The organism is Pseudomonas putida W15Oct28, from assembly GCF_000708715.2.
Lineage (GTDB): Bacteria > Pseudomonadota > Gammaproteobacteria > Pseudomonadales > Pseudomonadaceae > Aquipseudomonas > Aquipseudomonas putida_R.
This window is the reverse complement of record NZ_JENB01000003.1, coordinates 115,343-221,515: the sequence shown is the minus strand read 5'-3', so window position 1 is coordinate 221,515 and position 106,173 is coordinate 115,343. Positions and strand designations below refer to the sequence as shown.

At 63.9% G+C, this 106,173-nt stretch carries 79 protein-coding genes and 1 pseudogene (1 of these 80 running past the window's edge); 38 read left to right on the top strand and 42 right to left on the bottom strand.

Features of this window, described 5'->3' with window-relative positions; translation table 11 throughout:
- Nucleotides 1–370: 370 nt before the first annotated feature.
- Genes AK81_RS03355 through AK81_RS03340 form a run of 4 tightly spaced genes read right to left on the bottom strand, consistent with a single transcriptional unit; the run spans nucleotide 371 to nucleotide 5,449 of the window.
- Nucleotides 371–1,924, bottom strand: a complete 1,554-nt coding sequence (locus AK81_RS03355; RefSeq protein ID WP_043196748.1) for an ABC transporter substrate-binding protein — start codon at nucleotides 1,922–1,924, stop codon at nucleotides 371–373.
- A 4-nt stretch (nucleotides 1,925–1,928) separates the two neighbouring features.
- Nucleotides 1,929–3,128, bottom strand: a complete 1,200-nt coding sequence (locus tag AK81_RS03350) for an LLM class flavin-dependent oxidoreductase (protein WP_043196747.1) — start codon at nucleotides 3,126–3,128, stop codon at nucleotides 1,929–1,931.
- Between the two features lie 12 nt (nucleotides 3,129–3,140).
- Nucleotides 3,141–4,364, bottom strand: a complete 1,224-nt coding sequence (locus AK81_RS03345) for a lipase family protein (protein WP_043196746.1) — start codon at nucleotides 4,362–4,364, stop codon at nucleotides 3,141–3,143.
- Between the two features lie 11 nt (nucleotides 4,365–4,375).
- Complete coding sequence (locus AK81_RS03340) at nucleotides 4,376–5,449, bottom strand: ABC transporter substrate-binding protein (protein WP_043196745.1); 1,074 nt, start codon at nucleotides 5,447–5,449, stop codon at nucleotides 4,376–4,378.
- Nucleotides 5,450–5,742: 293 nt separating this feature from the next.
- Between AK81_RS03340 and AK81_RS03335 the strand changes: the two genes are divergently transcribed.
- On the top strand, nucleotides 5,743–6,801 hold the full coding sequence (locus tag AK81_RS03335) for a sigma-54 interaction domain-containing protein (protein ID WP_043196744.1): 1,059 nt from the start codon (nucleotides 5,743–5,745) through the stop codon (nucleotides 6,799–6,801).
- A gap of 168 nt (nucleotides 6,802–6,969) precedes the next feature.
- Here AK81_RS03335 and ttdB read toward each other — a convergent pair whose 3' ends face one another.
- From ttdB to AK81_RS03320, 3 genes are read right to left on the bottom strand one after another with little or no spacing between them, the layout of a single operon-like run.
- Nucleotides 6,970–7,578 (bottom strand): L(+)-tartrate dehydratase subunit beta, encoded by a 609-nt coding sequence (ttdB, locus tag AK81_RS03330; RefSeq protein ID WP_003259286.1) that lies wholly within the window; start codon nucleotides 7,576–7,578, stop codon nucleotides 6,970–6,972.
- Entirely contained in the window at nucleotides 7,575–8,474 is a 900-nt protein-coding gene (ttdA, locus tag AK81_RS03325; RefSeq protein WP_081042007.1) for a L(+)-tartrate dehydratase subunit alpha, read from the bottom strand. The genes ttdB and ttdA overlap by 4 nt, the downstream gene beginning before the upstream one ends.
- A 53-nt stretch (nucleotides 8,475–8,527) precedes the next feature.
- The gene (locus AK81_RS03320) at nucleotides 8,528–9,859 is read right to left on the bottom strand and encodes a dicarboxylate/amino acid:cation symporter (protein WP_043196743.1); all 1,332 of its coding nucleotides are present in this window, start codon (nucleotides 9,857–9,859) and stop codon (nucleotides 8,528–8,530) included.
- A 194-nt stretch (nucleotides 9,860–10,053) separates the two neighbouring features.
- Here AK81_RS03320 and AK81_RS03315 point away from each other — a divergent pair, with 194 nt between their 5' ends.
- The 3 genes from AK81_RS03315 to AK81_RS03305 all read left to right on the top strand — a co-directional run bounded on the left by AK81_RS03315 (nucleotide 10,054) and on the right by AK81_RS03305 (nucleotide 13,575).
- Nucleotides 10,054–10,998: a LysR substrate-binding domain-containing protein gene (locus tag AK81_RS03315; protein WP_050491836.1), complete on the top strand. Its 945-nt coding sequence runs from the start codon at nucleotides 10,054–10,056 to the stop codon at nucleotides 10,996–10,998.
- Nucleotides 10,999–11,208: 210 nt separating this feature from the next.
- Nucleotides 11,209–12,132 carry a carbon-nitrogen hydrolase family protein gene (locus tag AK81_RS03310; protein ID WP_043196742.1) on the top strand — a complete coding sequence of 308 codons (924 nt, stop codon included), beginning with the start codon at nucleotides 11,209–11,211 and terminating at the stop codon, nucleotides 12,130–12,132.
- A 129-nt stretch (nucleotides 12,133–12,261) separates the two neighbouring features.
- The gene (locus tag AK81_RS03305) at nucleotides 12,262–13,575 is read left to right on the top strand and encodes an MFS transporter (RefSeq protein ID WP_050491835.1); all 1,314 of its coding nucleotides are present in this window, start codon (nucleotides 12,262–12,264) and stop codon (nucleotides 13,573–13,575) included.
- Here AK81_RS03305 and AK81_RS03300 read toward each other — a convergent pair.
- Nucleotides 13,538–14,449, bottom strand: a complete 912-nt coding sequence (locus tag AK81_RS03300; RefSeq protein WP_043196741.1) for a LysR family transcriptional regulator — start codon at nucleotides 14,447–14,449, stop codon at nucleotides 13,538–13,540. The two genes, AK81_RS03305 and AK81_RS03300, sit on opposite strands and share 38 nt — an antisense overlap.
- A 131-nt stretch (nucleotides 14,450–14,580) precedes the next feature.
- Here AK81_RS03300 and AK81_RS03295 point away from each other — a divergent pair, with 131 nt between their 5' ends.
- From AK81_RS03295 to AK81_RS03245, 11 genes and pseudogenes are all read left to right on the top strand, one after another.
- On the top strand, nucleotides 14,581–15,804 hold the full coding sequence (locus AK81_RS03295) for a serine hydrolase (protein WP_050491834.1): 1,224 nt from the start codon (nucleotides 14,581–14,583) through the stop codon (nucleotides 15,802–15,804).
- Complete coding sequence (locus tag AK81_RS03290) at nucleotides 15,801–16,331, top strand: OmpA family protein (RefSeq protein ID WP_050491833.1); 531 nt, start codon at nucleotides 15,801–15,803, stop codon at nucleotides 16,329–16,331. Before AK81_RS03295 ends, AK81_RS03290 begins: the two co-directional genes overlap by 4 nt.
- A complete protein-coding gene (locus AK81_RS03285; protein WP_043196740.1) occupies nucleotides 16,315–16,653 on the top strand; it encodes a peptidoglycan-binding domain-containing protein in 339 nt (112 codons plus the stop codon). Before AK81_RS03290 ends, AK81_RS03285 begins: the two co-directional genes overlap by 17 nt.
- 19 nt (nucleotides 16,654–16,672) lie before the next feature.
- Nucleotides 16,673–18,385 carry a peptidoglycan D,D-transpeptidase FtsI family protein gene (locus tag AK81_RS03280; protein WP_043196738.1) on the top strand — a complete coding sequence of 571 codons (1,713 nt, stop codon included), beginning with the start codon at nucleotides 16,673–16,675 and terminating at the stop codon, nucleotides 18,383–18,385.
- Between the two features lie 88 nt (nucleotides 18,386–18,473).
- Complete coding sequence (locus tag AK81_RS03275; RefSeq protein ID WP_043196736.1) at nucleotides 18,474–18,728, top strand: helix-turn-helix domain-containing protein; 255 nt, start codon at nucleotides 18,474–18,476, stop codon at nucleotides 18,726–18,728.
- An 85-nt stretch (nucleotides 18,729–18,813) separates the two neighbouring features.
- A pseudogene (locus AK81_RS03270) lies at nucleotides 18,814–19,183 on the top strand (type II toxin-antitoxin system HipA family toxin); the annotation flags it as partial.
- A gap of 91 nt (nucleotides 19,184–19,274) precedes the next feature.
- Nucleotides 19,275–19,784 carry a sigma-70 family RNA polymerase sigma factor gene (locus AK81_RS03265; protein WP_043196733.1) on the top strand — a complete coding sequence of 170 codons (510 nt, stop codon included), beginning with the start codon at nucleotides 19,275–19,277 and terminating at the stop codon, nucleotides 19,782–19,784.
- A gap of 3 nt (nucleotides 19,785–19,787) precedes the next feature.
- Nucleotides 19,788–20,735 carry a FecR domain-containing protein gene (locus AK81_RS03260; RefSeq protein ID WP_043196732.1) on the top strand — a complete coding sequence of 316 codons (948 nt, stop codon included), beginning with the start codon at nucleotides 19,788–19,790 and terminating at the stop codon, nucleotides 20,733–20,735.
- A 531-nt stretch (nucleotides 20,736–21,266) separates the two neighbouring features.
- The gene (locus AK81_RS03255; protein WP_081042005.1) at nucleotides 21,267–23,753 is read left to right on the top strand and encodes a TonB-dependent siderophore receptor; all 2,487 of its coding nucleotides are present in this window, start codon (nucleotides 21,267–21,269) and stop codon (nucleotides 23,751–23,753) included.
- 59 nt (nucleotides 23,754–23,812) lie between these two features.
- On the top strand, nucleotides 23,813–24,298 hold the full coding sequence (locus AK81_RS03250) for an isochorismatase family cysteine hydrolase (RefSeq protein WP_043196731.1): 486 nt from the start codon (nucleotides 23,813–23,815) through the stop codon (nucleotides 24,296–24,298).
- A 79-nt stretch (nucleotides 24,299–24,377) separates the two neighbouring features.
- Nucleotides 24,378–26,228 carry a DUF3857 domain-containing transglutaminase family protein gene (locus tag AK81_RS03245; RefSeq protein WP_043196730.1) on the top strand — a complete coding sequence of 617 codons (1,851 nt, stop codon included), beginning with the start codon at nucleotides 24,378–24,380 and terminating at the stop codon, nucleotides 26,226–26,228.
- 176 nt (nucleotides 26,229–26,404) lie between these two features.
- Here AK81_RS03245 and AK81_RS03240 read toward each other — a convergent pair whose 3' ends face one another.
- The 5 genes from AK81_RS03240 to AK81_RS03220 form a co-directional block, all read right to left on the bottom strand.
- Nucleotides 26,405–28,855, bottom strand: coding sequence for a TonB-dependent siderophore receptor (locus AK81_RS03240; RefSeq protein ID WP_043196729.1), 2,451 nt, complete (start codon nucleotides 28,853–28,855; stop codon nucleotides 26,405–26,407).
- Between the two features lie 86 nt (nucleotides 28,856–28,941).
- On the bottom strand, nucleotides 28,942–29,889 hold the full coding sequence (locus AK81_RS03235; protein WP_043196728.1) for a FecR domain-containing protein: 948 nt from the start codon (nucleotides 29,887–29,889) through the stop codon (nucleotides 28,942–28,944).
- 2 nt (nucleotides 29,890–29,891) lie between these two features.
- Complete coding sequence (locus tag AK81_RS03230) at nucleotides 29,892–30,422, bottom strand: sigma-70 family RNA polymerase sigma factor (RefSeq protein ID WP_043196727.1); 531 nt, start codon at nucleotides 30,420–30,422, stop codon at nucleotides 29,892–29,894.
- A 97-nt stretch (nucleotides 30,423–30,519) separates the two neighbouring features.
- On the bottom strand, nucleotides 30,520–33,291 hold the full coding sequence (locus tag AK81_RS03225; protein ID WP_043196725.1) for an amino acid adenylation domain-containing protein: 2,772 nt from the start codon (nucleotides 33,289–33,291) through the stop codon (nucleotides 30,520–30,522).
- 338 nt (nucleotides 33,292–33,629) lie between these two features.
- Nucleotides 33,630–34,328 carry a pirin family protein gene (locus AK81_RS03220; protein WP_043196723.1) on the bottom strand — a complete coding sequence of 233 codons (699 nt, stop codon included), beginning with the start codon at nucleotides 34,326–34,328 and terminating at the stop codon, nucleotides 33,630–33,632.
- A 175-nt stretch (nucleotides 34,329–34,503) separates the two neighbouring features.
- On the opposite strand from AK81_RS03220, the gene AK81_RS03215 reads away from it, so the two are divergent.
- Nucleotides 34,504–37,020: a UvrD-helicase domain-containing protein gene (locus tag AK81_RS03215; protein ID WP_043196721.1), complete on the top strand. Its 2,517-nt coding sequence runs from the start codon at nucleotides 34,504–34,506 to the stop codon at nucleotides 37,018–37,020.
- A gap of 175 nt (nucleotides 37,021–37,195) precedes the next feature.
- On the opposite strand, the gene AK81_RS03210 is transcribed toward AK81_RS03215, so the two are convergent.
- A complete protein-coding gene (locus AK81_RS03210) occupies nucleotides 37,196–41,674 on the bottom strand; it encodes an NEL-type E3 ubiquitin ligase domain-containing protein (RefSeq protein WP_043196719.1) in 4,479 nt (1,492 codons plus the stop codon).
- A 159-nt stretch (nucleotides 41,675–41,833) separates the two neighbouring features.
- The gene (locus AK81_RS03205) at nucleotides 41,834–46,723 is read right to left on the bottom strand and encodes an NEL-type E3 ubiquitin ligase domain-containing protein (RefSeq protein WP_343226774.1); all 4,890 of its coding nucleotides are present in this window, start codon (nucleotides 46,721–46,723) and stop codon (nucleotides 41,834–41,836) included.
- A gap of 179 nt (nucleotides 46,724–46,902) precedes the next feature.
- On the opposite strand from AK81_RS03205, the gene AK81_RS03200 reads away from it, so the two are divergent.
- The 3 genes from AK81_RS03200 to AK81_RS03190 all read left to right on the top strand — a co-directional run bounded on the left by AK81_RS03200 (nucleotide 46,903) and on the right by AK81_RS03190 (nucleotide 50,205).
- On the top strand, nucleotides 46,903–47,829 hold the full coding sequence (locus tag AK81_RS03200) for an alpha/beta fold hydrolase (RefSeq protein WP_016500352.1): 927 nt from the start codon (nucleotides 46,903–46,905) through the stop codon (nucleotides 47,827–47,829).
- Nucleotides 47,830–47,904: 75 nt separating this feature from the next.
- On the top strand, nucleotides 47,905–48,324 hold the full coding sequence (locus tag AK81_RS03195) for a VOC family protein (RefSeq protein ID WP_043196718.1): 420 nt from the start codon (nucleotides 47,905–47,907) through the stop codon (nucleotides 48,322–48,324).
- Nucleotides 48,325–48,531: 207 nt separating this feature from the next.
- Nucleotides 48,532–50,205 carry an MFS transporter gene (locus AK81_RS03190; RefSeq protein WP_043196716.1) on the top strand — a complete coding sequence of 558 codons (1,674 nt, stop codon included), beginning with the start codon at nucleotides 48,532–48,534 and terminating at the stop codon, nucleotides 50,203–50,205.
- A 130-nt stretch (nucleotides 50,206–50,335) separates the two neighbouring features.
- Here the strand turns inward: AK81_RS03190 and AK81_RS03185 are convergent, their stop codons facing one another.
- Nucleotides 50,336–50,905 (bottom strand): hypothetical protein, encoded by a 570-nt coding sequence (locus AK81_RS03185; protein ID WP_043196715.1) that lies wholly within the window; start codon nucleotides 50,903–50,905, stop codon nucleotides 50,336–50,338.
- A 36-nt stretch (nucleotides 50,906–50,941) separates the two neighbouring features.
- Nucleotides 50,942–51,328, bottom strand: coding sequence for a VOC family protein (locus tag AK81_RS03180; protein WP_043196714.1), 387 nt, complete (start codon nucleotides 51,326–51,328; stop codon nucleotides 50,942–50,944).
- 215 nt (nucleotides 51,329–51,543) lie between these two features.
- Here AK81_RS03180 and AK81_RS03175 point away from each other — a divergent pair, with 215 nt between their 5' ends.
- A complete protein-coding gene (locus AK81_RS03175; RefSeq protein ID WP_016500346.1) occupies nucleotides 51,544–52,449 on the top strand; it encodes a LysR family transcriptional regulator in 906 nt (301 codons plus the stop codon).
- A gap of 48 nt (nucleotides 52,450–52,497) precedes the next feature.
- Here the strand turns inward: AK81_RS03175 and AK81_RS03170 are convergent, their stop codons facing one another.
- Nucleotides 52,498–52,971 (bottom strand): YMGG-like glycine zipper-containing protein, encoded by a 474-nt coding sequence (locus tag AK81_RS03170; RefSeq protein ID WP_043196713.1) that lies wholly within the window; start codon nucleotides 52,969–52,971, stop codon nucleotides 52,498–52,500.
- A 145-nt stretch (nucleotides 52,972–53,116) separates the two neighbouring features.
- On the opposite strand from AK81_RS03170, the gene AK81_RS03165 reads away from it, so the two are divergent.
- From AK81_RS03165 to AK81_RS03150, 4 genes are read left to right on the top strand one after another with little or no spacing between them, the layout of a single operon-like run.
- A complete protein-coding gene (locus AK81_RS03165) occupies nucleotides 53,117–53,713 on the top strand; it encodes a paraquat-inducible protein A (RefSeq protein ID WP_043196712.1) in 597 nt (198 codons plus the stop codon).
- On the top strand, nucleotides 53,710–54,339 hold the full coding sequence (locus tag AK81_RS03160) for a paraquat-inducible protein A (protein ID WP_043196710.1): 630 nt from the start codon (nucleotides 53,710–53,712) through the stop codon (nucleotides 54,337–54,339). The genes AK81_RS03165 and AK81_RS03160 overlap by 4 nt, the downstream gene beginning before the upstream one ends.
- Nucleotides 54,339–55,979, top strand: coding sequence for an intermembrane transport protein PqiB (locus tag AK81_RS03155; protein ID WP_043196709.1), 1,641 nt, complete (start codon nucleotides 54,339–54,341; stop codon nucleotides 55,977–55,979). The genes AK81_RS03160 and AK81_RS03155 overlap by 1 nt, the downstream gene beginning before the upstream one ends.
- A gap of 11 nt (nucleotides 55,980–55,990) precedes the next feature.
- Nucleotides 55,991–56,527, top strand: a complete 537-nt coding sequence (locus tag AK81_RS03150) for a PqiC family protein (RefSeq protein ID WP_043196708.1) — start codon at nucleotides 55,991–55,993, stop codon at nucleotides 56,525–56,527.
- 18 nt (nucleotides 56,528–56,545) lie between these two features.
- On the opposite strand, the gene AK81_RS03145 is transcribed toward AK81_RS03150, so the two are convergent.
- The 4 genes from AK81_RS03145 to AK81_RS03130 form a co-directional block, all read right to left on the bottom strand.
- A complete protein-coding gene (locus tag AK81_RS03145) occupies nucleotides 56,546–58,060 on the bottom strand; it encodes an MDR family MFS transporter (RefSeq protein ID WP_043196706.1) in 1,515 nt (504 codons plus the stop codon).
- Nucleotides 58,061–58,070: 10 nt separating this feature from the next.
- Nucleotides 58,071–58,739, bottom strand: coding sequence for a TetR/AcrR family transcriptional regulator (locus AK81_RS03140; RefSeq protein WP_043196705.1), 669 nt, complete (start codon nucleotides 58,737–58,739; stop codon nucleotides 58,071–58,073).
- 244 nt (nucleotides 58,740–58,983) lie between these two features.
- Nucleotides 58,984–60,762 carry a phosphoethanolamine transferase CptA gene (locus AK81_RS03135; RefSeq protein WP_081042004.1) on the bottom strand — a complete coding sequence of 593 codons (1,779 nt, stop codon included), beginning with the start codon at nucleotides 60,760–60,762 and terminating at the stop codon, nucleotides 58,984–58,986.
- Between the two features lie 117 nt (nucleotides 60,763–60,879).
- Nucleotides 60,880–61,317, bottom strand: coding sequence for a MarR family winged helix-turn-helix transcriptional regulator (locus AK81_RS03130; protein ID WP_043196703.1), 438 nt, complete (start codon nucleotides 61,315–61,317; stop codon nucleotides 60,880–60,882).
- A gap of 82 nt (nucleotides 61,318–61,399) precedes the next feature.
- Between AK81_RS03130 and AK81_RS03125 the strand changes: the two genes are divergently transcribed.
- Nucleotides 61,400–62,563: a PLP-dependent aminotransferase family protein gene (locus tag AK81_RS03125; RefSeq protein WP_043196701.1), complete on the top strand. Its 1,164-nt coding sequence runs from the start codon at nucleotides 61,400–61,402 to the stop codon at nucleotides 62,561–62,563.
- 38 nt (nucleotides 62,564–62,601) lie between these two features.
- The gene (locus AK81_RS27655; protein WP_069375847.1) at nucleotides 62,602–62,757 is read left to right on the top strand and encodes a DUF2986 domain-containing protein; all 156 of its coding nucleotides are present in this window, start codon (nucleotides 62,602–62,604) and stop codon (nucleotides 62,755–62,757) included.
- 152 nt (nucleotides 62,758–62,909) lie between these two features.
- Here AK81_RS27655 and AK81_RS03120 read toward each other — a convergent pair whose 3' ends face one another.
- Both AK81_RS03120 and AK81_RS03115 read right to left on the bottom strand, forming a co-directional pair.
- A complete protein-coding gene (locus tag AK81_RS03120) occupies nucleotides 62,910–63,284 on the bottom strand; it encodes a hypothetical protein (protein WP_043196700.1) in 375 nt (124 codons plus the stop codon).
- A gap of 165 nt (nucleotides 63,285–63,449) precedes the next feature.
- Nucleotides 63,450–64,820, bottom strand: coding sequence for a PLP-dependent aminotransferase family protein (locus AK81_RS03115; RefSeq protein WP_043196699.1), 1,371 nt, complete (start codon nucleotides 64,818–64,820; stop codon nucleotides 63,450–63,452).
- A gap of 204 nt (nucleotides 64,821–65,024) precedes the next feature.
- Here AK81_RS03115 and AK81_RS03110 point away from each other — a divergent pair, with 204 nt between their 5' ends.
- From AK81_RS03110 to cydB, 4 genes are read left to right on the top strand one after another with little or no spacing between them, the layout of a single operon-like run.
- Nucleotides 65,025–67,034, top strand: coding sequence for a DUF2849 domain-containing protein (locus tag AK81_RS03110; protein WP_043196697.1), 2,010 nt, complete (start codon nucleotides 65,025–65,027; stop codon nucleotides 67,032–67,034).
- Nucleotides 67,024–67,500, top strand: a complete 477-nt coding sequence (locus AK81_RS03105; protein WP_043196696.1) for a DUF934 domain-containing protein — start codon at nucleotides 67,024–67,026, stop codon at nucleotides 67,498–67,500. The genes AK81_RS03110 and AK81_RS03105 overlap by 11 nt, the downstream gene beginning before the upstream one ends.
- Nucleotides 67,501–67,502: 2 nt before the next feature.
- A complete protein-coding gene (locus tag AK81_RS03100) occupies nucleotides 67,503–68,924 on the top strand; it encodes a cytochrome ubiquinol oxidase subunit I (protein WP_043196695.1) in 1,422 nt (473 codons plus the stop codon).
- A gap of 14 nt (nucleotides 68,925–68,938) precedes the next feature.
- Complete coding sequence (gene cydB, locus AK81_RS03095) at nucleotides 68,939–69,946, top strand: cytochrome d ubiquinol oxidase subunit II (protein ID WP_043196694.1); 1,008 nt, start codon at nucleotides 68,939–68,941, stop codon at nucleotides 69,944–69,946.
- A gap of 154 nt (nucleotides 69,947–70,100) precedes the next feature.
- On the opposite strand, the gene AK81_RS03090 is transcribed toward cydB, so the two are convergent.
- A complete protein-coding gene (locus AK81_RS03090) occupies nucleotides 70,101–70,694 on the bottom strand; it encodes a biliverdin-producing heme oxygenase (RefSeq protein ID WP_043196693.1) in 594 nt (197 codons plus the stop codon).
- A 119-nt stretch (nucleotides 70,695–70,813) separates the two neighbouring features.
- Here AK81_RS03090 and AK81_RS03085 point away from each other — a divergent pair, with 119 nt between their 5' ends.
- Nucleotides 70,814–71,305: a GNAT family N-acetyltransferase gene (locus AK81_RS03085; protein WP_043196692.1), complete on the top strand. Its 492-nt coding sequence runs from the start codon at nucleotides 70,814–70,816 to the stop codon at nucleotides 71,303–71,305.
- 49 nt (nucleotides 71,306–71,354) lie between these two features.
- Entirely contained in the window at nucleotides 71,355–72,767 is a 1,413-nt protein-coding gene (locus AK81_RS03080; protein WP_043196691.1) for an MFS transporter, read from the top strand.
- A gap of 123 nt (nucleotides 72,768–72,890) precedes the next feature.
- On the opposite strand, the gene AK81_RS03075 is transcribed toward AK81_RS03080, so the two are convergent.
- A complete protein-coding gene (locus AK81_RS03075) occupies nucleotides 72,891–73,664 on the bottom strand; it encodes a LysR family transcriptional regulator (RefSeq protein WP_043196690.1) in 774 nt (257 codons plus the stop codon).
- A 122-nt stretch (nucleotides 73,665–73,786) separates the two neighbouring features.
- On the opposite strand from AK81_RS03075, the gene AK81_RS03070 reads away from it, so the two are divergent.
- Nucleotides 73,787–74,518, top strand: a complete 732-nt coding sequence (locus tag AK81_RS03070) for an SDR family oxidoreductase (protein ID WP_043196688.1) — start codon at nucleotides 73,787–73,789, stop codon at nucleotides 74,516–74,518.
- Nucleotides 74,519–74,688: 170 nt separating this feature from the next.
- Here AK81_RS03070 and AK81_RS03065 read toward each other — a convergent pair whose 3' ends face one another.
- From AK81_RS03065 to AK81_RS03050, 4 genes are all read right to left on the bottom strand, one after another.
- Nucleotides 74,689–76,194, bottom strand: coding sequence for a nucleobase:cation symporter-2 family protein (locus AK81_RS03065; RefSeq protein WP_043196686.1), 1,506 nt, complete (start codon nucleotides 76,192–76,194; stop codon nucleotides 74,689–74,691).
- A gap of 204 nt (nucleotides 76,195–76,398) precedes the next feature.
- The gene (locus AK81_RS03060) at nucleotides 76,399–77,772 is read right to left on the bottom strand and encodes an 8-oxoguanine deaminase (protein WP_043196685.1); all 1,374 of its coding nucleotides are present in this window, start codon (nucleotides 77,770–77,772) and stop codon (nucleotides 76,399–76,401) included.
- Between the two features lie 224 nt (nucleotides 77,773–77,996).
- Nucleotides 77,997–79,577: an aldehyde dehydrogenase (NADP(+)) gene (locus AK81_RS03055; protein WP_043196683.1), complete on the bottom strand. Its 1,581-nt coding sequence runs from the start codon at nucleotides 79,575–79,577 to the stop codon at nucleotides 77,997–77,999.
- Nucleotides 79,578–79,713: 136 nt separating this feature from the next.
- A complete protein-coding gene (locus AK81_RS03050; protein WP_043196682.1) occupies nucleotides 79,714–81,096 on the bottom strand; it encodes an APC family permease in 1,383 nt (460 codons plus the stop codon).
- 282 nt (nucleotides 81,097–81,378) lie between these two features.
- On the opposite strand from AK81_RS03050, the gene AK81_RS03045 reads away from it, so the two are divergent.
- The 3 genes from AK81_RS03045 to AK81_RS03035 all read left to right on the top strand — a co-directional run bounded on the left by AK81_RS03045 (nucleotide 81,379) and on the right by AK81_RS03035 (nucleotide 85,323).
- Nucleotides 81,379–82,221 carry a LuxR C-terminal-related transcriptional regulator gene (locus tag AK81_RS03045; protein WP_043196681.1) on the top strand — a complete coding sequence of 281 codons (843 nt, stop codon included), beginning with the start codon at nucleotides 81,379–81,381 and terminating at the stop codon, nucleotides 82,219–82,221.
- Nucleotides 82,222–82,262: 41 nt separating this feature from the next.
- Nucleotides 82,263–83,645 (top strand): aspartate aminotransferase family protein, encoded by a 1,383-nt coding sequence (locus AK81_RS03040; protein WP_043196680.1) that lies wholly within the window; start codon nucleotides 82,263–82,265, stop codon nucleotides 83,643–83,645.
- Between the two features lie 184 nt (nucleotides 83,646–83,829).
- The gene (locus tag AK81_RS03035) at nucleotides 83,830–85,323 is read left to right on the top strand and encodes an aldehyde dehydrogenase (RefSeq protein ID WP_043196679.1); all 1,494 of its coding nucleotides are present in this window, start codon (nucleotides 83,830–83,832) and stop codon (nucleotides 85,321–85,323) included.
- 141 nt (nucleotides 85,324–85,464) lie between these two features.
- On the opposite strand, the gene AK81_RS03030 is transcribed toward AK81_RS03035, so the two are convergent.
- The 7 genes from AK81_RS03030 to AK81_RS03000 form a co-directional block, all read right to left on the bottom strand.
- On the bottom strand, nucleotides 85,465–87,708 hold the full coding sequence (locus AK81_RS03030; RefSeq protein WP_043196678.1) for a TonB-dependent receptor: 2,244 nt from the start codon (nucleotides 87,706–87,708) through the stop codon (nucleotides 85,465–85,467).
- Between the two features lie 117 nt (nucleotides 87,709–87,825).
- Entirely contained in the window at nucleotides 87,826–88,815 is a 990-nt protein-coding gene (locus AK81_RS03025) for a siderophore ABC transporter substrate-binding protein (protein WP_043196677.1), read from the bottom strand.
- Nucleotides 88,812–89,588, bottom strand: coding sequence for an ABC transporter ATP-binding protein (locus AK81_RS03020; protein WP_043196676.1), 777 nt, complete (start codon nucleotides 89,586–89,588; stop codon nucleotides 88,812–88,814). Before AK81_RS03020 ends, AK81_RS03025 begins: the two co-directional genes overlap by 4 nt.
- A complete protein-coding gene (locus AK81_RS03015; protein WP_043196675.1) occupies nucleotides 89,585–90,526 on the bottom strand; it encodes an iron chelate uptake ABC transporter family permease subunit in 942 nt (313 codons plus the stop codon). Before AK81_RS03015 ends, AK81_RS03020 begins: the two co-directional genes overlap by 4 nt.
- Nucleotides 90,523–91,464, bottom strand: coding sequence for an ABC transporter permease (locus AK81_RS03010; protein ID WP_043196673.1), 942 nt, complete (start codon nucleotides 91,462–91,464; stop codon nucleotides 90,523–90,525). Before AK81_RS03010 ends, AK81_RS03015 begins: the two co-directional genes overlap by 4 nt.
- Entirely contained in the window at nucleotides 91,464–93,221 is a 1,758-nt protein-coding gene (locus AK81_RS03005; protein WP_043196672.1) for an ABC transporter ATP-binding protein, read from the bottom strand. The genes AK81_RS03010 and AK81_RS03005 overlap by 1 nt, the downstream gene beginning before the upstream one ends.
- Nucleotides 93,215–95,008 (bottom strand): ABC transporter ATP-binding protein, encoded by a 1,794-nt coding sequence (locus AK81_RS03000; protein WP_043196671.1) that lies wholly within the window; start codon nucleotides 95,006–95,008, stop codon nucleotides 93,215–93,217. Before AK81_RS03000 ends, AK81_RS03005 begins: the two co-directional genes overlap by 7 nt.
- A 109-nt stretch (nucleotides 95,009–95,117) precedes the next feature.
- Between AK81_RS03000 and AK81_RS02995 the strand changes: the two genes are divergently transcribed.
- Complete coding sequence (locus AK81_RS02995) at nucleotides 95,118–95,735, top strand: TetR/AcrR family transcriptional regulator (RefSeq protein WP_043196669.1); 618 nt, start codon at nucleotides 95,118–95,120, stop codon at nucleotides 95,733–95,735.
- Between the two features lie 268 nt (nucleotides 95,736–96,003).
- Nucleotides 96,004–98,892, top strand: coding sequence for an HD domain-containing phosphohydrolase (locus AK81_RS02990; RefSeq protein WP_043196668.1), 2,889 nt, complete (start codon nucleotides 96,004–96,006; stop codon nucleotides 98,890–98,892).
- A gap of 3 nt (nucleotides 98,893–98,895) precedes the next feature.
- On the opposite strand, the gene AK81_RS27845 is transcribed toward AK81_RS02990, so the two are convergent.
- From AK81_RS27845 to AK81_RS02965, 5 genes are all read right to left on the bottom strand, one after another.
- Entirely contained in the window at nucleotides 98,896–100,686 is a 1,791-nt protein-coding gene (locus AK81_RS27845) for a sigma-54-dependent Fis family transcriptional regulator (RefSeq protein WP_081042002.1), read from the bottom strand.
- A gap of 83 nt (nucleotides 100,687–100,769) precedes the next feature.
- Nucleotides 100,770–101,660 carry a transporter gene (locus AK81_RS02980; RefSeq protein WP_050491831.1) on the bottom strand — a complete coding sequence of 297 codons (891 nt, stop codon included), beginning with the start codon at nucleotides 101,658–101,660 and terminating at the stop codon, nucleotides 100,770–100,772.
- A 60-nt stretch (nucleotides 101,661–101,720) separates the two neighbouring features.
- Nucleotides 101,721–102,845: an NAD(P)-dependent alcohol dehydrogenase gene (locus tag AK81_RS02975; RefSeq protein ID WP_043196667.1), complete on the bottom strand. Its 1,125-nt coding sequence runs from the start codon at nucleotides 102,843–102,845 to the stop codon at nucleotides 101,721–101,723.
- A gap of 18 nt (nucleotides 102,846–102,863) precedes the next feature.
- Nucleotides 102,864–104,333 (bottom strand): aldehyde dehydrogenase family protein, encoded by a 1,470-nt coding sequence (locus tag AK81_RS02970; RefSeq protein ID WP_193393744.1) that lies wholly within the window; start codon nucleotides 104,331–104,333, stop codon nucleotides 102,864–102,866.
- Between the two features lie 235 nt (nucleotides 104,334–104,568).
- Nucleotides 104,569–106,173, bottom strand: partial view of an FAD-dependent oxidoreductase gene (locus AK81_RS02965; RefSeq protein ID WP_043196664.1) — the 3' portion only. 108 nt of this gene lie beyond the right edge of the window; 1,605 of the gene's 1,713 nt are visible here — the last part of the coding sequence; the start codon falls outside the window, past its right edge; the stop codon is at nucleotides 104,569–104,571.

The following is a 106,173-nucleotide window of genomic DNA, read 5'->3' as shown; positions in this document are numbered from 1 at the left end:
AGGCTGGCGGGCGGGTGGGCAGGGCGTCGTCATCGGCCTGTTCGGCCTGCACGGTGACGGTTTGCAGCTGGGTATCTTCGGCGTGGGCCGGCGGCAGGCTGCCGGCCAGAATGGCCAGGGCCAGGGCGCTGGGCTGGAATTTGGGGTGCAGCAAGGTAACGCGGGGCATTGGCTGGGCCTCGTTCAAGAGTAGGAATGTGGGAGAAACGAGGGCGCAGCCGCGCCTGCGGTTATAGTTTGATGCGGGGCGCTGACACGGTTCCTGTGGGAGCGGGCATGCCCGCGAAGAATCCACCGCGGTGCATGGCCAGGGCTTTGCCCTGGTTCGCGGGCGCGCCCGCTCCCACAGAGAACGGTGCAGGCCCAGAGGTCAGGTTTTCAGCCATAGGCTCTCGAACCGCCAGGTACTGAACAGCGACTGCTCCGCCTGCGCGCCACCCACGCGGGTGCTGACGCTGTCGAGCAGGTCGGCAAAGCCCCAGATCAGCATGCCGCCGCGCGCGTACTGAATGCGTTGCGCGCGGTGCACCAGCGCCTTGCGTTGCTCCAGGTCCGGCTGGGCCATGGCGGCGAGGAAGGCCTCGCTGAATTCGGGGTCGTGGAAGTGGGTCTTGTTGGCCACGGCGAACGGCGCGTCGGTGTGGATGGCGCTGGCCAGGTACGGCGCACCGATGCTGCCGCCGGTGCTCAAGGTCCAGTCGTCGCGCTGCGGGCCCTGGAAGGTGGCCAGGTCGACCTGGCGCACGTTGACGGTCACACCGATGCGCCGGGCCTGTTCGGCCAATACCAGGGCCGAAGCCAGCCCCGGCCCTGGTGTGGTCACCAGCTCCACCTGCAACTGTTCATGGCCGGCTTCGCGCAGCAACTGCGCTGCCCGCTGTGGGTCGTGGGGGCGCGGGCCGATGCTGTGGTCGAAGGTGGGGTCGAACGGTGCATACAGGTCGTTGGCCACCCGGCCCTGGCCATTCAGCGCACGGCGCACCAGCTCCTCGCGATCGGCCAGCAGGCGGAATGCCTCCCGTACCCCCGGATCATTGAACGGAGCCTTGGCGGTGTTCATGTCGAACGACAGCCAGTTGCCGCTCACCGATTTCAGCAGCCGCAGCCGTGGGTCGGCCTGCAGCACCTGCAGGTGTTCGGTGGACATGACGTTGGCCATGTCGATCTGCCCGGCACGCAACGCCGCCAGGCGGCCGGTCTGGTCCTTGAAGTCGATGATTTCCAGTTCATCGGCGTACGGCTTGCCGGGTTTGTAGTAGTTGTCGAAGCGGGTGAACAGCGAGCGCTGGCCCGGGGTGAAGCTTTTCAGTTTGTACGGCCCGGCACCGACCGGGTTGGTGACCGGGTGGTAGTCCACCGGCACGATGCCGCCGAAGTTGACCCAGGTTTCCGGCAGCGGCAGGTAGCTGCGCCCTTCGCGAAAGCCCAGGCGCACGGTGCGGTCGTCCAGCTTGACCAGGTTGTCGCGGTCTACCCAGTGCAGCAGCGCCGCGTAAGGCGAGGCCAGCTGCGGGTCGGTGAGGCGGCGGATGGAGAAGATCAGGTCATCGGCGTCGATGGTCTTGCCGTGGTGGAACTCCAGCCCCGGTTTCAGCCGCAAGGTCCAGCCGCTGGCATCGGCGTTGGGCTCGGCGAACTCGGCCAGCGCCAGGCGCGGCTGCATCTGCTCGTCCCATTCCCACAGCTTGCTGTACAACGCAAAGCCACGCACGATGCCGCTGCCGATAGGCTTGTGGGCGTCGAGGTTGCCGCTCTGGTTGCCGTCGATGATGCCCAGCCGCAGGCGCCCGCCATGGCGCGGCTGGTCGGTGGCGGCATGGGTCGGGCTGTCGGCGGGGCCGCAGCCGGCCAGCAGCCCGCCAGCCAGCACGCCCGCGTGGCCAAGAAAGCCGCGCCGACTCAGTGGGTAACCGTCCCTGGCCATGGCGTCAGGCTCCGTTGCTGGCGTGCAGTTGCACGGGTTCGGCTGCCGGGCGGGCAAGGGCTGCGCGCTGTGCACGGAAGTGCGGCAGGATGTGCTCGCCGATGCGGTAGGCCTCTTCCAGGTGCGGGTAGCCGGCGAGGAAGAACAGGTCGACACCGATGCCGTGGTACTCGCGGATACGCGCCACCACGTTGGCGTAGCTGCCCACCAGCGCGCAGCCCGGCGGGACGCCGATGTAGCCGAAACCGGTCCACACATTGGGGTGGATGAAGAAGTCGTCGAACGCCTGCTGCTCGTCCTGGTCGCTGTAGCCGTGCTCGTAGCTCAGCTTGCGCGCCGTGCGCAGGCCGGCGTGGGCGGCGCGGGCCTTGACCGTGCCCTTGGCCACGCCTTCGTCGAAGAAACGTTTGGCCTCGGCCAGCGCGGCTTCTTCGGTCTCGCGGGCGATCACGTCGATGGACAGGCCAAAGCGGATGTCGGTACGGCCCCACTTCAGCGCCCGGGCGCGGATGTCGGCGATCAGCGCGGCAATCTCGTCCGGGTGCTCGGCGCGCATCAGGTAGAAGTCGGCGTGCTTGGCGGCGAACTCGCGCGCTGCCACCGACGAGCCAGCCGTGCAGATCAGCGGCAGCTCGGCTTTTTTCAGCGGGCCGCGCAGGCCACCGCCTTCGGCGCGGTAGTAGGTGCCTTCGTAGTGGAACTGCTCGTTGTGCCAATAGCCGCGCACCACGTCCATGAATTCGGTGGCGCGGGCGTAGCGCTGGTCATGGTTTTCGAAGTCGCCGACTTGGCGCTGGATGGCATCCGAGCCGCCGTTGATGATGTTCCACACCAGGCGGTTGCCGGTGGCGCGCTGGTAGGTTGCGGCCTGCTGCACGGCCACCCACGGGGTGTAGTGATAGGGCTGGAACGCGGTGACGAATTTCAGCGTGCGGGTTTCCCGGGCCAGCAGCGAGCACACCGTCCACGGCTCTTCGCCGGTAGGGGCGTTGACCATCAATGCGCCGCCGAAGCCGTTGATTTCCGCGGCGCGGGCGATTTGCCCGAGGTAGTCGATATAGGTGAAGTGATCACCTACGGCAAACCCCGACACCGCACCGGTGCTGGGCCCGCCCGCATGCCAGTCGCCGCGGTTGCGCGGGTCGCCGGGGAGGAACTGGGTTTCGCCATGCAGGGGCAGGCGGGTGAAGAATTCGATGCTCATGGGCTGGCCTCCTTACTGAACGCTGGGGCTGCAATTGGGGGTGACCGGCTGGCCGCTGATGACCTGGCGGGCGAACGGGATCGAGTCCTTCAGCGAGGCATTCACCGTTTCGCTGTGGCCCAGGCCCTTGTACAAGTGGCCCTGCACCACCGAGCCGGCCTTGCAGGCGTCCTGCATCAGCGCCACCTGGGTGGCGGCGGCGGGGGTCTTGTCCTCGGCGCCGGTGCCGATGAAGATCGGCTGGGCCAGTTTCAGGGTCGGGTACGACACCTGCGCCAGCCATGGCTTGAGCTGGTCGCCCTGGTAGTCTTTCTTGGCGTTGGCCGGGGTCAGGCCTGTGCCGACCACGTCGCTGACCAGTGCCGACAGGCAGCTGGTGCGCGCCTGTTCGAACAGCGGCAGGGCCTTGTCGGTGTAGAAGTCGCGCGGGTCGATGCTTGGGCCGTACTGCTGCGCAGCCAGCAGGGTGTAGAAGCCATAGGCCAGGGCTGGGTCGACCTTGTCCGGGTCCTGCTCGCCGACATTCTTCGCGCCCACGGTGTAGATCACCCCCGTGCCGATGCTGCCCTTGACGCCCAGCTTGGGCGCATAGGTCGCCGCATAGGCCCCGGCGGCGAAGGCCCCGGCGCCGCCTTGCGACTGGCCAATGATCAGCACCTTGTCGGCCAGCCCCGGCACGCCGGCGACCACGGCCTTGGCCGCATCGAGAATGCCGTAGGCGGCCATGCGGTTGTTCAGCAGCGGGTGGCCGCCCGGTACACCAAGGCCCTGGTAGTCGGTGGCGACGATGGCGTAGCCTTCTTCAAGCCAGCGGTTGAGGTATTGCACGTCGCGGTAGCTGCGGCCAGCCCAGGACGGCGCGCAGATATCCGCCACGCCGACCGTGCCATGGCCCCAGCTGGCGACCGGCCAGCCGCCTGCCGGGGCCTTGCCTTTGGGGATGAACAGTGCGCCGGACACCACGACTGGCGTCTTGCCGTCGATGCCATCCAGGGAGGTGTACAGAATGCGTTGCGCGCTGGCCGCATTGGGCAGGCTGAGCGCCTGGTCCAGGGGTTCGCTGCGCAGCAGCTTCCCGGGCGTGGCGGGGATGGCCTTGCTCCAGGTGTAGAAGGCCGACACACGGCCATCGCCCTGTTGCGGGTCGGGTTTGGGCGCGTAGGTTTCGGCGGCCATGGCACCGATGGACAGGGCCAGGGCGCTGAGGCCGAAGACGAGCGAAGCAGGCAGTTTCATGGGTAAGGCTCTCAAGGTTGTTGGCTGATCTGGGCGTCAAGGGACGGCCAGTAGTGAGTCAGTTGCAGGTCGATGAGTGCCTGGCGGGTAAAGCCCGTGGCCAGGTCGTGGGTAATGTCGTAGGGCGTGCGGATCAGCCGGTTGGCCAGGGCGTACTGGCCCAGGGCGTCGTAGTGGGCCTTGAGTTGGGCATCGTTTTTCGGCGCCCAGCGCGCCTTCCACGCGACCGGGTCGTCCTGGTCGTCCCGGCGCAGCACGCTTTCGCTCACACCGGCGCGCGAAGACAACCCGTAGTAGGCGTCGCGGTTTTGCTCCTGGGAGATCCACCAGGCCGCGCGCACCCAGGCGGTGGCCACCAGTTGCGTCAGGTCGGCGTGCTGCTGCACGAAACGGTCAGTGCCCCACAGGTCCGAGACCAGCCGCCAGTCGTTGGCGCCTTGCTTGGTCGACCAGAGGATGCGCGCCACGCCTTTGTCTTCCAGGGCATAGGCTTCGTTGAGCAGCACGGCGGCGTCGACCTTGCCGGCGGATACCGCAGCGGCGCCCACTTGCGGGTTGAGGTTGGCGATCTTGAAGTCGCTGAGTGCCAGGCCCTGGCTTTGCAGGAAGTTGCTGAAGGCGAACTCCCATGGGCGGCCGCGGTGCAAGGCCAGGCGCTTGCCCTTGAGGTCCTGGATGCTGCGCACCGTTGAATCGCTCGGTACTACCAGGTAGATGTTGTTGCCGCTGCCACCCGGTACCACCAGCTTGCCCGGCACCTGGCCGGCACCGGCGATGACCGAAGGCAGGTCGCCGCGTACGGCAAAGTCCAGGCTGTTGTTGCTGAAGCCTTCGTTGATCTGCGGGCCGGCGCCGGCGTGGGGCAGGGCGGTCCATTGCAGTTTCACGCCGCGGGCGGCCAGTTGCTGTTCCAGCCAGCCTTCTTCGATCACCCGCCCTGGGATGCCGCCGAACACCGGCGCACCGCCCTGGGTGAAGGCGACGATGGCAATGCGCACCGCCGCCGGTGGCTCGGCGGCCAGCGCAGCCAGGCTGAGGAACAGGCCGCCCAGCAGGGCGAGGGCATGACGCCAGGGATTGTTCATGTGCTGCTCCAGGCAAAGGTTCTACAGGCCAGGAGCGAAATGCATGCCAGCATGCCATGAAGTGGCTACACCCCTTGATTCACGTGGCCTACAGCCAAAGATAAATTGGTGTGTAGGGCAAGGCCTGCTGATCGGCGGGCAGGGGAGTGCTGACGGGTTGCTGCTGCAGCAGCAATCGGTTGCTGGAATTTCTAATATTCCTTATTCGAATATCTAAAGACTAATTAATAATTTTTTGATCTAATTTGTTTCATGCATTATTGGCCTGCGCGTCAACTGCCAGGAATGCCCCTATGTCGCTGATCACCCACCCCAATGCCCGCGAGCTGACCAAGTCGGTACGTGCCACCGTGCTCGTGTTCAAGGACCCGCGCTCCCAGGAGCTGCTCAGCCGCATCGAGCGCCTGGCACCCAGCGAGGCCAATACCCTGATCATCGGCGAAACCGGCACCGGCAAGGAGCTGGTCGCCCGTCATATCCACCACCTCAGCCGCCGTGGGCGCGAGCCATTCGTGGCCGTGAACTGCGGTGCCTTTGCTGAAACCCTGGTTGAGAGCGAGCTGTTCGGCCACGAGAAAGGCGCGTTCACCGGCGCCACCAGCAACAAGGCCGGCTGGTTCGAAGCGGCCAATGGCGGCACGCTGTTCCTTGATGAAATTGGCGACCTGCCGCTGAACATGCAGGTGAAGTTGCTGCGGGTGCTGCAGGAGCGTGAAGTGGTGCGCCTCGGCTCACGTACGCCGATCCCGATCAACGTGCGGCTGGTGGCGGCGACCAACGTCAACCTGGCCGATGCGGTGGTGGCGGGGCACTTCCGAGAGGACCTGTTCTATCGCCTGCATGTCGCGACAATACGTCTGCCGCCATTGCGCGAGCGGCCGGGGGACATCCTGCCGCTGGCAGAATTCTTCATCGAGGAGCATTGCCGTCGCCTGGGTTACGAGCGTGCTTCGTTGAGCCCGGATGCCGAACGCAAATTGCTGGCGCATAGCTGGCCGGGCAACATCCGCGAGCTGGAGAATGCCATTCACCATGCGTTGCTGGTGTGCCGGTATCAGGTGGTGGCACCGGCGGACCTGCACCTGGTCGATATGCGCCCACAGGTGTCGGCGCAGGTTGCGCATGCTTACTTGCCGGCGGCGAGTGCGGCACCGCCAGATCTGGAAAGCGCATTGCTGGCGCTGTTCGAGCAGAATGTGCCGAATTTGTATGAGCACATCGAAGAGACGGTGTTCAGGGCGGCGTATCGGTATTGCCACGGTAACCAGTTACAGACGGGGCGCTTGCTGAACATCAGCCGCAATATCGTGCGGGCGCGGCTGGAGAAGATTGGCGAACTGTCAAAAGCGTAGTGGGCGCAGCCACTCGGTCCCTTTGTGGGAGCGGCCTTGTGTCGCGAAAGGGCCGCAAAGCGGCCCCAGAAATTCATGCATCAACGCTTGAATCCCTGGGGCTGCTTTGCAGCCCTTTCGCGACACAAGGCCGCTCCCACAAGGACCGCGTGGCGGCGCTGCTGAGGTTTACTTGATGAACCGCACCTGGCTGTTGATCTTCTCGATCACCGCCCCTTTGCGTTCGTTGAAGCGGGCCTTGTTCTGCTCAAACAGGTTGTTGCCCTTGGTATCGATCGAGATGATCAGCGGCCCGAACTCGCGTACGCGGTTCACCCACAGCGTCTCCGGCATGCCCAGGTCCTGCCATTCGGCGCGCTCGATCTCCTCGACCTGGGTGGCTGCCAGCACCGCGCAGCCTCCAGGGAACACCGCATGCACCGCCTTGTTCTCCAGGCAGCCGGTGGTGGTTTCCGGGCCCATGCCACCCTTGCCGACAATCAGCTTCACACCGGTCTGCTCGATGAACTGCTTCTCGAACTTTTCCATGCGCATGCTGGTGGTCGGGCCAATCGAAACCATCTCGAAGCTGCCATCGTCTTTCTTCCTGACGATGGGGCCGGCGTGGAAAATCGCGCCGCCACGCAGGTCGACCGGCAGCTCGCGGCCCAGCTCGATGAGGCGCCGGTGTGCCACGTCACGGCAGGTCACCAGTTGGCCAGTTAGGTAGACCACATCGCCGACGTTGAGGTTGGCCAGGTCTTCGTCGCTGATCGGCGTGCTCAGGATCTTTTTCACAGTACTACCCCTTCGTGCGAGAGGATGTCGTAGGTCAGGTCGGCGTTGATGCGGATCTTGCCGCGACGGTGTGCCCAGCAACCGGTGGACACGGCCACACCGATGGTGGAGGGGTGGCGGGCCGAGGATTCGATGTTCACACCCATCACACTGCTGTTGCCGGTCAGGCCCTGTGGGCCGATGCCGATTTCGTTCAGGCCGTCCTCCAGCAGCTTTTCCATCATCGCCGCGCTTTCGTTGGGGTGGCTGGAGTCCACTTCGCGCAGGATGGCCTTTTTCGACAGGCGTGCTGCTGTCTCTACCGAGGTCGAAACCCCGACCCCCACCAGCAACGGCGGGCAGGCGTTGACGCCGCGAGAGGTGATGACATCAAAGACGAATTCGGTCACCCCTTCATAGCCTTGCCCCGGCATCAGCACCTTGGCCGAGCCTGGCAAGGTGCAGCCGCCACCGGCCATGTACACATCGACGATGGCGTAGTCGGCATCGGGGATGATTTCCCAGTCCAGCCACGGGATTTTCGAGCCGGTGTTGGTGCCAGTGTTCTTCTCGATGAAGGTTTCCACCGCGTTGTGGCGCAACGGCCCCTGGATGGTGGCTTCCTTGGTGGCGTTCTCGAGGATGCCTTCCATCTCACCCAGCAGCGGGAAGCGTGCGCCGGCCGAGATGAAGTACTGGATCACGCCGGTGTCCTGGCAGCTTGGGCGGTTGAGCTTGTCGGCGTATTCCTGGTTGTCGGCCATCGAGTCGTATACGGCGATTGCCAGCGGATTGGTTTCGGCGGCACGCAACTTGGCGGTCTTTTCCTTCACGTCTTTGGGCAGGCGTTTGCCGATGTAGGCGGTGAACTTGGCCATCACGTCGGTAAGCGATGACACGGCGTTTTCTTTATCCATGATTATTTCCTCACTGCATCACAAGGCGGGTTCTTCTTGCTGTTATCGATAGGTCAGGGTGTGGGGGTGCCGGCCTCCATGCGTGCAAGGGCAGGGCGGGCCTCAGGGGGTTGCGGTTCTGCCGGTAGCTGGCCGTCCAGGGCCTGGGCCATGCGCTGTTTGTCCAGCGCACCTACCCAATTGGCGATGGCCACGGTGCCGACGGCATTGCCGATGGTGTTGGTGATGGCGCGGGCTTCGGACATGAAGCGGTCCACGCCCAGCAGCAGCACCATGCCGGCCACCGGGATGTTGTCCATGGTCGCCAGGGTCGCGGCCAGTGTGATGAAGCCCGAACCGGTCACCCCTGCGGAGCCTTTGGAGGTAAGCAGCAGCACGCCCAGCACGATCAGTTGGTCCATCAGGGTCAACGGCGTGTTGGTGGCCTGGGCGATGAAAATGGCCGCCATGGTGTAGTAGATGCACTGGCCATCCGGGTTGAAGGTAAGGCCCGAGGGGATCACCAGGCCCACTACCGGTTTGGACACGCCGACCTTTTCCAGCTTGTTCATCAATTGCGGCACCACCGACTCGGACGAGCTGGTGCCCAGTACCGTGAACAGCTCTTCTTTCAGGTACTTGAGGAACTTCCACAGGTTGAAGCCGGACAACCGGGCGATGGTGCCCAGCACGATCACCACGAACAGGAAACAGGTCAGGTACATGGTTGCCATCAGCTTGCCCAGCGACACGATCGAGCCCAGGCCGTACTTGCCCACGGTGAAGGCCATGGCGCCGCAGGCGGCCAGCGGGGCCACACGCATGATCATGCCGACGATGAAGAACATGCCGTGGGAGAACGCTTCCAGCACATCCACCATGGGCTTGCCACGAGGGCCAAGGTGCGAGAGGGCGATGCCGAACAAGGTGCTGAACAGCAGGATCGGCAGGATCTCGTTCTTGGCGAAGGCGTCGGTCACGCTGCCGGGTATCACATGCAGCATGAAGTCGACGAAGCCGCCACCACTGCCCGCTGCGGCGGCGGTGTAGGTGGAGATGCTCTTGGCGTCGAGGGTGGCAGGGTCGACGTTCATGCCCTGGCCGGGCTGCACGATGTTGACCACCACCAAACCCAGTACCAAGGCAAAGGTGGACAGCACCTCGAAGTAGATCAGCGCACGCACACCCACGCGGCCGAGTTCCTTCATGTTTTCCATCTTGGCGATGCCCAGCACCACCGTGGCAAAGATGATGGGGGCGAAGACCATCTTGATCAGTTTGATGAAAGCATCACCGATGGGTTTCAAGTCTGCGCCAACCTGTGGCCAGAACACCCCGATCAGCACCCCGAGGGTTACGCCGATCAATACCTGTACGTAAAGCTTGCCGAACAATCGCTTGGCCATTGCCGTCTCCGAATTATTGTTGTGAGTCGGATTTATCTGGCGGCCGGGCTGATCGTGGGGTGCAGGTCACACCTGGCCTTGGCGGCCGAAAAGCCCAGCTTCTTTGTGGTTAATCACGCAGGGCAAAAGGTAATGGTTTTTCAAAAATGCTGTAATACAATGAAATTCAACTCATTGTTTCCCTCAGGTTAATTATGAATCCGGTATCGGAGCTGGCGTTCTTCACCCAGCTGATCAGGGTGGGCAGCCTGGCGGGCACCGCGCGCGAACTGAACCTGACGCCGCCCGCGGTCTCCAAGCGCCTGGCGCAACTGGAGCAGCGCCTGGGTGTGCGCCTGCTCAACCGCACCACACGCAGCATCAGCCTTACCGCCGAAGGCGAGACCTACCTGGTGAATGCCCGGCGGATACTGGGTGAGATCGAGGAAATGGAGCGCCAGGTTTCCAGCAGCCGTGCCGAGCCCAAGGGGCTGCTGCGGGTCAATGCGCCGCTGGGTTTTGGTCGTACGCATGTGGGGCCGGCCGTGTCGTCGTTTGCCAAGCGCTACCCCGAGGTGGAGGTGCAGTTGCACCTGACCGACCGCCCAATCGCCCTGCCGAACGACGCTATCGATGTGGCTATCCGCTTTGGTGAGCTGCCGGACTCGCGCCTGATCGCCCGCAAAATCGCGGCCAACCGCCGCCGGTTGTGCGCGGCGCCCGGTTACCTGGAGGCGCACGGCACCCCTGGCGCGCCAAAAGACCTCGTCAGCCATAACTGCATCGTGTTGCGCCAGAACGATGCCGCGTTCGGCATCTGGCGGCTCAGCCGCGGCAAGCAGAGCGAGTCGGTGAAGGTGCGTGGCAGCCTGAGCACCAATGATGGCGAGGTTGCCCTGAACTGGGCCCTCGATGGCCAAGGCATCCTGATGCGGGCCGAGTGGAATCTGGCTGACCACCTGCGCAGCGGGCGCCTGGTGGAGGTGCTGGGCGATTACCAGACACCGCCTGCGGATATCTATGCGGTGTATCTGGAGCGCCTGAACCTGTCGGCCAAGGTGTCGTGCTTTGTCGAGCATCTGCGGACGTTCTTCCGCCAGGACGACAGCCAGGCGGCGTGGCAGCTGCTCCATTCTCCAAGGCAAGCACAGGACTTGTAGGAGCAGCCTTGCGCTGCGAAGAGGCCGGTAAGGCTGAAGATCAGCTTCGGCTGCAATGGCCTCTTCGCAGCACAAGGCTGCTCATACCGCGCGCGCCTTGGCTCAGGATATAAATAGAGCTGATAACAGATCTAAAGCAATGCGAATTGCTCGATATCGCGGGTAAGTGGAACCTATGCAGACCATCCACCACCTGAACAATAAAAACCCATGACTATCTCGACTGTAGCCGCACTGCAAATTGGCTCTCACCCTGACGGCAAACAACAAACGCTGGAAACAATCCTGGCTTATGAAGCCGAAATAAAGCGCGCTGGCGCGCAATTGGTCGTCATGCCGGAAGCGGTGCTCGGCGGTTATCCGAAAGGTGAAATATTCGGCACTTACATGGGCTATCGCCTGCCTGAAGGCCGCGAAGCGTTCCAGCGCTATTTCGACAATGCCATTGATGTCCCGGGTGCTGAAACTGCCGAGCTGGCAGCGTTGGCACAACGCACCGGTGCACATCTGGTGGTCGGCGTGATTGAGCGTGCGGGCAGTTCGCTGTTCTGCTCGGCACTGTTCTTCTCGCCCGAAGAGGGCCTGGTCGGCAACCACCGCAAACTGATGCCAACCGGCAGCGAGCGGCTGATCTGGGGGCAGGGCGATGGCTCTACGCTGCCGGTGATCGACACCCCGGTCGGCAAGATCGGTGCAGCCATCTGCTGGGAGAACCACATGCCGCTGCTACGCACGGCCATGTACGCCAAAGGCATCGAGGTGTGGTGCGCACCGACCGTGGACGAACGCGACAACTGGCAGGTTTCCATGCGCCATATCGCTCACGAGGGGCGCTGCTTCCTGGTCAGTGCCTGCCAGTTCCAGCCGTCGCCGCGCGACCTTGGGGTGAGCCTGCCGCATTGGGACGATGACCGCCTGCTGATGCAGGGCAACAGCGTGATCATCGGCCCCATGGGCGAGGTGATTGCCGGCCCGCTGAAAAACGGCCCGGGCTTGCTGGTGGCGCAGATCGATTCGGCCGAGCTGGTCAAGGCGCGTTACGACTTCGACGTGGTCGGCCACTATTCGCGGCCCGACGTATTCACCCTGATCGTCGATGAGCGGGCCAAGGCCTCCGTCAAGTTCCAGCAGTGATCTGAACACGCGACACCGTTGAATCGGCCCCTGCCTGGCATCGCGCTGCTGCCCGGCAGGGGCCGATTCACGTTTCTGTGCATTACGCAGCCCTGCACCAATAAAAAAAACATCCGAGGCTTTTCAGAAATGAACAACGATTCGCGCCTGTTGTACCGCAAGATCGCCTGGAAGATCTTGCCCTTGCTGTTTGTCAGTTACATCGTTTCTTACCTGGACCGTGTGAACATCGGCTTTGCGGCGTTGCGCATGCACCAGGACCTGGGTTTCAGTGATGCTGTTTATGGGCTGGGCGCAGGTATCTTCTTTATCGGCTATGTATTGTTTGAAGTGCCCAGCAACTTGTTGCTGACGCGCATCGGTGCACGCAGAACGATCATGCGCATCATGATTGCCTGGGGCGTGGTGTCGTCCAGCATGATGTTCGTCCAGACTCCGCAGCAGTTCTATATCGCCCGCTTCCTGTTGGGTGTGTTCGAAGCCGGGTTCTTCCCTGGCATCATCCTTTACCTGACCTTCTGGTTCCCGGCGCGCCTGCGCGGCAGTGTGATTGCCGTGTTCATGTCTGCCATCGCCATTGCCGGGGTGCTGGGCGGGCCGTTATCCGGCTGGATCATCGGTGCGATGGATGGCGTGCATGGCCTGCATGGCTGGCAGTGGATGTTCCTGCTGGAAGGTTCGCCGGCGATTGTCCTCGGTATTCTTGCGGCCTTGCTGCTGATCGACAGGCCCGAAGACGCCAAATGGCTAAGTGCCGAGGAACGCGCGCGCATTGCCCAGGAGGTCGAAGCGCCCGTTGCCGGCAGCAGCCACAGGCTGGGTGCCGTGCTGCGCGACCCGCGGGTCTATGCCCTGGCGCTGGTGTACTTTTCGGAGATGGCCGGGCTGTACATCCTCGGCTTCTGGTTGCCGGGCATGATCAAGGGCTATGGCGTGACAGACCCATTGCACATCGGCCTGCTCACGGCAGTGCCGTACCTTGCCGGTGGTGTGGGCATGATCGTGATCGGCAGGCACTCCGATGCGGTGGGTGAGCGCCGCTGGCACCTGGCAAGCTGCATGGTACTGGCGGCCTGTGCCTTGCTTGCCTGTACCTGGGTGCCGGGGCAGTTGGTACCCGGGCTGGTGACCTTGAGTGTGGCAGCGGTGGGGTTGTATGCCTCGATGCCATTGTTCTGGACCATCCCCACGCGCTACCTGGGTGGCCAGGCCGCTGCCGGGGGCATTGCATTGATCAACTCGCTGGCCTTGTTCGGCGGCTTCACCAGCCCGACGGTATTGGGGGCGGTGAAGGCCAGCACCGGCAGCCTCGACCTTGGCCTGTATGTGTTTGCCGGTGCGCTCACCTTGGGGGCAACGGTGTTGATCCTTGCCATACCGGCGCGGCTGATCGAGGACACGGCCGTCACGACAGGCAGAACGACTGCTCAACCAGCTCGATGATCAAAGCCTTGACCGTTTGCAGCGTGCTGTCGTGCTTGCTGCCGACCCGCGTGCCGATCTCCAGGTCGTAGGAGGGCAGCGCCACCGGGCAAGGGAAGGTCTTGAGTGTCGACACCCGCTCCATGGCCCGTGCGGCGTGGGTAGGTACCGTGGTGATCAGCTCCGAGCCCACCAGCAGGAACGGCACGGCGGCAAAGTGTGAGGTAGAGGCACGAATGCTGCGCTTGTACCCGGCAGCATTCAGGCCCTCGTCGACGATGCCGACAAAACCACCCGATGACACCAGCAGGTGCGGCCGCTGGGCATAGTCCTCTGCAGTGACCGGCGGGGTGTTGTGCGCATCGGCAATGCCCAGGTAATTGCCCCGCCCCAGGCGCTGCCGGGCGATCAGGGGTGAGGACAACCCGCCTGCAGACACGGCGATATCCACCTGATGGCGCATCAGCATGTCCTGGACCAGGCCGCTGTGGGTTTGCCTGAACAGGATACGCAACCCGCCCAGGTGCTTGTCGACCAGTGCCAGCAGGCCTTGCCCCAAGGCGATTTCGGCATCGTCCGAAAGCCCGACAGTGATGGTGCGGCCTTTGATGTGCTTGCCTGCCACCGACAGTGCCAGGGCTTGCCGGCAGCGGTTGAGTGCCTCGCCAATCAGCGGCGCCAGCTCGTTGGCCCGCACGGTAGGCCGCAGGCCTCGGCCGGTGCGTTCGAACAGCGGGTCGGCGTAGATCTCCCGCAGGCGGGCGAGGGCGGCGCTGACGGCGGGCTGGGTTACGCCCAGGCGCAACGCAGCGCGGCTGGCGCCGCCTTCTTCGATCAACGCGACAAATACCCGAAGCAGGTTCAAGTCGACGCTGTCGATATCAATATTATGCATATCAGATATCCTGATAGTTGATTGATTTATAGTATACGCACTCGCAGAATGCACCGACAAATAATTCAGGGGCGCACTTCAGGTGGGGTTCTGAATGTATGAGTTGTGATGTGTTTCAGGTTCTGGAGTGTATGAAAGGTATTCGAGTTGTCGGCTGGTTGTTACGGGCGTTAGTTGCAAAGTTGCTGGTGCTGAATATAGGGCTGTCGCAGGCTGAAGATTATCTGCCCGCGCCGGGTGTTGCCGCGCAATCGTGGCTATTGATGGACCCTGAAAGCGGGGAAGTGCTGGCGCAGGGAAATGCCGACGCCCGGGTAGACCCGGCCAGCCTGGTGAAGATCATGACCAGTTACGTGCTGGGCCAGGCCCTGCAGGGCGGCACGGTCGACGGGAATGACCGCGTGACGATCGACACCGACGCTTCGGCGGCTGGCAACGCGCAGTTGCAAGGCTCGTCGTTGATGTTCCTGAAACCCGGTGACCGGGTGACGATTGATGATTTGAACAAGGGCATTGTCATTCAATCCGGCAACGATGCCTGTATCGCGGTGGCTGATTACCTGGCCGGCAGTGAACAGGCCTTTGTTGATGCCATGAATGAACAGGCACGCCAACTGGGCATGCTCAATACCCAATTCAAGACTGTGCATGGCCTGGCCGCCGAAGGGCAATACAGCAGCGCGCGGGACATGGCGTTATTGAGCCGGGCACTGATCGAACAATTGCCGGCTGAATATGCCCTGTACAAGCAAAAGGCGTTTTCTTTCAATCAGGTGGTTCAGCACAACCGCAACCGGCTGTTGTGGAGTACCAGCCTGGCTGTCGACGGTCTTAAGACCGGCAATTCCGCGGCGGGTGGCTACAGCCTGGTGACGTCGGCGGTGCTCGACGGGCGTCGGCTGATTGCCGTGGTGCTGGGCGCCGAGTCGGACCGGCTGAGGTTTCAGGAGAGTGAAAAGCTGCTCAAGTGGGGGTTTCGAGCATTCGAGACGGTCACCCCGATCAAGGCCGACGAAGTGTTTGTGAGCAAGCGTGTCTGGTTTGGTGATACGCACAACGTGAAGCTCAATGCAGGCGCGCACCCGGCCATCAGCGTGCCCTACGGGCAGGCCGCTGACGTGAGCGTCAGTGCCATCCTCGACAGCCCCGAGCTTCATGCGCCGTTGCAGGCGGGGCAGGTGGTGGGTGTGGTCAATTTCCAGATCGGTTCCCGGCATATCGCGGAAAAACCTTTGGTGGTGATGGAGGCTGTCGACGAGGGCGGCTGGTTCAGCCGTGCCTGGGACTTTCTGCTGCTGAAGCTCTATCAGTGGCTGGGTGTGTGCCTGTTGTGCAACGGCGAGGGGAGCTTATGAGCAGTTGCCTGCGTTACCTGCTACCTGCCATGTGCATGCTTGCCACGGCAGCCTGCAGTACCGACCACGCTGCCAGCGAGCACCGTTTGCGGGTGACCGCTGACGAGGCCGATGCCTTCAATGAACGCGCGCTGCGCCTGCAGTCAGATGAGCGCGAAACGGCTGGTGGCCTGGTTGTGTATTTCGCCACGGACAGCGCGGCCGTTACCGACCAGGACATCGCCAGGTTGGGGCAGGTAGCGGGCTTTCTGCTTGCCCACCCACAGGCCGAGGTGTTCATCGAAGGCCATACGGATGACGAGGGCTCGCCGGAGCAGAACGTGGTACTGGCCCAGGCTCGCGCCGACATGATCGCCTATTACCTGGTGAAGTATGGGGCTTTGTACGATCAGCTGAACACGCGTGCCTACGGCGAGCGCTACCCCGCGCACGAGGGCAGTGGTGCAGAGACCATGCAATACAACCGGCGGGTGGTGGTGGAATGGAACAGCCACAGCGATGCGTTTGGCTATGACCCGCTTCAGTAAAGGTGTGGTGCTGATGCAAGGCGTTTGCCTCGTGGTGCTGGCGCTCTGCGCCAACCTTTCGAGTGCTGCCCCGCACGTGCCGCATGGGTTGCCTGAAGAAAGCCAGGCAGCAGCACCGGGCACGCAACTGGTGACGCAGCTGCAGCTGGCATTGTCGGAGCTGCGCTTGTACCAGGATGAAATCGATGGGCTGATCGGCGCCCGCACACAGGAAGCACTCTACCTGCTGCAAATGGCGCATGAGCTGCCCCTCACTGGCAGCGTCAACCTGCCCACACTGAAGGTGCTGGGCATTGCGCCGCCGCACTGGATGCAGCACTGAACGGTTGTGAACCCTAGCCATGCCATTCGCTACAACAACTTCGCCGGGTTACCCGTGGCGCTTCAGGTTGGTCATTTTCCTGGTCTTGCTGTTGTCCTCGGTCCTGTGCTGGCGCATCGTCAGCCTGCAGGTGCTGGATAACCGCTTCCTGCGCCAGCAGGGGGATGCGCGCAGCCTGCGTTATCTGGACATTGCAGCCCCGCGCGGGCTGATCACCGACCGCAACGGCCAGCCGCTGGCGGTCAGCACGCCGGTGGTGACGTTGTGGGCCAATGGCCGGGAACTGGCCCTGGAAAAGCCAAGCTGGCCGGCGCTCGCCGACGCAGTGGGCATGCCACGCGACCGGCTCGAAGCTTTGTTGCAGCGCAGCACCGGCAAGGCTTTCATCTACCTGCGCAGGCGCCTGGCCCCCGAGCAGGCACAGCACTTGCTGCAGGCGGTGCAGCGCTTGCACGTCAAGGGCGTGTACAGCCTGGAGGAGCCGCGGCGGTTTTATCCGGCCGGGGCAGTTGCTGCGCAACTGGTCGGCTTTACCGATATCGACGGCAACGGCAGCGAAGGCATTGAGCTGGCGTACGATGCCGTGCTGCGCGGTGAGCGCGGCAAGCAGCAGGTGCTGAAGGACCGGCGTGGTCATGTGATCGAGGACCTGGGCGTGAGCCTGCCGGCCAAGCCGGGCCAGGCCCTGGCGTTGTCACTGGACCTGCGGTTGCAGTACCTGGCCAGTCGCGAACTGAAAAAGGGCATCGTGGACAACGCTGCCGAGGCGGGCAGCGTGGTGGTGCTGGATGTGCAGTCGGGCGAGTTGCTGGCCGTGGCCAACTACCCGACCTACAACCCGAACAACCGCACGCATGTCAGCCCGGCGGCGATGCGCAACCGCGCGCTGGTGGACGTATTCGAGCCCGCGTCGACACTCAAACCTTTCGCCGTTGCCGCAGCCCTGCAAAGCGGCCGCTGGCAGGCTTCCGATAGCGTGCTGGTGCAAACCGGCAGCCTGAAGATCGGCCGTTTCATCATTCACGATGCGTCGCGCACGGCAGGCGAGCGGCTGGACATGACCGGCATTCTGGTGCGCTCCAGCAACGTCGCGATCAGCCAGGTAGCGTTCGATATCGGTGGCCAGACCATTCAAGACACCTTGCAACGTGTAGGGCTGGGGCAGGCGAGTGGCTCGGGCTTTCCGGGGGAGCGTTCGGGGCTGCTGCCGGTCAGGCGGCAATGGCGGGCCACCGAGACTGCAACGCTGTCCTACGGTTATGGGGTGTCGGTCACGGCCGTGCAACTGGCCAGCGCCTACGCCACCCTGGTCAATGGCGGCAGGCGTGTACCGGTGTCGCTGCTCAAGGTGACGCAAGCGCCTGCGGCTACCCAGGCCATTGCACAGCCAGTGGCGGATGCGCTGAAACACATGCTGGTGCAGGTGGTCGAGGCGCCGAGAGGGAGCTACCGGGCCAAAGTGGCGGGCTACCATGTAGGGGGCAAAAGCGGTACGGCGAGAAAAACCGCAGTTGCAGGCCATGGCTATCAGGGCAAGGCCTACAGGGCGATATTCGCCGGCTTTGCACCCGCCAGCAGGCCAAGGTTCGCGGTGGTGGTCATGCTCGACAACCCGTCGAAGCAGGGCTATTACGGCGGGTTGGTGTCGGCGCCAGTCTTCAGCAGGGTGATGGGGCAGGCACTACGGTTGTACGGAATTGCGCCCGATAACCTTGGCTTTACAGGGCCGTAAAGAAACGCCTGTACAGGAATATTTGAATCAAATACGATGCATTAATGTGTTTTTTTTACAATATGCATTGTATACGGTGCAAAAATGTATGGATGAATTGGGCAAACTGATCAAGAAGCTGCGTAAGGATGCCGGGCTTTCCCAAGCCCAGCTCGCGCAGCGTCACGGCATGAGTCGTGCGACCATTTCGGGGATCGAGAACAATTCGATCCCCGAAGTCGGCATTCGCAAGGTTGCAGCGATCCTGGAGGGTTTGGGATACGAACTGACGGCCACGCCCAAGCGCCGGCGTAGAACACTCGATGAGCTGAAGGCCGGGGGTATCCATGATCAGTTCGAGTGATCGCTTGTACGTCGGCGCGGGCGACGCCACTGTCGGCACCCTGGGGCGCAGTGACGAGCATCCGCGTGATACGGTCTTCACTTACAACCCATCGGCTGGCTTGAAGTACTTTGGCCTGCTCTACGAAAAACTGTGCCGAGAACGCCGACATCTGGCTGGCACCCGCGTATGACCTGGTGACCACGACGGTGTACAGCAGCCACGACATCATGGGGCTTTTACTGGGCGGCTCGAAAGCGTGGCCCAAGCGCAAGATGCTGGTGCAGTTCGGGCGCACTGCGTGCAACCTGACGCAAGCGCGCTGCGAGGAGTTGCTCAACAGAGTGGAAGTCGGCATGAACCGTGCGATGGCGGAGCTTTCGGATTATCGCAACAGCCATCCGGCGTTTGAGCGTGTTGGGGAGAAGATGGCCGCTGCGTGGGGCTTGGGGTTGAGTAGAAGTATCGTGGCCTAGGCTCCAGCCATCTGCGCAAAGCAATTGCGAAAACCGCTCACACTCAGGTTAAATGAGAGTCATTACTAAAGACGCTCTCATCGGTTCTACCATGTCCTGTGCTGACCCTTCCCTGCAAAAAGCCGTGCACACGCTTTACGAGGACCATCATTCCTGGTTGTGCGGGTGGCTGCGCAGCAAGCTCGGGTGCATGGAGCATGCGGCCGATCTGGCCCAGGACACGTTCATACGGGTGCTGACCCTGCGCAAGGCCGCGGAGTTGCAACAGCCACGGGCTTATCTGAGCAGTGTAGCCCGCAGCCTGATGATCGACATGTTCCGGCGCCGTGCCCTGGAGCAGGCCTACCTGGAAACCCTCGCGGCACGGCCCGAGCCTGTAGCGGTTTCGCCGGAGGCGCGCCTGCTGATCATCGAGACCCTGCTGGAAATCGATCGGCTACTCGATGGCCTGGGCACGCGTACCCGCGAGATCTTCCTGATGGCCCAGCTCGATGGCCTGAGCTATGTGGAAATCGCGCGGCGCCTGGATGTTTCGCTTACCACCGTCAAAAAGCATGCAGTGCGGGCACTGACCCATTGCCTGATGCTGGCCGAGGCGTGAGCGATGGCGGAGGCTGAACCGTTGGACCGCAACACCCTGGAGGCTGCCGCACGCTGGTATGTCGAGCTGCGCTGCGAGGCGGATGACAGCACGCGAGCGGCGCATCAGCGCTGGTTGCTGAGTGACCCGCGGCACGTGCAGGCCTGGGAGCGCCTGGCACGCTTGCAGGGCAAGCTGGCGCAGGTCGCGCCCGGCATTGCACGGCCGACGTTAAGCAGCGCCAGGGCCAAGCGACGCGAAGTGCTCAAGGTGCTGTCGGTGTTGTTGGTCGCGGGCGCGACAGGGGGTGTGATGTTGCGTGATGGCGGCGTTGCACGGTTGATGGCCGACGTGCGCACAGGCGTTGGCGAGCAGCGCTCGTTGCGGCTGGACGATGGCAGCCAATTGCAACTGAACACCGATACCGCGGTTGATATTCGCTACGACGGCGAGTGGCGCTCACTCGAATTGTTGAAAGGCGAGATCCTGGTGCAGACCGCAGCGGATGGATTGTCCCGCCCGTTCATCGTGCATACCGCACTGGGTAGCGTCCGCGCACTGGGCACGCGCTTCATCGTGCGCTGCGACAACGACTTTGCGCGGGTCTGCGTGTTGCAGCATGCCGTGGAAGTGCGCAGTGCACATGCCATGGCGGCTGTGCGGGTAGACGCCGGTCAACAGCTGGAATTCAGCAACGGAAAAACGGGCAACGTGACGCCTGTGGCGGCGATGGCGGACGCATGGGCCCGCGAGATGCTGATCGTGGATGACTGGCGCCTGGCGGATGTCGTGAGCGAACTGCAGCGGTATCGGCCCGGTTACCTGGGCTGTGATGAGGCTGTGAGCGGGTTGCGACTGTCCGGGGCGTTTCACCTGGGCGATATCGATATTGCCCTTGAAAACCTGACCACCACACTGCCTGTGCGCATTCGTCACTTCAGCCGCTACTGGACGCGCGTCGAAGCTGCCTGAAGCCTAATGCCAGTCAGTTAAGATTTATAGCCTGCTGGTGTTCGGCTTCGGTTGTTTTTCGCCTGTGAGATCGTGCGCCGCCCGCGCGGCGCTTCGCGGGGCAAGCCCGCTCCCACATTTGTTGCAACGTGGCCATGCCTGTGAAAGAGGCGATGTCAGCCTTGGTGCAAGGCTTGAGGCATGTGGGGCGGCAGAAATGCCAGCACAGAGATCCAGCCAGCCCACCAAGGCTGACAACTATGCCCTTTCAGGTTCGGCACGTTGCAACAAATGTGGGAGCGGGCTTGCCCCGCGAAGCGCCGCGCGGGCGGCGCTCGATGTCAGCAGCCCCCACAACTCAAGGCATACGCATGCAGGCCACACATCAATCCCCCGAAAGTCCATTGCAGCCAAAGCTGCTTAGCTGACTGGCCTTAGAAGCCCGTAGATTTTTTTTGCCAGAGGGGTTATCGATTTTCGTTCTCGTTCGACTTGTAGGTAGACGCGCACCAAGCGCAATGAAAAAACTGCCGCAGGGCGAAAGGAAACCGCATGCTCGCTGTCAACGATTGCAACCGTACCCTATCGATCAACTCGACCAAAACCAGACTGGCGCGTGCAGTGAATCGCGCATTGTTCAGTGTGGCGCTGGCCTCGCCATTGGCAACGGTGATGGTCGCCAGCCCTGCGATTGCGCAAAGCCAGGCTGAAGCTTCGTTCGACATTGCCGCCGGCCCGCTGGCCACAGCGCTCACGCAATTTGCTTCGGCAGCGGGGGTAACGGTGTCCTTCGAGCCGTCATCGGTGCAGGCGCTGAAGTCGCCCGGCCTGCATGGTCGCTACAGCCCCGATGCCGGCCTGCGCCAGTTGCTGGCGGGTAACCGGTTGCAGGTGTTGAAGCAGGCCAACGGCAGCTACTCGCTGCTGCCAATGGTCGGTGACGATTCGGCCCTGCAGCTTGATACCACCAGCGTGACCGGCGCGGCCGTGGAGTCCGCCTATGGGCCGGTGAATGGCTACGTTGCCAGCCGCAGTGCCACCGGGACCAAGACTGACACGCCCATCCTGGAGATCCCCCAGGCCATCAACGTGGTTACCGCCGACCAGGTGCAAGCCCAAGGGGCGCGCAACCTGACCCAGGCGCTGCGCTACACCCCGGGCCTGGCCACTGGCGGCTTTACCGATCGCAACAGCATTGCCGACGAAATCACCAGCCGCGGCTTTGCCCCGACCCCGTTGTACCTGGACGGTGCGTACATTCCATACGCCGGTAGCCTGGGGGGCGCGCCGCAGATCGACCCCTACACGCTGGAACGTATCGAAGTGCTCAAAGGCCCCTCTTCGGTGCTGTACGGGCAAAACCAGCCAGGCGGGCTGATCAACATGGTCTCCAAGCGCCCGACCCGCGAGCAGCGAAGCCAGGTCAAGCTGGGCGCCGGCAGCTACAACCGGGTCAACGGTGCCTTCGATACCAGCGGCCCGCTGGATGAGCAGAAGGTCTTTACCTATCGCCTGGTCGGCGTTGCCGACAAAGGCAATGAAATGGTCGCACACACCCACAGCGAGCGCTTGTTGCTGGCGCCTAGCCTGACCTGGGCGCCGAACGAAGACACCTCGCTGACGTTGCTGGCGCAAGTGCAGCGCGATGACGGACTAGCCGATTATCAATCGTTGCCGATGGTGGGCTCGCTCAAGCGTGGCCCGACCGGCCAGAAAATCGACCGCGACTTCTTCTCGGGTGATTCCCGCTACAACGATTACAAGCGCGACCAGTACGTTCTGGGCTACGACTTCAGTCACCGTTTCAACGATGACCTGGCCTGGCGCTCAACGGCGCGATACACCGATGTGCGCGACCAATACAAGGGCTTCTACCTGCGCAGCTTCGTGACGGATGGCGATGTGGTCGACTACACCCGTGCCAACCGGGTCAAGCTTGACTGGCGCCAGCACAACATCGCCTACACCGTCGATAACAACCTGGAGTACACCTTCAACACTGGCGCACTGCGCCACACCCTGCTGGCGGGTGCGGACTACCGTCATTTCTCGCGCAAGTACGACGGCTACAACGCCTACAACGTGTTGCCGGTCGACCTCTACGGCAAGAACAACTACCCCACCAGCAACGTGACGCCGGTGCTGGATACCCGTTGGGACAACACGGTGCGCCAGACCGGGGTGTACGTGCAGGACCAGATCAAGCTGGACAACTGGATCCTGACCGTAGGCGGGCGCCAGGACTGGGCTGAAATCGACAACAAGGACTTGCTGGCGCACAGCATTGCCTCTCAGCGCGACAACAAGTTCACCGGGCGCATCGGCCTTACCTATGTCACCGAGTTCGGCCTGGCGCCGTATGTCAGCTATTCCCAGTCGTTCTTGCCAACCTTGGGCACGGCAGCGCCCGAGCGTGGCGGCAAGGCGTTCGAGCCAACCGAAGGTGAGCAATACGAAGTGGGGCTGAAGTACCAGCCCGTCGACGGTACCTTGTTCACCGCCTCGGTGTTCCAGGTGAAGCAGAAGAACGTGCTGACCGGTGATACCGAGTACCCGCAGTACCAGTCGCAAAATGGCGAGGTGCGCTCGCGTGGGGTGGAGCTGGAGCTCAAGTCCAGCATCGAGAATGTCGATGTACTGGCCGCTGCCACCTACATCGACTCGTTCTATACGAAAAGCACCTATGGCGACCAGGGCAACCGCAACGAGTCGCAGGCCCCTTTGTCGGCCACACTGTGGGTGGATTACCACTTCACCCAGGCCATGCTCAATGGCCTGACCTTTGGCGCCGGTGCCCGTTATACCGGGCGCAAGCCGGGTAACTCGGCCAACACCTTCGATGTGCCGGCCTATGCGGTGTACGACGCTACCGTCAGCTACGACCTGGCCAAGCTCGACCCGAGCCTGCGCGGCCTGCAGGCCAGCGTGAATGTGCAGAACGTCTTTGATCGCGAGTACGTATCGGACTGCAACTATGCGTTTGGCTGCTACTACGGGCAGGAGCGGGTAGCGTCGGTAGAGATGACCTACGACTGGTGATCAAGCCCCCGCGCCACGCGTTATACTCCGCGCCATTTTGCCAATGGCCGGAGAACGCTATGCGCCAGGTTTTGCTCATCGTCGATGTCCAGTCCACCTTCAGCCCGCCCGAGTGGCTGGTCGATGGCTTGCGGCGGTTGTCAGCGAACATTCCCACCATTGCCTCGGTCGAGCTGCACGACGAACAGGTCACGCCGTTCGAACGGCAGCTCGGCTGGCACCCGGCGGCCGAGGACGAAAGCCTGATCGAAGCCGACCAGGTGTTCATCAAGCATGGCTACGGGCAGAGCGCCGAAGCCATCGAGTACATCAGGCAGCTGGGTGTGGAGCGGGTGCTGGTGTGTGGGCTGCAGACCGAAACCTGTGTGCTGGCCGCCGGGTTTGCCCTGTTCGATGCCGGGCTGAATCCCACCCTGGTGACGGACATGACGGTAGGGTCTTCGCTGGACCGCTCGGCCAAGCTGGGGATCGAGCTGTGGCAGCATCATTTCCGCCAGGTCACGACCTCGACTGAAGTGCTGGCCGAACTGGCGGCGCAACGCTAAACAATATTGTCACTTTGCCATCATGCGGCGCCAATGCGTATCATTGGCGATTGTAAACCGCTGATCGAGAAGGATCTCCATGTTTGAAAAGCCATACCTGGTAGCTGTTCTGCTGCCTGTCACAATGCTCTGGGCTGGCCTTGCCCACGCCTTTACCGACGGTACCGACCGTTCCGTCACCCTGGAAAAGGTCGCGCAGACGTTCGTGGTGCAGAAGGACGGCAGCTTCCGTCTGGATGTCGACAGCGTCATGCTGATCAACGAAGAACGCGCCATCAAGACCAATGCCCAGCACCCGGTAAGCTACAACCGTTCGCTGGAGACGCTTGAGGTGGTGGAGGCCTACACGCAAAAGCCCGACGGCCGCAAAGTGCCGGTAGATGCCGCGCACATCAAGGAGCAGCAGGAGCAAGCTTCAGCGCAGGCGCCGATGTTCCAGGACTCGGTCAACAAGGTGGTCATCTTCCCCGAGGTTGCGGTGGGGGACCGGCTGGTGCTGCGTTATCAACGTAACCGCGCTACAGCGCTTTTCCCCGGGCAGTTCGAAGACATCACCGTGCCGCAGTTCTACCCGGTCGGGCAGTTTTCGCTGACCTATGACCTGCCCCAGGGCATGCCGCTGCAGGCCGATGCCCGCGGCTTCAAGGCGTCGTCACCCGCCAGCGGGGAAGGGCGCACGGTGTATCGCTGGGACTACGTACCAGGGGCGCGGGCGCGGGTCGAGACGGGGGCAGTGTCGTACCTGGATTACGGCCACTACCTGGCGGTTTCGACCTTCTCCGGCTTCAAGGACTTCGCCCAGGCCTACCAGGCCAGGGCCACGGTCGAGGTCACCCCGCAGATCAGTGAACTGGCGAAGCGCCTGACGGCCGGTTTGCCCACCGCGCGGGAAAAAGCCCTGACCCTCAGTGACTGGGTACGCGAGAACATCCGCTACGTGGCGGTGTACGTCGGCGCTGGCGGGGTGGTGCCGCATGCCGCGCAAACCGTACTGGACAACCGCTACGGGGACTGCAAGGACCATGTTGCGCTGCTGGAAGCGCTGCTGAGCGCGGCAGGCATCAAGAGCACCCCGGCCCTGGTGAACCAGGGCACTGCCTATGTATTCCCCAAAGTGCCGACCTTGGGTGTGCTGAACCATGTGATCACCTATGTGCCGAGCCTGAACTTGTACCTGGACTCCACTGACCCATCGATTGCTGCCGGCTACCTGCCATTGACCGTGCTGAACAAGCGGGTGCTGCTGACTGCGACCGGCGAGTTTGGGCAGACCCCGGCCATGCAGCTGAACCAGGTTTCCAGTGACTTGCTGTTCAAGGTCAAGGCCGATGGCGGCGCCGACTTCACCAACGTTTCGACGGTGAAGGGCTGGGCCAGCGAAATGAGCCGCTTCGGCTTGAAACTGATGCAACCGGCCGACCGCGAGATGCTGGTCGAAAGAGTGCTGGCCGCCTACGGGCAACGTGGCAGTGGTTCGTTCAAGATCGAGCCGGCCACCGCCAACGGCGACTTTGTCAGCAATGTGGATGGGCACACGGAAAACCTGGTCAACCTGCCAGGGCCGGTGGGTGTCGTGACCCTTACCAGCCTGGCAGGCGGTATCTCGCAAAACGTGTACAGCTTCACCCTGGAGAAGGAACGCAGCCAAAGCTTCGTGTGCATTGGCAACGACACGGTGGAAACCTCGCGCTTCGAGTTCCCGGCCCAGGTCAACGTGCTGGCAATCCCGAAACCTGTGAAGCTGCATGACGGCAATGTCGACTACAGCGCACGCTACACCCAGGATGGCAATGCGGTGGTGGTGGAGCGGCGTTTCAAGTTCAGCCGACCGGATGTGGTGTGCACACCTGAAGATTTCGCGGCCATGAAGCCCGCGCTGGAGGCAATGATCCGCGACCTGCAGAGCCAGATCATCGTGCAGGCGGGCTAGCCCTCATACCTGTCAGTTAAGCAAATTGGGGCCGCGCTGCGCCCCTTCGCGGGCTTGCCCGCTCCCACAGAGATAGCGCGATTCTGCACCGAGCGCGCAACCTGTGGGAGCGGGCAAGCCCGCGAAGGGGCGCAAAGCGGCCCCAATTTGCGCACCAACGCTGCCTTGCTGCCCTGTTAGAAGTCCCAGCGGGTCGTGACCATCATGTTGCGGGGCTCGCCGTAGTACGTGGTATCGAAGTTGCCAAGCCCGGTCAGGTAGACCTTGTCGAACACGTTGTTGGCATTGACCGTGAAGCTCAAGTGCTCGCTGTACTGATAGCGGGCCATCAGGTCCACCAGGGTGTAGCCGCCTTGCTTGATGCGCGTGTAGTCATTGGCGATCGGGCTGTAGATGTTGCCGTAGAAGCCGCTTTGCCAGCGCAGGCCACCGCCCACGGTCACCGGGTCGAATGCGCCAGGCAGGCGGTAGGTATTGAACAGCCGTACCACGTGCTCAGGCTTGGTGGTTGCCAGAGGGAAGCCGAAAATGCGCGCGTCGTCGGCGTCGCGGGTACGGGCGTAGGTGTAGCCGGCGGTGACGTTCCAGCCGGGTGCCAGTTCGCCGGCCAGCTCCAGTTCGACGCCCTTGGTGGTGGCGCCGTCGATGGCCTTGTAGATGCCTTCGTTGTTCACCGGGTTGGTGCCGATGCTGGAGGCGACGTTGTCTTGCTCGATACGGAAGAACGCCAGGGTGCCGTTCAGCTTGCCATCGAACCACGCAGCCTTCAGCCCGGCTTCATAGCCGTCGCCTTCGACCGGCGCGAGGGTGGCGCCGTTGATGTCCTTGTAAACCTGCGGCTGATAGATCGACGTGTAGCTGGCATAGACCGAGTAGGTGTCGTCCAGGTCATAGACCACGCCCGCATAAGGGGTGACCACACCGTGTTCCTTGTAGCTGGCGTGGGTGTCGCTCAACGAAGACGTTGGGTAGTAGTCCTGATCATCGTTGTACTTGAAGGTGCTGACCCGGGTGCCGAGGATGAGCGAAAGCTTGTCGGTCGGCCTCAGGCGGGTGGCCACGTAGGCGCCGTTCTGGCTTTGCGTGGTGGTGTACTCGCCGTTTTTCGGGAAGTCCTGCTCCGGCAGTTTGCCGTTCCAGTCGAAGACGGAGCCGGGCACCATGGCGAATGCGCTGCCGTCGTAGGTATCGCCGGTCTGCTTCGAATGCGAGGTCATGAAGCCTGCCACCAGGTCGTTCTCGCGGCCGAACAGGGTGAACGGGCCGGATACATTCACGTCGGCGGTGTTTTGCACGCGGTGGCCTTCCCAACGCCCCCAGTACAGGAACATGCCCTCGCCGGTTGCCGGGTTCGGGTTGCCGCCGCTGGCAGACGCCAGGCGCGTGTCATGGTCGCTGATCATGTGGTTGAGGCTGAGCTTGACCTTCCAGTTGTTGGCCAGGGCCTGCTCCAGGGAGGTGAAGTAGGTGGTGGACTCGAAGTCGCGGCGGCTCCAGTCTGCCGCCGGGTTGTGCGAGCGCGAAAAATCGGTGCGGCTGCCGTCGGAAAAGTAAGTCGGGTTACCGGTCCAGGACGACCCGCGCGGGGTGGTGGCCTGGTTGTCGATGCCGAAGGTGAGCAGGGTGTCGGGCGTCAGGTCGGCTTCGACAATGCCGTAGTAAACGTCCTTTTTCTGCTTGTAGTGATCCAGGTACGACTTACGGTCCTGGTAGGCCCCCACCAGGCGGCCACGCACGCTACCGCTGTCGTTGAGCGAGCCGGAAATATCACCTTCGGTGCGGTAGTTGTCCCAGGACCCGGCGCTGGCGGTGATCGATGCCTTGAAGTCGTGCGTGGGCTTCTTGCGCACCAGGTTGACCGTAGCCGAGGGGTCGCCAGAGCCGGTCATCAGGCCGGTCGCACCCTTGATGACTTCGATGCGGTCGTAGGCGGCCATGTCGACGTGGGTCACGCCCTCATCGTAGACGCCGTCGTAGATGGTGTTGATGCCATCGTACTGGTAGTTGGTGATGGCAAACCCGCGTGCGGAGTACTCCATGCGTTCGCTGTCGTACGCCTGGACCGAAACCCCGGGCGTGTTGCGCAGCACGTCGCCGATGTCTTGCGAGCCGTGGTCGTCGATCACCTGGCGGGTGATGATGCTGACCGACTGCGGTGTTTCACGCAGGGTCAGCGGCAGCTTGGTGGCCGTGGTAGAACCGCCGGTGGTGTATGCACCGGTCCCCTCGGTGACGTTACCCAACCCCAGGGCATCGACGCGGCTGGGGGCCAACTCCAGCGCATCGGCCTGGCCGGTGGTCAACAGCAGCGAATAGCGCCCGTCACTTTCCCGCATGGCCTGCAACCCTGTGCCACTGAGCAGAATCTGCAAGGCTTGGTCGACGTCGTAGCGCCCGTCTAGCGCAGGCGAACGTTTGCCGCGCGTCCAGTGGGTGTCGAACGACAGCACGATGCCAGACTCGGCCGCGAGCTGGGTCAGCGTTTCGCCCAGGTCGCCCTGCGGCAGGTGGTAGTCATGGGCTTGCGCGGCGCAGGCAGCCCCTGGCCCCGCGAGCAGTGCAGTCAGTAGCAGGCAGGTGCGCAGGCCTGGCGCAGTGAAAGGCCTGGGGTTGAAGCGGCAGGTCATCTTCGCGTTTCTCTGATAGGTAAAAAGTCGGGTTACCTATGAGTCGGATAAGCCCTGGCAAAGTGATCAGGCACTCAGCATTTTTTTTACGCTGCCGTGATGGTTACCCAGAAACGGGTACGGGCCTGTACCTGCACCGGCAGTGACGTGGTCAGCGCGCGCAGGATCTGGTCGGTGTCGTCGAGCCTGTAGGTGCCGCTGATGCGCAGCCCTGCCACGGCGGGCGCGCAGCGCAGCCAGCCCGGGCGGTAGCGTGAAAGGTTGCTGATGAAGGCGTCGAGGCGCTGGTCATTGGCAATCAGCAACCCCCGGCCCCAGGCATCTGCGGCCAAGGGGACGGTTTCCAGTGCGGCGAAGCCCTGGTCGTTGAACCGACAGCGCTCGCCACTGTTTACCAGCAGGGTCTGGCCCGAGCGCAGGGTTACACGCGCTTGCCGGGCAAATACCTCCAGGCTGCTGCCGTCCTCGAACAAGCGCAGGGCAAAGCGGCTTTCGCCTGCCTCGACCGCGCCGTTCCGGGTGCTGACTGTGCAGTGCTGGCGCGCTGGCACCGTGACCATGACTTCACCTTGGCGCAGGCGCAAGCGCGCAGGGTCGAGCGCGTCATCCACATCGACCGCAGAGGCGGTATTGAGCAGCAGCGCAGTGCCATTGTTCAGCATCAGCGAACGTTGTTCGCCCACCCCGGTACGCATGTCTGCCAACAGTGGCGACTGCTTGACCTCCCGGTACCCGCCGAGGCCCAGCGCGCCACCGCCCAGCAGCAGCAAGCCGGCCTTGACCACCCGCCGACGGCTGGCGTGTCGGCCATGCGCTGCCAGCGCCAGCACGCGTGCAGACGCCGGGTTTTCGCTGGCTGCCATGCGCGTTTGCAGGCGCTCGGCCTGCTGCCAGGCCCAGGCATTGACGGGGGTTGCATTCAGCCACAGCTGCCAGGCCGAGTGATCACTGGCCTGCACCTCACCGCTGTTGAGCTGGCTGAACCAGTGCGCGGCCTGGCGCAACGAAGCCAGTTGCTCGGCATTCAGGTTCATGCTCACTGGCTGTGGCCAAGGCTGTAGATCATGCAGTGCTCGGCCGCCTTGGCAATGTAGCGGCGCACGCTGACCTCGGAAATACCCAGCTGGGTGGCAATGTGTTTGTAGGGCATGCCATCGATCTGCGACAGCAGAAATGCCTCACGCACCTTGGGCCCGAGCGAAGCCAGCATGGCGTCGAGTTCGAACAAGGTTTGCAACAAGGCCAGGCGTTGCTCTGGTGAGATGTCCAATGCTTCTGGTTGCTCGGCGAGCACCTGCAGCCAGGCCCTTTCCAGGTGCACACGGCGCAGGTGATCGATCATCAGGCGGCGAGCGATGGTGGCCAGGTAGCCTTTGGGTTCGCGTACGGCTTCAAGCTTTACGGCGGCGTCGGCGGCCGACATGACACGCACGAACACATCCTGGACAAGGTCTGCTGCCAGGTGGCTGCAGTTCACCCGCGGCCGCAGCCAGTTATGCAACCATTTGCTCTGGGCCCGGTATAGCTGGCTGACTTGAGAAGTGAAAGCTACGTCCGGGGTGCTCATCCATGCCGCCTGAAAATGTTTGCAAATGTTAATGGTTCGCATTTTAGGCAGAGTATTTCGGGGTTTGCAATCACTGCGCCTATGCCGGTACGTCAGTTCAAGCGGAGGTGGCGCGTTCGGCTGGATCGGCCCCGCGCGCCTGGTTCTGCTTGTTCCTGCGGGCAAATACCAGGCGCACCAAGGTATTCCAGCAGTAGCCCACCAGCACCCCGCCGGCGAGGGCCAGGGCCACCTCGAACAGTGGGTGATTGAAAACACGGTCCGCCAGCGACTGGAACTGGAAATGCGTCAGGTAGATAAACAAGGTTGACGATGCGATCACCGCACCTGCCCGTGCCACCAGGGCAGGCACTGGCACCGAGCGGAACCAGATAAGGGCCAGCATTGCCGGCAGGGCGATGTCGACGTAGCGAGAGAAGGCCTGCCAGCCCACGCCAGCAATTGCCATCAGGTCCAGCTCGCCGACCACCAGCACGGCCACCGCGCTGGCCACCCATTTGCGTGCCGTGGTGTCGGCATGGTGCACGGCCATGCCCAGCACCATGACCGCCAGGAAGTGCTGGGGTACCCGGTTGAACAGCGCACCGGCATCGAACACGAAGCGGCTGAGCAGCACATCCAGCGCCACCAGCGCACAGGCCGCAATGATCAGGCAGCGGAACGGGTCGGCGAGGACGGCTTGGCGCACGCGCCTGATCGACAGCACCACACCGATGATCAGGATCATCTGTACCAGCACTTCGATGTACCAGTAATTGAACAGGCTGACTTCGCCGGCCGGGAACCAGTTGGACACCAGCAGCAGCGATTGCCAGTGCAACTGGTCGAACACCAGCTGGATCAGCGCGGTGTACAACAGCGTCGGCACCACGATGGCCGCCAGCGACCTGAGCAGCGTGCGCGCATCGCCACGGTCTTCGATGGCCTTGAGCTGGAACCGCGCCAGGCTGATGCCGGAGACCAGGAACAGCACCGACGTTTCGCCGACGATCAGCCAGTGATCGAACTCGCTCAGGTGGCCGACCACGATCAGGATGATGGCGAGCATCCGCACGAACACCGGCATTTCCATCACCCGCCACGCGCTTTTGGGGGGCGCATTCAGCTCGGCCAGCTGGCACACCGGTAGCGTTTCCCAACGCTGCGGCAGGTGGCCGATCAGCTCCTCCAATACCCGCGAGGCCTGCACGAACGACAGCGAGTCGCCGCCCAGTTCGACAAAGCTCAACCTGGCGTCCAGGCGCGGCACCTGGAGGATGCGTGCCCAGGCCGAGCTCAGTTTTTCGGCCAGGGGGGACAAGGGCAGGCTGGCGCTGTCGTCAAATGGCGCAGGCAGGGCGCGTTTGTCCACCTTGCCGTTCGGGGTGAGCGGCAGGGCGTCGAGGAACACGAACAGCGCCGGCACCATGTAGTCCGGCAGCTGGCCGGCGAGCGCCTGGCGCAGTTCATCGGTGCTGGTGGGCGTTTGACCCACGCAATAGGCCACCAGCCGGATCGACGCGCTGTCGCGGTTGGCCACGACCACGCACTGGCCGATGTGCGGGTGACGGGTGATGGCGTTCTCGATTTCTGCCAGCTCGATGCGGTGGCCACGGATTTTTACCTGGCTGTCACCGCGCCCCAGAAAACTGGCGCTGCCATCGGCCAGGTAGGTGCCCAGGTCACCGGTGCGATAACAGCGGTCATCGGCGGCACCAGTGAATGGGTTGACGATGAACTTGGCCTCGGTCAGCGCCGGGTCGCTCCAGTAACCCAGCGACAGGTAAGGGCTGCGGATCAGGATTTCACCGGTTTCGCCCGTGCTGACCAGCTGGTTGGCCGTGTTGACCACCAGCAACTGCGCATTGGCGATGCCCTTGCCCAAGGGCACCCGGGAGGTGTCCGAAGCCGGGTCGAGGGTATGGAAGGCCATGGCTTGTGGTGTTTCGGTGGTGCCGTAGAAGTTCACATTGGCGGCATTCGGCGCCATGGTGCGGATTTGCTGGTACAGCGCCGGGCTGAGGGCATCGCCGCCCCAGAACAGATAGCGCAGCCGGTCGAGTACCTGGCCATTCATGTGTGCACCGGTTTCGATCAGCTTGCCCAGCGGTGGGGTGAGGTGAATAACGCTCACGCCTTGCTGGTGAATCCAGCCTGCCAGCCGTGACGGGTCGGTCAGGGTCGCCTGGGCAGGGCAGGCAATGGTCGCGCCAATCGACAGGGGCGTGAACACGTCGCGGTACACCGGGTCGTGGCCCAGGCCGGAAAGCAGGGAGAAGGTGTCGGCCGGGGTGAAGCCATGCTGGCGCACATGCCAGTCGATGAAGTGCACCAGTGGCGCGTGGTGGGTGACGATACCCTTGGGTTCACCGGTGCTGCCCGAGGTGAAGGTGATGTAGGCGGGTTGCTCGGGGCTGACGCTGGGCAGCGCGACAGGTTGGCTGCGGAAGGCTTGCAGTGCCTCGGTGGGGGCTTCTGGCACTGCAACGACAAGGGGGCCGTCGGCATCGACAGTGGCCTCGCCACAGCGCAGGATCACGGCCGGCTTCAGTGCGCGGATGATCTGCCCGATACGTGCGGGAGGGTAAGCCGCGTCGGCTACGGTGAAGGCCAGGCCGGCGCGCAGGCAGCCGAGCATGGCATACACCAGGGCGGCGCAACGGCTGGCCACGATGACCACACGATCGGTGCCACCGGCAGCGTTTTCCACCAGATATTGAGCGATACCCTGGCTGACCTGCGCCAGTTGGGCGTAGCTGCAGGTGGTGTGCTGGGCAAGGATGGCGGTGGCATCCGGGCAGCGGCCGGCTTGCTCGAGGAAGGCGTGGTGAATCGGCTGCTCGGCACGGTATTCCAGGCGCAGCGTCGGGTTCGGGCGCAGGTCCGGCATGATGGGTGAAGGCTCCGCATGAACGTTGGGCTGGCAGGTAGCACAACGCTAGTGCAGGGTGGCCGTTGTCGCCAATGCCCGCGATAGCCGGGGGCACACAGCAGCCCCAAATAACGGACGTGGTCGAAGGAAGCCCAAGTGCACAGCCGTGCCCAGGGCGATGCCTACAGGTTTACGCGGTTCCCTTGTGGGAGCGGCCTTGCGTCGCGATAGGGCTGCGCAGCGGCCCCAGGATTCCAGCCTCACAGCGGAAATCGCCGGGGCCGCTGTGCGGCCCAATCGCGACGCAAGGCCGCTCCCACAGGAGAGCATCGGGATGCGACCTTACAGGACAGGCCTCAGGCCACATCCACCAGCACGATCTCGCTGTCCTCGATGGCGGTCACCCGCAGCACGTCTTCCTGCTCGATCGCCACACCGTCGCGTGCCTTGGCCCGCAGCCCGTTGACGTCCACCAGCCCCTTGGCCGGCACCAGGTAACCCCGGCGTGCGGTATCGAAGCGGTACTCGGCGGTTTCACCTGCTCGCAAGGTGGCAGCCACCAGGCGGGCGTCGGTGCGAATCTGCAGGCTGTCTTCATCGCCCTCGCGGCCGCTGGCCAGGGTCACGAAGCCTTCGCCACGTTCGCCTTTTGGAAACGGCCGGCTGCCCCACTGCGGTGCTTCACCCGTGCGCTCCGGTACGATCCAGATCTGGAAAATACGTGTATCGACATCTTCAAGGTTGTACTCGCTGTGTACGATGCCGGTGCCGGCACTCATCACCTGCACGTCACCGGCTTCGGTACGGCCCTTGTTGCCCAGGCTGTCCTGGTGACTGATCGCGCCTTCACGCACATAGGTGATGATTTCCATGTCGCGGTGCGGGTGCGGCGGGAAGCCGCTGCCGGCCGCGATAAGGTCGTCGTTCCACACCCGCAGGTTGCCCCAGTGCATGCGCGCCGGGTCGTAGTACTCGGCGAACGAGAAATGGTGGTGGGCATCGAGCCAGCCGTGGTTGGCGTGGCCCAGGCCTTCAAAGGGTCGCAATTGCAGCATGATCGTGCTCCTTGAATCAGTGGAATGACGCCATGATGCGCTAAAGAAATATCGAAAATAAGCGTAAATATCGGCTTAAAACAATCGTATTAGTAGATATTGTTTTCTGCCCTGCTTGACTCGCTTCATCGCCTAATCCACTGATCTGCAAGCATTCGCTGGCGATTTTCCGTCGATGCGGCGAACATGCCGGCTGTTTTTGTTTTTCAACGGAGTGACCGTGGCCCACGAGCAACCCCAGGCCCCCGCCGACCTAACCCCTCCTGCCCAATTGCCCTGGTTCCGCCGCCTGGTAGCCCGCCTGCTGGGGCGTGGCCTGACCGGCCTGCAAGCCCAGCACCGCGACTCCTGGTTTCTCGGCCACGCCACCGGCCAGCGCAGTGGCCACGCCGATGGCGTGCGTGAAGGGTTCGACCAAGGGCGGGTGGAGGGTTATGAAGCCGGGCGCCAGGTGCTGGTGATCCGTGATACCCGCCCTGACACCGCTGCCGTGCCCGGCCAGGACGACAACCTGTTCGACGACTGGCGCCTGCCGTTGACGGCCGAGCTGAAAAAGCGCTTCAAGGCCGATGTCGCCCAGCGCCTGCCGGCCGAGGCCCAGCCCAGCGCCGCGCAATGGAAGCTGATCTTCAGTGACACCCCGTCCACCTGTGTGGTGGCCGGCGCCGGGGCAGGCAAGTCTACGTCGCTGGTGTTGCGTATCCTGCTGCTGCGCCATTACCTGGGTTACGAGCTGGACGCGATGACCGTGGTCACGTTCACCCGCGAGTCCCGCAAGGACTTCATAAAGCGCCTGCTGCAGGTGTTTGCCCTGTGGCAGATCAACCTGCAGCCGGTGCAGGCCCGCGAGCTGGTGCGTACTTTTCATTCGCGCATCCTGCCGCTGGTACGCAGCCTGCCGGGCTTCAGCCAGGTGCGCGCCTTCGAGACGCTGGGCAACGAGATGCCTGCCGGGCGTGAGGCCGAGGCCGACAGCAACCCCTTCGACCTGCGCCTGAACGATGCCCAGCGCCAGCAACTGAACCAGTGCTACAGCAGCGTGCTGGGCGAGAGCCCGCGTTTTGCCGAGCTGGTCGGCCTGTTGCGCAGCGAAGCCTTGCAACTCAAACCACTGGACCCGAGCAACCCCGACGTACAGAAGCGTGCCCAGGTGACCCAGTTGGCGGCCCAGCGCGACGAAGAACTGTGCGACGTGATCGAGGACCTGTGGTTCGCCGCCGGCGCCTGGCCGATCAAGGGCATCGAGCCTTGCCGCGAAACCGTCGACATCCGAGGCAGCCGCTTCCATGTGCATGGCCGCCTGGCTGGCCAGGGGCCGTTGGTGGTGCTGGGCTTCGACCCGGCGGAAAGCGCGCAGTACCAGCGCCCCGGCGCCAAGTTGGCGGTGCGCGCCGAGTGGGCGGTAAAACGCACCCTGTTGCAGGCCTTCTGTGATCGGCCGCTGATCTGGCTCGACAACTACGCCATGGCCCGGCGCCTGGCGGCCTCGTTGGCTGGCGATGCCGTGGCCGGCCCGGGGTTCGAGTACAAGGTCAAGGGCGAACTGGCCCCGGCGCCTTTGCTGGACGCCTTTGTCGGCGCGGCCAACTTCATCGAGAACCTTGGCCTGGACGTGAACAACGCGGTGGCGGCGATGAGCTTCCCGTCCGGCGACAGCGATGCCTTGTTCTTCGAGGCCCTGGCCGTGTACTGGAAAGCCCTGGAGGCGCACCTGCTGGACCAGTCGCCGCCAGTGATGAGCTACAACCGCATGTTCGCCCTGTTCAGCGAGAACAACCCGGAAAACCTGCAACTGCTGCCCGACCCGTTGTTGCGGCCGCTGGCGCACCTGATGATCGACGAGTTCCAGGACGTGTCGCCGCAGATCGTCAGCTGGCTGCGCGCCAGCCTTGCTGAAATTCGCCGGCGTGGCCCGGCCATGCACACCGGGCGCCATGCCCAGCATTCGTCGCTACTGTGCGTGGGTGACGACTGGCAGTCGATCTATGGCTGGCGTGGCAGTTCGCCCAAGTACTTCATGGAATTCACCAAAGCGTTCCCGTCGCCGGCCAACACGCGGGTGATGCTGGTAGACAACTACCGCTGCCAGCAGCAGGTGATCGACGCGGCCGAGCACCTGGTCAAGGGCACCCCGGCGATTGCCGGCAAGAAAGCCCGCGCCAGTGGCCCGGCAGCCGAATTGCCGGGCTCTGCGGTCAAGGTGTTCGACCGTGACGAGGCCGCCCTGGGCGAAACGCTGATCGAGCACTACCAACGGGGCGAGACGGTCATGATGCTGTACCGCAAGGGCAGCGACAGGGCCTTGATGAACGAACACCTGCAAAGCGTGCTGCACGCCGAGGCGGCATTGCCGGCCGAGCAGCGCCGACTGCGTCAGCTGACCTACCACAGTGCCAAGGGCTTGCAGGCCGATGCGGTGTTCATGCTGGGCGACTGCCAGTACCTGACCAGCTCGCCCTACAAGAACCAGGTGTATCGCCAGGCCGGCCTGGGCAAGGCCGGTGATGCCCAAGCGTTCGATACGGCGCAGAAGGAAGAAGTGCAGCGCCTGGCCTACGTGGCGGTAACCCGCGCAGTGCAGCACTGCTACTGGCATGTCGAGGCCGCCAATGGTGATGCCGCCGCCGCCCCAAGGGCGTCGAGCCAGGTGGATGGCAGGCAGGCCTTCTTCGAAGACCTGCGTGGGCAGTAGGCCAAAGTCAAAGCAACTCTGGGGCTGCTTTGCAGCCCTTCGCGGGCACGCCCGCTCCCACAGGTTCTGTGTATGCATCAACCCTGTGGGAGCGGGCGTGCCCGCGAAGGGCCGCAAAGCGGCCCCACATGGTTTGACTGAGTGGCACCAAGGTGAACCGGTTCCAGTGAGCGCCTCAGTTGTTGGGGTCTTGCGCGCGCGTGAGCGTTTCGAACAACGCTTCGCGCTGCTGGTCACGCCCGGCGTTCAGGCGCCGGCTGGCCTGGTCGTAAGCCTGGCTGCCCAGGTCCATTCTGTGCAATTGGCCGCTTGCATCCAGCGGTGGTGCGGGCAGTACCTCGGTAAGGGTTTGCAGCACCGTGCGATTCAATGAAGTGACCGCTTCGCTTTCAGCATCCAGGCAATAATCCAGGTACTGCATGCCCTGGTACCAACGCTCGTCCAGCGCTGCGAAGCGGCTGGCGAAGCGCTGGGCAAGGTAGCGTTGCCAGCTGGGCTGTCGCGCAACCCAGGCCCTGCGTTCTGCAGCCGTGTCGTCGAGCCGCAGGACGGCGCGTTCGACATTGCTGGCCACACGTGCCGAAATCATCGCTTCGTGGCGATACAGCATACCCTGGCTGGTTTCCGGAAACTCCAGCGGCTCTGCCAGCGCTTGTCGCAAGGCCAGGCGTATTTCGATCAGGTCCACACCGCCAGTGAGCAGGGCGTTGTCACTCAGATCATCGAGGCGGTCCAGCGCAGGCACATCAAGCCTTGCGGGCTGTGCCTGGGCGGGCAGCCGCTCCAGCTCCAGCAAGCGCGCCTGACGCGCCATGCGCGCGAGCTGGATCCGTTCGGCCAGCGCGTTGACCATGTCGCGGCGATAGAGGGTTCTGAAGAAGTTGAACAGGTAGGCGGGGCGCTCGGCCTCCTCGGCCAGTTGCCTGAACACTTGTGCTTCGAGCTCGAGGGCACTGAACGCATCGGTACCGGCATCGCCACAGGTGGGCGGGTAGTCTTGTGCGACAGTGTCCAGATGGGTGCGCAAATCCTCATCCCGCCCGGCCTGTTCAAGCAGCCGCCAGACCTGGCGGGTCAGACCGCGCTGGTCGCGCTCGGCCTGCCGCGAGCGCGCCACGCGTTCAACGACATCGCGCAAATGCCGGTTTGCATCACCTTCGAACAGCCCGTCCCAGAGCTGCGCCTGTTCCGGGCTGGCATCCACGAGCCAGAAGTCCACGCTGACATCCGACAGCTCATCGTCGCTATGTACCTCGACGCCCGCCGTACGCAGCCGGCGATTGCTGTCGGTACCCAAGGTGTTTTCGTTGAAGTCCCAGAAGCCGTAGCGGCTTGTCGTACGCAGGGCGTCGGCAAAGGGGCTGGCCAGCACCTGGTCGAGGTCCGGCACCTGGTCGATCGGGTTGTAGCTCAAGCTGAGGTGGCGCAATTGCAGGTCGGCCTGCGTCATCAATGAGGTGAGGCCGCGCGGCCATTCACGCAGGCTGCAGTTGCTCATTTGCAGGTTCGCCAGGCGGGTCAGGCCGGTCAGGTCGGGTGCCCGCCCCAGCGGGTTGTTGGTCAGGCGCAGGTCGCGCAGGTGTTGCAGACCGGTGAATTGCGCTGCCAACGCGTCACTCAGCGCAATGTGGTTGTACTCCAGATCAAGGTATTCAAGGGGTAACGGTGCAAGGGTCTGCAGGTCGGCTTCGACAAGCTGCAGATTGTTCCGGCGCAGGCTTAGCCGACGCAGGCGCGTCAGCCCGGCCAGGCGCTGGCGCATATTGTCGGTCAGGTTGCCGAGCTGGTTGTTGCCCAGTTCCAGTATTTCCAGTTGCGGGGTGGAGCCCAGTGCCTGGAACAGCCCTTCGAAGGCGAGTTCCGGGCATTGGGCCAGGCGCAGGGTATGCAGGGAGGGAAAGCTCTGGAAAAAGTCTGCGGGCATCTGGCGGATACCGATGGCGCGTATGTTCAGGGTGGTGATGTGATCGAAGCGCGCCGGCAATGACGGCAGTGTGTCGATGTCCAGGCCTTCCAGCGCGAGGCTGTCAGGGTGGTCGCGGCGCCAGGCAGCATTGAACAGGTCACGCGCCACGTTACGTGTGTTGCGCTGGTGCTCACTGCCCTGACTCGCCCAGTCACGCAGTGTGTCGTCGAGGGTGTTGCGTTCTATTTCCAGCGCCCGGAGTTGTGCCGCGAAATCACCGCGCTGGCGCAGCTGGCCGCGCAAGGCATTGCGTTCGTTTGTGCTCAGGCCGGGGAAGAGCGCGCGCAATCGCCGATCTGCCGTATTGGCCCAGGGCAGCCTTCCACTGAGTGGGTAACCAAGGCGCCCATCGGCCAGGCGCATCGGCGAACGGTAGCCTGGCCTGATCGGCTGCTGCCCGATCAGCCTGGCTGCATGCGGCCGGTCGGCGACTGCCATTTCATAACGATGGCGTGCATCCAGGCCAGGGTGCTCGGCCTGGAGCGCGGCATCCAGCACTTCACTGTCGGCAGTGGCCAGATCAGGACGATAGAGCCCCAGCAAGGCCCTGCCCAGACGGGCGTGCGCCTGCAGGGCCCGGGCTTCTTCGGCGATGCGCAAGGGCACCCTGCCTTGGGCCAGGTGCAGGCGTTCACTGGCGCAGGTCCTGGCCATGATCTGCGCGATGGCACGGTGCGGCAGGCCTGGAAACTGCCTGGCCAGGGGCTGGGCTTCTTCGGGCAGGCTGCCTTGGTTTCGTGCTTGCAGCCGGTCTAGTGCATCGGCCAGCAAGGCGGGGGGATGCTGTGCGGCAACCTGGGTGTGGCGAAGTTCAGCGCCTTGCACCCCTGAGCACTGCAGTGCCGCCTGCAATTCGGCATCATTCAGGCCTTCGCTGAGCGGGCCCAGGCGCCGCATCAATTGCAGGTCATCCCACTCCAGTGGCACTTCATGTGCCGCGCGCCACGCCCCTGCGCCATTGTCCCGCACGATCGGCCGATAGGCCTGTGAGTCCTGTGGGTGGGGGATCTGCCATTGGCCGCGCTCGTGAATCAGCGCGTACACAGTGCCATCGATGCGTATGTAGTGGCGCCCGTCCACCGTGTAACGGCCCTGTGCATCGGGCTCAAGGTCTTCGGCAATCGATACCGGGCTAGCATGGTCCTTCAGCGTGGCGTTCCACAGGTAGTCCTTGCCATCCTTGACGACGCTCTGCATGGCATCGACGAAGCCGGAGGCCTTCAGCGCCACGGCACCGCCACCTACGGCAGCCACCGTGACAATGTTCAGCAACACGGACTCAAGCTGGGCCGCAGCCGCTTCATTGTCGCCTTCCTCCCAGGCCGAGATGCCCTCGAACACGCTGCCCATGATTTGCGCGGCGCCGATGGTCAGCATGATCGGGTTCAGGCATGGCACGACCATCGCTGCCACATTCAGCACGGTCATGCCCAGGTCCAGCCAGTATTCGATGTTCTGCAAGCGTACCCTGGCGTCAACATCTTCGGTGGGGACCGCAACCCGGCGCGCATCGGCCCGCAGGCGTGCCAGATGGCTGGATTCCAGGGGTGCCCAGGGAACATTTGGCAGGGTTTTGTCGATGGACTCCAGGTGTATCGAGTTGCGAGGTTTCAGCTGCGTCCCATCGTCCTTGTTGGCGTTGCTGTAAAGGGCGCGCTTGAGCCGCTCGCTCAACGCTGCCTGTTGTGATTGCAGGGCCAGGGCGATGAAGCGCTTGCGGTAGTCGTCCTGCAGCAGTTGCTGGCGCAGGTACTTGCGTGCGTCGCCAAGCGAGGCAAACTCCCTGAGCGCGTCGCCATCCGCCGGGTTGTAGAGAAATACCGGGTCATGCTTGCGGTTTTGCGCGGGTGCGATGAACAGCAGTTCGTGGATCGGGATGCCAAACAGCTGCAACTGCCAGCATCGCAGCGGGCGGCCTTCGTAGGTGGGGGCGGCGTTTTCGGCACAGAGGCCATGCAGCGCGAACGCGCCGGCCGGGCCGAGGTGGCCTTTGCAGGCGGCGATACGGGTTTGCACGCGGAACTCGTCTCGCCGTGCGTCGATGGCCAGCGATAGCAGTTCGCTTTTGTTATCGCCGTTGTAAATCTGATCAAGGTGCTGTTGGTAGCGCTTGCCAAGGTTCAGCGCCCGGCACTGGTCGATGAAGCCCACCCGCGTCACCCCCTCGATTGGCGTGATGTGCTGGCGGCTGCGCTGTAGCCGGCTGAAGCGGGTGGTGTCGGCAGGGCCTTCGAAATTGTGCAGGGCCGCTTCGAGCAGGCTGCGGTACTGCGGGTCGCCCTTGGGCACGATTTCGCCAACTTCATGTGGCACTGCTGGGCCAACAGGCAGCCCGACTGATTGCTTGACGGCGGTCGCTTGATAAACGTACTGCGCCTGAGTGACCGGGGTGTCGATATTGAGCTGTTGCTGCAGCAGCGGGGCGCAGAACTCGGTCACGCCCTGCAAGTTGCCGAGCGCCGCATGCAAGGCTCTGCTGCTGGCATCACGCTGGGTGATGGCACGCTGCAGGGCCTGGCGGGTGGGTTCGTCTGCCTGTTCATACCAGGCGTAGTTATTGCCCTCGGTGTCCCGGTAGTCCTTGCGCAAGCGCGTCAGGACCCGGCTGGCGTGCTCGATATGCAACGCCTTGCTCCAGTAGGGCAGGGTCCGCGCCATTTGCGCGTGGTGGTAAGGGGTTTGGCTCATGTCGGCGCTCCGTGGTCGGGAGCTTCCATGGAGCCGGATGCGTTGGCACCTCGTGCGGTAGATAGTTGCCTGCCTGGGGCGATCATGCAGTTGTCGGCATGTGTCCAGGCAGGTAGATGGCAAGCCTTCCACGAAGACCTGCCTGCCAGAAACAACGGCTTAGTCGCCGATTGTTTGTGCCTGGCGGGTAAGGCTGTGCAGCAGGCCGGTTTCGACCTGTTGCTGCTCGGCAGTCAGCACGTCCACGCCCTGGCGATACTGTTGCTCGTTGATCGCGACGCGACGCAGCTTGCCTTGAGCATCCATTGGGCTTTCAGGCATGACGCTGGCCACGGCGCGGAGCACAGAACTGTCCAGGGATGGCACCGGGTCGGCGGTTTCATCCAGGCAGAAGTACAGGTAGTCCAGGCCTGGCCGCCAAAAGTCGGTAATCAGGCTGAACTGTGCTGCATGCTCTCGCTTGAGGTACTCAACCCAGCCTGGTTGCTGGCTCAGCCATTGTTCCCGAGCGGTGGCATCTGCGTCTTGAACAAGCACCGCAGCTTTCACCCTGTCGATGATGGCCTGGTTGAGCCGGGCGGTGTTTCGATACAGCATGCCTCGGCTCGGCTCGGGGTAGTCCAGCGCGGTGGCCAGGGACTGGCGCAAGGCCAGGCGCAGCTCGATATCGTCCACCAGCCCCGTTTCCAGGTAAAGGTCGGGAAAGGCAGCGGGGTCGTCGAGCGCATCGTATGAGGGGAGGTCTTCATCGAACACATCATCGAGCAGCGCCTGTTTGCGCAATGACCTTTTCCAGCTGATGCGGTCGGCCAGTTGATTGACCAGATCACGTCGATACAACTTGCGATACAGGTTCAACATATCGGTTGCTCGGTTACCGGCAAGGCCTGCAGCTTGGTGGGCCAGCACTTCTATCTCCAGGGCACTGAAAGCGTCGGCACCTGCATCGCCACAGGTTGGGGGGAAGTCGCCGGCCACCGTGGCGAGGCGTTCACGCAGCAGGGTGTCCTGGGCCGCGTTCTCCAGCAAGCCCCAGACGCGCTCCCTCAGCGCTGCGCCATCGCGTCGCGCTTCAGCCGACCGGGCAAGGCGTTCCAGCACCCCTAGCAGCGCCGCATTTTCACCTTGGTCAAACAGATCGCCCCACAGCTGCTCTTCGGCGCTGCTCGCCTCGCCACGGAAAATACCTTGCCACGGCGGCACGTCCTCTGCGTGTTCGAACACGTTGACGCCACTATTACCCAGGCGTGAGCGTGTCCGGGCTTCCAGGGTGTTGTAGTTGAATAGCCAGCGGCGCTCTGGCAAGCGCGCCGCGACATCGCGGGCGAAGGGAGTACGCAGCACACCCGGCAGGTCTGGCAGCGTACGAATGCGGTTGGAGGAGAGGTTTACATAGCGCAGCTGGTACTGGGGCTGGCTCATGAGGATGGTCAAGCTGTCGGGCCACTGCTGCAGTTCGCAACGCTCAAGGTCCAGGTGGCTGAGGCGCGCCATGAAGCGCAGGTCGGGCGCCAGCTGTAATGGGTTGGCGGGCATGTGCAGCACCTTGGGGTGGACCATGTCCCGAAAATGGGCAGCGAGGGTTTCATCGAGTGTGATTTGATTGTGGCCCAGGCCGAGTGCATCCAGGGGTAAGCGCGTCAGGAAACGCAAACTGGCGTCATCGAGCCGCAGCCGGTTACGGCTGAGGCCCAGTACCCTCAGATTGGACATCGACCCGATAGCCTGCTGCGCGGTGGGTGAAAGGGTGGTCAAGCCATTGCCTGCCAGCCCCAGTTCGCGCAGCCGTGGCGCAGACTTGAGCGCCTGGAACAATCTTTCGGCGTCCATCTCTGGGTTACCGATGATTTCCAGGACTTCCAGGTTGGGGAAGTTCGACAAAAAGCCGCTCTCAAGGCGTCGCATTTGCAACCCATCAAGCGTCAGTTGCCGGATATGCGGCATGCGTGCAGTGAACGTTGGCAGCGCCTCCAGTTGCATGCGCTCCAGCACAAGTGCTGCGCGTTGCGCGCCACCTTCACGGCGGGAAGCACTCAGCAGTCGCTCGGTGCATTGCTGGCGATCGAAGCGTTCTTCAAGGGTGGGCGAGGTGCTTACCCAGCGGTTGAGGTCACGGTTGAGGGTGCGCTGCTCGATTTCCAGCTGGCTTATGGCGCTGCCCAGGTCGCCCCCATGGGCAAGTTCAGTTTGCAATGCACTGAGTTGCTGGCTGCTGAGCTCGGGGTAGAGCACCCTGAGTCGGCGCACGGCTGGCAAGGTACGCCCTTGCAGACCTCGACCACTCAGGGGGTACCCCCGCTGGCCGTTGGCCAATCGCAAGGGGGAACGGAACCTCGGCCTGATGGGCTGCTGGCCGAGCAGTGAAGCGCAGTGCTGGCGATCGCCAAGGGCAATTTGCAGCAACCGGGCCGAATCAGCCTGTGGGTGCTCGGCCTGCAGGGCCTGTAGCAGGCGCTGGCTGTCGTCGTTAGCCAGGCTGGGCCTGAAGATGCCGAGGATGGCGCGGTCAAGTCGCGCCCGGGCTTGCAGAAAGCGTGCTTCTTCGGCAATACGAAGCGGCACCCGTGGGTGTGTGAGGCGTTCCCGTTCGGCGTTGCTGATGCTGGCCAGCAATGCTTCAAGCGCGCTGTCCGGCAGCCCGGGAAACTGCCGGGCGAGGTGGAGAGCGGTTGCGGGCAGGATGGGGCGGCGACTTTGTTGCAAGCTGCTGAACAGCGCCCCGCGATGTTGCTCCAAGTGTTGTGCGAGCTTGTTGCTCAGTGTGCGAGCCCGGTGCTCGGGCGGCGTGTCACCGAGCAACTGTAGCGTGGCGTCTTCATCCATTTGAGCCAACACGGTCTGGCTCAACTGGCCATTGTCCAGGTCGGTACGGGTCACTCCGATTTCTACCTCACCTGCCGTGGGAGGAGGGCCGTAGCGCACGGATTCGCCCAAGGGTTCTGGCCCTTGGTAAGCCTTGAGCACATACGCCTCAGGCCACCCCGGCAGGCGCAGCAGCTCCGGTAAGGCAAAGTTCTTGTACGCAGCCAGCGGCAGCCCATCGCGCACGTGGGTGATGATCTGCTGTGCCTGGTTGTCCAGTTGCAGGCGTTGCAAGGTGTCGATCAACAAGGCAGGTGGGCGCAGGCCTGCTGCCTGGGAGCGGCGCAACACATCTTCATCCGTACCGGTACTGCGCAGGGCGTTGTCCAGTTCTGTAGCATCCAGGCCTGCGCCATAGCCGCCGAGGCGGCGCATGAGTGTTTCGCGGTCCCATTCCAGTGGCTGTTCGTGGGCCAGTCGCCAGCGGGCGTTACCTTGGTGCAGCAAGTGTGGGGCGTAGGCCTGGGCATCATCGGGATGGCGCACGCGCCATTGTTGCTCAGCGTCCTGAAACACTTCGTACAGCGTCCCATCCACCTTCAGGTAGGTCTTGTCATCGACGTGCACATGGCCGAGCAAATCGGGGTGAGTCCCCTCAGGGATGGCCGCGGTGTTCGCATAGGCCTTCATGTCGGGGTGCCAAAGCACTTCCGTATCCTGGTGCCACACGCTCGTCAGCGCATCGACGAAGCCTGACGCCTGGACGATTCTGGCGCCGGCAGCAAAGCCGGTAATCACCGCTGCATTGATGGCCAGCGACTCCAGTTGCGCCAGTGCTTGCCGGGTATCACCTTCTTCCCAGGCCTCAAAGCCGGTGAAAACAGCGCTCATCAGATCGTAGGCGAAAACGCCGAGCATGACCGTGTTCAACCCGGGCACGAAAAACGCGGCGACGTTCAGTACATTCATCCCCAACTCGAACCATTGCTTGAGGCGCTCGTTGCGGGCTTTGGCGTCGACCTCGGCGGTAGGCACAGCAATGGTTTTTGCGTCGGCCTTCATGCGCGCAAGGTGCGCGCTGTACAAGGTCGGCCAAGGGTCGGTTCTGGTTGGTGAGGGAATGAAGTGCAGTACGGGCCTGTTTCGGGGTTTGCGCGCACCTGTTTCATCGTGTTCGAACAGTGCATTTTCCAGCTTTTCGACCAGTTCTTTTTGTTTTTGCTTGTACGCGAATTGCACAAAGGCCTGGCGAAAACGGCTTTGCAGTAGCCGGCTACGCAGGTGCCTGCCCGCTTCCTGGCGTGAGCCAAACTCCCTTACCGGGTGTTCGCTGTCACCGGGTATATACAGCATGCAGGGGTTTTTCCGGTCAGGATTGTCTGGCCCGATAAACAGGATTTCGTGGATCGGGACATCGAACAGGCTGAAGTTCCAGCAGTGCAATGGCTGTTTTTCATAGGTAGGGTCGGGCTTGCCGTCGCACAGTTGCATGAGCGCATCGAACCCGTGGCTGCCCAGCAGGCCTTTGAGCCTTGCAATCAGTGCCTGGACCCTCAGGGCCTCGCGGCTTGCCGCTATCGACAGGCGCCGGATTCCGGCGCCATTGACGCCCTCATGGGTTGCAAGCAGATGGTCTTGGTAGCGTTTGCCAAGGTCCAGCGCCCGGCAATGCTTGACGAACTCCGGCATCGTCAGGCCAGGCAGGGGCGTATCGCTGCCAGCGGCGCTGGTGAGCCTGCTGTAGGCACCAACTTCGCCAAGGCCCTCGAAATTGTGCAGGGCAGCCTCCAGCAAGCTGCGTGTTTGCGGCTCGCCCACGGGGCGGGTAGCGAGCACATTCATCTCAAGGTCAGGGACCAAGGGTGTTTCTACATCGGGAACGCCGGTCCAGATGTTGGTAGCTGGTTCAAAGGGCTGGAAGACATATTGCGCCCTGTCTACGGGCACACTCAGGTTCAAGCGCTCGGTCAGCAGGGGGGTGCAGAACGCGATGATGTCCTTGAAACCCACAAGCGCCTTGTTGAGTTGGGCCAGAGACTTGTCTCGCGTTTCGATGGCGCTGCGTAACTGTTCACGCGCTGACGCCTCAGCAGCGGCATACCACGCGTACGGGCTGCCATCTTCTGCCAGATAATCCTTGCGCAGGCTTTGCAGCACTTTCTGCACATGCGCGGGATGAAGCGCCTTGCTCCATTTTGGCAGTGTGCGGGTTATCTGGCTTTGGTGTAACGGTGTGGGGTTTGTCATGGTGGCGATCTCTTGCGCAGGGCGTGATAGTCCACGCTCGTCGAGGTGCGGTGGTGCGGTAGATAGTTGTCGGCTACGGTCGGTCCTGCGCATGCGTGGGTCGGTGAGGGGCTAGCGGCGAGGGGGGATGTGCGAGAGGGTGAGGCAGGCCAAGACGCAGGCAGCCAAGGAGAATTGCAATGCGTTCGCTGTGCAGTCCGAAAGATCACCTGCTCGACCTCGATGGTATTGAAATAGCGGTGCGCACCTGGGGCGCCGAAGACGGTATCCCCGTTCTGGCCTTGCATGGCTGGCTGGATAACGCTGCCTCGTTCGAACGCCTGGCACCGATGCTGGACGGTTGCTTCGTGGTGGCCCCCGACCTGGTCGGCCATGGCCGTTCGGACCATCGCCGCCGCGACAGTGGCTACTACCTGTGGGAGCATGCCGAAGACATGCTGGCGGTGACCGACAGCCTGGGCCTGGCGCAATTCCATGTGCTGGCCCATGGCATGGGCACCGGTGTGGCGTCGCTGCTGGCGGCCATGACCAGTGGCATTGCCAGCATGACCTTCCTCGACGGCATGGGGGCACCGTTCACGGTGGCAGAGGATGACCGCGTGCAGCACCTGGCGCGAGCCTACCGGCTCAAACGCATGGTCCAGCGCAGCCAGCTGCCGGGCTTTGCCGAGCCGGACGTCGGCCGCTTCGACGACCTGGACACCGCCTTGGCGCAACGCCGCGAGCGCCTTGACACCGAACTGTCGGAAGGTGCCGCACGGCTGCTGGCGTTGCGCGACCTGCTGCAACTGGGCGATGGCTATTGCTGGCGCCATGACCCGCGGCTGGTGCTGCCCGAACCCATGCCGCTGACCGAGCGCGACGCATGCGACCTGCTCAACCAGATCCGCTGCCCGTTGTACCTGCTGTTCGGCCGCCAGGGGGCATTCACCGGCGAGGCCTTTACCCGGCGTCAGGCAGCCTTGCCCAGCCATGCCAAGGTGTCCTGGCACCCGGGCGGGCACCACTTCCACCTGGATGCCCCGGACCGGGCGCTGGTCGACCAACTGCTGCGTATCCTGGCGCACCATGAAGGGGGTGTGCTGCAACGCTTGGTAAACGAGTAGCTGGTGCTGTTCACACCGGGCGAAGCTGGGCTATGGTGGCGGAGGTATTCGCACCCACGGCACAAGGAGCCCGGCATGCGACCATTCGCTATCAAGCAAATCGACCATCTTGTTCTGCGGGTCAGCGACCTGCCGCGCAGTGTTGCGTTCTACACCGAACTGCTCGGCTGCCAGGTCAGCCGCGTGCGCGAAGACCTGGGCATGGTGCACCTGGCCACGGGCACGGCAATGATCGACCTGGTGACCCTGGATGGCCCGCTCGGGCTGCCAGGCGGAGCGGCACCTGGGGCGCAAGGGCGCAACCTGCACCATTTCTGCCTGCGTATCGAGCCGTTCGACGAGGCCGCATTGACCGCCTACCTGGAAGCCGCCGGGGTAAAAGTGGAACCGGCAGAAAAGCGTTATGGCGCCGAAGGCGAGGGGCTTTCGCTGTACTGCTACGACCCGGATGGCAACCAGGTCGAGTTGAAGGGGCCGATCGCGCAGGGGGTATGAGCGACCTGCACATTCGTGCACCTCGGCGTAGTGTGGTGCCAGTGGATATCCCGCCAAACCCGATTATGCTTCATTTACCTTGCTGCGATCCGAGGCGGCCCGCCTCGTCGTGCTTCGCGCAACCAAAGCAAGCCCCAGGGCCTGGGTGCGACGGTGAAGTGGTTGTGAGGTGCTCCGGCCTGTATGACGACCTGACGGAGGCAACCCATGGCGGTTATCGACAGCGCATCCACGGGCAGTAGCGCGCCCCAACGCGGTATCACCAAGGAGGAGCGCAAGGTCATCTTCGCTTCATCCCTGGGCACGGTGTTCGAATGGTACGACTTCTACCTGTACGGCTCCCTCGCCGCGATCATCGCCAAGCACTTCTTTGCCGGCGTCAATGAAACCACCTCGTTCATCTTCGCCTTGCTGGCCTTTGCCGCCGGCTTTGCCGTGCGGCCGTTCGGCGCCATCGTGTTCGGCCGCCTGGGCGACATGATCGGACGCAAGCACACCTTCCTCATCACCATCGTCATCATGGGCCTGTCTACCGCATTGGTGGGCCTGCTACCCAGCTACGCCTCGATCGGCGTCGCTGCGCCGATCATCCTGATTACCCTGCGCATGTTGCAAGGGCTGGCCCTGGGTGGCGAGTATGGCGGCGCGGCTACCTACGTGGCTGAACATGCACCCAAGGGCCGGCGCGGCTTCTTCACCGCCTGGATCCAGACCACCGCGACCTTGGGGCTGTTCCTGTCGCTGCTGGTGATCATGACCTGCCGCACCGTGATGGGTACAGAGGTGTTCGAGGCCTGGGGCTGGCGGGTGCCGTTCCTGCTGTCGATCCTGCTGTTGGCGATTTCGGTGTACATCCGCATGCAGCTCAACGAGTCGCCGGTGTTCATGAAGATGAAGGCCGAAGGCAAGGCATCCAAGGCGCCGCTGACCGAGTCGTTCGCCCGCTGGGACAACCTCAAGGTGGTGATCATGTCGCTGCTGGGCGGCACTGCCGGGCAGGCAGTGGTGTGGTACACCGGGCAGTTCTATGCGCTGTTCTTCCTGTTGCAGACGCTCAAGATCGAGCCGCAGACGGCCAACCTGCTGATTGCCGGCTCGTTGCTGATCGGCACGCCATTCTTCATCTTCTTCGGCAGCCTGTCTGACCGCATTGGCCGCAAGAAGATCATCATGGCCGGCTGCATCATCGCTGCGCTGACCTATTTCCCGATCTTCAAGGCGTTGACCGAGTACGGCAACCCGGATGTGTTCGTTGCCCAGGAGCAGAACCCGGTGGTGGTGGTGGCTGACCCTGGCCAGTGCGCGTTCCAGTTCGACCCGGTGGGCAAGGCCAAATTCACCAGCTCCTGCGACATTGCCAAGAGCCTGCTGGCCAAGCGCGCCATCCCCTATACCAACCAGGCGGCCGAACCTGGCAGCGTGGCGCAGATTCGTATCGGTGAGCGGGTACTGCCAAGCTTTGAAGGCAGCAGCATGGCCGCAGCGGACTTCAAAGTGCGGAGCGAGGCGTTTACCGCCACCATGAGTGGTGCATTGAAAGAAGCCGGCTACCCGGAAAAGGCCGACCCGGCGAAGATCCACTACCCGATGGTGCTGTTGTTGCTGACCATCCTGGTGATCTACGTGACCATGGTCTACGGCCCTATTGCCGCCTGGCTGGTGGAGCTGTTCCCTGCGCGTATCCGCTACACCTCGATGTCGCTGCCTTACCACATCGGTAATGGCTGGTTCGGCGGCTTCCTGCCGACGGTGGCGTTTGCCATGGTGGCGGCGACCGGGGATATCTATTACGGCTTGTGGTACCCCATCGTGGTTGCGGTGATGACGGCGGTGCTGGGGATCTTCTTCCTGCCGGAAACGAAGGACCGGGATATCAACTGAGACTGATGGTGCAGCTGTGCTGGCCTCTTCGCGGGCTCGCCCGCTCCCACAGATACAACACAGATTTCACGGCTTGTGTTGTACCTGTGGGAGCGGGCGAGCCCGCGAAGAGGCCGGCACAGGCCATGAATCAATCGAAGTAGCCGCGCAGGCCAAAGGCATACCCGGTATCCACATCCGCAGCTTCACCCCGGCTCCAGCGCTTCTTCAACACGAACTCGAACGCCGGCTCGTACAACCCGTCGCGCACCAGCGCCCCCGCCAGCACCTCCACGTCATACCAGCCATTGTCCAGCTCGATGATCGGCCGCCCCGGCACCTGGTAGCGGGCAATCAGGTCACCCAGCGTCTTGGGCGTGAAGTGCTGCAGGATGCGCCAGGTGTACAGCATCAGCGCCCCGTGCTCGACCTTCAGCACATAGCCATTGCGCCGGTGCTTCAGGCGGCTGCCGGCTTCGCGCAGGGCCGGGGTATGGCCATCGAGGGTAAACAGGATGCGGTAGGGCAGGTTGTCGACCCCGGCCAGCGGCAGGACGATGCCTTCGCGCACCGCCTTGTCACCGCTGTCGCCGTGGGTGAAGGTGTAGGCCAGGTCGTCCGGTAGCTCATGCTCCTGCTTGAAGCGTTCAAGCAGCTGGATATCGCCCAGCAGAAAGTAATCGACCAGGTCGTTGAGCACTTCGCTGAATTCGTGGCGCATCTGTTTTCCTTATTGGTGCGCGTTGGGGTGGGGCTGTCAGTGTTTCTGGGCGATCTGGATCAGGTTGCCACAGGTGTCATCGAACACGGCCACGGTGACGGGGCCCAGGTCGGTGGGCGGCTGGGTGAACTGCACGCCCGCCGCGCAGAGACGGGTGTATTCGGCCTGGATATCGCGCACGCCAAACGAGGTGGCAGGGATGCCATCCTGCTTGAGCGCGGCCTTGTACACCTTGGACGCCGGGTGCGCGTCGGGCTCCAGCAACAGCTCGACGCCGTTGGGATCGTTGGGGGAGGTCAGCGTCAGCCAGCGGTGCCGGCCCATGGGGATGTCGTGCCTGGGTTCGAAACCGAGTACGTAGTGGTAGAAGGCCAGGGCCTTGGCCTGGTCGTCGACGAGAATGCTGGTGACCACGATCTTCATAGGCGCACTCCGTATTGCTGGGGCCGTTGGGTATCAGTAAAGACGTTCGGGTGTATTTGGCCAGCAGCTCTTCCCAGACTCAGGCCATCGCGCTACAAAAAAACTGCTCAAGCCATAGGTAAATCCTTCATCACCCGGCCCCCGTCCGCCAGCGAGCGGGGTTAAAGTGTCAGGCATGTTCCCAGCGCGCCCAGACCGGCGTCAAAGAGGTGCCCGTGGCTGCCTATACCTTGCGACAACTCAAGTACTTCGTCACCACCGTGGAGGCCGGCAGCGTTGCCGAGGCCTCGCGCCAGCTGTACATCGCCCAGCCGTCCATTTCCACGGCCATCAAGAGCCTGGAAGAAAGCTTCGGCGTGCAGCTGTTCATTCGCCACCATGCCCAGGGCGTGTCGCTGACGCCCAGCGGCAAGCGCTTCTACGCCAAGACCCGTTCGCTGCTGCAGATGGCCCACGAATTCGAGCAGAACGCCCTGGCTGACAACGACACCGTGGCAGGGCAGATTGACATCGGCTGTTTCGAAACCGTGGCACCGCTGTATCTGCCGCGCCTGATCGCCGCTTTTCGCCAGCGTTACCCGGGCGTGGATATCCGCCTGCGCGACGGCGAACAGCAGGAACTGATCCAGGGCCTGACGGCCGGAACGTTCGACCTGGCGTTTCTCTACGACCATGACCTGGACGGCACCATCGAAGCTGAGCCGCTGATGCCGCCGCAAAAGCCTTACGTGCTGCTGCCGGAAAACCACCGCTTTGCCGGCCAGGCCCAGGTATCGCTGCGCGACCTGTGCCCGGAGCCGATGATCCTGCTGGACGTTGCCCCCAGCCGCACCTACTTCGTCAGCCTGTTCAACGAGATGGGCCTGACGCCGAACATCGTCTTCAGCTCGCCGTCGATCGAGATGGTGCGCGGCATGGTCGGGCAGGGCTTCGGTTTTTCGCTGCTGGTGACCCGACCGCATTCGGAATACACCTACGACGGCCAGCGCCTGGCCCTGCTGGATATCGCCGAGCCGGTGGCGCTGTCGGGGCTGGCGGCAGCGTGGTTGAAGCGGGTGCAACTGACCAAACCTGCACAGCTGTTCGTCGAGTTCTGTCGAGAAGAGCTGGCCAAGTTCTGAAGCTGGCACGCCATGCTGTACGATCCAGGCGCATGGCGTGCCCGCTGATCAAGGGTTGACCTGATAGCCGCGCCCTTGCAGGCAACCGCTGTAGGCACTGGCATGGGCCTGGGTTTTAGCCTGGTCCTGGCTGCGCCGATCCTGTCGCCGGTCCTGGCGCTGGCGCATGCCGCCGACTGCCGCACCGGCGGCGGCCGTTTCGCCGGCACGGTTCTGCCGGTATTGCTGTTTGGCATCGTCACTGGCCCGGTCATACAGCTCGTCGTGCTGGTTGCCGCGCACCTGCGCGCCCACTGCACCCGCGGCGGCACCTGCTGCCGCCCCACGCACCCGGCCACCGACGTGGGCTTCGCTGGACGTCGCGGTGCTGTTCGCGGCGTTGGTAGCGACGGTGTTGCAATCGTTGATGTCCAGTTGCATCTGCTGGCTGCTCTGGCCCTTGAGCGGCACGACCGACTGCGCCTGGGCTGCCGATGCGGCACACACCAGCACCAGCAGGTAACTCCACGTGAACGTACGCATGGCACACCTCCACCGGGCAGAAAGCCCGTTTCACAGGATAGTCCGTCATCGGTTGGGGATGGCGGATTTGCCTGCATGGTCTACACCGGATATCAGAGTTCGCCATTGCATGTGACCCTCACGTCGGGCTACCCGTGGACACGCCATGACCCAGCCCCAAGATCTGATCATCTGTGAGTACTGCGACACGGTGTACCAGCGTGCGCCTTTGCTCAAGCACCAGCGTGCCCTTTGCCAGCGCTGTGGCGGCGTGCTGTACCGGCACACGTCACTGACCATCGAGCAGCGGCTGGCCCTGAGTGTGACCGGCGGCATCCTGCTGGTGTTCGCCAACGCCTACCCGGTGATGACCATCGGCATGCAGGGGCTCACCCACTCGGCGACGTTGTGGGATGCGGTGCAGATCCTCAGCCATGGCAGCATCACCTTCATCGCCCTGGTCATGGCGCTGTCGATCATCTTTGCGCCGCTGCTGCAGATTGCCCTGTTGTGCTGGGTGTTGAGTTTTGCCCTGGCCGGCCAGCGTGCCCCCGGTTTTGCCCTGTGCATGCGCGGCCTGGAGAGCCTGCGGCCGTGGAGCATGCTGGAGGTGTGCCTGCTGGGCGCCATGGTGGCAGTGATCAAGCTGGCCGGGCTGCTCGATGTGATCCCCGGCATCGGCCTGCTGGCCCTGGCCGCGCTGAGCATGCTGATCATCCATATCGCCGGCAAGGACATTCGCGACTTGTGGGTGCAGGTATGAATTGCCCGGCCAACGCCGACGAGCTGGGCCTGTGCCTGTGCCATGGCTGCGGCCAGGCCTGTGACCTGAGCAGCGGCGCGCACAGGTGCATCCGCTGCGGCGCCGCCATCCACCGGCGCAAGGCCAATGCCATCGCGCGGGGCTGGGCGTTTCTGCTGGCGGCGCTGGTGTTCTACATCCCTGCCAACCTGCTGCCGGTGATGCACACCGAAATGCTTGGCAGTGGCAGTGACAGCACCATTGGTGGTGGTGTGCTGGAGTTCTGGGAGGCCGGCGCCTGGGACATCGCGCTGATCATCTTCATTGCCAGCGTGGGGGTGCCTGCCATCAAGTTCTTCTCGCTCGGCCTGCTGCTGTTCACCGTCCAGCAGCGTTCCACCTGGGCCTGCCGGCAACGCTCGCAGCTGTACCGCTTCGTCGAGCTGATCGGCTACTGGTCGATGCTCGATGTCATGGTGGTGGCGCTGGTCGCGGCGCTGGTGCAGTTGCGCGGGCTGGGCACCATCGAGCCGCGGGTGGGCATCCTGTTCTTTGGCATGGTGGTGGTACTGACCATGTTTTCTGCGATGAGCTTCGATCCACGCCTGATCTGGGATAGCCATGCCAACGAGGGGAGGCCGCACTGATGGGGCAACAGACTGACGAGCGCGAGGGCGCAGGCCAGGTTGAGGTACGCACCCGGCGCTGGAGTGTGTCGCTGGTGTGGATCGTGCCGATCCTGGCGATCCTGATTGGCGCTTCACTGGTGGTGCGCAACTGGATGCAGCAGGGCCCGGTCATTGCCATTTCCTTCCACTCGGGGGAGGGGCTGGTGGCGGGCAAGACCCAGGTCAAGTACCGCAGCGTGGTGATTGGCGAAGTCACGACGGTGGACCTGGCCGACGACAAGAAAAGCGTGGTCGCCAAGGTGCAGTTGTCCGACGATGCCCGCGCGTTCGCCACCGAAGGCGCGCGCTTCTGGGTGGTGCGCCCGCGCATTGGTGTGGGCGGGATTTCCGGGGTGGATACCTTGCTGTCGGGCAGTTTCATCGGGGCCGATTCCGGCGAATCGAAAGCACCGGAAAAGTCCTTTGTCGGCCTGGAACTGCCGCCGCCGATTACCTTCGACGAAAAGGGCAAGCGTTTTTTCCTCACCGCCAGCGACCTGGGCTCGCTGGATGTCGGCTCGTCGATCTACTACCGCAAGATCCCGGTGGGTGAGGTGGTGTCCTTTGCCCTGCAGGACGATGGCAAGGGGGTGGAGATTGGCGTGTTCGTACAGGCCCCCTACGACAGTTTCGTCACCGCTGATAGCCGCTTCTGGAATGCCAGTGGTGTCGACATGCAGATTGGCGCCAACGGCCTGAAGGTCGATACCGAATCGCTGTCATCGATCCTGGTGGGCGGGCTGGCCTTTGGCTCGCCCGATTTTGCCCCGCAGGCCGAGCCTGCTGCCGATCAGGCCCGCTTCCAGCTGTTTGCCGACCGAGACTCTGCGTTGGCCCCGCCCAATGGCCAGGCGCAATACCTGCAGCTGCGCTTCGACCAGGCCATGCGCGGCCTGTCGGTGGGTGCGCCGGTGGAATTCAAGGGCGTGGAGTTTGGCCGGGTCACCTCGATCAAACTTGACTACGACGCCGAGCGGCAGTCGTTCCCGGTGGTGGTCGATGCGGTGATCTACCCGCAGCGGCTGGGGCCGGTGCATCGCAAGATGCTGGCGGTGTTCAAGCACACCGAGGGCGACATGGATGGGGCGCGGCAGCTGATCGGCACCTTCGTCGAGCACGGGCTGCGGGCCCAGGCGCGTAGCGGCAACCTGATCACCGGGCAGATGTTCATCTCCCTGGACTTCTACCCGGATGCCCCCAAGGTGGCCTTCGACATGGCCGCCAACCCCATCACCATCCCCACCTTGCCGGGCAGCCTGGAGCAGTTGCAGGAGCAACTGCAGCGGGTGGTCGAGCGCATTGCCAAGCTGCCGCTGGAAAGCATCGCCAGCAACCTGGACGGCAGCCTGCGTGAGCTGCGCGCCAGCCTCAAGCAATTCAATGGCCAGACGCTGCCGGATGTGAAGGTAGCGCTGGACGAAGTGCACAAAACCCTGCGCACGGCCAATTCGGCCATTTCCGAGGACTCGCCACAGCGCGAGCGGATGGGCGAAACACTGGACGAACTGGAGCGCATGTCGCGTTCGCTGCGTGACCTTGCCGACTACCTGGGCCGGCACCCCGAGTCGCTTATTCGTGGGCGGCCAAAAGCGGCCGGGGCCGCAGAGCTTGAACCCTGAGGAGACAGCCGATGCAACGACTGCGCAATGCGTGTGTGGCCAGCCTGCTGGTGTGGCTCGGGGGCTGCAGCAGTACGCCGAACAACTACCACACGCTGGTGCCGAACGAGCCGATGCGTGACAGCGGCCAGCACATCCAGGTGACCCGGGTAGTCGTGCCGCCCCAGGTGGACCGCCCGCAACTGGTGGTGCGCCAAGGGCAAAGTGGCCTGGCCATTCTTGAGACCGAATGGTGGGGTGCCAACCTGGTAGATGAGTTTCGCAGCGCCTTGCAGGACCAGTTGGGAGGGCCGGCGGGTGGCGCCAAGGCGGCACTGCGGGTGGACGTACAGCGCTTCGATACGGTGCCGGGGCGCTATGCCTCGCTGGAAGCCGTGTGGCGCCTGAAGCTGGTGGGGCAGGCTGAGCTGACCTGCCGCACCTCGGTGCAGACTGCGGCTGACAACAGCATCACCAGCCTGGTGAATGCGCACCAGGCCAACCTGCGCAAGCTGGCCGAGGCGGTAAGGGGCAGTGCCGGTCGCGGTAGCTGCTCGCCCTCTGCCTGAAGGCCTGTCGACCTGTGTTCACGCCTGCGTGGCCTTGCGCAGCGGCACTTCGCGCAGCAGCCAGGACAGTGCGAAAGCCACGCTGGTGATCACCCCGGCCAGCAGGAACACCCCATGCATTGCCCCGGAAAACGCCTGCAGATAGCTGTGCTGCAGGCCAGCGGGCAGGGCATGCACGGCGGCCGGCGAAAGGCTCGCGGCACCCCCGGCACTGGCGGCAAAATCACTGCCCAGGCCGCCCAGCAAGGCATGCGAGAACAGGGCGCCGAACAGCGACACACCAATGGCGCCGCCAATCGAGCGGAACAAGGTGGCCCCGGAGGTCGCCACGCCCATGTGGCGCAATTCGACGCTGTTCTGCACGGCCAGGATCAGCACCTGCATGACCATACCCAGGCCGGCACCCAGCAAGCCCATGTACAGGTTCATCAGCGCCATGGGGGTGTCCAGCTCCAGCCGGCTGAGCAGGCCCAGGGCAATCACTTGCAGCAGGGTGCCGATAATCGGGAACACCCGGTAACGCCCCCAGCGGCTGATCAGCCGCCCGGTAATCGCCGACACCACCAGCAGGCCACCCATCAGCGGCAGCATCTGCAGCCCGGCACTGGTGGGCGTGGCGTTCTTTACCACCTGCATGTACAGCGGCAGGAAGGTGACGGCGCCGAACAGCGACACCCCGACGATGAAACCGATCAGCCCGGCAAGCACGAAGGTGCGATGGCGGAACAGGTGCAGCGGCATGATCGGCTCGGCGGCGCGGCGTTGTTCCACAACGAAGCCGACCAGGCCGATCAGGGCGAACAGCGAAAGGCACAGCATGTCCAGCGACTGCCACGCCAGCAGGCTGCCGCCGAGGCTGGTTATCAGTACCAGGGCAGCCAAGGCCACGGTAAGGAAGAACGCGCCGATGTAGTCCACCGTATGCCGTACCAGGGCCACGTGCGGGCGGAACACGCTGCCGATCACCAGCAGCGCCAGCAGGCCCAGGGGCAGGTTGATGTAGAAGATCCAGTGCCACGACAGCTGCTCGACCAGAAAACCGCCGATCAGCGGCCCTACCACCGTGGCCAGGCCGAACACGCCCCCGAACAGGCCCTGGTAGCGGCCACGTTCGGCAGGCGGGATGACATCGCCGATAGCGGCCATCGCCACCACCATCAGGCCGCCGCCACCCAGCCCTTGCAGGGTACGGAAGGCGATCAGCTGGGCCATGTCCTGTGCCGCGCCACACAAGGCCGAGCCCAGCAGGAACAGCACGATGGCCACCTGCAGCACGCGCTTGCGGCCGAACTGGTCGCCGAACTTGCCATACAGCGGCACCACCACCGTGGAGGCCAGCAGGTAGGCGGTGACCACCCACGACAGCCAGCGCAACCCACCGAGGTCGCTGACGATGGTCGGCAGCGCGGTCGAGACGATGGTCTGGTCGAGGGCGGCCAGGAACATCACCAGCATCAGCGCTGCCAGCAGCAGCGGGATGGAGGTTTGCGCGTCCGTTACGGCGGGGGAGGTATCAGTGGATACAGGTTGCACGGGGCTTACCTCAACGGGGTGTGGCGTGGGCCTGGGCATGCTGTTGGCCAGCGTCCTGCAGGCCTGCCAGGGCAAAGCGGTAAAGCTGCGCTGCAACGGCCTCGCTGGGCATCTGCAGAATCTCGTGCAGCGCCCCGGAGCCGCCGCGCGGGCCGATCAGCAACATCGCCCAGGGCGCCGTGACGCACAGGATGCAGCGGGTCAGGGCCGGTTCGTCGACAGGGATGGCGCTGACCTCGCTGAACAGCCCCTTGAGCAGTGACAACCGCAGGGGTGCAGCGGCCTGCAGATGCGCTTGGCCATGGGGGCTGGGGGCGAGGATTTCTGCGGCCAGTACCCGCAAGTGCCAGTTGTCCCGGGCCTGGGTGGCCTTGTGCACCACCAGTTCCACCAGCACGCGCAGCTTTTCGGCTGGCGCCTGGTTGCCTTGGGTGATGCGTTGCAGGTCGCTGAGGTCGAGGAAGCGTTGGCGAGCCTCGTCGAGCACGGCCAGGTACAGGCCGTTGCGGCTGCCGAAGTGGTAATTGATCGAGGCCAGGTCGACCTCGGCCTTTGCCGCGACGGCCTTGTTGCTGGTTTCGGCGTAGCCGAGCGCGGCGAACAGTTCACCGGCGGCTTCGAGGATGCGCGTACGGGTGACGGCGCCGTCCTTGCGGGGTTCGCGGGGGGCTGCGGACATGATGGGTACTCTGCAAGCCAGGAAGATGGGCAGAGCGTGGCTGATGCTTAATTTAAAATCAATTTAAATTTAAGTTATGTGATGAGAGGCTTAGGGCCCTGGGGGCTGCTTTGCAGCCCATCGCGACGCAAGGCCGCTCCTACAAGGGATTGCGTTAGCCTAGGCTGGTGCGATCCCTTGTAGGAGCGGCCTTGCGTCGCGAAAGGGGCGCAAAGCGCCCCCGGCAATCTCAACCGCGCAACATTCAGTTCAGGCTTTTGCCCTCGTGCCCTTTGCCGCTACTGGCCGTTTCCTGCACCTGCTCGGGCTTGTCCAGCGGCAGGTGGTCGAACTCGCGCAAGCCATCCTTGCGGTACGGGTCGCCGATCCAGCGCGGTGCCACCACAAATTGCGGGCTCACCAGGCTCTTGGCCGGCTCGAAGCGGTCGTAGCTCAGCCCGGCCAGGTCGGACAGGGTATGGATCAGGTGCGAGCTGCTGTAAGGGCGGCTGGCCATTGCCTGCAAGTCACGTGGGTGCTCGGCCTGCCAGCTGGGCGAGGTCCACAGCAGGAACGGGATGGTGTACATCGGCCGGGTCGGCGCCCCTTCGTTGCGCCCCAGGCGGTCGTGGTTGCCGGAGCTGTACACGTCTTCGCCATGGTCGGACAGGTACACCAGGAAGCCATTGGGGCTGCCGGCCGAGTAACGCTTGATCAGGCTCGATACTACGTAGTCGTTGTAGCGCACCGCGTTGTCGTAGAAGTTGTAGGTTTCTACCTGGTCTGGCGTCAGCGCTTTCGGCACGCCCTGGCTGTCGGTGAAGTGCGCATAGTCGTTCGGGTAGCGGAAGCGATAGTCCATGTGCGTGCCCAGCAGGTGCACGATGATGAACTTGTTCGGCGCAGGGTCTTGCAGGGCCGCCTCGAACGGCGCCAGCACCACGTCATCGTACTGGCTGGCGTTCTGGTTGCGCTGGTTGTTCAGGTATACCGGCGCATCGGTCTGCTGCGAGAAGGTGGTCAGCATGGTGTTGCGCTTGGTCATGGTCTGCTGGTTGGTGATCCAGAAGGTCTTGTAGCCTGCCTGTTTCATCAGGTTGATCAGCGACGGGTCGGTGAGGAAGCGGTCCGGGTTCTGCTCGTTGCCAAAGGTGAGGATCTGCTGCATCACTTCGATGGTGTACGGGCGTGGCGATACCACGTCGCGGAACACCGTCAGGCCCTTGTCGCTGGCGGCCAGCGCGTCCAGGTTGGGCGTGGTGTCGCGGTTGTAGCCATACAGGTGCATGTGCTCGCGGGTGGTGGACTCGCCCAGCACCAGCACCAAGGTGCGTGGCGCCGTACCGCTGCTGTCACTCAGGTTTTGCAGGGGCGGCAACGCGGCGTTCTGCGCCAGCAACTTCTGCATGTTGTCCAGTTGCTGAAGGTACTGACGGTAGCCGACCAGCAGTTGCCAAGGCACGGCGGGTTCCATGCGCTGCTGCACTTTTTCGGCGGCATCGGCGAAGTTGCGCTCCTGGGTGACCATCTGCTTGTAGAACGGGTACACCAGGTTGGCGACCAGCAACAGGGCCACCACCGGCAGGCGGCTGCGCAGGGGCAGGTTGACTGGGCGCACGCGCTTCCACAGCAGCACCGCCACCAGCGTGTACAGCAGCAGCGCCAGGCCCAGCCATACACTGAAGTACTGGCTGAAGTATTCACCGGCTTCGGCGGTATTGGACTCGAACATCACGAAGATGACGCTTTGCGAGAACTCCTGGCGATAAATGCCGAAGTAGCTCAAGCCCACCAGCGATACCGCCCACAGCACCAGGCCGATGACGGCCGCCGTGGCGCGGGTGAAGCGGGGCAACAGCAGCACTGGGGCCAGCCACAGGCTACTGAGGAAGAACGCATCGCGAAAACCGGCGAAGCCGGTAGTCCCGCTGAACAGCAGCAACGCCTGGGTGACGCCGGAGAAGTACCAGAAGAACAGCAGCAGCCAGCCCAGGCCGGCCCAGTCCACACGCTTGTGCGCGGCGGGGGATGTAGTGTGTGACACGTATGCCTCGTCGTACCTTGGAGGCCAGCGGATGTGCCCGTGACCGGAAAGGGCGTGACGCTAATCTGCGGCGTGTGAAAATAACGTCAACGCGGCGGGTATCACGGGCTGTCGCAGTTAGGCCCGGCTGTTACCCAGCGCCATGTTCACCGCCAGCCAGCCGTTTACCGCGTCTTCCCCGGCTTCTGCGAACACCCGTTCCAGCAACTTCACCTGCTCGCGCCGCAGCAGGTGCTCCAGGCGTGCGCCTTCCTCGGTCAGGGTCAGCAAACGCTTACGTTTGTCTGTCTCGCAGGCCACGCTCTCCACCAGGCGCATTTCCGTCAACTGGCGCATCGGCATGTTCAGCGCCTGTTTGCTGACCCCGAGCAAGGCCAGCAGGTCTTTCACGCTCAGGTTCGGATAGCGCGCGACGAAAAACACGATGCGTTGATGCACGCGGCCCAGGCCTCGGCGTTCGAGCATTTCGTCTGCCTTCGCGGTGAATGCCTGGTAGCCAAAGAAAAAGGCTTCCATCGCCTGTTGTTGGGAGGCTGGGTTTTTAAGGTCAATCATATTGACTTATCCGTAAGCGGCAGCGTAATTTCGGTCAAACAGTTTGACGTATTTTCCTTCTGCCTTGCTACCGGTGATCCCCATGGCTTTCTCTGAACGTGTCACGCGCCTCAAGAGTTCCCTGATCCGTGAAATCCTCGCCGCTGCGCAGCGGCCCGGGGTGATGTCCTTTGCTGGCGGGTTGCCGGCTGAAGCCATGTTGCCCAGGGTCGATTGGGCCGACATGCCGGTGGCTATGGGGCAATATGGCATGAGTGAGGGGGAGCCGGCCCTGCGCGAAGCGCTGGCGGCCGAGGCACGGGCATTGGGAGTCGACTGCCAGGCCAGCCAGGTGTTGGTGGTGAGTGGTTCGCAGCAGGCCCTCGACCTCGCAGCCAAGCTGTACATCGACCAGGGCACGCAGGTCCTGCTGGAAGCGCCGACCTACCTGGCGGCGCTGCAGATATTCCAGCTGTTCGGTGCCGACTGCCTCGCCTTGCCGATGCAAGCTGACGGCCCGGACCTGGGTGAGCTGCGTGATCGCCTGCAACACCACCGCCCGGCTTTCATCTACCTGATCCCAACCTTCCAGAACCCCTCGGGCCTGCGTTACAGCGAAGCCAAGCGCGATGCAGTGGCGGCTTTGCTGGATGAATTCGGTGTAACGCTGATCGAGGACGAACCCTACCGCGAGTTGAGTTTCGATGGTGGCAGCGCCCAGCCGATCGTCAGCCGCTTGCGTAACGCCAGCTGGATTTACACCGGTACGGTTTCCAAAACCTTGCTCCCCGGGCTGCGGGTCGGCTACCTGATTGCCAGCCCCGACCTGTTCCCGCATTTGTTGCGGCTGAAGCAGGCCGCCGACCTGCACACCAATCGCGTGGGGCAGTGGCAGGTGCTGCAGTGGTTGGGTAGCGACAAGCTCCAACTGCACCTGAAGACGCTGCGCGACTACTACCGCACGCGCAGGGATGCGTTCCAGGTGGCGCTGGAAACGCATTTTGCCGACTTGGCGGAGTGGCACAAGCCGGATGGCGGGTTGTTCTTCTGGCTGACGTTGAAGCAGCCGCTGGACACCCGCACCCTGTTGGCAGAGGCATTGGCGGTGGACGTGGCGTTCATGCCTGGCGAGCCGTTTTTCCCTGACCCGGACCGGCATCACGGGCATCTGCGCCTGAATTTCAGCCACGTTGCCCCGGGCCAGCTGGACGAAGGGCTGAGGCGTTTGGCGCAAGTGGTGCGCAATGCACAGGCCGCACAGGTATGATGTGCTCAGCAAAACCGCACTGACAGGCCCTGTGGATTATGAACCGTCGTAAGAAGATCAAGCAGCTATTGGAAGCGCATGCCAAAAAGGCCAATGCCAAACTGGCGCCGCGCAAGCCCAAGTACATCTGCAAGGCAGACCGCCTGAAGATGGAGGCCGAGGCGGCGGGGGATAGCGCCAATCCAGCTGACTGACGCAGGCTGTGTAACAACAGTCTCTCAGGCTACCGCATCACCCTGTAGGAGCAGCCTTGTGCTGCGAAGAGGCCGGTACTCGCGACACAAATGCTGCGCCTGTACCGGCCTCTTCGCAGCACAAGGCTGCTCCTACAGGGATCGCGTCGGCTTTAGCGGCGGTAGTAGCGGTGGTCGTCATGGTGGCGCTGGTGCATGGCCCGCTCGTGGCGGCGCTCCCAATCGCGGCGTCGTTCCCAGTCACGCCGCCGCTCCCAGTCCCGCCGGGCTTGCTCGCGCCGCCACTGCTCACGGCGCCCGTCGCTTCTGTGGTCATGCCAGCGGTCATCGTCATGCGCCAGCAGTGTAGCCGGCTGCGCATCGGCCACACTGGCCACCTTCGACCAGGGGTTGCCTGCTGGCTGCACCGGTGACTGAACGGCCGGTGCCTGCGCCACCGGTGCTTTCATTTGTGTTGCTGATGCCGTGCCCACCGCCGCGAACGAGAACAGGCCGAGCAGCACCAACCTTGCGACATGTATTTTCATGAGCGAAGCCAACCTCTGATAACAATTGAGCCATCTGGCCAGCAGGTGTGGGGCGAACCTTGTCTCGCGTGCCGCTACCTTTCTGTGCCTTCCACATAGACCGGCAAACGGGAAAAAGTTCGCTGCAGCAACAACTTGTAGAACTTTTGACGCCGGGTCACCCCTTTACACAAACGCCCGCCCGCCACGGCGGCGGTCTTCCTTCAGCAACCCCTCCACCTTGCGCAACGCCTGCCCCAGCAGGGCCTGGTCCGGCGCCCCACCCAGCGAGATGCGCACGGCATCCGGCCCCTGCGTTGCCACGCTGAACGAGTCCGCCCCGGCCACGCTCACGCCTACATCCTCCAAGGCTTGGGTAAACCGCTCCTGGTGCCAGTGTGCTGGTAGTTGCAACCAGAGGTGCAGCCCGGTGGGGTGGGCCTGGAACTCATGGCTTAACAGCGTGCGTGCCAGATGCTGGCGGGCGCGGGCTTCGCGCTGGATCTCCTGTACCAGCTCCCTGGCGGTGCCGCTGCGGATCCACTGCTCGACCAGCGCCAGCAGCAAGGCCGAACAGCCCATGCTCGATGCGCGCAAGCCATTGAGCAGGCCTTGCCCGTCATCGCCACGCGGTGGCAGCACAAAGGCCGTGCGCAGGCTTGGCCACAGGCACTTGGACAGCGACGCCAGGTAGTACGTATTGGCGCCCCCGGTCAGGCAGGCGATGGGCGCCGGCGCGTCGTCGAGCAGATAACGGTAAGGGTCATCCTCGATCAGCGTGATACCGCGCTTGAGCAACACCTCGGCAATTGCCTGGCGCCGGGCTGCGGGCATGGTGTGCGCGGTGGGGTTGTGGAACGTAGGGTTGAGGTACAGCAGGCGGGCACCGCTGTCCTGGCAGGCCTGCTCCAGGTCGTCCGGGCGCATGCCGTCGGCATCACTGGCCACCGCGACAATGCGCAGCCCCAGTTGCCGGGCGGCCAGCAGCAGGCCGGGGTAGGTGAGTGGATCGCAGAGAATGGCGTCACCTGCGCGGGCGTGGGCGCTGAGGATGGCAAAGATGGCCGCTTGCGAACCCGAGCAGACTTCCAGGCTGCGGCTGTCCAGATCACCCAATGCCGGTTTCAGCCAACCCTGCGCCGCCTGCAGCAGCGAGCGGGTGGTCGGTTCGTCCTGGTAGGGCGACAGTGCTTCGATGCGGTTGCGCTGCAGCACCTGTTCCAGCCCGGCGCCCACACGCTGGGCCATCGAGCCATTGGCCGGCTGCGGCGGGATGTTCATGGTCAGGTCGATGCCTGCCAGGGCGGACGTCTCGCGGGCGCCGAGGATGAACGAGCCGCGGCCACTGTAGGAGGCAATCAGGCCACGGTCGCGAGCCTCGGCATAAGCCCGGGTCACCGTGGTCAAGTCGACGCCCAGGTGCGCAGCCAGTGCACGTTGCGGCGGAATCTGCTCGCCGTCCTGCAAAATTCCAGACTGTATGGATTCTGCAATCATGTCTGCAATCTGTATGTATCTGGGGCCTGATTTTGGCTTTAAAGGCTTTGTCCAGCGCATTTGAGCAGCTTCTCTTGGCGTTTCGGCAAGAGGCATAGGTCTTCCTCCCGGTTGTCAGTCCATACGCATAGGCATATCATGACATATGGTTGTTAACAAATCCATACAATATGGAAAGCGTATGGTTTATTTGATGTGCACCGGAACGGCGCGGCAGGGTTGCAACGATAAGCGCTTCCGGGCTGCCAGTCATGGAGATGTTTGATGGATGACTGTCATCTGATCTGCGCCAATCGCCTCGACGATGGGGCTGTGGTCTGGCTTGATGCCGGGCATGAATGGGTAGACACACTGCAACAGGCCGGCACCTTCGATGCGCAGGCGCTGGTACCGGCAACCCTCGCCGCCGAGGCTGCCGTGCGGGCCAACCAGGTGGTTGCGCCGACGCCTTGTGAAGCCTGGCTGGTCGATGGCCTGCCACAGCCGAAAAGCCTGCGTGAACGGCTGCGCTCGCGTGGCCCGTCGGTACGCAGCGACCTCGGCAAGCAGGCCGCAGGCGCGTCGCCGCAAGGTGGCAAGGGCGAGCGCCCGCTGCTGCCGGTGGCGGCGGGGCAGGCTGGGGTGTACCGATACGACCCGTTCGAGCGTGAGTTCCTCAAGGACCGCGCCCGCCAGTTCGAGCAGCAGGTTGCCCGCCGCTTGAGCGGCGAGCTGGACGAAGAGGCGTTCAAGGTGTACCGGCTGATGAACGGCCTGTACCTGCAATTGCACGGCTACATGCTGCGCGTGGCCATCCCCTATGGCACCTTGAGCGCAGTGCAGCTCCGCCAGCTGGCCTACGTGGCTCGCACCTATGACAAGGGCTACGGCCACCTCACTACCCGGCAGAACATCCAGTTCAACTGGCCGCGCCTGGCCGATACGCCAGAAATCCTGTCGGTACTGGCCGATGCCGACCTGCATTGCATCCAGACCAGTGGCAACTGCATCCGCAACGTTACCACCGACCACTTTGCCGGGGCCGCCGAGGATGAAGTGCTGGACCCACGGGTGCATGCCGAGATCCTGCGCCAGTGGTCCACCGACCACCCGGAGTTCACCTACCTGCCACGCAAGTTCAAGATTGCCATTACCGGCAGCCCCAAGGACCGCGCGGCTGTGCGCTTCCACGATATCGGCATCCTGGCGCAGCGCAATGCGCAGGGTGAAGTGGGCTTCCAGGTGTATGCCGGGGGCGGCCTGGGGCGTACGCCGATTGTTGGCACCCGGGTGCGGGAGTGGTTGCCGGAGCGCGAACTGCTGCGTTATGTCGAAGCCATCCTGCGGGTGTACAACGCCCTGGGCCGGCGCGACAACCTGTACAAGGCGCGCATCAAGATACTGGTGCGCGAGCTCAAGCCCGGCCGTTTCATTGAAATGATCGAGCACGAGTTCGCCAGCCTGCCAGCCGATCACCAGTACCTGGAGCCGGCCATCGTCCAGGGGATCCGTGCCCGTTTCGTGCAGCCGGCCTTCGAGGCGCTGCCCGGGTTGTGTGACAGCTTCCTGCGTGCGCGGGCCGACGACAACGCGTTCGCCAGCTGGGTACGCACCAATACCCACCCGCACAAACAGCGTGGCTACATCAGCGCGGTCATCTCGCTGAAACCACCGGGTGGTATCCCCGGCGATATCAGCGCCGAGGAAATGCTCAGCCTGGCCGACCTCGCCGAGGCCTACTCGCTGAACGAGATTCGCGTGTCCCACGAGCAGAACCTGGTGCTGCCGCACATCCGCCAGGGCGACCTGTACAGCGTATGGCAGGCCTTGCGCCAGGCCGGGCTGGCGACCAGCAATATCGGTTTGTTGTCCGACGCCATCGCCTGCCCGGGCATGGATTACTGCAGCCTGGCCACCGCCCGTTCGGTGCCGGTCGCCCAACGCATCGCCTTGCGTTTCGACGCGGCCCGGCAACAGGACATCGGCGAACTGAAACTCAATGTCTCGGGCTGTATCAATGCCTGCGCCCACCACCATGTGGCGCATATCGGCATCCTCGGCCTGGACAAGGCCGGCCACGAAAACTACCAGATCACCCTGGGCGGCAGTGCCGAAGAGGACGCCGCGGTCGGGACCATCCTGGGCCGTTCGGTGCCCTTCGAGGAGGTGCCCGACGTCGTCGAGGCCATCGTTGGCATCTACCTGCAATTGCGCGAGGACGCCGAGCGCTTCCTCGATACCTATCGCCGTGTCGGTATCGAGCCGTTCAAGGAGGTGCTGCGTGATGCTCGTTGATCGTGATGGCCGGGTTCAGCCCGACAACTGGCGCTACCTGGATGGTGAAGCGCTGCCAACCTACGCCCCGCAAACCGTGCTACAGCCGCAGCAGTGGGATGACTACCACATGCGTTTCGGCCAACCGGCCGAAGGCCTGTGGCTGGCCGCCGACCAGGACCCGGCGCAGGTGCTGCCATTGCTCGGCCACCTGGCGTTGATCGTGGTCGAGTTCGCCAAGTCACGCGATGGCCGCGGCTTCACCCTTGCCAGATTGCTGCGCGAGCGCCACGGCTTCAGGGGTGACCTGCGTGCCGTCGGGCCTTTGCTGCCCGACCAGTTCGCCATGTTGTTGCAGTGCGGGTTCACCAGTGCACGGGTGTCGGCCAGCGTGCCGGCGCAGCGCTGGCAGGACGCCGCGGCCGCCCATCACCAGGCCCGTCCACGCACCCTGCTGCAACGTCTTTCCCAACGGAGCGAGGCATAGCCATGTTCAGCCTTACAGCCCTGGAGCTGGCCCGTATACAGTTCGGTTTCACCATTACCTTTCACATTATCTTCCCGGCCATCACCATTGGCCTTGCGGCATTCCTGGCGGTTCTGGAAGGTTTGTGGCTGTGGAAGAAAGACAACGCCTACCTCGACCTGTACCACTTCTGGTCGAAGATCTTCGCCGTCAACTTCGCCATGGGCGTGGTCTCGGGGCTGGTCATGGCGTACCAGTTCGGCACCAACTGGAGTTTCTACTCGCAGTTCGCCGGCAGCATCACCGGCCCGTTGCTGACCTACGAGGTGCTGACGGCCTTCTTCCTTGAAGCGGGCTTTCTCGGGGTGATGCTGTTCGGCTGGCACAAGGTCGGCCGCGGCCTGCACTTTTTTGCCACCGTCATGGTGGCCGTGGGCACGATGATCTCTGCCACCTGGATCCTGGCATCGAACAGCTGGATGCAGACACCGCAAGGGCATGAAGTGATCAATGGCGTGGTGGTGCCGGTGGACTGGTTCGCCATCATTTTCAACCCATCGTTCCCGTACCGCCTGGCCCATATGGTCACTGCTGCAATGCTGTCGACCGCGTTGTTCGTCGGCGCTTCGGCGGCGTGGCACCTGTTGCGCGGCAATAACACCCCGGCGGTGCGGCGGATGTTCTCGATGGCCCTATGGATGCTGCTGTTTACTGCGCCGTTGCAGGTGCTGATCGGTGACATGCACGGCTTGAACACGCTCAAGTACCAGCCGGCGAAGATCGCTGCGATGGAGGGGCACTGGAGCAACACACCGGGGCAGGGCGTGCCGCTGATCCTGTTCGGCATCCCGGACATGGAGGCCGAAACCACCCGCTACAAGGTTGAAATCCCCAACCTGGCCAGCCTGATCCTGACCCACAGCCTGCATGGGCAGATCCCAGGCTTGAAAGACTTCGCCAAAGAAGACCGGCCGAACTCGACCATTGTGTTTTGGTGCTTCCGGGTCATGGTCGGCCTGGGGCTGTTGATGGTCGTGCTTGGCCTGTATGGCACCTGGCAGCGCTGGCGTGGACGGTTGTACGCGTCACGGGGGCTCGCGCGGTTTGCATTGTGGATGGGGCCCTCGGGCCTGGTGGCCTTGCTGGCCGGCTGGTACGTCACCGAGATCGGCCGCCAGCCCTGGGTGGTGTACGGCCTGATGCGTACCAAGGACGCGGTTTCAGACCATTCGGAGCTGACCCTGTCGGTAGGCCTGGTGGTACTGGTGGTGATGTACATCGGGGTATTCGGCACCGGCGTCGCCTACATGTTGCGCCTGGTGGGCAAGGGGCCGCAGGCGCACGACGACCACGAGCAGCCCGTGACCGCCAACCAGCGGCCCGCCCGCCCGTTGTCGGCAGTGGACGACCCGCTGTATCCACATTCGCCCAATCACACTGACTGACCGGAGACGTTGTCATGGGTATTGATCTTCCGCTGATCTGGTTTTTGATCATCGGCTTTGGCGTGATGATGTACGTCATCATGGACGGCTTCGATCTGGGTATCGGCATCCTGTTCCCGTTCATCACCGACCGCGACCACCGCGACACCATGGTCAACACCGTGGCGCCGGTGTGGGATGGCAACGAAACCTGGCTGGTGCTGGGTGGGGCAGGGTTGATGGCGGCGTTCCCCAAGGTCTACGCCATCTTGCTCAGTGCGCTGTACATCCCCGCGCTCGGCCTGCTGGCCGGGTTGATCTGGCGTGGTGTGTCGTTCGAGTTCCGCTTCAAGGCCGACGAGGCGCACAAGCCGTTCTGGGACAAGGCGTTCACGGGCGGGTCCTACGCGGCGGCGTTTTTCCAGGGGGTGATGCTGGGGGCGTTCATCGAAGGGCATGCGATTGTCGACGGCGTGGCCACCAATGGTGTGATGAGCTGGCTGACACCGTTCAACGTGTTCTGCGGGGTCGGGGTGGTGGTGGCGTATGCGCTGCTGGGCGCCACCTGGCTGGTGTTGAAAACTGAAGGCCGGTTGCAGGCCAGCATCATTCGCGCGTGCTCACCGATTACCTTGGCGACGGTGGCGGCGATGCTGATCGTCAGCATCTGGACGCCACTGACCCACCCGGCCATTTTCGAGCGCTGGTTCAGCCTGCCGAACTTCTTGTTCTTCCTGCCGGTACCGGTGCTGGTGCTGGTGGCCACCTGGGCGATCCTCAAGTCGTTGCGCGGCGCACCGCACGCCGGGCCTTTCGTCTGGTCGCTGCTGCTGGTGTTCCTCGGGTTCACCGGGCTGGTAATCAGTATCTGGCCGTATGTGCTGCCGCCCAGCCTGACCATCTGGGAAGCCGCAGCGCCGCCCCAGAGCCTGGGCTTCGCCCTGGTCGGGGCGCTGCTGATCATTCCGTTCATCCTCGGCTATTCGGCCTGGTCGTATTACGTGTTCCGCGGCAAGGTCAAGGACGGCGAGGGGTACCACTGAGGCGTCGCGGCCAAACCCTTTCCCACAGGTACAGCACCTGTCCCTAAGCCGGCTGTACTGTGTGGGAGCGGGCGTGCCCGCGAACACCGGCGTAGCCGGTGCCATGCACCGCGTTGCCTGCTTCGCGGGCACGCCCGCTCCCACAGTGCAAGGCCTACCGATCCTGTGGGAATACCTCACGCAGATGCGTCCGGTAACTGTCGAACGCAGCAATCGCCCCCGCCACAACTTCTGCTTCCTCCCCCTCATCCAGCACCAGGCCATCAAGCCTGGCCACGAACTCGCGCCAGTGCAGTGCACGTCCGTCGGGGTGCGGCGCCAGGTGGCGGGCACCCTCATCGCCATTCAGGCCCAGACGCTGGGTCTGCTTGAACAGGAACGCTGCGCCCAGGTTGGAGCCTTCACTGCAATACAGCCAGCCCAAGGCCTGGGCCGCACTGGTGCAAACCTGTTGGGGCAGCTCAGGCAGCGGCAGGCCGAGGTCACGCAGGTCGTCCTCGACTGCCGAAAAACGCGACAGTTGCACCAGCCCCGGCAGGCGCAGGTTGAGCGCCTCGTCGCGGTAAAGCGACAACAGGCTGCCGTGGAAACGGTGCTGCACCTGCAGGAAGCAGGCATAACGTTCGCGGTCTGCGAAGGGCCGCGCCGCCATCACCAGTGCGTCGACGTTGTCATGGTCGCTGCTGCTGGCCGCTTTCAGGCGTTTGCAGCGTCCTGGCTCTGTGTGAGGGGGTGGGGCAGCGGTCATAGGCGTGTCCGTGGGCGAGTAGGCAATGCGCCCATGATGCTTGCCATCCCAGGTAGGCGGCAAGCACAACGCTACTGGTTTACCATGCCAGACGCTTTCACGTTTCCAAGGAGTCAGCCATGAGCACCCTACAGTTCCGCCTCCCTATAATTGCAGACGCCGAACGCTGCTACGCCATTGAAATCGGCGCCTATGAAGGGGATGAAGCGGCCACGCTGGAGAAGATCCGCACCCGCATTGCGCAGTACCCGCAAGGCTTCCTGATCCTGGAAAACGCGGGTGAGATCGTTGGCTTCATCAATAGCGGTTGCGCCCACGAAGTGGTCATGTCGGATGAAGACTTCAAGGAACTGGTCGGCCATGACCCGGCAGCACCGAACGTGGTGATCATGTCGGTGGTGGTGGACCCGGCGCACCAGGGCAAAGGTTACGCCAAGCGCTTGATGGACGAATTCATCGCCCGCATGACGGCATCGGGCAAGCAGACCATTCACCTGATGTGCAAGCAGCAGCATGTGGCGCTGTACCAGAAGATGGGGTATCAGTACGTGAAACCGTCGCCGTCGGATCATGGCGGCATGGCCTGGCATGAGATGGTCATGGTCCTCTGAGGGCACGGTTTGCCTGAGCCCCATCTACCCATCAGAAGGACCTGAAACTTTGGCCAGCCCGGCAGCCGTCCATACCTCCCGCCAAGCCACCGGCATCGCCTTGCTGGTCGCTATCACCTTCTTCATGGAAAACCTCGACGCCACCGTGATTGCCACGGCACTGCCACAAATGGCCAGTGACTTCGGTGAAAGCGCGGTCAGCCTGAACATCGGCATCAGTGCCTATTTGCTGGCAGTTGCGGTGTTCATTCCGCTCAGTGGCTGGGTGGCGGACCGTTTCGGCCCGCGACAGGTATTTGCCGGGGCCATTGGCCTGTTTACCGTGGCGTCGTTGCTGTGCGGCATGGCCCCGACCCTGGAAACCTTCGTCGCGGCCCGGGTGCTTCAGGGCATTGGCGGTGCCCTGATGGTACCGGTGGGCCGGCTGGTGGTGCTGCGCACGACCGAGAAGAAGGACCTGGTGAAAATGCTCGCGGTGATCACCTGGCCCGGCCTGGTGGCGCCCGTACTGGGCCCGCCGCTCGGTGGCCTGATCGTCACGCATTGGTCGTGGCCCTGGATCTTCTACCTGAACATCCCCCTTGGGCTGCTGGCCATCGCAGCGGCCTGGGTGCTGATTCCGAATGCGCGTTCAGATGAAAAACGCCGCTTCGATACGCTGGGGTTCGTTTTCCTGGCATCGGCTTGTGCGGCGTGGCTGGTCGGCCTGGAAATGCTTGGCTCGCTGGCGGGTGGCAGCCTGGGCGCCGGGTTGGCGCTGGTGTCGCTGGGCGGCTTGCTGACCTGGTTGGCGATTCGCCATTGCCGGCGCCATGCTGCGCCGCTATTGCCACTGGATACCCTGTCTATCCCCACGTTCAGGGTCAGCATCGTTGGCGGTACGTTGTTCCGCCTGTCGATCAGCGCCTTGCCATTCCTGATCCCGTTGCTGCTGCAGATTGGTTTCGGCTTGTCGCCGGTGGATGCCGGGCTGCTGGTACTGGCGATCTTCGCCGGCAACCTGGCGATGAAGCCGTTTACCACCGGGTTGCTGCGCCGCTATGGTTTCCGTCGCGTGTTGTTGGTCAACGGGCTGATTGGCGTTGGTTGCATTCTGGCCTGCCTGGGCTTGCAGCAAGGCATGCCGTGGTACTGGATGGCCGTGGTGTTGTTCGTGGGCGGGCTTTCGCGCTCGATGCAGTTCACCACGTACAACGCTGTCGGTTTTGCCGAAGTACCCAAGCCGCAGATGGGCGAGGCTTCGACGCTGTTCAGCATGTGCTTCCAGCTGGCGATGGCGTTGGGCGTGGCGGTGGTGGCACTGCTGTTGCGCGTGGCGATGATGGTGCGGGGCGGCGAAGGCGAGATGACAGTCAGCGACTTCCACTGGGCGTTGATTGGCGTTGCGTTGATTGCCTGTGTGGCGTTGGCGGATGCCATGCGCTTGCCGAGCAATGCCGGGGAGCAAGTGCTGCGCACCTGAAACCACGGGCCTGCTTCGCACCCCATCGCCGGCAAGCCAGCTCCCACAGATCTGGTGCTGGTCTCGGGAGTGATGCATTCCTGTGGGAGCTGGCTTGCCGGCGATAGGGCCGGTACAGGCAATTCAACTCTGCAAGGTATCGCGTAGCTTAACGACGCCATCAAGCGCCAGCGCCTGGGCCGAATAGCACAGGCCGATACGCCGGCGAAGGTCCAGCTGAGGCATGGGCTCGATGCGCACGCCGCGGTGCTCGGTGGCCAGTGACTCTGGCACGATCGCGGCACCCAGGCCCGCGGCGACCAGCTCCAGGGCCAGGGCAAAGGTGTCTGCTTCTGCCACCAGAGTACCGCTGTAGAAAGGTTGCAGGCGCTGATGGCTGGGCTGTGCCGGGCAGGTGATCCAGCGGGCTTCGGTGGTTGCCTGCTGCGCAAGCGCCAGCACGAACGGGTCGCTGTGCAGCGGCAGAAACAACTCATCCTCACAGCGCAGTTCTTCGCTGGCCAGCCGCACCGCGCCCAGGCAGCCGGTCGCCAGTTGCAGGCGCACCGGGGGCTGGATGGCAGCCGCTGCCTGCACCACCTTGCCCAGTACCGCCGCACTCACATCCTGCTCCACGCCGATCTGCAACGGCGCACGCTCACGATCACCCTTGAAGCGGCCGAGCAGGCGATTGGCGTCGGCGACCATGCGCTGGGCTTCGGGGTACAGCGCACGGGCATCTTCAGTCACCTCGACGCCGCGGGCCTGGCGCACGAACAGCGTGGTGCCCAGGGCCTGCTCCAGGGCCCGGATGCTACCGGAAAGCGCCGGTTGGCTAAGGTGTATCGAACGCGCGGCGGCGGTGATGTTGCGCTCTTCGAACACGGCGATGAAGGCACGAAGCTGGCGATAATCCATGGGTTACCCATAAGTGATGCCGATGGCTGCGAAAAGAATTTCCCGTTTTTCGCAAGAAAAACCAGCTTCTATACTCGCTCTACTTCTTACCCATAGGCAAATCGGATAACAGGATGGTGACCATGACCAACACCCACAAACCCTTGGTAGTGATTACCGGTGCCAGCTCCGGTATCGGCCTGGCCACCGCCAAGCTGCTGTCCAGCCGTGGCCACGCCCTGTTGCTGCTGTCCCGTCGCCTGGCGCCGATGCAGCAACTGCAGTTGCCGAATACCTTGGCACTGGCGGTCGATATCACTGACCGCGCTGCCGTGCTGGCAGCCGTCGCCGAAGCCGAAGCGCGGTTTGGCCCGGTAGACGCGATCATCAACAATGCTGGCGTGATGCTGCTGGGCAGTATCGCCACCCAGGACCCGGAGCAGTGGGACCGCATGCTCGACGTCAACGTGCGTGGGTTACTCAATGGCATCCATGCGGTGGCCAGCGGCATGGTCGAGCGCAGGCAGGGCACCATCATCAACGTCAGTTCCGTGGCCGGGCGCAAGGCCTTCCCCAACCATGTCGCCTACGTCGGCACCAAGTTCGCCGTTACCGGCCTGTCGGAAAACCTGCGTGAAGAGCTGGCGCCGAGCAATGTGCGGGTGATCACCATCGAGCCGGGTGCGGTAGATACCGAACTGCTCAGCCATACGACCGATGACGCCATCAAGGCGGGGTACAACGACTGGAAGCAGGAGATGGGCGGGGTGCTTACGGCAGAAACCATTGCCGAGACCATCGGCTTTGCCTACGGCCAGCCGCAGTCGGTGTGCATCCGCGAAATCGTGGTGTGCGCTACCCGCCAGCAGCAATAACCGGCCTGCTGACGCGATCCCTGTAGGAGCGGCCTTGTGTCGCGATAGGGCTGCGCAGCAGCCCCGGCAATGGCTGTGTTGACGCTGGAATCCGGGGGCTGCTGCGCAGCCCGATCGCGACACAAGGCCGCTCCTACAGGGGACCGCGCAAGGCATTCAGAAATGCAGTGTCAGTGCATGTGCGCCACAGGCGTCTTAGCCGGTTTGAAGTGCCCTTCATCAACCTCCATGATCGGCACCTCGTTGCCATCCCGGTCATACAGCCTGCCATCACGGAACACATCACCTTCATTCAACCCGGCGATATCCCGGTAGCGCAGGGTGCGCTCACTGGCGGCGACGAACACCGACTGCTGGTCGGAGTTGCCGGCGCGCAGGTGGTTGAACAGCAGGTTGAGCAGAATCGCCATGATCGCCGCCGAGCTGATGCCGGAATGGAAAATGGTCTCGAACCAGGTCGGGAAGTGGTGATAGAACCCCGGTGCCGCAATCGGGATCATGCCAAAGCCGATCGAGGTGGCGACAATGATCAGGTTCATGTTGTTGCGGTAGTCCACCTGGGCCAGGGTGCGGATGCCGCTGGCCGCGACCGTGCCGAACAGCACCAGCCCGGCGCCGCCGAGCACGGCGGTAGGTACTGCGGCGACCAGCCTGCCCATCACTGGCAGCAGCCCCAGCGTGACCAGGATCAGGCCGGCGCTGGCCACCACGTAGCGGCTCTTCACCCCGGTCACGGCGACCAGGCCGACGTTCTGCGCGAAGGCACTTTGCGTGAACGAGCCGAACAACGGCGCCAGGGCGCTGGAGATCATGTCGGCACGCAGGCCATTGCCCAAGCGCTTGGAGTCGACCGGGGTACTGATGATTTCCCCCACGGCCAGGATGTCGGCCGAAGTCTCGACCATGGTCACCACGATGACGATCAGCATCGACAGGATCGCCGCCACCTGGAATTGCGGCGCGCCGAAGTGCAGCACCTCGGGCATGGCCACCCACGGCCCTTGCAGCGCCTGGGAGAAATCGGCCATGCCGGTGGCCATCGCTGCCAGCGTGCCGATCACGATGGCCAGCAGGATCGACAGGCGCGACAGGCTGGCACTGCCCAGCTTGCTCAGCAGCAGTACCGAGGCCAGGGTGAATGCCGCCAGGCCAATGTTCGCCGGGCTGCCAAAATCAGCGGCCTGGCTGTTGCCGCCCATGGCCCAGCGCGCGGTCACCGGCATCAGGGTCAGGCCGATGGTGGTGATGACGATGCCTGTCACCAGGGGCGGGAAGTACTTGATGATGCGCGAGAACAGCGGCGTGATCAGCAGGCCGACCAGCGATGACACGATCACCGCGCCAAACACCACCTGCATGCCGCTGGTGCCGTCATTGCCGATGATCGCGACCATGGTGGCGACGCTGGCGAAGGACACGCCTTGCACCAGCGGCAGTTGGCAACCGAAGAAGGGGATGCCCAAGGTTTGCAGCAATGTTGCCAGGCCCCCTGCGAACAGCGAGGCGGCGATCAGCAGGCCGACATCGCCAGCGCTGAGGCCTGCGGCCTGGCCGATGATCAGCGGTACGGCGATCATGCCGCCGTACATGGTCAGTACATGTTGCAGGCCATAGGCCAGGTTGGCGCCCACGCCGAGGTTCTCGTCTTCCGGACGAGGTGAAGCGGGAGAAGTCATGGTGAGTAGCTCGCTTTGTTATTTTATGCGTCTAACAGCACGGTCTCAGTCGCATTCGTTGGGTGATGAACAGCTAAACGCGGGCCGCGTTGCGGCCCATCGCCGGCAAGCCAGCTCCCACTTTGACCGCATCGGGCTCAAGGCATGTGCAGTATTTGTGGGAGCTGGCTTGCTGGCGATGGGCTGCGCAGCAGCCCGTGTAGATCAGGCGCCGCTGACCAGTTGGTGTGCCAGCTGGTTGTGGCGCTCCAGCACGCGTGGCAGGTCGACGGTGGCCAGCTGGCCGTCTTTGACCACGACGCGGCCGTTGATCACGCTGGTGTGCACCTGGGTCGGGGTGCAGAACACCAGTGCTGCCAGCGGGTCGTGGTGGCCACCGGCGTAGGCCACATGGCCCAGGTCGAAGGCGACGAAGTCGGCGACCATGCCGGGGGCCAGGGCGCCGATGTCATTGCGGTTGAGCACCTTGGCGCCGCCGAGGGTGGCGATCTCCAGGGCTTCGCGGGCGGTCATGGCGTCGGGGCCGAAGCCTACCCGCTGCAGCAGCAGGGCCTGGCGCACTTCACCGATCATGCTGGCGCCGTCGTTGGAGGCAGAGCCGTCGACCCCCAGGCCTACCGGTACGCCGTGGTCGCGCATCTTGCGAATCGGGGCAATGCCCGAGGCCAGGCGCATGTTCGAGCATGGGCAGTGGGCGACACCGGTGCCGGTGCGGGCGAACAGCTCGATGCCGTGCTGGTCGAGCTGCACGCAGTGGGCATGCCATACATCGTGGCCGACCCAGCCAAGGTCTTCGGCGTACTCGGCAGGGGTCATGCCGAATTTTTCGCGGCTGTAGGCGATGTCGTTGACGTTCTCGGCCAGGTGGGTGTGCAGCGACACCCCGTAGTGGCGCGCCAGTACGGCGGCTTCACGCATCAGGTCGCGGCTGACCGAGAACGGCGAGCAGGGCGCTACCACGATACGGCGCATCGAGCCGTGGCTGGCATCGTGGTAGTCCTCGATCAGGCGCTGGGACTCCTTGAGGATGTCGGCTTCCTTTTCCACCACCGAATCAGGCGGCAGGCCGCCCTGGCTCTGGCCGACGCTCATGCTGCCGCGCGCGGCGTGGAAGCGCATGCCTATCTCGGCGGCAGCGTGGATGCTGTCGTCGAGCTTGCAGCCATTGGGGTAGATGTACAGGTGGTCGCTGGAGGTGGTGCAGCCGGACAGGATCAGCTCGGCCATGGCGGTCTGGGTCGACACCGCGATCATCTCGGGGGTCAGGCGTGCCCAGATCGGGTACAGGTTGGTCAGCCAGTTGAACAGCTCGCCGTCCTGGGCTGCCGGCACCACGCGGGTGAGGCTCTGGTACATGTGGTGGTGGGTGTTGACCAGGCCTGGGATGACCACTTTGCCGGCCATGTCGAGGATGACATCGGCCTGTTGTGGCAGGGTATCGCTGGGGCCGACCTGTTTGATCAGGTTGTCTTCGATGTACAGGCCGCCGTTCTTGATCTCGCGGCGTTGGCCGTCCATGGTGACCAGAAGTGCGGCGTTTTTGACGAGTAGCGTTTTTGCAGGGGTTGTAGATGACATGGCGTGAGCCTGCCGCAATACGCATCGGCGATTACCGATGTCATAGGCGCACGGCATTGTAATCAAGGTTTTTGCTGATTGTATACAGGCCTGTTAAGCCTGCGCCGGCCTCTTCGCGGGCTTGCCCGCTCCCACAGGAGCACCACAGTTGTCCAGGTGGGTGCAGTACCTGTGGGAGCGGGCAAGCCCGCGAAGAGGCCGGTACAGGCTAAATCAACGGATGATCACACCGCCTCGCGGCTACTCACACCGTCAAGCAACCGCGCAATCCCCAACGGGTTATCGTTTTTCAACGCATCCGGCAGCAGCGCATCCGGGTAGTTCTGGAAACACACCGGCCGCAGGAAACGGTCGATGGCCAAGGTACCGACCGACGTACCCCGTGCGTCCGAGGTCGCCGGGTAAGGCCCGCCATGCACCATTGCATCCGAAACCTCCACACCGGTCGGGTAGCCGTTGAGCAGCAGGCGCCCGGCCTTGCGCTCCAGCAGCGGCACCAGCGTGGCAAAGGCGTGCAGGTCGTCAGGCTCGGCTATCAGGGTGGCGGTCAGCTGGCCCTGCAGGTGGCGCAGTGCTTCGGCCAGTTGCTCGGCATCGGCCACCTCAACCACCACGGTGGTCGGGCCGAACACTTCTTCCTGCAGCAGGGGGTCGCCGTTCAGCAGCAGGCTTACATCTGCCTTGAACAGCTGAGGGTGGGCCTGGTTGCCGGTTTGTGGCTGCCCGGCCAGGTGCTGGATACCCGGGTGTGCCAGCAGGTGCTGCACACCGTTCTGGTAGCTGCGCAGGGTGCCGGCGTTGAGCATGGTCTGCGGGCCCTGGTCGGCCATGCGTGCCACCAGTGTTTGCACGAAAAGCCCGAATTGCGGCGACTGAATGCCCACCACCAGGCCCGGGTTGGTGCAGAACTGCCCGCAACCCAGCACCACCGAGGCGGCCAGTTCGCCGGCGACTTGCTCGCCCCGTGCCTGCAACGCCTGGGGCAGGACGATCACCGGGTTGATGCTGCTCATTTCGGCAAACACCGGGATCGGCTGCGGGCGTGCCGCCGCCATGTCGCACAGGGCGCGGCCACCGCGCAGCGAGCCGGTAAAGCCGACCGCCTGGATGGCCGGGTGCTTGACCAGCGCTTCGCCCACGCCGGCACCGTAGATCAGGTTGAACACGCCCGCCGGCATGCCGCTGCTGGCCACCGCGCGGTCGATGGCTGCAGCCACATGGGCGGCCGTGAGCATGTGCCCACTGTGCGCCTTGAATACCACCGGGCAACCCGCGGCCAGCGCCGATGCGGTGTCACCGCCAGCGGTGGAGAAGGCCAGCGGGAAGTTGCTGGCGCCGAACACGGCCACCGGGCCCACGCCGATGCGGTACTGGCGCAGGTCCGGGCGCGGCAGCGGGGTACGCTGGGGCAGGGCACGGTCGATGCGTGCGGCGTAGAAATCGCCGCGCCGTACCACCTCGGCAAACAGCCGCAGCTGGTTGCTGGTACGGCTGCGTTCGCCACGGATGCGGGCTTCGGGCAGCGCGGTTTCGCGCATCACATGCTGGATGAAGTCATCACCCAGTGCGTCCAGCTCGTTGGCGATGGCGTCAAGGAAGGTGGCACGCTGGGCCGGGCTGGTGCTGCGGTAGGCCGGGTAGGCGGCCTCGGCGGCCTGCACGGCGGCCTCTACTTCGTCGCCGGTCGCCTGGTGGAAGGCGTAGGGCAGTGGCTCGCCGGTGCGGGCGTCGACGCTGTTCAGCAGCACGTCACCGTTGCCGCTGAGCTGGCCGGCGATATGGTTCAGGCGATGTTCGATGGGCATTTCGTTTCCCGTTGGCAATGACAGTCGTTGTGCTGGGACTGTAGGCGGCGAACGGGGGGCTGAATAATGATTAATGCGGATCGGGTGATAACGACCAGTTATCACCCAGATGTCAGGGCGCGCACGTATTCGGGTGTCACTCCGCCATCTGCAACTCCGGCAGCTTCACCCGAAACGCGCGGGTCAGCCCCATCAGCACTACCAGGCCCATGCCCATCCAGCACAGGCCGATGGTGAACGACAGGCTGGTCAGGCTGCTCCACAGCCACAGCGTGCTGAGAAAGCCCAGGCCGGGAATGGCGCCGTACAGCAGGTAGTTGCGGCCACCGCGCAGTTTCTGGTCGACCAGGTAGTGCTTGACCACCGCCAGGTTCACCGCCGAGAAGGCGAACAGCGCGCCAAAGCTGATCATGTTGGCCACGGTGTCGAGGGTGATCACCAGGGCGATCAGCGACAGCAGGCTGACCACCAGGATGGCAGTGGCCGGCACGCGTTTTTTCGTCACCAGCTGGCCGAATGCCCGCGGCAATGCACCGTCGCGGCCCATGGCGAACAGCACGCGCGACACGCTGGCCTGGGACACCATCGCCGAGGCGAAGCAGCCGGCCACGTAGGTGGCCGTGAAGGCTGTTACCAGCAACTCGCCGCCCACACGGCGCATCACGTCCACGGAGGCCGAATCCGGGTCGGCGAAGCTGCCCCAGTCGGGGAACACCATCTGCGCGCAGTACGACACCACCAAAAACAGCAAGCCGCCGATCAGCGAAACGGCCAGGATCGCCACCGGGATGCGGTAGGTCGGGTTGGTCGTTTCTTCGGCCATGGTCGACACGGCATCGAAGCCCAGGAAGGACAGGCACAGCACGGCGGCACCGGTCATGACCAACGGCACGCTGAAGCCTTCGTGGTGGAAGGGTGCCAACAGCGACACCGGCTCCGCCTGTCCGCTGAGCTTGAGAACGGACAGGGCGACGAAGACGATGATGAACACCAGCTGCACCACCACCAGAATCCAGTTGACCCGGGTGATGGACTCGATGCCGATCAGGTTGAGGAAGGTGACCAGGGCAATGGAGCCTGCCACCCACACCCAGGCGTGGATGGCCGGGAAGTATTCCGACATATAGATGCCGATCAGCAGGTAGCTGAGCAGCGGCAGGAAGATGTAGTCGAGCAGCAGTGTCCAGCCGGTAATAAAGCCGATGCTGCTGCCGAAGGCTTTGCGCGTGTAGGTGTAGACCGAGCCGGAATAGGGGTGGGCCTGGACCATGCGGCCGTAGCTGTAGGCCGTCAGCAGCATGGCGGCGAGGGTGAGCAGGTAAGCGGTGGGCAGGTGCCCTTTGGTCATCTGGGTGACCAGCCCGTAAGTGGTGAATACGGCCAGGGGCACCATGTAGGCCAGGCCGAACAGTACCAGGGCGGTCAGCCCCATGGACTTGCGGAAGCGGCCGGTGCTGGCGCCGGGTTGCGAGGGTGCATGCGGGGAGGGGCTATGGGCTGTACTTGTTGTTGTATGCATTGCTAACTCCTGGAAAAGGATGCAGGACACCGCAGTACGCGAGCAGGCTCGCTACCGGTGGGTGAAGTGCAAGGAGGTCGAGCGGAAGGCTCGCAGCGCTGGGGCGGGTTGATGCTCCCACACACTGCAGGTACCCGGAATCACCCTTTGGGGTGAGTGGGTGAAGCCCTTGTCCGGCTCACCCCAAAGGGTGATTTCGGCGTCTGCAGCGGCGTGGGAGTATCTGGTCAACAACGCACCGCACTGGCGGCGGTGCCACTGAATAGAAACGGCAGGCCCACAGTGACTAATCAATTGCTTTCAGAACAGTGGTTCGAGCACCTGGCCAAGGTCACCGAGGCCATCGGCCGACCGGGCTTTGCCGCCAACCTGTTTGCCGCACTTGGCGTGATCCGGCCGATCCAGGCGACCACGGTGTACCTGTACCCGCACGACGGCATGCCTTGTGCGCTGTTCGAGCAGGACGACAAGGCGCCCTGGCAGCCCGAGGGCAATGTCAGCCGCTACTTGTCCGGCTTCTACCTGCTCGACCCGTTCTACGGGGCGTGTGTGGAGCAGGTCGAGTCGGGTTGCTATGGGTTGTTCGAAGTGGCACCCGACCATTTCGAGGTCAGCGAGTACTACCAGTCGTTCTACCGGCACTCGCACCTGGAGGATGAACTCAACTACATCCTGCAGGTTGCGCCGGGGCAGAGCCTGGCGGTGTCGCTGGCATTCACCGACAAGCTGGATGCGCACACCCGCGAGCAGTTCGGGCGCATCACGCCCTGGGTGCTGGCGGTGCTGAGCAAGCACTTTGCCGGGCTGGACAGCCGCGCCGGGCGCTTCGAGAACATCCTCGAACAACGCATCCACGCCGCGCTGAACAACTTTGGCAGCTCGCTGCTGACCGAGCGCGAGTGCCGTATCGCCCAGTTGATTCTGCGTGGCCACTCGACCAAGTCGCTGGCCGAGCGCCTGGGGGTGTCGGAAGACACCATCAAGTCGCACCGCAAGAACGTCTACGCCAAGCTCGACATCGGCACCCAGTCCGAGCTGTTTTCCCTGTTCATCGACGCGCTGGCCAATGCCCAGGGCGTGCTGGGCAAGGACCCGCTGGAAAGCTACATGGGCAAGCTGCGCTGAGCGCAGCCACCCTGCAACCCCACCGCAAAGGAAAACCAACAATGAATGCGCCTTTCGCCCCGCAACGCCAGACCCGCGACTACCAGGCATCCGATGCCGCGCACCATATCCATGCCTTCCTCGACCAGAAGGCGCTGAATGCCGAGGGGCCACGGGTGATCGTCGGTGGCGAACGCCTGCACCTGTGGGACAGCGAGGGCAAGCGCTACCTGGATGGCATGTCTGGCCTGTGGTGCACCCAGCTCGGCTACGGGCGCCGCGACCTGACTGTCGCCGCCGCCACGCAGATGGACCAGCTGGCCTACTACAACATGTTCTTCCACACCACCCACCCGGCGGTGATCGAGCTGTCCGAACTGCTGTTCAGCCTGCTGCCCGGCCACTACAGCCACGCGATCTACACCAACTCCGGCTCTGAAGCCAACGAAGTGTTGATCCGTACCGTACGCCGCTACTGGCAAGTGGTCGGCCAGCCGAACAAGAAGGTCATGATCGGCCGCTGGAACGGTTACCACGGCTCGACCCTGGCGGCCACGGCGCTGGGCGGCATGAAGTTCATGCACGAAATGGGCGGGTTGATCCCGGATGTGGCGCACATCGACGAGCCGTACTGGTACGCCGAGGGTGGCGAACTGACCCCGGCCGAGTTCGGCCGCCGCTGCGCCATGCAGCTGGAGGAAAAGATCCTCGAACTGGGCGCCGAGAACGTGGCCGGCTTTATCGCCGAGCCGTTCCAGGGCGCAGGCGGCATGATCTTCCCGCCTGAAAGCTACTGGCCGGAAATCCAGCGCATCTGCCGCCAGTACGACGTGCTGTTGTGCGCCGATGAGGTGATTGGTGGCTTTGGCCGCACCGGCGAGTGGTTTGCCCATGAATACTTCGGCTTCGAGCCCGACACCCTGTCGATTGCCAAGGGCCTGACCAGCGGCTATGTGCCCATGGGTGGCCTGGTGCTGAGCAAACGCATTGCCGAGGCACTGGTGGAGCGGGGCGGTGTGTTTGCCCACGGCCTGACGTATTCCGGCCACCCGGTGGCGGCGGCGGTGGCCATTGCCAACCTGAAGGCACTGCGCGACGAAGGCATCGTCACCCAGGTGAAGGATGACACCGGGCCCTACCTGCAGCGCATCCTGCGTGAGGTGTTCGCCGACCACCCATTGATCGGCCAGGTGCAGGGCGCCGGCTTGGTGGCAGCGTTGCAGTTCGCCGAGCACAAGCCGACGCGCAAACGCTTTGCCAACGAGAACGACCTGGCCTGGCAATGCCGCACCTTTGGTTTCGAGGAAGGGGTGATCATTCGCTCGACCCTGGGGCGGATGATCATGGCGCCGGCGTTGATCGCCAACCACAGCGAGCTGGATGAGCTGGTGGAGAAAACCCGCATTGCCGTGGACCGCACCGCCCGCCTGGTCGGCAAACTCTAAGGGCCACCTGTTTCCCTGTGGGAGCGGGCGTGCCCGCGAACACCGGCGCAGCCGGTGCCATCCACCGTGTCGCCTGATTCGCGGGCATGCCCGCTCCCACAGAGGGAGCGCGGCGCACTTGCGGACTGTGTGGTACCTGTTACCTCCGCAACAATGACCGCCACGGCGGTCGCCTGGAGTACAAATGTACACCCTCGAATTCTGGCAACAACGCGCCTCGGACCTGTACCTGCCATCCCAGGCGCTGATCAACGGCAAACCCGTCAACGCACAGGATGGCGCCACCTTCGCCGCCATCAACCCCGCCACCAACAGCGTACTGGCCCAGGTCGCCGCCTGCGGCCAGGCCGAGGTCGACCTTGCGGTAGCCAGCGCGCGCCGTGCCTTCGAACAAGGCCCCTGGCCGCGCATGGCCCCGGGCGAGCGCAAGAAAGTGCTGCTGCGCCTGGCCGAGCTGCTCATGGCCCATCGCGAGGAGCTGGCCCTGCTGGATTCGCTTAACATGGGCAAGCCGGTGATGGACGCCTACAACATCGACGTACCGGGTTCGGCCCATGTGTTCGCCTGGTACGGCGAGGCGCTGGACAAACTCTACGATCAGGTGGCGCCCACTGCGCCGAATGCGCTGGCCACCATCACCCGCGAAGCCCTCGGCGTGGTCGCCGCCGTGGTGCCATGGAACTTCCCGCTCGACATGGCCGCCTGGAAGCTCGCCCCGGCGCTGGCTGCCGGCAACAGCGTGGTGCTCAAACCTGCCGAACAATCACCGTTCTCGGCCCTGCGCCTGGCCCAGCTGGCGCTGGAGGCTGGCGTGCCGGAAGGCGTGCTGAACGTGGTGCCGGGCCTGGGCGAGCAAGCTGGGCAGGCGCTGGGCCTGCACCCGGATGTGGACTGCCTGGTGTTCACCGGCTCCACCCAGGTGGGCAAGTACTTCATGCAGTATTCGGCGCAGTCCAACCTCAAGCAGGTGTGGCTGGAGTGCGGCGGCAAGAGCCCCAACCTGGTGTTCGAAAACTGCCAGGACCTGGACCTGGCAGCGGAAAAGGCCGCCTTCGGTATTTTCTTCAACCAGGGCGAAGTGTGCTCGGCCAACTCGCGGCTGTACGTACAGCGCTCCATCCATGACGAATTTGTCGAGCGCCTGCAAGCCAAAGCCCGCCAGTGGTTGCCCGGCAACCCGCTGGACCCGGCGAGCCGTGCGGGTGCCATTGTCGATGCCGAACAAACCGGTCGCATCGAGGCCGCCATTGCGCATGCCGGGCAAGAGGGCGCACGGTTGGTGTGTGGCGGCCGGCGCCTGACCATCGAGGGTTCAAACAACTACATCGAGCCAACCATTTTTGCCGGTGTCGATGGCCGCATGCGCCTGGCGCAGGAGGAGGTGTTCGGGCCGGTGCTGGCAGTCAGCGCCTTCGACACGGAAGAAGAAGCGGTGCGCCTGGCCAACGACAGCGTCTATGGGCTGGCAGCCTCGGTGTGGAGCGATGACTTCAACCAGGTGCACCGGGTGGCGCGGGCCTTGAAGGCCGGTACCGTGTCGGTGAATACGGTTGATGCGCTGGATGTGACGGTGCCGTTTGGCGGGGGTAAGCAGTCAGGGTTCGGGCGCGACCTGTCGCTGCATTCGTTCGACAAGTATTCGCAGCTCAAGACCACCTGGTACCAGTTGCGCGGCTGATGTTTTGATCATAAACCGCGTCGCCTGCTTCGCGGGCACGCCCGCTCCCACAGGAATCGCACTGCACCTGAGAACGGTGCAATACCTGTGGGAGCGGGCGTGCCCGCGAAGAGGCCCTGTCAGGCGCCGCAACGGGCTCGGTTAGAAGTCGATGCTAGCCGACAGCTGATAAGTCCGCGGCGCCCCCAGCCCCAGGGTCTGGGTCAGCGGCACACCCCAGTAGTCCTTGTCCCCCAGGTTGGCGATGTTCGCACGCAAGGTCACCGGCTTGCTGGCGACCTGGGTCACATAGCGGGCGCCAACGTCGAAGATCGTGTAACCCGGAATCGACAGGCTGTTCTCGGCATTGATGTATTGCTTGGACTGCGAGGTCACGTTGCCGGTCAGGGTCAGCCCGTCCAGGCCGGGGATGTCCCATTCCATGCCCAGCTTGCCCTGCAGCTTGGGGTAGGCGGTGGCGGTCTTACCATCGTTGGCACCGCCTGCGGTCTTGGTCAGCTTGGGGTCGACATGGGCCACGCCACCCATCAGGCGCACGTCGGGCAGGGGGGCGCCGAAGAAGCTCCATTCCACCCCACGGTTACGCTGCTCGCCACCGAACGAGAAGATGTTGGTGACCGGGTCTGTGTTGCTGCCCGGGCGCTTGATTTCGTACAGCGCCAGGGTGTGGCTGAACGTGCCCAGGTCAAGCTTGAGGCCGATTTCCTTCTGTTTTGATTTGTACGGCGCGAACACGTCGCCACGGTTCTTCGCGGTAATGGGCGCGATGACGCCTTTGCTCAGGCCTTCGATGTAGTTGGCGTACAGCGACAGCTCATCGGTCAGTTTGAACAGAATGGCCCCGGCGGGGGTGGTGGCGTGGGTGTCGTAGCCGGGTTTGTTACGCGCGCCGGTGTTCATGTTGTAAGTGTCGGTGACCACTTCCTGGCGACGTACGCCGAGGGTCAGTTGCACACGGTCATCCAGCACCGACAGGGTGTCGGCTATGCCATAGCTTTTCAGGTCGTTTTCCGTGTGGGCAATCAGTGGCCAGGCCTCTGACACTTTCGGGCCCCAGACCGGGTTGTAGATATTGGTCGTCCAGTTCGAGCCGGCTGCGCGGCGGCCGAAGTCCTTTTGCGTGTCACTGTACTGGGTGGCATTGACCGACCATTGGTGGCCGATGCCGAAGGTGTCGAAATGGCCACGCAGCCCGACCTCGGCAGAGGTCTTGTGGATCTCCATCTGCAACTGGCCCATCGCGGTGGTGAAATCGCCGGCGCTGTTGTTCACCGTGGCTGTCAGGGCGCCGCTGTAGCGATAGTCGGTCTTGCTGGTGCCGACCGCGCCATAGGCCAGCAGCTGGTCGTTCAGCTCGTACTCGCCGCGCAGGATGACGCCCTTGTCCTTGGTTTCCACATAGGCCCAGTCTGGGTTGAGCAGCGTGTCATTCTTAGGTGGCCTGGGCACTGGCACGCCAGCGGCCAGGCCCATGCCGCGGTTCTGGCCGCTGATGTGGTCGTCGGTATCGAACAGGTCGAGCGACAGCTTGCCACGTTCGCCACGCCAGTCCAGGGCCAGCGAAGACAGCACGTTGCGCTGGCGTTGATCGTTTATGGCAGTGTCGCCGTCGCGGTACATGCCGTTGAAGCGCACGCCGAACTGGTTGCCCTCGCCGAAGCGCCGGCCAACGTCCACATGGCCGCCAAGCTGGGCGTCGGACGCGTAGGTGGCGGTCAGCCGGGTCAGCGGCGTGTCGCCAGCGCGCTTGGGAATCAGGTTGACGACACCGCCCACCGAGCCGCCCGGCGGCATGCCGTTGAGCAGCGCCGATGGGCCTTTGAGTACTTCGATGCGCTCGTACATCTCGGGTGAGGCGCGGTAGTAGGGTGCCATGCCGAACAGGCCATCGACAGTCATGTCGCTGACGCTGGTCTGGAAACCGCGAATCGAGTAGTTCTCGCTGTAGGTGCCGGTCAGGCCGTTGCTGAATACCGACGGGTCGGTGGCGGCGATGACGTCGGTGATGTCCCGGGCCTGCAGGTCCTGGATGTAGGTGTCGGTGTAGCTGACGGTGCTGAACGGCGTTTCCATGAAGTCTTTGTTGCCCAGCAGGCCCACGCGCCCGCCAGTCGCCACCTGGCCGCCGGCATACACCGGTGGCAGTGCATCGGCAGCGCTGGCCTGGGCGTCGATCAGGGTGGCGGGCAGTTCCGGGGCGGCGGGTTTTTCTTCAGCGGCCTCGTGGGGGAGGGTGTTGGCTGCATCGGCGTGTGCGGCGATTGGCGCCAGTGTGCAGCTACCAAGGGCCAGGCCAATGAATACAGCATGTGCCAGCGGGGTGCGCGGCAACGCAGGCAATGCCAGGGCAGGGGACGAGAGAGTGTGCAAGGGACGGATGGACACGCGATGGCTCCAGAGGGACAGATGGCTGGTTGTGTTTTTGGTTTTAAAAAGCGAAGACGTAAGGCAAACGAGAATCACGTGCTAACGCAGTGGCGGGCATTTGCAAAAAGGCAGTGTCTAGTCCTGATACCCCCTGATCACGTCATCCGCGATCAAGGCCAGTGAGGTCGGGCTGGCGGCCGTGACGTACCAGGCCTGTGGGTCGACGAACACCACGCGGCCGTGCTTCCAGGCGTTGGTCTGGCGCAGCAGGGGGTTGTCCAGGGTGTCTGCCGTCATCATCGGGCGGTGCTCCATCACGGCGGTGCGGTCAACCACATAGAGGATGTCGGGGTTGGCCTGCTGGATGAACTCACTGGAAATCGGCTGGCCATGCAGGCCGGTATCCAGGGTGGTGGTGGCCGGCTTGACGCCCAGGTCGTTGAAGATGAAGCCGTAACGCGATTGCACGCCGAAGGCACTGAAGGCGCCGTTGTTGTGCAGCACCACCAAGGCCCGCTCCGGGCGGTCGCGGGTGACGTTGCGCGCCTGGGCCAGCCTGGCCTCCAGTGCGTCAACCTGGCGCTGGGCCAGGGCCTGCTTGCCAAACACCTGGCCAAGGCTGAGCAGGTGCTGCCTGACCAGGCCGACATGCCCGGCTTCGCTGTCGCGGTAGTCCACATCGAAGTGCAGGGTCGGCGCCATTTCGCTCAACTCGCCATAGTGGTTGGCCTGCAGCGAAGTGATCAGGATCAGGTCAGGCCGCGCCGCATGCACCCGCTCCAGGTTGGGTTGCACGATCGAGCCGACATCTGCCGTTTGCCCGGCATCCTTGTAGCGTGCAAGAAAGTGCGGCACGAAGTCCTTGGGCATGCCCGCCACGGGCACGCCCAGTTGGTCGAGAAAGTCCACTTCGTTCATGTCCAGCGCCACCGCGCGCTGTGGCAGTTGACTGATCACGGTGGTGCCCAGCTTGTGCTGCACGGTAACCGGCATGTAGTCGCCATGCTGCGCGGTTTTCACCGTTGCCGCCGTGGTTGCCGTGGGCTCGTTGCAGCCGTGCAGGGCGAGGGTGGCGCCTAGCAGTAGCGCCAATGGCCAGCCGCTGGCGGGGTGGTTGCGGTTCATTGCTGTTCTCCGGGTGGGTTGAAGTAGTTGCACAGGCGGCCGCGCGCGCCGTGGGTGATTTCGAAATCCAGCCCGTACAGCGCGTGCAGCTGTTGCTCGGTGACCACCTGCTCGACGCTGCCGCTGCAATGCACCCGGCCGCCCTGCATGGCGACGATGCAGTCGGAGTAGGCGGCCGCGAAGTTGATGTCGTGCACCACCAGGATCACCGTGCGGCCGAACGCGTCGCACAGCCGGCGCAGGGCGCGCATGATCTGCACGGCGTGGCGCATGTCGAGGTTGTTCAACGGCTCGTCGAGCAGCAGGTAGTCGGTCTGCTGGGCGATGGTCATGGCCAGAAACGCCATTTGCCGCTGGCCGCCGCTGAGTTCATCGAGGTAGGCCTGGCGCAATGGCTGAAGGGAAAGGAATGCGATGGCCTGGTCGATGGCCACCTGGTCTTCCCGGGTGAGCGCACCGCGGCTGTAGGGGAAGCGGCCGAACGCGACCAGTTCGTCGACGGTCAGGCGCAGGTTGAAGTCGACCGACTGGCGCAGGGTGGCGACGCGTCGGGCATAGTCGCCAATAGCGATGTTGTCGATGCTTTGCCCGTCCAGGCGTATGTCTCCGCTGCCAGGCGCCAGCAGCCGGGCCAGCATCATCAGCAAGGTGGTCTTGCCGGCGCCATTGGGGCCGATCAACGAGGTCAGCTGCCCGCGCGGGAAGCTGGCGCTTACCCCGCTCAACACCGCCTTGCTGCCATAGGTTTTGTGCAGGTTGTGGACAGTAATCATGCGGCTCCCCGTTTGCGCACCATCAGGGCGAGGAAGTAGGTGCCACACACCAGGTTCACGAGGATGCCGACGGTGGTCCTGTAGTTGAAGACATGCTCGACCAGCAACTGGGCGGCAATGAACACGGCAATGGCCACGGCGCTGCCGAGGGCCAGGGTGACCCGGTGGCGGAAGGTGCCGGCCAGGGCATAGGTGATGTTGGCGACGAACACGCCCATGAATGCCGTGGGCCCCAACAGGCTGGTCGACACCGCCACCAGCGCTGCGATCAGCGCCAGCAGCAGGCGCACGTTGCGCCGGTAGTCCACGCCCAGCGAAATGGCCTGGTCGCGCCCGAGTGCCAGCACGTCCAGCACTGGCACCGTCCGGGCCAGCAGCACACACAAGCCCGCCACCAGCACCGCCGAATACAGCAGCAACTGCGGCGATGCCCGGTTGAACGAAGCCTGGGTGTAGCCCAGCAGCATCGAGAACTCGCCCGGGCTGACTTTCAGCTGGACGAACTGGGTGAACGTGGCCATGACCATGGTCAGCACCAGGCCGACCAGCAGCAGGAAGTACACGTTGTTTTTGCCGTCACGAAACAGCCAGCGGTGCAGGGCCCAGGAGTAACCGAGCATCAGCAGCACCGACAGCAGGAAGTTGCCGTCACTGCCGAGCACTGTCAGCCCCTGCACGCCCATGCCCAGCACCAGCAGCGCCTGCAGTAGCAGGTACACGGCCTCGTAGCCCATGATCGCCGGGGTGAGGATGCGGTTGCCGGAAAGGGTCTGGAAGGCAATGGCGGAGCAGGCCACGCACACGCCGCCGATCACCATGGCCGCCAGGCGCACAAGGCGCTTGGGGATGAGGTAGGCGAAGTCCGCCCCGGCGTTGACGAACACGAACAGCGTGGCCAGGGCGACCACGGCCAGCCACACGCAGTGTCGGCCTTTCATCGCTGCCTCCAGATGATCAGCCCGAGGAAGATCAGCCCGCCCAGGCCGCCTGCAGTCAAGCCGATGGGCACTTCGAACGGGTAGATCAGCAGCCTCCCGAGCAGGTCGCAGACCAGCAGCAACGCCGCACCGCCCAGTGCCACCAGTGGCAGGGTGCGGCGCAGGTTGTCGCCATGACGCAGGGCGACCAGGTTGGGCACCACCAGGCCGACGAAGGGGACGGCGCCGACGATAATCACACTGGCCGACACCGTCACCGCCACCAGCAGCAGGCCCAATGTCACGTTGGCGGTGTAGTTCAGGCCCAGGCTGGTGGCCATGCCTTCGCCCATGCCCAGCACGGTGAAGCGTTGTGCGTACAGGTAGGTGAGCAGCACGATCGGTACGATCAGGTAGAGGATTTCGTAGCGGCCCTGCACCACCTTGGAAAAATCACCCAACAACCAGCCCTGCATGCTTTGCAGCAGGTTGAAGCGGTAGGCGTAGAACTCGGCCAGCGCACTCAGCACGCCGCCGTACATCAGGCCAATGACCGGCACCAGCACTGCGTTGCGGGCGCGTATGCGGCGGATGATGGCGACAAACAGCAGGCTGGCGGCAAAGCACACGGCCAGTGCAAACAGCATGCGCAGCAGTGCCCCGGCCGCGGGCGCCAGGCCCAGCGACAGCAGGATGCCCAGGCGCGCGGCATCGAGCCCGCCGGTGGTGCCGGGCTCGACGAAACGGTTGCGCACGATCTGCTGCAGGATCACCCCGCATACCGCCAGCCCGACACCCACCAGTATCAATGCGGCCAGGCGTGGCAGGCGGCTTGCGGTCAGGGTCAGCCAGGCGTCGCCTTGCAGGGTAAGCAACTGGGTCCAGGCCAGCTCACGAACGCCGACCGCCAGTGAGGCCGCGCACAACAGCAGGAACAGGATGAGCCATGCAACACGCATCAGTCGTGTTCCACCCTCGCTGCCCCGATGCGCCAGCCGCTGGCGGCGTGGCGCTGTTCGAGCATGCGTGCATAGTGCCCGCCATTGGCGCGCAGTGTGGCCGGTGCGCCTTGCTCGACAACCTGCCCGGCGTCCAGCACCACGATATCGTCGGCCATGGCCACGGTGCTGAGCTGGTGCGCGATGACCACCAAGGTGCAACGCCCACGCAGGCTGTGCAGCGTCCGGGCAATTACGGCCTGGTTCTCGGCATCGAGGGCGGCGGTGGCTTCGTCCACCAGCAGTACTGGCGCTTGCCTGATCAGCGCACGGGCAATGGTCACACGCTGGCGCTCGCCACCGGAAAGCCGCGCACCGCCTTCGCCCACGGCGGTATCGAGGCCCTCGGGCAGCCGTTCGAGGGTGTGCGCCAAGCCGGCCATGTGCGCAGCTTGCAGCACCTTGGCGTCGCTGGCACCGGCTTTGCCGATACGGATGTTGTCGGCGATGCTGCCCTGGAACAGCCAGGTGTCCTGCAGCACCTGGCTGACCGTGTCGGTCAGGCAGGTGCGGGCCATGTGCCGCACGTCGACGCCGCCAATGCGCACACTGCCTTCGGTGGTATCGAAGAATCGTGCAATCAGGCGCATCAGCGATGTCTTGCCCGAACCCGAGGCGCCGATGACGGCGGTCATGCTGCCTGCCGGGATGTGCAGGTTCACGTTCTGCAACACGTCGGGCCCGGCGGGGTTATAGCGCAAGCTCACCCCTTGCAGGTCGATTGCGCTGCCCAGTGGCCGCTGAGGCGAGGCGGGTTCTGGCAATGGCTTGGCTGCCAGGATCCGTTCGATTTCCTGCAACTGGCCATGGGCCCCGCGCAGGATCTCGACATGGCTGGCCACGTCCTGCAGCGGATCGATGAAGCGGCAGACCAGCACCAGTGCCACGATCACCGCCACTGCGCCCTGCGCCGGGCCACCCGCCTGGTTACCGAACCACAGGCCCGCGGCCACCAACAGCGCGGCGAACGTTGCCTGTACGGCCCAGCTGTTGAGCAGTGCTGACAGCGAAGCACGAATGATCAGGCCCATGCCGCTGCTGCGCTGGCGCTCCAGGCTTTGCGCCAGCAACCGCGTGCCACCGCCAGCCCCATTGAAGGCCCGCAGCACCGACTGTGCCTGGGCGAACTCCACCATGCGCTGGCTGGCGGCGGCGAAGTGCTGGTGAAAGGCCTGATCGGCGCGGCGCCCCAGGCGTGCGCTGAACAGCAGTACTGCGGCCAGCGCCGGCAGCGCCAGCAGGGCGATCAGGCCCATCGGCGGGTGCAGGATGAATAGGGTAAACACCAGCACCAGCGGCGTGACGCTGCCACTGATCAAGGGCGTGAGCACATGGGCCGGCAACTGGGCCACGGCCATCGTGCCCTGGGTGATCACATGCCCGAGCCGGGCAGTGTTGTCGGAAGTGAACCAACCCAGTGGCAGCTGTGCCACCTGGGCGCCAATGTGCTGACGGCCGCCTTGCAGCACCGCTGCCGCCAAGCTTATGCCGGCCTGTTCCACCCGATGTCGCCAGGCCCAGCACAGCGTCATGCCGGCGGCCAGCACGGCCAGCCAGGCACTGGCAGCGCGTATTTCGCTGTTCAGCAGGTGCAGCATGATCGGCGCCAGGGTACTGATGGTCAGGCCACTGAATACCCCGTAAAGCACGGTCATCAGCAGGTAACGGCGCCAGGCCGGGGCGCTTTCGCCCAGCAGTCGAACGAAGGTTTTCAGCATGCTGGCAGCGCCTTTTTTTCGGTGTCCTGATACCCACCCTGCGCCCACAGCCGTGCATAAAGGCCTTGGCGAGTGAGTAATTCGCTGTGGCGCCCTTGTTCACACAGGGCGCCTTGGTCCAGCACCAGGATCTGGTCGGCATGCATCACCGTGTCCAGCCGGTGGGCGATGACCAGCAGGGTGCGATCCCGGGCGAAACGCGACAGGGCATCCTGGATCGCCGCCTCACTTTCGGCATCGGCGGCTGCGGTGGCCTCGTCCAGTACCAGCACGGGCGGGTCGAGCAGCACGGCGCGGGCAATGCTCAGGCGCTGCTTTTCTCCCCCGGACAATTGCGCGTCTTCGCCCACCACCGAGTCATAGCCACGCGGCAGTTGCAGGATGCGTGCGTGAATGTTGGCCAGGCGCGCAGCCGCTTCGACTTCTTTGCGGGTTGCAGTGGGTTTACCCAGGGCGATGTTGTCGGCCACGCTGGCATGGATCAGCCGCACCTCCTGCAGCACGAAACCGATGCGTCGGTGCAGTTCGCGGCTCTCGACCTGCCGCAGGTCGACGCCGCCCAGGGTGATGCGCCCGGCGTCGGGGTCGAAGAACCGCAGCAGCAGGCGCGCCAGGGTCGACTTGCCGGCACCAGAGGGGCCGACGATGGCGGTGGTGGTACCGGGGGCCAAGGTGAAGCTGACGTCATTGAGCACGTTGTTGCCGGGGGCGTAGGCATGGCTCAGATGCTCTACGCGCACTTCGCTGCCGTTGGGCAGGCTGCCAACCGCAGGGGCGGGCAGCACCGGGGTGTCAAGCAGGGCCTGCACCCGCTGGGCCGCCCCCACCGCGTTGTTGAGGTCGTGGGTGATGTAGTGCAACAACTGCAGCGGCGCGCACAACCCAGGTGTGACCAGGGCAAAGGGCAGTATCTGTAGCGGCTCTATCCAGCCCAGGGCCACGAACGCCATGCCTGCCAGCAGCACGATGCCCAGTACCGTCACCGGGGCGATCAAGGCATTGGCCCGTGCCATCGCCGCCACCAGTGGGCGGGTGAAACCGGTGAAGGTGTCGGCAAAGGTATCGACCGCTGCACGGTAGCGGTCCTGCGCGTTGCCGCGCCCGCCGAATGCCTTGACCAGCGGCATGCCATTGACGAACTCGACCACCGCGTTGTCGATGCGCCCCATGCCCGCAACCACATCACCCATATGCGCTGCGCTGGCCTTTATGGCCCGGTGCAGAAACAGGAAGAACGCCGGGAAGGGCAGCAGCACGACCACGGCAAGGCGCCAGTCCATGGCGAACAGGTAGGCCACGGAAATCAGCACGGCGCCCACGGCGCGGCCCAGCGTGGTGAAAAAGTGCGCGGTCAGGCTGTGCAGTGTGCCGATGTCGTCCTGCATGGCCCGTTTCACTTCGCTTGATGCCCGCTCGCTGAACCAGCCGAGTGGCACTTGCATCAGGCGCTGGCCGATCGCCACGCGCAAGTGGTGGGTGATGTGGTTGTCGGCCTGGTGCGCCAGCATTTCGGCCGCGGTGATCAGGGCCATGCCGGTGAACAGGCTGGCGATGCTGGCTGCGATGGCCCGGCCAATGGCGCCCGATGTGGCGGTTTCGCTCAAGGCCAGGTGTGCGATGTGCGCAATGCCTGCCAGCGGTACCAAAGCCAGCATCGAACCTACAGCGGCCAGAAATGCCGACAGCGCCAACCGCCCGCGAATGGGCGAGAGCACACGGCTGAGCGGGCTGCGGGCTTTGCTGGTTGAAGGGGCGGCATCGTCAAGGGGCGTTGATGAATCGGACATGAAGCGGGCCTGAAAAGCTGCAAATGAATTAGTTGCATGACTATAAACTAATTTGCGAAAACCCGACAAGACAGCTACAAGACTGTCTTCACAAAGCCTGGAGGAACCGATGCAACCACCACAACGCACACCCGGACGCGGTCGCCCTCGCACCATCACCCGTGAACGGATTGCCGACGTGAGCGTCGCCATCGGTCTGCCCAACCTCACCTTCGTGGGTGTGGCCGCTGCGTTGGGCGTAAGCCACATGGCGCTGTACAAGCACGTGCCAAACATCGAAGCGCTCAAGTGCCTGGTGGCCGAGGAGGTTTTCCAGCGCTGGCAGATCCCTACGGCAGGCGGGGATTGTGCAGAAGGGTTGCAGGCTTACCTGACGCGCTTTGCCGCGTCGGTCCAGGCATTCGTCAAAGCGCACCCGGGGTTGACGCCGTATGTGATCCGCAGGCTGGCGGCGACAGAAGCGATGATCGACAAGATCAACGACCACCAGGCACACATCGCCCAGGCCTACGGCCTGAGCCTGGAGCAGGCGCGCTGGTTGTTGTCGACGGTGGCGTTCCATGGCTTTGCGGTGGCCGACACGGTGTACACGGTGTCGGGGCGCGAGCCGCTGCTGGAGGCCGACCGGGCTGGCGAAGAATCGGAGATGGAAGTGGAGTTGCAGGAGGGCATGCAGGCGCTGATTGTTGGCGCGCTGGTCATGCTGGAGCAGCGCGGGCGCAGTTGATGCGGCTGCAAGGTGGCATGGCACCGGCTGCGCCGGTGTTCGCGGGTAAACCCGCTCCCACAGGAACCGAGTCACACCAGAGGGCAGTTCACCGCTGTGGGAGCGGGCGAGCCCGCGAAGAGGCCTGATCAGGCGCTGCCTGTGTTAGGGCAAGCACCTGACACCTCAACCCCACGTTTTTTTTCGCCAACCCGGCAGAAATCCCCCCCGCACTCTACACTGCTCCGGATATCAGCCAAGGCAATGTGCCACACATGGAGTACCTGGAATGGGCTGCGTGTCGAATGGCCGTGTTGCCGGTAAAGCCGGGCGTGGCATCTCGCTGCAATGGCTGATAGCGCTGGCCATCGTGCTGGGCATGCTGTTGCTCGGCGCCGCCCTGGCCTGGCAGGGTTATCGCGGCATTCGCCAGACCCTGGTAGCCGCCGCCGGCGATGCCGCCCAACAGGTTGGCAAGACCATCGACGAACGCGCCCGGCGCCTGATCGACCCGGCGCAAAGCAGCATCCGCCTGCTGGCGCACAACCCCGCTGCACATACCCAGGCACAGCGCTTGGCAAGGCTGCCACAGCTGGTCGAGACCCTGGATGCCAACCGCATGCTCAGTGCTGCCTACATGGGCTCCACCCAAGGTGATTTCCTGTTGGTGCGTCGGCTGCGTGACCCACAGTTGCGGCAGCGCTATGCCGCACCGCCGGGCACGGTGTTTCTGGTGCAGAGTGTCAGCCGGGGTGAAGGCGGGGTGGTGCAGGGGGAGTGGCGCTACTACGACCGGGCGTTGAACCTGTTGCAAGCCCAGGCCAAACCCGAATACCGCTACGACCCGCGCACGCGCCCGTGGTTCGCCGAGGCTAGCGCACAGCCCGGTACCGCGCTGACCCCGCCCTATGTGTTTTTCACCACCCGCGAGATCGGCCTGACCATGGCGCAGCGCAGCGTTGACGGTGGGGCGGTGATCGGCATGGATGTTTCGGTCAACGACCTGGCCAGCGAAACCCAGGGCCTGCGCATCACCCCCGGCACCGAGATTGCTGTGGTCGACGAACAGGGCAGCGTGGTGGCCTACCCGGACTTGCAGCGGGTGATCGTGCATGAAGGGCAGGGCGTGCGCCTGTCGCGTATCGGCGAGCTGGGCGTCGCAAGCCTGCAGCACCTTTACGCTGACCAGCAGCAAGGCACTCGGGCACACCCCTATCAGGTGGAGGGGCAGACCTGGTATGGCATGCGCATCCCGCTGACCAGCCTGGCCGGGCAGGACCTGCAGGTGCTGATTGCCGTGCCGGGCAATGAATTGCTGGCCGGTGCGCGCAAGGTATTGTTCGAGCAGTTGCTCTGGACCGCTGCGCTGATGGCCGTGCTGCTGGTGCTCGGCGGGGTACTTGGGCGGCGCATCGGTCGCCCGTTGAAGTTGCTGGCCGAGCAGGTACAAGGCCTGGCCGGCTTCGACTTCAGCCGTGAAGTGGGTGTGAAGTCGCGGGTGACCGAAGTACGCGAACTGAGCCATGTGCTGAGCCGCATGTCTGGCACCATCCGCAGCTTTCAGGCCATTACCCTCGCACTCAGTCGCGAGCGCGACCTGGAGCACATGCTCGATGGCGTACTCACCCACCTGGTGGAGGCTGCCGGGGCCGATGCCGGTGTGGTGTACCTGTTTGACGCCGAGCACGCGCTGTTGCGCCTGGCCGCGTCCTGCCGGGGTGAGCAGTACCCGGCCGAGCTGGCCGTGGATGAAGCTGCCCGGCCCACGCTGGCCGCTGCCGTGAACCAAGCCCTCGGCCTCCACGAGCGCAGCCTGGCCGTGGTGCTGAATGACCGTAGCCAGGCGCTGTTGGGCATTCTGGTGCTGCAACTGGACGATGCACAGGCGCGCGACCAGCTGGGCCAGCCGTTCCGGCAGTTTGTGGAGGAGCTGTCGGGTGTGGTGGCTGTGGCCATCGAGACGCGCCAACTGGTCGAAGCCCAGCAACGCCTGATGGATGCCATGATCAAGCTGCTGGCCGACGCCATCGATGCCAAAAGCCCCTATACCGGCGGCCATTGCGAGCGGGTGCCGCAGCTGGCGCAGATGCTGCTGGACCAGGTCGTCGCCGCCGACAGCGGCCCCTATGCCAGCTTCAGCATGACCGAGGCCGAGCGCTACGAATTCCGCGTGGCGGCCTGGCTGCACGATTGTGGCAAGGTCACCAGCCCCGAGTACGTGGTGGACAAGGCGACAAAGCTGGAAACCCTGTACAACCGCATTCACGAGGTGCGCATGCGCTTTGAAGTGCTGTGGCGCGATGCCGAGCTTGCCTACTGGCAAGGCCTGGCCAGCGGTGCCGATCAGCGGGCGCTGCAAGCCAGCCTGGTACAAAGCCAGGCCCGGTTGCAGGCTGACTTCGCCTTCGTCGCCCAGGCCAACATCGGCGGCGAGTTCATGCAGGACGCCGACATCGAGCGCCTGCAGCAGATTGGCCAGCGTCGCTGGCAGCGTCACTTCGACAACCGCCTGGGCGTTTCCCGCGACGAGGCCGAGCGCTTTGCAGGTTTACCGCAACCTGCATTGCCGGTAGACGAACCCCTGCTGGCCGACCGGCCTGAGCACCGCGTGCCCTGGGGTGAGCGCAAACCACCGGTGGCCAAGGGCGACCCGCGCAACCACTGGGGTTTCGACATGCGCCTGCCAGCCCATGCCAGCGACCACGGCGAGCTGTACAACCTGTCGATCCGGCGGGGCACGCTGAATGACGAAGAGCGCTTCAAGATCAATGAGCACATCGTGCAGACCATCATCATGCTCAGCTCGCTGCCGTTTCCGCGTCAGCTGAAACGGGTACTGGCCATTGCCGGCAACCACCATGAGAAGATGGATGGCAGCGGTTACCCGCGCCGGCTGGGCGAGCAAGACCTGGGCATTGCCGAACGGGTAATGGCGATTGCCGACATCTTCGAGGCGCTGACGGCGGCAGACCGGCCGTACAAGCCACCGAAGACCCTGTCCGAATCGGTGAAAATCCTGGTGTACATGGCCCGCGACAGGCACATCGACGGGCAACTGCTGCAACTGTTCCTCAGCAGCGGGGTGTACCACCAGTATGCCGAGCGTTTCCTGCGCGCCGAGCAGATCGACGAGGTCGATGTGCCGTACTGGCTGGCACAGATGCGCTGCCCGGCCTGAGTACTAGCGCGTACCCAGGCGCTTGTACAAGGTGGTGCGGGAAATGCCCAGCGCCTTGGCGGCGGCACTGACATTGCCTGCATGGGCCAGCAAGGCGCGCTCGATGGCATCCTGCGTGGCGTCTGAAAGCGAGTGTGGCGCAGCGGCTGCCTGGCCCTGCAGGTCGTCTGGCAGGTGCAGCACGCTGATGCACGGCTCGCCAGCGGCCAGCACGCCGACCAGCCGCGCCACGTTGTCCAGTTGCCGCAGGTTGCCCGGCCAGTGATAGGCCTGCAGCCGGCGCCTGGCCTCGGCCTGTAGTGGCGGGAAGCCCGGGCGCTGGAAGAAGGCATCGATCAGCTGTTGCTTGTCCAGCCGTTGCTCCAGGGCGGGCAGGGCGACGCGCAGGCCATCCAGGCGGTAGAACAGGTCTTCGCGGAAGCCGCCGCTGGCCACCAGAGCACCCAGGTCCTTGTGGGTGGCCGCAACGATGTGCGCCTTCAACGGCACTGCGGTGGTGCTGCCAATGCGGGTGATCTGCCGTTCTTGCAGCGCCCTCAGCAACCGGCTTTGCAGGGCCAGCGGCATGTCGCCGATTTCGTCGAGCAGCAGGACACCGTCCCCGGCCGACTCCAGCAGGCCCATGGCGCCGCCTTTGCGGGCACCGGTGAAGCTGCCCTCGGTGTAGCCGAACAGTTCGGCTTCGATCAGGCTCTCGGGCAGGGCGGCGCAGTTGATCGCGACGAAGGGGGCATGGGCACAGCAGTGTTCATGCAGTGCCTTGGCGAACACCTCCTTGCCGGAACCGGTCGGCCCGGTGATCAGCACCGGCAGGTTGCCGGCTACGGCCTTGCAGGCGTCATCGAAGCGGGCGTTTACCCGCCGGTCACTGCCCAGTGCGGTGCGGCTGGCACGCAGCGGCCGCGGCTTGGCCTCGGGCCGTGCCAACAGCCTGCCGTACAGGCGTGAGCCATCGGCCAAGGCCAGCAGCTGTGGCGAACCGTCCACGCCGCTATGGCTGGGGCGGTCGAATACGTCTTCAAGGGTCAGCCCTTCAGGGCGGTAGCTGTGCACGCCCAATAGCTGTTGGGCGGCGCGGTTGGCTGCGTACAGCGTGCCATCGTCGCGCACGGCCAGCAGCGCCTGCAGCGGCGAGCCGAGCAGCCTGGGGTCGTGTTGCAGTTCCAGAATGCGGCAGTCCGGCAAGCCGAGGAAGAAGTTGTTCTCGGTGGCCAGTGCCGCATGCTTCAGGCGCTCAAGCATGGCCCCGGCATTGCGCGTGCCGATGCCGGTCAGGTCCAGCGCCCCGAGCAGCTCGCCATCCACCCCGCGCAACGGCACGCTGACACAGAAAAACCGGGCAAACTCCTGCAGGTAATGCTGGTTGCCGGCAACGATGGCCGGCAAACCGTCCATCAGCGTGCAGGCCGGAGCGGTGGTGCCAACGTCCACCTCGCTCACCCGGCGCCCGGCATGCAGGGCCGACAGGGGGCTGTCGATCCCCGTCGGCTTGCGCGTCTGGACGATGCGGTTGTCCGGGTTGACGCAAAACAGCATCCAGTGGGAGTCGCCAATCAGCTCCCACAAGCGCTCCAGCTCTGGCTGCACGCAGGCGGCCAGCTGGGTGTCGGCATCGGTCAGTGGCTGCACATCCAGCTGCCCGCGTGCCAGGCGCGGCTGCCACGGGCTGAGCCCGGCGGCCCTGGAACGCTCCCACGAGCGTTCGATAGGTTCGGGCAGCAACCCGGCGGGCAACGGCAAGCCTTCGGCAAACTGCTGGCGGGCGCTGTGCAACTGAAGCTGTAGGCGATCCATGGGTACACCTTGTGAGGGTTGGCGGCACGCTACTGACTGCGCAAGTTGCGCCGCTGTCAGCAGCGCGTCAAGGCTGCCGGGCATCAGAACAGCAGCAGCGCCCGCAGGTTGACCCCGGTGTCCTCCTGGAAGCCACCGACCACACGGGTGTCGTGGGTCAGCTGGCCGCTCAGCTGCACGCTGCCGCCGACCATCTGCTGGAACTCCAGGCGCACTTGCTGCAACTCGGTCTTCTGCCCGGTGTAGTCGCCCGACAGGTGCTGCTTGCCGCCATCACTGGCGGAGAAGCCCAAGGCCAGGCGCTGGGCCGGGTTGAAGTCATAGCGCAGGTTGGTCTGCAGCTGGTAGGTCGTGTCCTGGCGCAAGGTCTGGCTGCCACTGCCTGCCTTGTCGTTGCTGCCATAAAACACCGCATCGGCGTACCACTCCATCGACCATCGGCCCCACAGCGGCTCTACCCAGCCCAGCTGCAGGTCGGCTTTCCAGCGGTTTTCGCCCAGGTTCACACCGGCGTCGCGGTCGTACTGCCCCCACGGCAGGTACAGCAGCGGGGTAATGCCGAAGTAGCGGCCGCTGGCGCCCACACCTGGCTGGTTAACCAACCAGAACGTCGCGCCGATGATCGGGTCGGCCATGCCGCTGTTGCTGCCCAGCGGCTGCCCGGCAACCTTCACGTCGTAGACATGGCCAAAGGGCAGCAGGATTTGCGGGTCTACCGTGATCCCGCCGATTTCGGTGAAGTGGATCAGGCGCAGGATGCTGATGTTGGACCGCAGGCGGGTGTCGTGCCTGGCGTCGGGCGCACCGTCGCCGTTGAAGCGGTCGGCACGGCTGAATTGCTGGTACCAGGCAGCGACGTTGGTGCCCGGCGGCAGCGCGGTGTAGTCGCCGGCATTCACATCGACGGCCAGGGCCTTGACCGAAACCAGCGCGCAGGCCAGCGTGCCCCAGGCAAGGCTGGAGTGTTTAGTCATGACAGGGTTTCCCTTGTTCTTGTTATAGGGCGGGGGCAGCGCGCGGCTGCCCCCTGAGGCTTACTTCTGGATGCGGATGATCGGTTTGAGGGTCAGGCCTTTTTCGCTGTCCTCGGCGGCCTGGTTGATTTGCTCGAAGTCGTAGAAGCGGACCAGCTTGTCGAAGGCGAAGCGCCCCTGCAGGTACAGGTTGACCAGCTCGGGGATGAACTTTTTCGGCACGCTGTCACCTTCGACGATGCCGCGGATGACCTTGCCGCCCAGCAGCAGGTCGTTGACGTCGAACTGCGCCGTCGTGCCCAGCGGCGGTGCGCCGACCACCCCGAGCGCGCCACGGCTGCCAAGGGCATCCACGGCCTGGCGCAGCACTTCCGGGCGCCCGGTGGACTCCAGGGCGAACTGCACGCCGCCGCCGGTGATTTCGCGGATGGCGGCCACCGGGTCGGCCTCGCGGCTGTTGACCACGTGGGTGGCACCCAGCTCCAGGGCCAATGCCAGGCGCGAAGGCACCACGTCGACCGCGATGATGGTTGCAGCCCCTGCCACTTGCGCGGCCAGCACAGCCGAGAGGCCCACTGCACCGCCGCCGAAGGCCGCAAAGGCGCTGCCGGGCGTTACTTTCAGCGAGTTGATCACAGCGCCAGCGCCCGTCTGGATACCGCAGCCCAGTGGGCCAAGCAGCTCGATGGGTGCTTCCTTGGGCACGCGCACGGTGTTGTTCTCGCGCCCTAATGCGTAGGTGGCAAAAGACGACTGGGCGAAGAAGTGGTCATTCAGGGCCTGGCCCTCTACGTCTTGCAGGGCATGCTGGCCGTCGGGGCCTGCACCACTGAAATTGCGCCCGAAGAAGTCCTGGCAGTAGGCGGCCTGGCCGGCATCGCAGGCCAGGCAGTGGCCGCAGTAGCCGTAGGTCATCACCACGTGGTCGCCCACGGCCAGGTTTTGCACCAGCGGGCCAACGGCCTCGACGATGCCCGAGCCTTCGTGCCCCAGCACCGCCGGCAGTGGTACCGGGTAATACTGGTCGCGCACGATCATGTCGGTGTGGCACATGCCGGTGGCAACGATACGCACCAGCACTTCGTCACCTTGCGGCGCGCGAATGCGCGCTTGCTCCAGCACGAAGGGGGCACCTTTGCCACGGGTTACGGCAGCCTGAATAGGGCGCAAAAGAGGTGTTGTCATTGTTATTGTTCTCCGGGGTTACAGGGGGTAGGCAGGTGCTTCGCCCTTGAGGGTCAGCCATTGCCATTGGGTAAACTCTTCCCAGTTGGCGGCGCCACCGATGCTGGTGCCGTTGCCGGAGGCGCCGACGCCGCCGAAGGGGTTGATGACCTCGTCGTTGACGGTCTGGTCGTTGATGTGCAGCAGCCCGGTGCGCAATTGCTCGCCCAGGCGCAAGGCGCGGCCGGTATCGCGCGACAGGATGGCGGCGCTCAGCCCGTAGTCAGTGTCGTTGGCCAGTTCCACGGCCTGCTCATCGCTGTCGAATGGCACCACCACCGCCACGGGGCCGAAGATCTCTTCGTGGAATGCCGGGTTGTCGCGCTGCACGTCGCTGAGCACGGTCGGCTGGAAGAACAGCCCGTCAGCCGAACCGCCGGTGGCCAGTGTTGCCCCGGCAGCACGTGCGGCGTCGACGATGCGCAAGGCGTTGTCACGCTGGGCCGCGTTGATCAGCGGGCCCAGGTGCACCTGGCCGCTGGCCGGGTCGCCCACGGTCAGGCTGCGTGCCTTGGCCACCAGGCGTTCGACGAAGGCGTCATAGATGCCCCGTTGCACCAGCACCCGGCCGGTCGACATGCAGATCTGCCCCTGGTGCAGGTACACCCCCCAGGTGGCGTTGGCGATGGCCAGGTCCAGGTCAGCGTCGTCGAGGATGATCAGCGAGTTCTTGCCACCCAGTTCGAGCGAGACCTTTTTCAGGTGGCGGCCGGCGGCCTCGCCCACCTTGCGGCCGGCGGCGGTGGAGCCGGTGAACTGGATCATCGCCACGCTGGGTGAAGCCGTCAGCGCCGCCCCGGCCTCTGCGCCGCCCGGCAGCACATGCAGCACGCCTGCCGGCAAGCCAGCCAGCTCGAAGATGCGGGCGATTGCATAGCCGCCGCATACGGCGGTGCGCGGGTCGGGCTTGAGCACCACCGCATTGCCGGTGGCCAGCGCCGGGGCAACGGCACGCATGGCCAGGTACAGCGGAAAGTTGAACGGCGAGATCACCCCGATCACGCCCAGCGGCCGACGTCGGGCGATGCTCAGGCGGCCAGCGGTCGAAGGCAGTACCTCGCCCTGACTGCGCGAGGGCAGGGCGCAGGCCTCGTGCAGTGACTTGATGGTGATGGACGTTTCAAAGCCGGCCTTGGCCTGGGTAGAGCCACTTTCGTGGACGATCCAGTCGGCGATCTCCGCCTGGTACTGCTCGGCGATGGCGGCGGCCTTGCGCAGGACCCTGGCACGTTCATCGTAGGGCAGGGCATACCAGGTGCGCTGGGCCGTGACGGCTTCGCGGGCACTTTGCTCCACTTGCTTGGCACCGGCATTGGCCAAGGTGCCCAGTGGCTGGCCATTGCCAGGGGAGGTAATCACGGTGGCGGGCAGCTCCCCGGGTACCCAGGTACCGGTGAACAGCCGCTCATTCCAGAGTTCGTTGGGCAGTAAGGTATTCACGCAAAGCATCCTGTGTGTTGTTGTGTTCACGGATGCTTGTTGCAGAGGGCATGCCAAGGTGGTGCGGGTGCTGAATACCGGGGCTAGGGGCGAGGGTGTGTTCACATCTTGAACAATCGCCGGTTTTGCGGGTGTTCATTTTCTGGACACAGGCAGTACGCCTTGAGGTTTGTGCCGCCTATGAGATCGAGCGCCGCGCGGGCGGCGCTCGATTTCATAGGCGGCACAAACCTTTCGGCGTACCTCACTCGTACCCTTGCACCCCGGCAATGTGCCGCCCGGCCACATAACCAAAGGTCAGCGCCGGGCCAAGGTTGATGCCACCCGACGGGTACCAGCCACCAAACACGCTGGCCATGTCGGTACCTGCCGCATACAGCCCCGGGATCGGCTGCCCGGCCTCGTCCAGCACGCGGGCATTGCCATCGGTGCGCAGCCCGGCAAAGGTGCCAAAGCAGCCAGGCTTCACCTTCACCGCATAGAACGGCCCATGCTCGATGGGCGCTACACAAGGGTTGGGCCCTTTGTGCTGCGGGTCGCCCTGTTTGCGGTTGAACGGTGTGGAGCCACGGCCGAATGCCGGGTCCTGGCCGTTGCGGGCGTGGCTGTTGAAGCCATCGACCGTGGCGCGTAACCCGGACGGGTCGATGCCACAAGCCTGGGCGAGTTGTTCGAGCGTGGCGCCGCGCTTGAGGTAGCCGTTGCGCACATGCGGCCCTACCGGCAGTGGTGCCGGGCGGGCATAACCCAGGCCATAGCGGCGCAAGAAGCGGTGGTCGCAGACCAGCCACGAGCACACTTCCTCGTCCGACGGCACCGCCGCGACCATCGCTGACACATAGTCGTAATAGCCATGCGCTTCGTTGACAAAGCGCTTGCCGTTGGCCAGCACACCAATGATGCCGGGCTTGCCGCGCTCGATGATGTGCGGGAAGTGGCCGACGCTGCCGTCACGGTGCGGCACCTGTGAAACCGGTGCCCAGGCCACGGGCGACTTCAGGTCGGTGGCAACCACGCCACCAGCGGACTCGCCCAGGCGCAGCCCGTCACCGGAACAACCCTGCGGCGGCAGGGCCAGGTTGTCGTGGCCGCTGGCATCACGCGGGAAAAGCTGCTGGCGCCGGGCGTTGTCGTTGGGGAAACCACCGGCCGCGAGTACCACGGCCTTGGCCCGAATCTGCCGATCGCCCTGCGGTGTGCCCACCAGCACCCCGCGTACCTGGCCCTCTTCGATCAGCAGGCGTTTGGCCGGTGCCGACTCCTGCAGGTGCACGCCCAGGTCTTGTGCCGACTTGGCCAGGCGCGCCACCAATGCCACGCCGTTGACCAGGTGCATCGCCCGGCCATGCCGGGCCAGGTGATACAGGTGGCGGCCAAAGCGCTTGCACACATGCAGCAAGGCCTTGGGCGAGCGGGTCATGTTGAGGAAGGCGGCCAGGTCGGTGCCGGCCATGATCGGCATGCCCATGAACGACGTTTCGCGCAGGGTCTTGCGTAAACGCGGCAGCAACGCGCCAACCTGGCGGGCGTCGTACGGCGCGGCAATCACCTGGTGCCCGCCCTGGGCCGCACCGGGTGTGTCGCCATGCATGTCCGGGATGCCATTGCCGTCGGCAAACTGCAGCGCTGTGTGTTTTTCGAAGAACGCCACCATATGCGGGCAGGCTTCGAGGAAGGCATCCACACGCTCGGCGTTGTAATTCGCCCCCAGTTCATTGCGCAGGTAGGTGCGTGGCTGCTCGATGTCTTCGACAATGCCGGCCCGCTGTGCCAACGGGTTGCGTGGTACCCAGGCCCAGCCGCCGGACCAGGCAGTGGCGCCGCCAAACACGGCCTCTTTCTCCAGCAC

Excerpts from the sequence above, each read along its gene's own strand:
- AK81_RS03355 (WP_043196748.1), bottom strand. The coding sequence starts at position 1,924 with ATGGCCAGGGACGGTTACCCACTGAGTCGGCGCGGCTTTCTTGGCCAC.
- AK81_RS03350 (WP_043196747.1), bottom strand. The coding sequence starts at position 3,128 with ATGAGCATCGAATTCTTCACCCGCCTGCCCCTGCATGGCGAAACCCAG.
- AK81_RS03345 (WP_043196746.1), bottom strand. The coding sequence starts at position 4,364 with ATGAAACTGCCTGCTTCGCTCGTCTTCGGCCTCAGCGCCCTGGCCCTG.
- AK81_RS03340 (WP_043196745.1), bottom strand. The coding sequence starts at position 5,449 with ATGAACAATCCCTGGCGTCATGCCCTCGCCCTGCTGGGCGGCCTGTTC.
- AK81_RS03335 (WP_043196744.1), top strand. The coding sequence starts at position 5,743 with ATGTCGCTGATCACCCACCCCAATGCCCGCGAGCTGACCAAGTCGGTA.
- ttdA (WP_081042007.1), bottom strand. The coding sequence starts at position 8,474 with ATGGATAAAGAAAACGCCGTGTCATCGCTTACCGACGTGATGGCCAAG.
- AK81_RS03320 (WP_043196743.1), bottom strand. The coding sequence starts at position 9,859 with ATGGCCAAGCGATTGTTCGGCAAGCTTTACGTACAGGTATTGATCGGC.
- AK81_RS03315 (WP_050491836.1), top strand. The coding sequence starts at position 10,054 with ATGAATCCGGTATCGGAGCTGGCGTTCTTCACCCAGCTGATCAGGGTG.
- AK81_RS03310 (WP_043196742.1), top strand. The coding sequence starts at position 11,209 with ATGACTATCTCGACTGTAGCCGCACTGCAAATTGGCTCTCACCCTGAC.
- AK81_RS03305 (WP_050491835.1), top strand. The coding sequence starts at position 12,262 with ATGAACAACGATTCGCGCCTGTTGTACCGCAAGATCGCCTGGAAGATC.
- AK81_RS03300 (WP_043196741.1), bottom strand. The coding sequence starts at position 14,449 with ATGCATAATATTGATATCGACAGCGTCGACTTGAACCTGCTTCGGGTA.
- AK81_RS03295 (WP_050491834.1), top strand. The coding sequence starts at position 14,581 with ATGAAAGGTATTCGAGTTGTCGGCTGGTTGTTACGGGCGTTAGTTGCA.
- AK81_RS03290 (WP_050491833.1), top strand. The coding sequence starts at position 15,801 with ATGAGCAGTTGCCTGCGTTACCTGCTACCTGCCATGTGCATGCTTGCC.
- AK81_RS03285 (WP_043196740.1), top strand. The coding sequence starts at position 16,315 with ATGACCCGCTTCAGTAAAGGTGTGGTGCTGATGCAAGGCGTTTGCCTC.
- AK81_RS03280 (WP_043196738.1), top strand. The coding sequence starts at position 16,673 with ATGCCATTCGCTACAACAACTTCGCCGGGTTACCCGTGGCGCTTCAGG.
- AK81_RS03275 (WP_043196736.1), top strand. The coding sequence starts at position 18,474 with ATGGATGAATTGGGCAAACTGATCAAGAAGCTGCGTAAGGATGCCGGG.
- AK81_RS03265 (WP_043196733.1), top strand. The coding sequence starts at position 19,275 with ATGTCCTGTGCTGACCCTTCCCTGCAAAAAGCCGTGCACACGCTTTAC.
- AK81_RS03260 (WP_043196732.1), top strand. The coding sequence starts at position 19,788 with ATGGCGGAGGCTGAACCGTTGGACCGCAACACCCTGGAGGCTGCCGCA.
- AK81_RS03255 (WP_081042005.1), top strand. The coding sequence starts at position 21,267 with ATGCTCGCTGTCAACGATTGCAACCGTACCCTATCGATCAACTCGACC.
- AK81_RS03250 (WP_043196731.1), top strand. The coding sequence starts at position 23,813 with ATGCGCCAGGTTTTGCTCATCGTCGATGTCCAGTCCACCTTCAGCCCG.
- AK81_RS03245 (WP_043196730.1), top strand. The coding sequence starts at position 24,378 with ATGTTTGAAAAGCCATACCTGGTAGCTGTTCTGCTGCCTGTCACAATG.
- AK81_RS03240 (WP_043196729.1), bottom strand. The coding sequence starts at position 28,855 with ATGACCTGCCGCTTCAACCCCAGGCCTTTCACTGCGCCAGGCCTGCGC.
- AK81_RS03235 (WP_043196728.1), bottom strand. The coding sequence starts at position 29,889 with ATGAACCTGAATGCCGAGCAACTGGCTTCGTTGCGCCAGGCCGCGCAC.
- AK81_RS03230 (WP_043196727.1), bottom strand. The coding sequence starts at position 30,422 with ATGAGCACCCCGGACGTAGCTTTCACTTCTCAAGTCAGCCAGCTATAC.
- AK81_RS03225 (WP_043196725.1), bottom strand. The coding sequence starts at position 33,291 with ATGCCGGACCTGCGCCCGAACCCGACGCTGCGCCTGGAATACCGTGCC.
- AK81_RS03220 (WP_043196723.1), bottom strand. The coding sequence starts at position 34,328 with ATGCTGCAATTGCGACCCTTTGAAGGCCTGGGCCACGCCAACCACGGC.
- AK81_RS03215 (WP_043196721.1), top strand. The coding sequence starts at position 34,504 with ATGCGGCGAACATGCCGGCTGTTTTTGTTTTTCAACGGAGTGACCGTG.
- AK81_RS03210 (WP_043196719.1), bottom strand. The coding sequence starts at position 41,674 with ATGAGCCAAACCCCTTACCACCACGCGCAAATGGCGCGGACCCTGCCC.
- AK81_RS03205 (WP_343226774.1), bottom strand. The coding sequence starts at position 46,723 with ATGACAAACCCCACACCGTTACACCAAAGCCAGATAACCCGCACACTG.
- AK81_RS03200 (WP_016500352.1), top strand. The coding sequence starts at position 46,903 with ATGCGTTCGCTGTGCAGTCCGAAAGATCACCTGCTCGACCTCGATGGT.
- AK81_RS03195 (WP_043196718.1), top strand. The coding sequence starts at position 47,905 with ATGCGACCATTCGCTATCAAGCAAATCGACCATCTTGTTCTGCGGGTC.
- AK81_RS03190 (WP_043196716.1), top strand. The coding sequence starts at position 48,532 with ATGGCGGTTATCGACAGCGCATCCACGGGCAGTAGCGCGCCCCAACGC.
- AK81_RS03185 (WP_043196715.1), bottom strand. The coding sequence starts at position 50,905 with ATGCGCCACGAATTCAGCGAAGTGCTCAACGACCTGGTCGATTACTTT.
- AK81_RS03180 (WP_043196714.1), bottom strand. The coding sequence starts at position 51,328 with ATGAAGATCGTGGTCACCAGCATTCTCGTCGACGACCAGGCCAAGGCC.
- AK81_RS03170 (WP_043196713.1), bottom strand. The coding sequence starts at position 52,971 with ATGCGTACGTTCACGTGGAGTTACCTGCTGGTGCTGGTGTGTGCCGCA.
- AK81_RS03165 (WP_043196712.1), top strand. The coding sequence starts at position 53,117 with ATGACCCAGCCCCAAGATCTGATCATCTGTGAGTACTGCGACACGGTG.
- AK81_RS03160 (WP_043196710.1), top strand. The coding sequence starts at position 53,710 with ATGAATTGCCCGGCCAACGCCGACGAGCTGGGCCTGTGCCTGTGCCAT.
- AK81_RS03155 (WP_043196709.1), top strand. The coding sequence starts at position 54,339 with ATGGGGCAACAGACTGACGAGCGCGAGGGCGCAGGCCAGGTTGAGGTA.
- AK81_RS03150 (WP_043196708.1), top strand. The coding sequence starts at position 55,991 with ATGCAACGACTGCGCAATGCGTGTGTGGCCAGCCTGCTGGTGTGGCTC.
- AK81_RS03140 (WP_043196705.1), bottom strand. The coding sequence starts at position 58,739 with ATGTCCGCAGCCCCCCGCGAACCCCGCAAGGACGGCGCCGTCACCCGT.
- AK81_RS03130 (WP_043196703.1), bottom strand. The coding sequence starts at position 61,317 with ATGATTGACCTTAAAAACCCAGCCTCCCAACAACAGGCGATGGAAGCC.
- AK81_RS03125 (WP_043196701.1), top strand. The coding sequence starts at position 61,400 with ATGGCTTTCTCTGAACGTGTCACGCGCCTCAAGAGTTCCCTGATCCGT.
- AK81_RS27655 (WP_069375847.1), top strand. The coding sequence starts at position 62,602 with ATGAACCGTCGTAAGAAGATCAAGCAGCTATTGGAAGCGCATGCCAAA.
- AK81_RS03120 (WP_043196700.1), bottom strand. The coding sequence starts at position 63,284 with ATGAAAATACATGTCGCAAGGTTGGTGCTGCTCGGCCTGTTCTCGTTC.
- AK81_RS03115 (WP_043196699.1), bottom strand. The coding sequence starts at position 64,820 with ATGCGCTGGACAAAGCCTTTAAAGCCAAAATCAGGCCCCAGATACATA.
- AK81_RS03110 (WP_043196697.1), top strand. The coding sequence starts at position 65,025 with ATGGATGACTGTCATCTGATCTGCGCCAATCGCCTCGACGATGGGGCT.
- AK81_RS03105 (WP_043196696.1), top strand. The coding sequence starts at position 67,024 with ATGCTCGTTGATCGTGATGGCCGGGTTCAGCCCGACAACTGGCGCTAC.
- AK81_RS03100 (WP_043196695.1), top strand. The coding sequence starts at position 67,503 with ATGTTCAGCCTTACAGCCCTGGAGCTGGCCCGTATACAGTTCGGTTTC.
- cydB (WP_043196694.1), top strand. The coding sequence starts at position 68,939 with ATGGGTATTGATCTTCCGCTGATCTGGTTTTTGATCATCGGCTTTGGC.
- AK81_RS03090 (WP_043196693.1), bottom strand. The coding sequence starts at position 70,694 with ATGACCGCTGCCCCACCCCCTCACACAGAGCCAGGACGCTGCAAACGC.
- AK81_RS03085 (WP_043196692.1), top strand. The coding sequence starts at position 70,814 with ATGAGCACCCTACAGTTCCGCCTCCCTATAATTGCAGACGCCGAACGC.
- AK81_RS03075 (WP_043196690.1), bottom strand. The coding sequence starts at position 73,664 with ATGGATTATCGCCAGCTTCGTGCCTTCATCGCCGTGTTCGAAGAGCGC.
- AK81_RS03070 (WP_043196688.1), top strand. The coding sequence starts at position 73,787 with ATGACCAACACCCACAAACCCTTGGTAGTGATTACCGGTGCCAGCTCC.
- AK81_RS03065 (WP_043196686.1), bottom strand. The coding sequence starts at position 76,194 with ATGACTTCTCCCGCTTCACCTCGTCCGGAAGACGAGAACCTCGGCGTG.
- AK81_RS03060 (WP_043196685.1), bottom strand. The coding sequence starts at position 77,772 with ATGTCATCTACAACCCCTGCAAAAACGCTACTCGTCAAAAACGCCGCA.
- AK81_RS03055 (WP_043196683.1), bottom strand. The coding sequence starts at position 79,577 with ATGCCCATCGAACATCGCCTGAACCATATCGCCGGCCAGCTCAGCGGC.
- AK81_RS03050 (WP_043196682.1), bottom strand. The coding sequence starts at position 81,096 with ATGCATACAACAACAAGTACAGCCCATAGCCCCTCCCCGCATGCACCC.
- AK81_RS03040 (WP_043196680.1), top strand. The coding sequence starts at position 82,263 with ATGAATGCGCCTTTCGCCCCGCAACGCCAGACCCGCGACTACCAGGCA.
- AK81_RS03035 (WP_043196679.1), top strand. The coding sequence starts at position 83,830 with ATGTACACCCTCGAATTCTGGCAACAACGCGCCTCGGACCTGTACCTG.
- AK81_RS03025 (WP_043196677.1), bottom strand. The coding sequence starts at position 88,815 with ATGAACCGCAACCACCCCGCCAGCGGCTGGCCATTGGCGCTACTGCTA.
- AK81_RS03020 (WP_043196676.1), bottom strand. The coding sequence starts at position 89,588 with ATGATTACTGTCCACAACCTGCACAAAACCTATGGCAGCAAGGCGGTG.
- AK81_RS03015 (WP_043196675.1), bottom strand. The coding sequence starts at position 90,526 with ATGAAAGGCCGACACTGCGTGTGGCTGGCCGTGGTCGCCCTGGCCACG.
- AK81_RS03010 (WP_043196673.1), bottom strand. The coding sequence starts at position 91,464 with ATGCGTGTTGCATGGCTCATCCTGTTCCTGCTGTTGTGCGCGGCCTCA.
- AK81_RS03005 (WP_043196672.1), bottom strand. The coding sequence starts at position 93,221 with ATGCTGAAAACCTTCGTTCGACTGCTGGGCGAAAGCGCCCCGGCCTGG.
- AK81_RS03000 (WP_043196671.1), bottom strand. The coding sequence starts at position 95,008 with ATGTCCGATTCATCAACGCCCCTTGACGATGCCGCCCCTTCAACCAGC.
- AK81_RS02995 (WP_043196669.1), top strand. The coding sequence starts at position 95,118 with ATGCAACCACCACAACGCACACCCGGACGCGGTCGCCCTCGCACCATC.
- AK81_RS02990 (WP_043196668.1), top strand. The coding sequence starts at position 96,004 with ATGGGCTGCGTGTCGAATGGCCGTGTTGCCGGTAAAGCCGGGCGTGGC.
- AK81_RS27845 (WP_081042002.1), bottom strand. The coding sequence starts at position 100,686 with ATGGATCGCCTACAGCTTCAGTTGCACAGCGCCCGCCAGCAGTTTGCC.
- AK81_RS02980 (WP_050491831.1), bottom strand. The coding sequence starts at position 101,660 with ATGACTAAACACTCCAGCCTTGCCTGGGGCACGCTGGCCTGCGCGCTG.
- AK81_RS02975 (WP_043196667.1), bottom strand. The coding sequence starts at position 102,845 with ATGACAACACCTCTTTTGCGCCCTATTCAGGCTGCCGTAACCCGTGGC.
- AK81_RS02970 (WP_193393744.1), bottom strand. The coding sequence starts at position 104,333 with ATGCTTTGCGTGAATACCTTACTGCCCAACGAACTCTGGAATGAGCGG.